The following is a 100,158-nucleotide window of genomic DNA, read 5'->3' on the forward strand; positions in this document are numbered from 1 at the left end:
TGCTGTCGCACAGCATCTATCTGCACAAGGGCATGCCGATCGGGGCCACCGCGCACCAGGCCGGCACTGTCCGGTTCGGTGACGACTCGAACAGCTCCGCACTGGACGTCAACTGCAAGGCCCACGACCTGGACAACCTCTACGTGGTCGACACGAGCTTCTTCCCGAGCATCGGCGCGGTCAACCCGTCTCTGACGGCCATCGCCAACGCCCTGCGGGTCGGCGACCACATCGCCGCCCGGCTGCGCTGACGGGGTGCCGCACGCAGCGACGGGAGCCTGCGGAGCGCCGCTACAGGTTGTCCCCGGGTGTTCTGGCGGCCCGGGTGTCGGCGTCGGTGAGCGGCTCCAGCTCACCCATCGTGTCGAGCCGGTAGAGCAGCACCAACGCCGGGCCGACCAGCACGATCGCGATGACCGTGACGATGGCCAGCCAGCGCAGGGTGTGAGCAGCGCCGGCCGCCTGGGCCACCGTCAGCGAGGTGGGCAGCAGGTAGGGCCGCTGCGCGAAGCCCCAGGCGCCGACGGTCAGGGCGACGCTCGCCACCGAGGTGTAGCGGGACCAGCCGTAGGACCGGCGCAGCAGAAGCAGCACCGTGGCCAGGCCGCAGACTGCGGCCAGGACGATCAGCAGCAGGCCCAAGCCCCCGGTGAGGCCCTCCCAGACGTAGTGGGCGTCGTTGTGGGTGACGGGCAGGCCGATGAGTGCAAGGACGACGACAGCGGCGAAGGCGAGCAGCGCCCGCAGTCGGAAGTAGTCGACGAGATCGCCGGCGCCGAACCGCCGGGCGTCGGAGCAGAGGAACACCGCCCCGAGGAACGCGGTGGCGGCGATGGCCAGCAGACCCACGAGGACGGAGGTTCCATTGGCCCAGGCGTCCGCGGAGGCGGACGTGCCGACCTTGACCCGACCGGAGGCGATGCCGCCGAGCACCGCCCCGAGGAAGAACGGGGTGAGCAGCGATGAGATGGCAAACATCGCACCGTAGACCCGCCGTTGGGCCAGCCGGCGTGACGGCTTGCGCAGGGCGAATCCGGCGCCGCGGAGCACCAGTCCCACGGCCGCCAGGGCGAGCGGCAGCCACAGCGCGGCGAAGACGGCCTGGAACATCGTCGGGAAGCCTGTCCACATGACGACAAGCACGAAGATCAACCAGACGTTGTTGACCTCCCAGACCGGTGCCATGGCGTGGTCGATGAGCCGGCGGGGCCGCTGGCCCCGCTCCGCTCCTCCGGCCATGAGGTCCCAGAAGCCCGCGCCGTAGTCGGTGCCCCCGGCACAGGCGTAGGCGGCGATCGCGAGCACCATGACCCAGGCGATGAGATCGGCCATCATGACGCACCGCTCGAGGTGCGGTCGGACCCGCCGCCGGGCGCGGCACCGGCGGCTGTGGGCTCGGGCTCGCTTCTGGGCCCGTAGGGGGTGTCGGTCTCAGGGGGCAGTGCGGCGCGCGCGGAGGCCGAGCCTTCATCGGCGATGCGCCAGCGGGTGCGCATCTTCAGGATGACCGCGAGGAACGCGCCGAAGACGGCCACGTACACGGCCATGATGATGCCGAGCATCGCCCACAGCGATCCGGCGCCGGTGTCGGTCACTGCCTCCGAGACCCTCATGTGGTTGTAGACGATCCAGGGCTGGCGGCCGACCTCCGTGGTGATCCAGCCGCACTCCACGGTGACCAGACATGCGACTCCCGCGATTGCGGCGCAGCGGTAGAACCAGCGGCTGCGAGGGAGGTCCCGGTGTCGCAGCCAGGACCAGGCGTACCAGAGCGCGAGCAGGATCAGCAGGCTGCCGATGGTGACCATGATGTCGAAGGCCCAGTGGGCGATGGTGGCCTGGACTGCGGTGGGCCGGTCGGCAGCCGGCACCGAAGTCAGCCCGGTCACCTGGGTGCTGGGCTTGAAGCCGGCGAGGATCGAGTCCAGTTGGGGAATCTTGAGTCCGCCGGAGATCGTCCCGTCACTGTTCAGCCGTCCGAACATGTACTCGGGCACGTGGGTGTCGGTCTTCCAGACGATCTCTGTGGCGGCGAACTTGATCGGCTGCTTGTGGAAGACGGCCCGGGCGGCGGAGTCGCCGAGCATGAACTGGACCGGTGTGAGGATTGCGGCAACGGTGAACGGCAGCGTGAAGCCGAGCCGGTGGTATCGGTCGCGGCGCCCGCGCAGCCAGCCGACCGCGTACACGCCGGCGACGACGTAGCCGGCGGTCATGAACATCGCGACCACGAAGTGCCAGTACTCCGGGCCGAAGATCGGTGTGAAGACCGCCTGCCGTACGTTGACGTCGACGGGATTGCCGTGGGCGTCGAGGCTGAACCCCTGCGGGGTGTTCATCCAGGAGTTGGCCGCGATGATGCCGAACGCCCCCATGAGAGCGGCCAGCGGCAGCGGTACGGCCAGCCAGAAGTGCGTCCAGGGCTTGAGTCGTCGCCAGCCGTAGAGGTAGATCGCGATCAGGACGGCCTCCAGGAAGAACGCCCAAGCCTCGACGCCGAACCCGAGGCCGAATACGTCGCCCCAGCGGCCCATCATGCCGGGCCACAGCAGGCCGAGCTCGAAGGACAGCACGGTGCCGGTCACGACGCCGATGGCGAACTGGACAGCCATCACCGCCGACCAGCGCCGCGCGAGCTGAAGGGCCACGGCGTCGTTGCGGCGCAGCGCCCGGTGGTGCATCAGCACCGTGATGAACGGCAGCGCCACACCGAACGGGACCAGCAGGATGTGCGAGGCCAGGGTGAAGGCCATCAGCTCACGAGCCGGGAGGAGTTGGGGCGGGGTGTTCGCCAGAAGGGCCGCTGTGCTGAGCATGTGCGCCTCGATGGTCTGCCCCGCGGGGCGCGGGGGCTGAGGAACGACAGGGTGCGGAGGGGTGGCGGCCGGGAGGTGCCGCCCGGGTGCGGTCGTCAGGGAGGCGGCGAGGGCGCCTTCGGTCCTGGTGCCCGCCCGGACCAAAGCCGCCCGGGCCAAAGGCGCCGCGCCTTCGGTCCGGGCGCCCGGGCGGCCGGCGCCTCGGCGTCGGCGTCGGCGTCGGCGTCGGACCAGGTGAAGGCCCGCTCGCGTCGCGAGCTGGTGGCGAAGGCGACGGACCAGCTGAGCACCGCTCCCAGCCTGCTTCGGAATCCGGTGAGGAAGGCCAGGTGGATGAAGAGCCAGGCGAGCCAGCCGATCGCGCCCGACAGGTGCAGCGGGCCGACCTTGACGACGGCCCGGCCGCGGGAGATGTAGGCGGCGCTGCCGAGGTCCCAGTACTTGAAGGGCTTCGGCTGTTTCGTCCTGCCCTCCACGGCGTGGCGCACGAATCGGCCGGCGTATGCGCCCGATTGCATGGCGACCTCGGCCAGGCCCGGCAGCCGATTGAGGCTCATCACGTCGCCCGTGACGCGGATCTCCGGATGGCCGGGGATCGTCAGGTCGGGTTCGACGGCGATGCGTCCGGCCCGGTCCTGGGTGGCGCCGGTTGCCCGGGCCAGCGCGGCGGCGATAGGCGGCGCCTCGACCCCGGCCGTCCACAGCACGGTGCGTGCCTCGAACCGGGCGGTCGCGCCGTCCCGGTCTTGTACCGTCAGGCCGTGCGCGTCGACGCCGGTGACCTTCGTGCCCAGGTGGAGCTCCACGCCGAGGCTCTGCAGGGTTCGGGCCGCGCGCTGGGCCAGTGGGCGGCCGAACGCGCCAAGCACCTCGTCGGAGCCCTCGAAGAGCAGCACCCGGGCCTGGGCGGAGTCGATCGTCCGGAACTCCCGGTCGAGCGTGTGGCCGGCGATCTCCCGGATCTGTCCTGCGAGTTCGACGCCGGTCGGGCCGCCGCCGACGAGCGCGAAGGTGAGCCACTGTTGCCGTTCCCGGGCGTCTGAGGCCGTTTCGGCCATCTCGAACGCCTGGTAGATCCGTCGGCGGATGTCCAGCGCGTCGTTCAGGGTCTTCATGCCGGGGGCGTGAGCGGCGAATTCGTCGTGCCCGAAGTAGGACTGGCGCATGCCGACAGCGACGATCAGATCGTCGTAGGGCAACTCGACTGCTCCGCCGTCCGGTCGTCGGGCGTGGACCAGCCGGGCTTCGGCATCCACGTCGGTGGCCTCGGCGAGCAGGCAGCTCACGTTGTGGTGGCGTCGCAGGACCGCGCGGAGCGGTTGCGCGATCTGGCCCTCGGACAGGATTCCGGAGGCGCACTGGTAGAGCAGTGGCTGGAAGAGGTGGTGGGCACGGCGGTCGACCACGGTCACGGCGACCGGTGACCGGCGTAGGGCGCGGGCGGCGAACAGCCCGGCGAATCCCCCGCCGAGGATCACCACCCTGCGGGGCGTGACGTGATCCTGCATCGGAGGTCAGCCGCCGGTGGCGAAGCCGGGGAAGAGCGTCATTCCGCCGTCGACGTAGAGCGTGGTGCCGACGACGTAGTCGAGCAGGTCGGACGCCATGGCGACGACGGCGTTGGCGATGTCGTCCGGGTCGCCCACGCGGCGGTACGGGATGAGGCGCAGCAGGTCGGCCTCGGCCTCGGGGGTGGACCAGGCGTCGCGGTTGATCGGTGTGCGGATGGCTCCTGGCGCAACCGCGTTGACCCTGATCCGCTGGGGGGCCAGCTCCTGGGCGAGAGTCTGCATCAGCATGCCCACACCTCCCTTCGAGGAGGCGTAGTTCACGTGCCCCGACCACGGGATGATCTGGTGGACCGAGCTCATGCAGATGATCTTCCCGGCCGACCGGGACACCTCCGCCACCACACCGCGCCGCACGAACTCCTTGGCGGCCTCGCGCGCGCAGAGGAACTGGCCGGTCAGGTTGACGTCGATGACCTTCTGCCACTGGGCGAGCGACATGTCCATCACGGCCGCGTCCCGCTGAAGGCCCGCGTTGGCCACCATGATGTCGATGGTGCCGAACTCCTCGACCATCCGCGCCACCATGGCGACCACCTGGTCCTCGTCGGACACGTCGGCCTCGTGGGCATAGGCGCGAACCCCGAAGTCCTTGATCTGCGCCACGACCTTCTCGGCCTCGTCCGCGCCGACGACGTAGTTCACCACAACGTCCGCTCCGGCCCTGCCCAGAGCAACGGCGGTCGCCAGACCGATACCCGAGTTGGCACCGGTCACCAGTGCCTTCTGGCCCCTGAGAAGCTGCCCGGAGATCGTCCCGCGGTCCTCGTCGACAGTTCCTGCCACCACCATCTCTCCTTCGGCGCTTCGGACGGCACGCACGCCCAGAACGGGCGACGCGCATAGGGAAGGCCGGGAGCCGGCCGGCCGCCAGGACAGACACAGAAGCCGTCACATGCCCGGCCCCCAGACCAAAGCACCCTGCGCCGCGGGCGGGACAAATCGGCGCGCCACGCAGCCGCATTCGGCTGGGCATGTCACACGGTCGGGCTACGAGCGTGCATGAGCCCCGAGCCCTGCCCCGGCAGGACGCTGACTACGCACTGATCGTCACGGGCTGCGACGCGACGGGAGGGTGACCGCCGTCATGCCGTGTGCCCGCGTCCGGAGTCTCAGCGATCCCCCTCGGGCACTGTCACGCGGCCACAACAGCTCAGCAAACGATCACTCGCCAGGAACCGCCCAGGACGGGAGCCGAGACGGCCCGACGCGTCTCGAACGGCCTCCCGGTCCGGAGTGCGGTGTGCTCAGCTGCGGCGCACGCTTGTGGCAGGGCACCACAGGCCCCGGACCTGCGGGCACCCAGGCGCGGTTCGACTTCGGGCGCGCGCCGCACACCCTCGAGCGGATCGATGAGGCGTCTGGTCAGCGACAGCCTGGTCTACCGCTACGACCCCGAAGCCTCCCCGGACGGGATGCGCGGCTCCGAGGGAAGCTTCAACCTGTGCAGCTTCCTCTACACCGAGGCGCTGGCCCGCGCCGGCAGGCTGCACGAGGCGAGATACGCCTTCGACACGTCGGGTGAACAACTGGGCAACTTTCCCCAGGCGTTCACGCAACTCGCGTTGATCGCCGCGGCCACCGCCCTCGACGAGCAGCTCGACAAGGCAGAAGGGAGCAGCGCCGGTGGCTGAAGCGGATACCTCGGGACGCACACCCGGTGCGATGCGCAGCTTGCTGGTCCCACTCGCCCTGGCCCAGTTCATCTGCAGCTTCGCCGGTTCGAACATGAACGTGATGATCAACGACATCAGCGAGGACCTGGACACGACCGTGCAGGGAGTACAGCTCGCGATCACGATCTTTCTCCTGGTCATGGCGGCGCTGATGATCCCCGGCGGCAAGCTGACCGACCGCTACGGCCGCAAACGGTGCTTCCTGGCCGGTCTCGCCGTGTACGGCGTCGGTGCCTTGCTGAGCGCGGCTGCCCCGGGCCTGGGCGTCCTCATCCTCGGCAACTCGATCCTCGAGGGGGTCGGCACGGCGCTGCTCATCCCGCCCGTCTACATCCTCACGACGCTTCTCTTCACGGAAGTGACCTCACGTGCCCGCGCCTTCGGGACCATCATGGCGCTGGGAGGCATCGGCGCCGCCGCAGGGCCGCTGATCGGCGGACTCATCACCTCCGCCATCAGCTGGCGGGCGGCCTTCGTGTTCCAGGCCCTGGTGATCGCCTTGATCATCATCCTGAGCCGACGGATCAAGGACCCCCTGCCACCGGATGCCACACGCCCCTTCGACACCGTCGGAGCGATCCTCTCGGCCCTCGGCCTCATCGTCATCGTCGCGGGGATCCTGGCAGCCGACAACAACATCTGGCTGATGATCGGCCTGATCGTCCTCGGTGCACTCGTGCTGCTGTGGTTCTTCCGATCGGTACGCGCCAAGGAGCGGGCCGGCAAAGAGCCACTCCTGTCGACGAGCCTGTTCCGCAACCGCGCCTCCAATCTCGGTCTCGTCACGCAAAACATCCAGTGGCTCCTGCTCATGGGGACGTCGTTCGTCGTCGCGGCCTATCTCCAGGTCGTACGCGGATACGACGCGATCCAGACCGGCGTGATCTTCACGGCCGCCACGCTCGGCCTGCTCGTGTCGTCACTGACCGCCGAACGCCTGGCGGAGCGATGGGCTCAGCGCACCCTGATCGTGACGGGCTTCACCGTGGCGATCGCCGGAATCGGCGTCCTGCTGGCCATGGCGAGCGGCTCTCCGAGTGCCTGGGCCTTCGCGCCCGGACTGCTTCTGATCGGCCTGGGGCTCGGCCTGAGTCTGACCCCATCGGTCAACGTCGTGCAGTCGAGCTTCCCTGACGAGCAGCAGGGCGAGATCTCCGGGTTGTCACGCAGCGTCTCCAACCTTGGTTCCTCGCTCGGCACCGCGGTCGCCGGCACCATCCTCGTCGCCGGCCTCACCGCCCATGCCTACGGTGCCGCAATGATCACACTGGCGGTCCTCGGGCTCGCCGGCCTCGCCGCCGCGGTGTTCCTCCCTCAGGGCCTGGGTTCGAGCACCACGCCTTCTTCGTCGCACGAACCCAAGTGAGCTGTCTCCATGTCCGGCCCGGCAGTCCCGGCCCGGCAGTCCCGGCCCGGCAGTCCCGGCCCGGACACCAGGGAGCGAGTAACCCGTAGGTAGGTTCTCGGGGTTCGCCGACGGCGGCGGGCGGCGGAGTCGCGCTCGGCGACGTGCTGCGCCACCCCGTCGACGCTGGGCCGCGCGTAACTCGCCAAGGACCGTACGGACGCGTGGCAGGAACGGACCAACAGCATCGGTGTTGAGGTGCCGTCCTCCTCGTCATGTGTGAGCGCGCTGTGGCGAAGCCGGTTGCCCGAGGCCCACGGCACGACTCAGGGCGTTTTCGTGGCGGACCGCTTCGAGCTTTTGCTCCTGCCGGCGCCCGTACTGCTCCGCCCGGGCTTGGCAGGCGCACTCTTCCGCCTCGCGGCCTTCTCTGTGCTCGCGACCGCCCGTGATGGCACTGTCCGGGTCGGTGCGGTCGGCCACTTGAGCTCGATCTCCAGCTCGATCTCCCCGTTGCCGACTTCGACCTCTATCTCGCTGCGAAGGTCGTCGGGGATCCGCAGGCTCAGCGTCGCGGGGCCAAGTTCCAGTTCGGCATCCCCGCCTTCCCTCAGCGCAGCTGCGAGTGCCGCGAGTTGGTCAGCCGCCTCAATGCGTGACAACGAGCTCTTCTGCTCAAACTTGAGGTCCCTCATGGCTGTCTCCGATCCAGAACAAACAGGACGTAACGCTATTCTGAGGCCATGCACGGGATCGGACATCCTCATGGCCGGGCGAAGAGCCGGAACCCGCGCCGCCGGCACTGAACCCGGCAGAATCTGCCGACGCGGCCCGCAAGCAGCGTCAACCCGGATGACTGGGGCCTCCCGTCAGGCCGCACCCACACCGGGTTTCCCGCCCGCCGCCATGGCCTGGCGGACCATGAGCGCCCCCATGCGCAAGGCCCGGATGGGCTCTACGGTTGAGGGGAAGCCCCACGTTCGCGGAACTCGGTTCCTTCCGCCTCACACCCCCTCGGGCTGAGAACTCACCAGGAGGGCATGCGACATGTCCACTGCATCACAAACCCCTGTCCTGGACACCCTCGCCGCCATGACGGTCGACTCGATCGAGCGGTGCGGGCTGGCCCCGGACATGCTCATACTCACGCGCATCGCGGCGCTCGCCGCCTCTGATGCCCCGCCCATCTCCTACGCGGCGCATATCGACCCCGCCCTGAAAACCGGCCTGACCGCCGACCAGCTGCAGGACGTCCTGGTCGCCATCGCGCCCATCGTCGGCACCGCCCGTGTCATGACGGCAGCAGGCAACATCGCCACGGCATTCGGCATCGCCATCGCCGTCGCCGACGCCGAGATCGAGGCTCAGGGCTGAACGCAGCCGCCCACCCGGCATCGATGATCCGCGCGGCGGCATCGGACAGAAGCCATGGAGCTGCCCTTCTGTCCGACGTGCCCTGTGCCGGGCGTCCAGGCGGCCGCAGGGCACGGCAGGGGGCTTCGACGCCCCAGAACGCGACCGCGGCGATGGGCGCGGCACCTCACACCACCCCGGAGGAACGCACGGCTCTCGGCAGGGAGGCGCGACGCCGCTCGCCGCGGTCGGGCCACGCCGCGTACAAGCCGTCTCCCGACCGGCCGGACCCGCTGACAATCCTGGAGGCGCAGTCCGCGGCACGGGTGCCCGAACTCGTCCCGATCCGATACGGCCGGATGATGGAGTCTCCGTTCCGCTTCTACCGCGGGTGCGACCCCCGGTGCCTACCGCACCCGCGTGGTGACGCCCAGCCCGACCCGGGCCTGACGTTGACGTCGCAAGGACCGCGAGTGACCCGGCTCAGCCGACCACTGCCGGCGCCAGGGCAGCAGTCATCAGCCGCCGGGGGGTGCCGGAACCGTCGGCGGGGACGACCCACAGGTCGGCCTCGAAGTCTCCGGGCAGGGCGTAGGCCAGCGTGCGGTCGTCCAGCCAGACGGCCTGGTCGTCGACACTGCGCTGCTCGGCCAGCGGCCTCTCGCGCATACTGCGCAGGTCGAGCACGTACAGCCGCCAGGGCGCCTCGGCGGGCAGACCGGGTACGCGTTTCTTGAACGCCAGGTTGGCTCCGTCCGGCGAGAGCGAGGGGCATTCGACGTTGCGGCGGAGCATGGTCACCGTGCGGGCCGCGACGTCGCCGTGCACCAGATATGTGTGCCCGCGGGTGGCGAGACTGGCATGGAAGTGCCCGTCGTCGCTGAAGGTGACGCCCCAGAAGTTGACGTCGGGACTGCGATACGTCCGCCCGTTGTTCACCACCCGGTACTTCTCGAGAGTGTCGTCGAGCCTCCCGCTGCGGGTGTCCAGGATCGAGGTGCGGGTGGAGAAGTGCGTCCCGGCGTACGACTCGCCGCTGACGAACACCGTCCAGGCCACCATGCGTCCGCTCGGCGAGACCCGGGTACGGGTGGGGACGCCGGCCAGCGGGTAGTGCCGCCGCTCGCGCAGGGCAGCGTCCAGCACCACCGCCTGGTAGCCGTCCCCTGCCGGACCGTTCACCGCGCGCAGGCAACTGCCGGTGCCGGCCGCGGCGAAGAAGCGCAGGCAGCGGACGCCGGAGGCGGTACGCGGGCCGGATGGGTCCGCTGCCGCCACGGATGCCAGCTCGTCACGGTGAGGTCCCCAGGCAGTGTTGCGGAAGACCAACCGCGGCCGCTGCTTCGAGCCGCCCTTGCTGGTGAGGGCCACCCGCCCGGAGGTCACCTGTGGGCCACCGGCCTGCTGACGGTCCCTCCGGGCCGCCCGGTCGGCGGCGTGCAGCACGGAATCCACGGCAACCGCGCCGAGCAGCAGCACGGCGACGAGCAGGACGCCCAGCCGGGTACGTGTGGTCATTCTCCCGCCTCCGCCGTGCGCAGTGGCCGCAGGACGGCAGTGGTCGCGACGCAGGCCGCCAGCGCCACCGCGGCGACGGTCAGCGCGGCGCGATCACCCCACGCCGTCCAGGCCACACCGAACAGCACCGAGCACACGAAGCGGGCTCCGGCCTGCCCGGTCTGCACCAGGGCCAGCCCGCTGGAGCGGAGTTCCGGCGGCGTCGAACCGGCCGCGGCAGCCATGAGTACGCCGTCGGTCGCCGCGTAGAAGGCGCCGTGCAGCACGAGGACCGCCACCGCCACCGCCAGCGGCACCGCTGCCCCGCGCGTCGGCGCGAGCACCAGTCCGTACGCCGCGAGCAGCCCGAGGTGCCCTGATAGAAAGACCCGCCATCGTCCGAACCGGTCGGCGGCCTGCCCCAATGGCACGGCCAGCAGCAGGAACGCCCCGGCGGTCACCAGCGGCAGCAGCGGGAACCACTGCGGGGGCAGGCTCAGTCGCCGCTGCAGCAGGAGGTAGAGGAAGGCGTCGCTGACCGTGGCCAGTCCCAGCAGCAGCGCGCACAGCATCAGTCGGCGCAGTTCGGGCCCGCGCAGCAGGCCGAATGCCGCGCGCAGGGACACCGCCGATGCGGGCGCGGCAGAAGCGGGCGCGAGGGACGGAGCCGGGGATTCCTGCGTGGGCGCGGAGCCAGGCTCGGGGATGCGGCGGGGCACGAACAGCAACAGGACCAGCACGCCCGTCACCGCGACGCAAAAGCTCAACGTGAACACCGCGTCGTACCCCCCGGATGCCACCCCCAGTACGAAGAAAGCAGCGATCGGCCCGAGCAGGGCTCCAGTGGTGTCCATCGCGCGGTGCACGCCGAAGCACCGGCCCTGGGCGTCGGGCGGGGAGGCGAGCGAGATCATCGCATCGCGCGGCGCCGTACGCAGCCCCTTGCCGGTGCGGTCGGCGGCGAGCACCAGGCCGATCAGCGGCACGCTGTGCACCACGAGCAGGGCCGGTTTGCACAGCGCGGACAGCCCGTACCCGACGGCGGCAGCGGCCTTGTACCGCCGGCCACGGTCGGCGAGGTGGCCGCCGACAAGCCGGACCAGGGCGCTGACGCCGTTGTACACGCCGTCCAACAGGCCGAAGCCCAGCGGAGACAGACCCAGCTCGGTCACCAGGTACAGCGGCAGGACGGCGGTGAGCATTTCCGATGAGACGTCGGTGATGAGGCTGACCGTGCCCAGGACCAGCACGGTTCCCGGCACGGCCCGCAGGGTCCGGGACGTGGCCCGGGTTCCGGGGCGGACCGGCCGGCCCGGGCGGGTACCCGGGTCGGCCGGCTCAGGCGTGGTACGGCTGTCTGCTACGTACACAAGCCCTCAGTTCCAGATGCTGGTGATGTCGGAGGCGTTCGCGGCGTTCCCTGCGTGGGTGGTCAGGCCGGCCAGGTCCTCCACGGTGCGCAGCAGGTTGTAGTGGTTGTACGTCGCTGAGGATGTGCTGCCCGGGATGACGTGCGCTCCGTACAGCACGGTGGCGATGTGGTTGTTGTGGGCGCTGTCGTCCTCGTCGAAGGTCACCACCAGGAGGCTGTTGTTGGCCTTGGCCCAGGTGGCGTAGGCGCCGAGCTTGTTCTGCACCCACGTGTCCCCGGTGGAGATCGAGCAGTCATGCATGTCGCTGCACAGGTTCGGGGTGATGTACGAGACCTTCGGCAGCGTGGCGTAGTTGGTCGGGAACTGCGAGAAGGTGTGCGCGCTGTTCAGCGGCACGCTGTTGAAGGCGAACCACGGGTTGTGCTTGCGGGCGTACTTGGTGGCGCTGTTGGTGCACACCGTGGATCCCTCGGAGGGCAGGCCCTCGTTGTAGCTGGCCCAGGTCTTACCCGCGGCGAGGAGTTCGCCTCCGAGGTTGGCGGCACTGCTGAACTGCGGGGTGTAGAGGAATCGGGGGCGCGGCAGCCGTCGGCTGAAACGCGTCGTGGTCAGGCGCGGACGTCGCGCTGCTGCACTTCCTTGAGGACAGTGGCCACGGTGGCGAAGTCGTTGTCGACGTGGAGCACGGTGTGGCCGTGGTGGACCGCCGTCGCGCACACCAGGAGGTCGATGGCTCCCGGGGCGCGGTGCTGGCCGCGCTGTGTGAGCTTGTACTGGGCGGTGTCGACCCAGCGCCATGCGTTCTTCGGGACCGGCGAGAGCTGGCACAGGGCATCCAGTTCCCCGGCCAACTCGTCGCGATGAGACGGGCTGGTGGCCGAGTAAAGAAACTCGGTCCGCGTGGGCTCGCAGATACGCAACACCCCAGCAGCGATGTGCCCCTCCCAGGGGCGCAGTGCCCCAGGGGTACGGAACAGGTGCCACAACGCAGAGGTGTCAACGAGATACGTGATCACTCAAAGGCCGCCCGACGCGCGCGCTTGGCCGCGTCGTACGCAGCCGCGGCCTCCTCGAACTCGCCGCGCTCGCCCCGCTCGGCCAACTTCTCCGCAGCCTCAAGCCTTCGGATGCGAGCCACATAATCCCGCAGAGCCGTGTTGACGGTCTCCTTCTTCGTCGTCACGCCCATCAGGCGCATCGCCTCGGCCAGCGCCTCGTCATCAAGGTCGATCTGGGTAACGGACATGCTCACCACCCCACCCGAGAGTCCACGATGTACATACTCAAGATACATCACCAACATTCACTACGGGAGCTCCGAGTGGAGCGGCGGGGCAGGATGGCGGATCAGCGAGCCCACCCAAGACCAGAAGCCCACATTCTCACCGCGCGCGCGGCATCCAACCTGATCACTTTTTAGGTCATATGTGACTCATCGAGCATCAGCCTCATTTCGGGCGCACCGCGTCCACTGCGTGTCCACTGGATCTTGTTCCGGGGGAAAGAAAACGGCCCCTCACGAGATTCACGAGTGGCCTCACTACTGCGCTTGTGCGGGTCAGATCGTTTCTCCACGCGTAGCGCACAGTGGGGCGGGTGGGACTCGAACCCACGGCCGACGGATTATGAGTCCTTTGGGGATCTTGGCGACCCTTGCAGGACCGGGCCGAAGTCGTCGGGGACGATTACGCCGGCTCGGGAACGGGTCTGGAACCCACCGGCAGCGGATTGCCCTTCCAACGCGACGAAGCGGTCCGCCGTCACCATCGAACCTCGGCAGCTGGCTCCGAGTGCCACTCCGGGCGCTCGGTTTGGACACTGTACGGATGCGGCATCTCTCTCGGGATGTGAGCGCGCGGGGGCGGTTTCCGACCCGGACCTCTCACGCCCAGGCCAGCCGCGATCTATGCGCCCAGTAGGCTTCGGCGGGCTCGGCCAGCACAGCCAGCCGTTCGAGCTGATCGGGGTCGAGGTGGAGTTCCGCTGCCGAGAGGTTGCTGGTGAGTTGCTCGACCGTGGCGGCTCCGGAGAGGACGATGTCCGCCCACGGCCGCGCGGCAACTGCCGCGAGGGCCACGGCGTCGCACGAGACTTCCACGTCCTGCGCGATCTCGCGCAGGACGGCGGTGTCCGGCCCGGTGGCGTTTCGATCGGCCAGGCGGCCGTTGGCCATGGCCTCTTTGACGATCACCGTGCGCCCGGTGGCGTGCGCCTCGGCGAGCGCCGGGCCCGCTGACGGTTCCATCAGGTTGTAGGTGGCCTGCACGCTGCCGAACAGGGCTTCGCCGCCCACCCTGATCTCCAGCGCCGTACGGATGGCCTCCGCCTGAGCCGGTCCGCTGGTCGACAGCCCGATCGTCACGCCCTCGGCGGCGAGCGCGGCCAGCCGTTCGTGCAGCGCGGGATCGGTCAGGGCCGGGCTGTCCAAGGTGACCGAGTGGATCTGGTAAAGGTCGAGCCGGGCGCCGAGCACCGCACGGGTCTCCGCGAGCTGCCGGTCGTAGGTGGCGGGGCTGTGGTCCTTGACCTCGTGCGCCTCGGCGTCCCTTCGCCAGCGGGCGGTGTAGGTGTAGCCCCACTTGCTGCCGATCACCACGTCCCGCGCATCGGGACGCCTCTTTAGCCAGGTGGCGAGGAACTCCTCGGCCAGGCCGTAGGAGCGGGCGGCGTCGACGTACCGCACGCCCCCGGCGTAGGCCGCGTCCAGCAGGCGATGGGCATGAGCCCGCAGTGCGTCGACCGAGCGGTCGGCCGGCAGGTCCTCGCCGCGGCCCAGATTGATGTAGCCGGGACGCCCGACGGCGGCCAGGCCCAGGCCGAAGCGCGCGACCGTCGAGGCGGTGGGGCGTTGAAGGGGCATGTGAGGTGTCCTCCGGGATCCGATCGGCGCGGTCTGCGGGTCGTTCCGGCTCAGCGATGTTGGGGGTTCTCCCGCGCTGTCCGGGGTGTCTGGATTGGTGCTCGTCCGCCGATCCCGGCACGGCCTGTGCCATGGGGATGCGGATGGGAAGGCCTGTGGGGTTGAGGCCTTCCGTCGCGGGAGCGCTGAGCGCCATCGCCGCCTGCGATGCCTCGTCGTTCAGCGACCCGCGACGGAGTTGCCTCCTCAGCCGGGGGCGGTGCGAGGCGCCCTCGCCGACGTGTCTGGTAGGGCTGGTGGGGCAGGCAGGGCCGGCTGACGCGGTCCGGTGGGCTCGGCGGGGGCCGGTACCGACGGGCCGGCGTGTCGTCCCGTCCGACGCCGGGATCGCTCAGACTCGGCGGCCTCGGAGTTGGGCAACCCGTCCTCGATGTCGAGACTGTCACTGGACATGGGCGTTTGCAGGACGCGGTGCCGCGTGTCGGCCTCCGGTCCAGCATACGGGGCCTGGGGGTCCGCCCCCTGCCTTGGGCTGTGGGCCCCCGACCCAGCCTCCTCCGGACTCCGTTCCGGGGGACCCGCATGGCCGGGAGAGGGCCACGGTGGCGCTTTCTCCTTGCCGGCCGAACGGGCGCCGTGACGGCGTGTCCGGTACGCGCGTTTGGCCGGCGCGCTGTCGTCGAGTTGCTCGGTCGTGTCGTAGTTGCGCCAGCCGGTGAGGCGTCCTTCCGAGCTGTACCTGGCTGACAGTCCGGGAGGATCCATGTGATCTCCGTGTTCCCGGACCAGCTTCTGGGGCAGCATGACCACTGCTGTGATGCCGCGGGGAGACGGCCTGCGGAGCTGGACGCGGATGCCGTGGCGGCCGGAGAGCTGGCCGATGACGAACACACCCATGCGCCGCGCCACCGACACGTCGACGACGGGCGGGTTCAGGAGCCTCTCGTTGGCCTCCTCAAGGTCCTTTGCGGTCATGCCGATGCCGGTGTCCTGGATTTCGACTTTCGCTCCGCCGCCGGACAGCAGTTGGCTCGTGACGAGCACCTCGGTGTCCGGCGAGGAGAACGTGGTCGCGTTCTCCAGCAGCTCCGCGATGAGGTGAACGATGTCGTTCACTGCCCGGCCGTCGACGTCCGCGGTTACCAGTCCGCGCAGCTGCACACGCTGGTACTGCTCGACCTCACTGATGGCAGCCCTAAGGACATCCACGAGCCGGACCGGGGCGCTCCAGCGGCGGCCCGCCTCCTCGCCCGCGAGGACGAGCAGGTTCTCCCCGTTGCGGCGCATACGGGTGGCCAGGTGGTCGAGTGTGAAGAGGCTGGCGAGCAGGTCGGGGTCCTGCTCGCCGTTCTCCAGACGGTCTATCAGCTCCAGCTGCCGTTCCACGAGGCTCTGGCTGCGCCGCGAGAGGTTGACGAACATCGCGTTGATGCGGCCTCGCAGCTGAGCTTGCTCGAACGCCAGCCGTACGGAGTCGCGATGGACGTCGTCGAACGCGCGGGCGACACCGCCGATCTCTTCGGTCGAGTTGATGCCCGTGGGCTCGACCTTGATGGCCTCCAATTGCGCGTCGCTGGAGCCCCGCAGCAGCCGGACCACCTCGGGTAGGCGGCGTTCCGTGATATCGAGCGCGGAGGCGCGCAGGGTGTGCAGCGGGCCAACAATCGACTGCACGACGACGTGCGTCACACCCAACGTGAGCAGGAGGATCAACAGCACGACGAACGAGGCGATGAACACTGAGCGCTCGGCCTGGTGCTGCTCGCGCGAGCTCTCGTCTTCGACCGATCCGACGAGCCGCTTCTCGACCAGACGCATCAGCTCGAGCTTGCGCGTCATGGTGTCGAACCACTCGCCGGCGTCGAGGCGGAGGCGGCTGGTGCCCTGCCGGGTGAGCGCCTGCTTCTGGAGCACTTCAGCCCTGTCGACGTCCCTTCCGGTGACGGTGCGCTCGTAGAACTGACGCTGCTCCAGCGGCGCAACGGACAGGAACTCGTCGATCAACACCTGATGCTGCCGGCTGGCGACGGTCAGGCTCTCGGCCTCGCTCGCAGCGAAGTGTCCCTCGGTCAGCGCCCCGCCGAGCAGCGCGCGTTGTAGGGAGGCCTGCTCCGTGGCCTGTGTGAAGGTCTCGAGCGCACCGGCCCTCGCGGCAAGGGCCTGGTGGGCGATGTCCGGCGTGAGAAGGTCAAGGGCGTCGGTGAGCTCGGCGATCAACGCCGTGTATGCGTTGACCACGGACGGGAAGCGCATTTTCGAGTGGGCTACCGTGTGGCGCAGTGATGCCACCTTCCCGCCCAAGGCGTCGAGCACCGCAAGCCGGGTGGCCAGGACGGGGTTCGTCCCGCGGTGGACGTGGCCGGCCTCGGCACGGACCCGGGCGAGTGCCGCGTCTACCTTGGAGCGCCGAGTGTCCAGTCGGCTCGTGTCGCCCGTACGCCCCGCCGCAACATATAGGGCCGTGACATCGCGTTCGTCCTCCAGCTCCTCCAACAGCCCCGTGCCCTTGTCGACGATACGGACGAGCTGACGGACGTTGTCGATGTCCTGGGCGTTCTGCACGGCCGAGCCGATCCGCAGACCGCCGAGCACCAGCACGGTGATGATCGGGATGAGCACCACAGCCAGCAGTTGGGTCCGCACACTCCAGTTACTCGGGGCGAACGCCGCCTGGTTGTTGCCCCGGCGCGGGCGAGGCCCTCCACCTGCACGCCCGGGGGCTGGGTGGGTATTGCCCGGCTCGGTACTGCCGTTGTCGGAGCCCTTACCTCTCGTCTGAGGCGTCTGCACCGGTTCCGTGTCGTGGCGATGCACCGCAGGTTTTGTTTGCACTTGCCCTCGCACCTTCTCCCCGCCATTGAACGTGCGCGATTCAGCGGGGCGCCCGCGCATCGCGGACGCCCTGCTCATCGCGCGAGCGCGCTTGTCGTGACGTCGCTGAATGAGGCCATGGCCTCGTGCGTCCCCTGGCAGGTGCCTGCGGACGCGAACTACGCGTCGGTTTCAGAGCTGTTCGCGAACACTTCGTCGGCGGCGGTCGCTGTGGCGATCCGCTCAGCACCGGGGCTCAGCCGTCCGTCGTCTGTGCCCGCTGACCCGTAGGGCCTGGCATCGTCGGCGAGTTTGCCGTGCCGGCGGCGAGGCCGCCTCGGCGCCGTGGGCCAACCGAACATGCAAGAGGGGTTACTGTCCGCGCCGGCCCAACGCCTGACCAACAAGACCATGACCCATAGCGAGTCGCTACGGCACGTCCTTATCGCCATGTACGAGCGAGGGGTACGCGGTCGAGACCAGGTACCGGCGGGTAGCGGTCGCTCGACCCGCCACGACGCCGCGACGGCTGTGCCGGGCCCCATCTCGGTGCCGGCCCGCTGGCTGGGCACGACCCTCATGACGCCGCCCCTGGGCCTGGCCGCTCGCTCTTCCGCTCGCCCGCCGAGCTGACGGTTGCGAGGGCAGACAGAATGAGGACGGTCGACGCCGCGCCGGGGTCCTCGTGGCCGATGGTGCGGGCGCCGAGATAGCTCGCGCGGCCCTTCCGGGCCTGCATTCCGGCGGTCTGCCTCAGGCCCCGCACGGCTGCGTCGTACGCCGCGCGGGTGGCCTTGGTCAGGTCGCCGCCGGTGTCGATGGCGGCCTGGTAGGCGGTCACGGCCGGGCTGAGGGCGTCGATCATCGTCTTGTCGCCCTCGAGTGCCGCGCCGATGCGCTGGATGCCGGTGAGGGCAGCTGCCAACGCCGCCCCGAGTTGTGCCGCAGACACGTCGGGATCCTCGCCGAGGACCCTCGCGGCCTGCCGGAACCCGGTGCCGTACAGCGGTCCCGAGGCGCCGCCGGTCTTGCTGATTAATGCCCGGCCGACGGTGGCGAGCACCGCACCGGGGGTGGATGGGTCGGTTTCGTCCAGCATTGCCACCGCCGCCTGCAGGCCACGGCGCATGTTGATGCCGTGGTCGGCGTCGCCGACAGCGGAGTCCAGGTCGGTCAGATGATCGGCGTTGTCTGTCACCGATCGGGCGGCCTCGTGGATCCAGGCCCGGAACATGCTCGCGTCCATCGTCGTCCTTCTCCCTCGTGTGTCCGTGGTCGGTGGCCGGGGCCGCTCAGCGTCCCCAGCGCAGCGCAGGGGTCACGACAGGTGCATCCCACAGATGGGTGAGCTGTGGCGTGAGCCGGCACACCGTGATCGTGCAACCGGCCATATCCAGGCTGGTGATGTAGTTGCCGACCAGGTTGCGGGTGATCCACACACCATGGCCGGCGAGCCACTCGGCAACCGCGGCATACACCACGTACAGCTCGATCAGCGGGGTGCCGCCCAGGCCGTTGACCATCACGAGTACTTCGCCTGAGAGCGGCATGTCGGCGTGGATGGCGTCCAACGCGACACCGACGATCTCCTTGGCGGAGACGAGCCTGCCGCGGGCGCGACCGGGTTCGCCGTGGATGCCGACGCCCAGCTCGATCTCGTCCTCGCCGAGCTCGAAACCGGGTTTGCCCGACGCGGGCACGGTGCACGGCGTGAGCGCCACCCCGAAGGAACGGGTCCGGTCGTTGACCTCCTGGCCCAAAGCTGCGGTCGTGCCCAGGTCCGCGCCGAGCTCGGCGGCCGCACCGGCGATCTTCTCCACGAACACGGTCGCCCCGGTGCCCCGTCGGCCCGCCGTCCACGTGCTGTTCTCCACGGCGACATCGTCATTGACGACGACGCCCTCCACCCGCACGCCGTCGTCGGCGGCCAACTCGGCGGCCATCTGGAAGTTCAGCACGTCGCCGGTGTAGTTCTTCACGATGTGCAGCACTCCCGCCCCGCCGTCAACGGCCCGCGTGGCGGCGAGGATCTGGTCCGGCACGGGAGAGGTGAACACCTCACCGGGACAGGCCGCATCCAGCATCCCGTACCCGACGAACCCGCCGTGCAGCGGCTCGTGCCCGGACCCGCCACCGGACACGAGGCCGACCTTCCCGGCGGTCGGCCCGCCCGCGCGGACGATGTAGCGCTCGGATGTGTTGACCGTCAGCGAGGGGTGCGCGGCGGCCACGCCGACGAGAGCATCGGCAAGCACCTCATCGGGCGAGTTGATGAGCTTCTTCACGGTTGAGGCCCCTTCTCGACTGGATAAGAAACATCAGCGGAAATCGCGCCGTGTGCGCGGCTCGGGTCAGGGCAGCGACGGCTGGCAGCACTGCTCGACGAGTCGCCAGACCTCTTCGGGGGTTTCGCGGGTGAGGGCGATGGCGGCTACGGAGGTGCAGGTGTCGTGGCGGAGCCGGCGGATGCGGGCGCGTACTTCGTCGAGGGCGGCGGGTGCGACGGAGAGGCTGTCGCAGCCGAGGCCGATGAGGAGGGGGGTGACGAGGGGGTTGGCTGCGGCGTCGCCGCAGACGGAGACCTGACGATTGTGGCGGTGGGCGGCGGTGACGACGCGGGCGATGGCGTCGAGTACGGCGGGGTGAGCGGCCATGGCGGGGGTGGCGGCGGGGTCGCGTCGGTCCAGGCCCAGGATCTGGCAGGTGAGGTCGTTGCTGCCGATGGAGAGGAAGGAGGCTTCGCGGGCGAGGTCGTCGGCTGCGGCGACGGCTTCGGGGAGTTCGACCATGATGCCCAAGGGTGGCGTCGGGACGCCGGCTTCGGCGGCTGCGGCCTGGAGAAGGGTGCGGCAGGCGCGTAGTTCGTCGACGCCGGCGACCATGGGGATCATGATGCGCAGGTCGGTGTCGGCTCCGGCGCTGAGCAGGCTGCGGAACTGGTCGGCGAAGGCGTCTGGTTGGGCGAGCATGAGGGGCAGGCCGCGGCCGATCCGCGCGCCCTGAAGGCAGGACAGGAACGGCGGGAGTTTGTCGTCGGCGAAGTCGAGGGTGCGGACGGTGACGACCTGTCCGGCGAGGTTGCGCAGGACGGGGACGAGGGTGGCCGCGTGCTGGTTGCGGGTGGGCCAGGCGGGATGGTTGAGGAAGGGCAGCTCGGTGCGGAGCAGGCCGACACCTTCGGCGCCCGTGGTCAGGGCCGCGCGGGCCTCGGCCGGGGTGGCCACGTTGGCCCGCAGAACAACGCGATGGTGGTCGAGTGTCTCGGCGGGCAGGTGGCGCTCTTGGGCGAGGGCGAGCCTGCGGGTTCGGGCGGTCTCCATTGCGTGCAGGGCCCTGGTGCGTTGGTCGTCGTCGGGGTGGGCGACCGCGCTGGCCCGGTCGGCGTCGAGCAGGATCTCCTGTCCGTCCGGCAGGTCGAGCAGCTGGGGGTCGACGGCCAGCAGCAGGGGGATGCCCAGCGAGCGGGCGACGATCGCGGCGTGTGAATTCGGCCCGCCGGTCACGGAAATGGCGGCTGTCACGGTCCGGCCGGGTTCCAGCAGGTCGGCGGCGCCGATCTCGTGAGCGACCAGGGCGAGGGGCTGGTCGGGTGCGGGGCTGGTGTCGCCGTGCAGGTGGGCCAGGACGCGGCGGCCGACCTGCCGGACGTCGGCGGCGCGTTCGGCGAGGGTCGGGTCGTCCAGGGCGGCGATGGTTCCGGCGTAGGTGTCGACGGCCTGCCGGACGGCGACGGGTACCGGCTCGCCGTCGTTCGCTCGTTTGACGGCCTGGTCGCGCAGATCCTGGTCCTGCGCGATGTAGCCGTTGACTTCCATGATGTCGGCCTGTTCGTCCTTGCCCTGTTCGCGCAGCGAGGTGGACAGGTCGAGCAGACGGGCGGCGACGGCGTCGAAGGCGTCGGTGATCTGCTGCTCCGGGTCGCCGCCGGTGCGGTGCGGGAGCGCGCTGCGGGTGAGCGGGCGGTCGGTGCGGTGGAGGAAACCCAGGGCTATGCCGGGTGCGGCGGTATGCCCGGTGTAGGTGCGGCGGTCGGTCACTGGGCCACCACCGTCTCGGCGAGGGCGCGGAAGATGAGGGCGGTGGAGGTGGCGCCCGGGTCCTGGTGGCCGATGCTGCGGGCGCCGAGGTAGGAGGCGCGGCCCTTGCGCGCCTGCATGGGCGTGGTCGTGCGCATGCCCTCCTCGGCTGCGTCCGCCGCCGCGAGGGCTGCGGCGGCGAAGTCGGCTCCGGCGTCGGCCTGTTGCTGGAAGGTGGCCAGTGCTGGGGCGTAGGCGTCGATCATGGTCTTGTCGCCGGGTGCGGCGGCGCCGAGCTTCTGGACGCTCGCCAGGCCGGCGGCGAGTGCGGCGGCGAACTGCCGTGTGTCGGCGGTGGGTGCGTCCAGGGCTTTGCCGATGGCGCGGAAGGCGCCGCCGTAGAGCGGTCCGGAGGCTCCCCCGACGCTGGAGATCAGGGTGTTGCCCGTCTTGGCCAGCACTGACCCGGGGGTGTCTGCCTCGTAGTCGGCGAGTGCCGTGGTGGCGGCGGAGAAGCCGCGGTGCATATTGACGCCGTGGTCGGCATCGCCGATGGCCGAGTCGAGCTGGGTGAGGTGGTCCTTGTGCTTCTCCACCGCGGCGGCGATGGCCTGCACCCACGTGCGGGCAAGGTCGGTGTCCACGGAGTCTCCGTTCCTGGTTGGGGTGTTGCTGGCTGACGGTTGGGTGAGTCGGGGGCGGGGGCGGACGTGCGGGGGATGCGGTCCGGGGGAGCTGGCGCGGGAAGGCTCCGGCCCGGCCCTCGCGTATCGCGCGGCCCCGCCCCCGACTCGGCTCAGGTGCCCCAGCGCAGGGCCGGGGTGTTCACGGGTGCGTCCCACAGGGAGAGCATGTCGGCATCGGCCTTGCACAGGGTGAGGGAAACACCGGCCATGTCCAGGCTGGTTATGTAGTTGCCGACTAGGTTGCGGGCGATGACGATGCCCTTGTCCGCGAGTGCGGTGGCTACTTCGTTGAAGGCCACGTACAGCTCGATGAGAGGGGTGCCGCCCAGGCCGTTGACCATGACGATGGTCTCGTCCCCGGCGGCCAGCGGCTGGTCGGCGAGGATCGCGTCGAGGGCGGTGGCCACGATGTCCTTGACGGGACGGTGCTTTTCCCTGCTGCGTCCGGGTTCGCCGTGGATGCCGACGCCGACCTCGATCTCGTCCTCTGGCAGGTCGAAGCCGGGCTTGCCGGAGGCGGGGGTGGTACAGGCGGTCAGCGCGACGGCGAAGGACCGGGAGGCGCCGTTGACCCGCTTGGCCATCTCCGCGACGGCGGCGAGGTCGGCGCCCTGCTCGGCGAGAGCTCCGGCGATCTTCTCGACGAAGACGGTGGCCCCGGTGCCGCGACGTCCGGCAGTCCAGGTGGAGTCCTGGACGGCGACGTCGTCGTCGACCAGGACGGTCTCGACCGTGATGCCCTCCTCGGAGGCCAGTTCGGCGGCCATCTGGAAGTTCAGGACGTCACCGGTGTAGTTCTTCACGATGAACACCACGCCCGCGCCGCCGTCGACAGCCTGGGCCGCGGCCAGCATCTGACCGGGAACGGGCGAGGTGAACACCTCCCCGGGACAAGCGGCGTCCAGCATGCCGCGTCCCACGAAACCACCGTGCAGGGGCTCATGCCCGGACCCGCCACCGGAGATCAGGGCGACCTTGCCCGGCTTGGTGCCGCCCGCCCGGGCGATCACCTTGTTCTCCGCATCGACCGTCAGCTCGGAGTGCGCCGCGGCGATCCCGGCCAGGGCGTCACCGAGCACTGCCTCGGGAGTGTTGATGAGCTTCTTCATGACAGGGCTCCTTCGGCAGCGGCGGGCTCGACGACCCGGTTCTCAGCTGCGGTTGCGGCGGCTGCCTTGCGGTGGGAGTTGAGAGCGACATAGAGGAGGCCGGCGGCAACCGCGCCGAGCACCTCGGCGGCCAGATAGACAGGCAGTTGGTTCCAGTGGACCGTGCCCCCGAACAGCTCACCGGTGATCATCGGGCCAAGCGTCCTGGCCGGGTTGATGGATGCACCGGTGGCGGGCGCCACCGGAATGATGATCGCGAACACACCGAGGCCGATGGCCAGGCCCGCGAAGCCGCCGGCCGCGCGCCGGTCGATGGCGCCGAAGACGACGAAGGCGAGCAGGAACGTGCCCAACGCCTCGGCGAAGAAGGCCCGGCCGGTTCCGACCTGGGGCCCGTAGGCGGCGATTCCGAGGCCGACGTCGACGGCCTTCCTTCCGAGCACGCCGACGATCGCAAGCGCTCCCAGCACCGCACCGGCCACCTGGGCGGCGATGTAGCCGGGGACGTCCCGCCAGGGCATCTTCTTCGTGGCGGCGAGCGCCAGGGTGATGGCCGGGTTGATCTGGCAGCCGGATATGTGACCGATCGCGTAGACCATGGCAATGACGGCCGTGGCGAACGCGAGCGAGATCATTCCCAGCTGCGCCATGGTGAACGGGGCGTCGCCGCCCACGATGAGCGTGGCGGGGACCGAACCGACGCCGATGAACACAAGCACCGCGGTGCCCAGCATCTCGGCGAGAAGCTTCTGTGGGTAAGTGTTTTCTTCCATGATGGCGCCCAGCGCCGAGCGGCGACTTGGGCGTCTCACCTCCTCCGCAAGGAGCGGGCTGTGAAGGGAGGTGGCCGCCAGGTGGTCGGGGTCGGGCAACCTGGCGGCCGGCCAGGGGGAAGCCGGGAACTTTTCAGCATCCGGCTGTAATCAGTTCACTATGGATGAACGTTGTTCCGAAAATTAAGCCCACGTTTCCTACCTGTCAAGAGGTTCGGCAGCCATCGCGTTCCGTGGACGCTCCGCGGACAAGAAGAAGGCCCCACGGCGGCGTGCCGAGGGGCCTGGATCAGAGGGCGGGCGCGGGAAGGAGGACAGCCACCGCCGGGCTGAGGGGGCAGGTCAGGTCATCGTGGCGCGCGCGGCCCCCCGGGGGGCGCCCAAGTCGCGGGAGAGGTTGCGGGCGGTCTCCCGGACAGCGACAGCAAGCTCCTGACGTGCCGATTCGTCCAGCAGGCGCTCGACAGGCCCGACGATGCCGATGGCGCCGACCACTTCGCCGGAGCGGTCGAAGACAGGTGATGCGATACCCGCGTCCCCGATGGCGGACTCCTGGTCCTCGATCGCGTACCCCGTCCTGAGGACCTCCTTCAGCTGGCCCGCCAACTCCTCCGGGTCGGTGATGCTGGCGCCGGTGAGTACCGCGGGCTCGCCGGAGAGCAGACCGTCCCGCTCGCCGGCCGGAACGAAGGCCACGATGGCCTTGCCCAGGGCGCAGGTGTTCCACGGGATGCTGGCGCCCACCTCGAGGATCTGCACGGCCCCCTCCGGCCGGAAGGCATGGTGCACCACCAGGACGTGGTCACCGGTGAGCACGGCCACCCACACCGCCTCGTTCGTCCGGTTCGCAAGCTGGTCCGCCCAGGTCAGCGAGCGGGTCCGCAGTTCCTGGGTGTCGAGGTAGGCGTTGCCCAGCTGCACCAGATTCGGGCCGAGCTGGTACTTCGAGCTGTCCCGGTCCTGCGTCACCAGCCCCTCGGCCTCCAGGGTGCGCAGCAGCGCATGCACGGTCGGCTTGGCCACGCCCAGGCGATCGGCCAGCTCGGTCACACCCAGCCGGGGCCCGGTGGACGCAAGCTCCCGCAGGATCTGCACCGCCCGTTGCACAGCCTGCACCATCGAAAATTTCTCCCTCGTTCAGTATTGATGAACCGTGTTCCGAGATGTAGCGTCGCTGTTCATGAGCACACCTGTCGGCATAGTACTCGTGTCCCACAGCGCCGAGCTGGCCGCCGGCCTTCGCCTGCTGGTGGAGCAGATCGGCTCCGACACCGTCCCCCTCGCCACCGCCGGCGGAACCGACGACGGCCGCATCGGCACCAGCTACGACCTCGTCCTCGCCGCCATCCGGCACGCCGACCGTGGCGGGGGCGTCATCGTCCTGCCCGACCTCGGCAGCTCCGTCCTGACCGCCCGCACCGTCCTGGAAGACCATCCCCGTCCCGACGTGCTGATCGTCGACGCCCCCTTCGTCGAAGGAGCCGTCGCAGCCGTCGTCACCGCCGCATCCGGCGCCGACCTGAAGACCGTCGCCGACGCCGCCAAGGAGGCCCGCCATGTCCACAAGCTCTGACACCACCGCCACGACCACCACGACCACGTCCAAGCACGAGACCGCCGTCGTACTGCCCGCCAACCTGCACGCCCGCCCCGCAGGCCAACTCGCCCGCACCGCAGCCGGATTCACCAGTGCCATACAGCTGGAGTACGCCGAACGGACGGTCAACCCCACCGGCGTCCTCGCCGTTATGGGCCTGGGCGCCACCGCCGGAACCACCGTGACCGTCCGCGCCGAAGGCCCCGACGCCGAACAGGCCGTCACGGCGCTGGCCGCGATCCTCGCCACCGCCGAATAAGCCGACCGCCGCCCCCGCAGCGGAACCACCCCCGATTCCGATATGAGCAGCAACAACCAGTGGAGGTGGCCGAGGATGAGCATCCCGGCCATGAGCACGTCCGACATCGACGTAGCCCCGCCCCGGCGAACCGAGCATGTCAGCGCGCTGCCGCACATCCCTGAGGCCGTCTCCGCCGTGCGCCGACGCGCACGCACCGTCCTCGCCCAGTGGCACGTGCCCACCCCGACAGCCGACGACGCCCTCCTGGTGATCTCCGAGCTGGCCACCAACGCGATCGTCCACGCACTGCCCCCAGCAGTGCTGCGGCTGTCCATGCCCGAGGTCGGCGGCCTCCGCGCCCTCCACATCGAGGTCACCGACGCGGGCCCGGTACCTCGACGGCACACATCACCCGTCGGCCCCCACCTCGCCGAGCACAAGGAACACGGCCGCGGGACCGGCATCGTCGCGGCCCTCTCCACACGACACGGAATATCGCGCCACTTCGAGCGGACCACCCGATGGGCCTATCTCCACGTGGCGTCCTGACCGCACCAGCATCCGGCGGGACAAGTGACCACCCGGCGCGCCCGGTGGTGCACCGCTGCGCCCTCGTCGCAGTGAAGTCTCCCTGTTCGAGAATGAGAGGGACAGCAAGTTTCTGCCATTCTATTTGGAGAATGGAGAGCTGCGGATGAGAAGTCCCTCGCCCGCACGACCCGGCACGGCTACCAGGAGCACATCAACCTCTGCCTTGAACCCCACCTGGGACACATCAAGCGTCGAGATCTGCGCGTCCGTCACCTCGACCGCATGTACGACGCGATCGAGAAGGAGAACGCCGAGCGGATACTTCACTGCCTCCGCGTCGAGGAGCTGACCGAGGCCCGCGACGCAGCGCACCGGGACTGGGTACGCGTCGCGGGGAAGAGAGAGGAGCGTCGCCACGCAAGGGCAGCCTGGGCTGGAGGCCAACAAGGCTTTGCGTGAGGGGCGGCGGGGACTGCGCAAGGTGACCAGCGCCGCGACAATGCACCGCATCAACGACACCCTTAGCTCCGCCCTGACTTGGGGGATCAAGCGCGAGGGAGCGTTTGCGAAGAACTGGGCGGCCTTCGTCGAGCTTCCGGCCGTCACCCGTCCGAAGCCCCTCGTATGGACGCCCGAGCGTGTTGAGCACTGGAAGCGGACGGGCGAGAAGCCCGGACCCGTCATGGTCTGGACAGCAGAGCAGACAGGCCAATTCCTCGACATCATCAAGGATGACCGGCTCTACCCCTTGTGGCACACCTTCATATTCCAGGGGCCGCGGCGAGGCGAGATGTGCGCGCTGCCCTGGACCGAGGTCAGCCTCACGGATCTGTGGCTGCGGATCTCCGCACAGACCGTCGAGGTCGCCTACCGGACGTACGGCGAAGCTCCCAAGGCTGACAGTGTCCGCACCGTCTTGATGGGCCTAGAGTCGGCCGAGGTCCTTCGCGAATGGAAGGCCAGACAACAGCGGGAGCGCGAACAGTGGTCCGAGGTCGGCGCGAGGGTCGAGTCCGGTTTGGCCTTCACCCACGAAAACGGTGAGCCGATTCACCCGGACTGGGTCAGCCGGCGATTCAAGCGCCTGGTTGAGCTGTCCGGGCTGCCCCCGGTCCGCCTCCACGATGCCCGACACATCTCAGCGAGCCTCTCATTGCTCGCAGGGAACGACATCAAGGTCGTGCAGGAGAAGCTGGGCCACAGCTCACGGCAGATCACCTCCGACACGTACACCAGCGTCCTGCCCGAACTGCTGCGCGCCGAGGCAGAGTCAACGCTGTCCGTCGTCCCGCGCGAAGTGTCCTACAGGGTGCATCAGGCGCTGAAGATCCCAGAGAGCGCGTTTAGGGACGGGCTGGCAGTCGTGTACGCCCACGCGGCGAGCTACGGCGACCTCTGGGCGGTGGGCGCCCTGCTTCGGCACGACGGCGAACTGCTGGGGGAGATCAGAGCCGCCGTGCGCTCTCCCGAGCAGGCGGCGGCTGCCGCAGAGAAGTTGCTGCGCGAGCACTGCACCGAAGGCAGCCTGCAACTGGTCCGAGTCGAGAATCTGCACGCGGCCGTACCTGAGGATCAGCGGCAGCACCTCACCCTGGTGCGCTTCGTGATCGGCCGCGTCACTGCATCCGATGTAGCTGGCTGGCTGGAGCGAGCCCAGACGGACGACGCCGCGCACGAGGGACCGGGCCAGGAAACCGCATAGGGACACGCGGCTGAGGCGTGTCGTTGCGGCCTCTGTCCACACACTGTCCACACACTGAGTGGACAAAGGCAGAAACGGGCCGTCACGATCACCAGCAAGATCCGTCGGACCAGCGAAGACGCTGATCAGATCGTTTCTCCACGCGTAGCACGCAGTGGGGCGGGTGGGACTCGAACCCACGGCCGACGGATTATGAGTCCGCTGCTCTAACCGGCTGAGCTACCGCCCCTAACGGCGCGTCGCGCACAAATGTGCGCGCCGTCTGCCGCAGCATAGCCGCTCATACGATCTCCTGCCTCGGATGGTCGGCAACGCACAATCATGAGGACTGCGCTGCCCCCTGCCCGGTTCCAGAAGTCGCGAAGAAGATCGTCCGAACATCGTCCAGGGCACATGAAAAAGGACCCCGAGGGGTCCTCTTCCGTATCTGCTCCCCCGGCTGGACTCGAACCAGCAACCCTCCGGTTAACAGCCGAATGCTCTGCCAATTGAGCTACAGGGGATCACGCTCCCCCGACTGGACTCGAACCAGTAACCTGCCGGTTAACAGCCGGCTGCTCTGCCAATTGAGCTACAGGGGATTGCTGCGTATGCACCGAACGTACCTACCCCGGGCGTCCCGGGGGGCGTGCGCTCGCTGCGACACATACATTAGCGCAAGCAGGGGGGTGCTCCGCCAATCGGTATGGGCCCGGGTGATCACGGGCCTCGACGGGTAGGCGGCAAGCACCGACGCAAGGGAAGGGTGGCAGCCATGCGGTACAAGCTCACTTTCGTCGCCGGACTGGCCCTCGGCTACGTGATCGGCACGCGGGCCGGGCGCGAGCGCTACGAGCAGCTGAAGAAGTCCGTGCGCCAGTTCTCCCAGAATCCCGCCGTCCGTAATGCGGTGGAGTCCGCCGCCCAGAACGGCCGCCAGGTGACGGGCAAGGCCTTCCACGCGGTGAGCGACAAGGTCGGGGACAAGATGCCCGACTCGGTGGCCGAGCGGGTACGGTCCCTGCGGGAGCGGAGTGCGAACGGCGCGGACGACTGGGGAACCAGCAACACGTGACGCCGGTACTCCCCACGTGCGGCAGAATCCTGTGTCATGGGGATAGTCGCCGGCTTGGACAGTTCGTCTGCATTCACGCGCATCGTCGTCTGTGACACGGACACGGGTGCCGTGCTGCGCCAGGGGTACGCACCGCACCCCGTCGAGGCGAAAGCCACCGAGATCGATCCGCAGGCCTGGCTGCTCTCGCTCGGCGAGGCGGCGGCCGGCGGGCTGCTCGAAGGCGTCCAGGCCATCGGCGTATCCGCCCAGCAGCACGGACTGGTGACGCTCGACGCACAGGGCGGTCTCGTACGTCCCGCGCTGCTCGGCAACGACAAGCGGGCGCAGGTCGCCGCCGCGGATCTGATCGACGCGCTGGGCGGGCGGCAGGCCTGGGCCGAGGCCGTCGGCTCGGTGCCGCAGGCCGCACAGCCGGTGGCGAAGCTGCGCTGGATGGCACGCTCCGAGCCCGATTCGGCGCAACGCGTCGCGGGTGTCATGCAGCCGCACGACTGGCTGGTGTGGCAGCTGCTGGGCCGTCCCACCCGCAGGACCACGGACCGCGGCGGCGCTTCCGGCACCGGTTTCTGGTCGGCGGGCACCGGCTCCTACCGGCCCGACCTGGTCGAGCTCGCGCTCGGGCACCAGGTCACGCTGCCCGAGGTGCTCGGCCCGGCCGATGCGGCGGGGACGACGCCCGAGGGGCTGCTGATCTCCGCCGGGACCGGCGAGACGATGGCGGCGGCGTTCGGTCTCGGGGTCGGCATCGGCGACGCGGTGGTGTCGCTGGGGGCATCGGGTTCGGTGATGGCCGTGCACCATGAGGCGCTGGCCGATCCGAGCGGGATGATTACGTCGTTCGCCGATGCGACCGGGATGCATCTGCCGGTGGTGCACACGCTCAATGCCGTACGGGCGCTGCGCGGCTCGGCCGAACTGCTGGGGCTCGGGGAGCTCGAGGAGCTGTCCGCGCTGGCGATGAAGTCGACGCCCGGTTCGTCGGGGCTTGTGCTGCTGCCGTATCTGGAGGGCGAGCGCACCCCGCAACTGCCGCACACCGCAGGGACGCTGAGCGGTCTGCGCCGTGAGTCGATGAAGCCCGAGCATCTGGCGCGGGCCGCCTTCGAGGGCATGCTCTGTTCGCTCGCCGACGCCATGGATGTGCTGCGCGGGCGCGGGGTCGAGGTCCGCAGGGTGTTTCTGCTGGGTGCTGCCGCCGGGCTGCCGGCCGTACAGGCCGCGGCGCCCGCGATCTTCGGGGCGCAGGTCGTCGTACCGCAGCCCGCCGACTATGCGGCGCTCGGCGCGGCCCGGCAGGCCGCCTGGGCGCTCGGGGTCTCGCAGGGGACGCTGTCGCCGGCCGCTCCCCCGGCCTGGCAGGGCGCTGCCGCGCAGATCTTCGAGGCGGGCGAGGAGCTGGCGGTGGGTCAGGCGGTACGCCAGCAGTACAGAGCGACGCGGGACCAGATTCACCCCGGGGCGTTCAACCCGACATCTTGACCCCGCCTTGAATTAATCCCTTGGGGTTCCAGGGGTGGAGTGTCGCAAGATGGGGGCGACTCCCAGATTTTGCCGACTCCGAGAGACAGCGTGTGCTGATACGACTACTGCGGACCTACTTGGGTCCGTACAGACAACCGATCACCCTGCTCGTGGTGCTGCAGCTGCTCCAGACCAGCGCCACGCTCTATCTGCCCACCCTGAACGCGGACATCATTGACAACGGTGTCGTGAAGGGGGACACGGGCTACATCCTCCGGCTCGGCGCGTTCATGATCGCCGTCAGCATCGTGCAGGTGCTCTGCAACATCGGAGCGGTCTACTACGGCGCGCGGACCGCCGCCGCGCTCGGGCGTGATGTCCGGGCTGCGGTCTTCGACCGGGTGCAGAGCTTCTCCGCGCGGGAGGTCGGCCACTTCGGGGCGCCCTCGCTGATCACCCGTACGACCAATGACGTCCAGCAGGTGCAGATGCTGGTCCTGATGGCGTTCACGCTGATGGTCTCGGCACCGATCATGTGTGTCGGCGGCATCATCATGGCGCTCGGCCAGGATGTGCCGCTGTCGGCGGTGCTGCTCGCGGTCGTGCCGATCCTGGGCATCGCCGTGTCGCTGATCGTCAAGAAGATGCGGCCGCTGTTCAGGACCATGCAGGAGCGGCTGGACACCGTGAACCGGGTGCTGCGGGAGCAGATCACCGGCAACCGCGTCATCCGTGCCTTCGTACGCGACGAGTACGAGGCCGGGCGCTTCGGCGGCGCCAATAAAGATCTGACCGATGTGTCCCTGTCCACCGGCCGGCTGATGGCGCTGATGTTCCCGACCGTGATGACGGTCGTGAACGTCTCGTCGATCGCCGTCGTATGGTTCGGCGCCCACCGGGTCGACAGCGGCGCGATCCAGATCGGCGCCCTGACCGCGTTCCTCGCGTATCTGATGCAGATCGTGATGGCCGTGATGATGGCCACCTTCATGTTCATGATGGTGCCGCGGGCCGAGGTCTGTGCCGAGCGGATCGAGGAGGTGCTGGGGACGGAAACGAGCGTGCTTCCGCCGCTCGAGCCCGTACGGGAGCTGCGCCGGCACGGGCATCTGGAGGTGCGGGACGTGGAGTTCCGCTATCCGGGGGCCGAGGAGTCGGTGCTGCGCGATGTCGCTCTGGTGGCTCGGCCCGGTGAAACGACCGCGATCATCGGGTCGACGGGCAGCGGAAAGTCGACGCTGCTCGGTCTCGTACCGCGGCTGTTCGACGCGACGGACGGCGAGGTTCTCGTCGACGGCGTGGATGTGCGCGACCTCGATCCGGCGCTCATGGCGAAGACGGTGGGGCTCGTACCGCAGAAGCCGTATCTCTTCTCCGGGACCGTGGCCACCAATCTGCGCTACGGAAAGCCCGACGCGAGCGACGAGGAACTGTGGCAGGCGCTGGAAGTCGCGCAGGCCACCGACTTCGTACGGGACCTGGACGGCGGGCTGAACGCGCCGATCGCGCAGGGCGGCACCAATGTCTCCGGCGGACAGCGCCAGCGCCTCGCGATCGCGCGGACGCTGGTGCAGCGTCCGGAGATCTATCTCTTCGACGACTCCTTCTCGGCCCTGGACTACGCCACGGACGCGGCGCTGCGCGGCGCGCTCGCCCGCGAGACCGCCGAGGCGACGGTCGTGATCGTCGCCCAGCGGGTGTCCACCATCCGTGACGCGGACCGCATCGTGGTCCTGGACGAGGGGCAGGTCGTGGGGACCGGAAACCATCACGAGCTGATGGAGAGCAATGAGACCTACCGAGAGATCGTGCTCTCGCAGCTGACGGAGGCTGAGGCCGCATGAGCGGGCCGGGCGGACGGATGATGATGGGCCCCGTCGAGCGGTCCATGGACTTCAAGGGTTCGGGCAAACGGCTGCTGCGGCAGCTCGCGCCGGAACGACTGACGCTGTGGGTGATGCTCGCGGCGGCTGTGCTGAGCGTCGCGTTCAACGTGGTCGGCCCGTGGATTCTGGGTCGGGCGACCGACCTGGTCTTCGCCGGGGTCGTCGGCCGGGAGCTGGACGCGGGGACCAGCAAGGCACAGGCGATCGACGGCCTGCGGGACAAGGGCCAGGGCGGGCTCGCGGACCTGCTGTCCGGCGTGGACTTCACGCCCGGCGAGGGCATCGACTTCACCGCCGTCGGCCATGTGCTGCTGATGGCACTGGCGGTGTACGTGGCCGCGGGTCTGCTGATGCTGGTGGCGACCCGGCTGTCGATCCGGGTGATCAACCGGACCCTGTACCGGATGCGCGAGGACGTCCAGGCGAAGCTGTCGCGGCTGCCGCTGTCGTACTTCGACCGGGCCAAGCGCGGCGAGGTGCTCAGCCGGGCGACGAACGACATCGACAACATCTCGCAGACCCTGCAGCAGACGATGGGCCAGCTGATCAACTCGCTGCTGACCATCGTGGGCGTCCTGGCGATGATGTTCTGGATCTCGCCGCTGCTCGCGCTGGTCGCACTGGTGACTGTGCCGGTGTCGGTGGTCGTCGCGACGAAGGTCGGCAAGCGCTCGCAGCCGCACTTCGTGCAGCAGTGGAAGACCACCGGCAAGCTCAACGCCCATGTCGAGGAGATGTACACCGGTCATGGGCTGGTGAAGGTCTTCGGGCGGCAGGACGAGTCGGCCAAGGACTTCGCCGAGCAGAACGAAGCGCTGTACGAGGCGGGATTCAAGGCGCAGTTCAACAGCGGGGTCATGCAGCCGCTGATGTTCTTCATCTCGAACCTCAACTATGTGCTGGTGGCGGTTGTGGGCGGGCTGAGGGTCGCCTCCGGTGCGCTGTCCATCGGCGATGTGCAGGCGTTCATCCAGTACTCCCGGCAGTTCTCGATGCCGCTGACGCAGGTCGCCTCAATGGCGAACCTCGTGCAGTCGGGCGTCGCGTCGGCCGAGCGGATCTTCGAGCTCCTCGACGCGGAGGAGCAGGAGGCGGACGCGCCCTCCGCCGAGCGGCCCGAGCGGCCGCAGGGCCGGGTCTCCCTGGAGAAGGTCGCGTTCCGCTACGACCCGGAGAAGCCGCTCATCGACGATCTGTCGCTGAGCGTGGAGCCGGGTCACACGGTCGCGATCGTCGGCCCGACGGGTGCGGGCAAGACGACCCTGGTGAATCTGCTGATGCGGTTCTACGAGGTCACGGGCGGCCGGATCAGCCTCGACGGGGTCGACATCGCCAAGATGACCCGCGAGGAACTGCGGTCCCAGATAGGGATGGTGCTCCAGGACACCTGGCTGTTCGGCGGCACGATCGCGGACAACATCGCGTACGGGTCCTCCCGGAAGGTGACCCGCGAGGAGATCGAGGAGGCGGCGCGCGCCGCGCACGCCGACCGTTTCATCCGTACGCTCCCGGACGGCTACGACACCGTCATCGACGACGAGGGCTCGGGCGTGAGCGCGGGCGAGAAGCAGCTGATCACCATCGCGCGGGCGTTCCTGTCCGACCCGGTGATCCTGGTGCTCGACGAGGCGACGAGCTCGGTGGACACCCGTACCGAGGTGCTCATCCAGAAGGCGATGGCGCGGCTGGCCCACGGCCGCACGAGCTTCGTCATCGCGCACCGGCTCTCCACGATCCGGGACGCGGACGTGATCCTGGTGATGGAGAACGGCGCGATCGTGGAACAGGGCACGCATGGGGGGCTGTTGGCGGCGGAGGGTGCGTATGCGCGGCTGTACGCGGCGCAGTTCGCCCAGGCGGTCGTCGAGGTGGAGTAGTCGGCTGGGGCTCCGGCCCGGACCCCGCGTATATACAGGGGGTCCGGGCCGGAGCTCCGGTGTCAGTCCAGGTAACCCCGCAGCTGGTCCGCGAACGCGTGGTCGCGGAGTTTGTTGAGCGTCTTCGACTCGATCTGGCGGATGCGTTCCCGCGTCACGCCGAAGATCCGGCCTATCTCCTCAAGCGTCCGCGGCCTGCCGTCCACCAGCCCGTACCGCAGCTGAACCACCTTGCGCTCGCGCTCGCCGAGCGTGGAGAGCACCGCCTCCAGGTGTTCGCGCAGCAGCAGGAAGGCCGCCGACTCGACGGGTGACGCGGCGTCGCCGTCCTCGATGAGGTCGCCGAGTGCCACGTCGTCCTCCTCCCCCACCGGCGCGTGCAGCGAGACCGGCTCCTGGGCGAGCCGGAGCACCTCGCTGACCCGCTCGGGTGCGAGATCCAGCTGGACGGCGACCTCTTCGGGGGTGGGTTCGTAGCCGCGCTCCTGGAGCATCCGGCGCTGGACCCTGACGACCCGGTTGATCAGCTCGACGACATGGACGGGGACCCGGATTGTGCGTGCCTGGTCCGCGAGGGCCCGGGACATGGCCTGGCGGATCCACCAGGTTGCGTACGTGGAGAACTTGTAGCCGCGGGCGTAGTCGAATTTCTCAACCGCCCTGATCAGGCCCAGGTTTCCCTCCTGGACGAGGTCGAGCATGGTCAGTCCGCGGCCGACGTACCGCTTGGCGACGGAGACGACGAGCCGGAGGTTGGCCTCGATCAGCCGGCGCTTGGCCATCCGGCCCATGACGACCAACTTGTCGAGGTCGACGGCGAGTTGGGAGTCGTCGATGTCGGGGGTGCCGGCGAGCCTCTCCTCGGCGAACAGACCGGCCTCGACGCGGCGCGCAAGCTCCACCTCCTCGACGGCCGTCAGCAGCGGAATCCTGCCGATCTCCCGCAGGTACTGCCGGAACAGGTCGGAGGAGGGCCCGCCGCTGTCGATCCGGCCGACCCGGCGCTCCGGAGGCTCGGGCACTTCCACTGTTTCCTCGACGACGGTCTCCGGGACCGTTTGGGGCACGGCCTCGGGGTGATGTACGGCCCGGCTCTGCGCGGGGACCTGCGCGGAGACGGCCGCGGCAGTATCGGTCTCGGTCAGGGTCTGGGTCTGCACGGGGGCGACCTCCAGGGTGATCGCTGCCGGTTCGGGGGCGTGCGGCAGCGGGACGTGGGCGGCCGGGCCGCTTTCCGTCCCGTACACGATGAGCGGATCCGCGGGGGTGAGAGGCCCACTGTGAGTGGACCGGCCGCGCTCCGAGGACTCAGGCACCGCCCCCCAGTGTGGGGTACGACACACAGCCGCCACGAGGGGCTTGCGAGCACTTTTTGAGTCCCGTGCGTGACCGGGCAGTTACCGAAGCGGGCTCAGAGGGCGTCGGCACCCCGGTCGCGCAGGGCCTGGGCGTACTGCTGGAGCACCCAGACCTCGTTCTGCGCAGCCGCCAGCTGTTCCGCGGACACGTTGCTGCCGAGACGGGTGAGACTGCCCTGAACCTCGCTGATGCGGCGGTCCACGGCCCGCACCCGAACCTGAACCAGCTGCATTCCGGCATACGTCTCGTCGATGGACTTGCCGTGGAAGACCTCGACGGCAAGCTCGGTGACGAGACTGCGCACGGTGTCGTTGGGTGCCGCGTCAAGAACCTTGGCCAGGTACTCCCGCTCCTCGGCCAGGCCCTGCTCGGCGCCGCCCGCCTGCTCGACGCAGTGGCGTACGGCGGCATAAGGCGCGGCCGTGAACTCGTCCACGCCGTAGGCGTCGAAGGCAGGTGACACCAGCTCCGGCCGTTGCAGGGCGAGCTTCAGCAGCTCCCGCTCGGTGCGGGCCGCCGGGCTGCGCAGATTGAGCGGCGGTCCGGAGCCGCCACGCGGCGGGGCATCAGGCAACGGGGCCGTGCGGCGCTGCTGCGCCGGCTGAGCGCCCCGGTCGCGGGCCCAGCGGGCGAGCTGGGCGACGCGCTTGACGACGAACTGTGTGTCCAGGATGCCGAGCATGCCCGCGAGTTGCACCGCGACCTCGTGCTGAGCACCGCTGTTCTTGATGCGGGCGACGACGGGCGCCGCCTCGTCGAGCGCCGCCGCCCGTCCCGCGGGCGTTTCGAGGTCGTAGCGGGCGACGATCTGTCGCAGTGCGAACTCGAAGAGCGGGGTGCGGGGCTCGACCAGCTCGGCGACCGCCTCGTCACCCTTGGCGAGCCGCAGCTCGCAGGGGTCCATCCCGTCGGGGGCGATGGCAATGTACGTCTCGGCGGCGAACTTCTGGTCGTCCTCGAACGCGCGCAGGGCCGCTTTCTGGCCGGCTGCGTCGCCGTCGAAGGTGAAGATGACCCGGGCACTCCCGTTGTCCATCAGCAACCGGCGAAGGATCTTGATGTGGTCCCCGCCGAACGCCGTGCCGCAGGTGGCGATCGCGGTGGTGACCCCGGCCAGATGACAGGCCATGACGTCGGTGTAGCCCTCGACGACCACGGCCCGGCTGGTCTTGGCGATCTCCTTCTTGGCGAGATCGATGCCGTAGAGCATCTGGGACTTCTTGTAGATGCCCGTCTCAGGGGTGTTGAGGTACTTCGGCCCGTTGTCGCTCTCGTACAGCTTGCGCGCTCCGAAGCCGACGACATCGCCAGAGATGTCGCGGATGGGCCACATCAGACGGCCGCGGAAACGGTCGATGGGCCCGCGACGGCCGTCCTGGGAGAGGCCGGAGAGGATCAGCTCCTTGTCGCTGAAGCCCTTGCCGCGCAGAAAGCGGGTGAGTTGGTCCCAGCCTTGCGGGCTGTAGCCGACGCTGAAGTGCTGGGCAGCGCCCTGGTCGAAGCCGCGCTCGGCGAGGAACTTGCGGCCCGTCTCGGCCTCGGGGCTGTCCTCCAGCTGCTCGATGTAGAACTGCGCGGCGATCTTGTGCGCCTCGACCAGCCGGATGCGCTCGCCCCGCTGGTGGGCCGGGTTGTACCCGCCCTCCTCGTAGCGCAGGGTGATGCCCGCCGTCGCGGCGAGGCGCTCGACCGTCTCGGAGAACGAGAGATGGTCGATCTTCATCACGAAGGCGATCGTGTCGCCGCCTTCCTGGCAGCCGAAGCAGTGGAAGAGGCCCTTGCTCGGGCTGACCTGGAAGGAGGGAGACTTCTCGTCATGGAAGGGGCAGAGCCCCTTGAGATTCCCGCCGCCGGCGTTGCGCAGCTGGAGGTACTCGGAAACGACGGCGTCGATCGGGACCGCGTCCCGGACCGCCTTCACGTCGTCATCGTTGATCCTGCCTGCCACGCGTGAAGTCTACGGTGGCGCGGTGACACTCCTGTCAGCCGTTGAGGGAAGTGAGCGGTACGGACGGGTCGGCGAGGGCGTCCGGGTCCACCGGGGCACCGGAGCGGATCAGCTGCTGGATGGGGTCGGTGACGTCCCACACATTGACGTTCATCCCGGCCAGCACCCGGCGGTCCTTCAGCCAGAAGGCGATGAACTGCCGCTTTCCGGCGTCGCCCCGCAGCACGACTTCGTCGTAGGAGCCGGGCGGCGCCCAGCCGGAGTACTCCAGGCCGAGGTCGTACTGGTCGGAGAAGAAGTACGGGATGCGGTCGTAGGAGACGTCCTGGCCGAGCATCGCGCGGGCGGCCGCCGGGCCGCCGTTGAGGGCGTTCGCCCAGTGCTCGACGCGCAGCCGGGACTCCAGGAGCGGGTGGTGGGCTGCCGCGACATCGCCCGCCGCGTAGATGTCGGGGTCGGAGGTGCGCAGGCTCGCGTCGACGGCGACGCCGCCGCCGTGCGCACGGTCCGCCATCGCGAGACCGGCCGTCTCGGCCAGGGCAGTGCGCGGGGCGGCGCCGATAGCGGCGAGGACGGCGTGGGCGGGGTGCTCCTCGCCGTCGTCGGTACGGGCCGCGAGCACCACGCCGTCCTGCCCGGCGATCTCGGTGAGCCGGGCGCCGAAGTGGAAGCGGACGCCGTGCTCCTGGTGGAGTTCGGTGAAGACCTGGCCCAGCTCCGGGCCGATGACCTGGTGCAGAGGGGTCGCCGCCGGTTCGACGACGGTGACCTCGGCGCCGTAGCCGCGGGCTGCCGACGCGACCTCCAGGCCGATCCAGCCCGCGCCCGCGATGAGCAGCTGGCCGTTGTCGCGGCCGAGTGCGGCGAGTGCCCGGCGCAGCCGGTCGGCGTGGGCGAGGCGGCGCAGATGGTGGACGCCGGCCAGTTCGGTGCCGGGGATGTCGAGACGGCGCGGCTCGGCGCCGGTGGCCAGCAGCAGCTTGTCGTAGTGGAGGACCGTGCCTTCGCCGAGCCGTACGGTCTTGGCGTCGCGGTCGATGGCGACGACGGTCTGGCCGAGGTGCAGTTCGACGTCGGCCTGCGCGTACCAGGCGGGTTCATGGACGAAGACGCTGTCGCGCTCCTCCTTGCCCGACAGATAACCCTTGGAGAGCGGCGGGCGTTCATAGGGGTGGTCGCGTTCGTCACCGATGAGGATCACCCGTCCGGTGAATCCCTCGGCACGGAGGGTCTCGGCGGCCTTGGCTCCGGCCAGCCCACCGCCGACGATGACGAATGTCCGATGTGCGTCGACCACTTGATGCCTCCTCTTTGCTTCTACGCTGCGCAGCCTTCAGCGAGCGTCCCGCACAGAGCGTTATGGCGGAAGAGGGAGTGGCCCCTGGGCGTGTCATCCCGGACGCGCCTTCGTGGCTCTCCCGGCTGCTCAGCGGCGTGTTGTCAGATGGGTGTGCAGGGTGCGGGCCGAGGCGTCCGTGAGTGAGGCCAGCTGATCGACGATCACCCGCTTGCGCGTGCGGTCGTCGGGTGCGGCATCGAAAAGGGCGCGGAACTGGGGGTCGAGACTCTCGGGCGCGCGGGCCGTGAGCGCCTCGGCCAGCTCCGCCAGCACGATGCGCTGGTCGGCGCGCAGGGCCTCCTGCTCGGCGCGCTGCATCACATAGCGGTCGGCGACGGCCTTGAGTACGGCGCATTCGTTGCGGGTGGCGGACGGGACGACCAGTTCGGCGGCGTACCGGGTGAGCCGCCCGGAGCCGTACGCCTCGCGGGTCGCACCCTCCGCGGACAGGCAGAACCTGCCGATGAGCTGGCTGGTGGCGTCCTTGAGGCGGGCCTGCGCGACCGCGGATCCGTCGTAGTGGTGCGGCCACCACTCCTGGTCGACGAGCCGGTCCAGGGCCTCGGCCAGCTCCTGCGGATCGGTGTCCTCGGGGACGTACCGGCCGATCGCGACCCGGAAGATGTCCCTGCGCTCCGGTTCGGCGAGCAGGAGGTTGGGGTCGATATGGCCGGCGTGCAGTCCGTCCTCGAAGTCGTGCACCGAATACGCCACGTCGTCGGACCAGTCCATGACCTGGGCCTCGAAGCATTTACCGTACGCGGGCGCTCCCTCGCGGGCCCATTCGAAGACCGGCAGGTCGTCCTCGTACACACCGAACTTCACCGAGTCCGGGTCGGTGGGGTGTCCGCCGCGCGGCCACGGGTATTTGGTGGCGGCGTCCAGGGCGGCCCGGGTGAGATTGAGGCCGACACTGACGAGCTCGCCGCGACCCGCCGCGGCAGCGGCTGACGTCTCCCTGTGGACGAAGCGCTTGGGCTCGATACGGGTCAGCAGGCGCAGCGACTGGGCGTTGCCCTCGAAACCGCCGCAGTCCTTGGCGAAGTCGTTGAGCGCCTGTTCACCGTTGTGCCCGAAGGGCGGATGGCCCATGTCGTGGGCGAGGCAGGACGCCTCCACGAGATCGGGGTCGCAGCCGAGTGCCGCGCCGAGTTCGCGTCCCACCTGGGCGCATTCCAGGGAGTGGGTGAGCCGGGTGCGCGGGCTGGCGTCCCATGCCTGGTTGCGGGTGCCGGGCGTCACCACCTGCGTCTTGCCGGCGAGCCTGCGCAGCGCGGAGGAGTGCAGCACGCGCGCGCGGTCGCGCTGGAAGGCGGTGCGGCCGGGGCGCTTGTCCGGTTCGGGGGCGAAGCGCGCGGTGGCTGCCTCGTCGTACGCGTCGTCGTAAGGGTCGGTGTACGCGCCGTCGTGTGCGTGGGGTCGATCGGGTCCGTCGGGTCCTGATGAGGTGGTGCTGGTGGTGCCTGCCATGCACCGAAGGTAACCGGAGCGGGTCGCGGACGGGCGACCGAGCGGGTTACGCGGGGGCGAGTTCGCGCCGCTGAGTGGCGTACGACGGCGTGCTCAGGGCCTCGTCGTAGCGCTGGAGCAGCAACCGGGCCAGGGCCGGGTGCGCGCCGAGCGGGGCGGCGGCGATCCAGGGCGTCGCGGCGGCGCCGGCGGTGGCGAACCGGCCGGGGAAGGCGAAGTAGGAGGCGACGGCGACGCGGTGGCGGCCGCGGGCGGTGAGTGCGCGTACGGCCGCGGCCACGGTCGGCGAGACGGCGGAGGCGTACGCCGGGATGACCGGCACCCCGCCGAGGCGCTCGCTGAGCAGGTCCGCAGTGCGGCGCGCGTCCGAGGCGGAGTCGGGATCGCGGGATCCGGCGGCGGCCAGGACGACTCCGGCGCTGCGGCTGGTGCCGTCCTCGGGCCGCCAGCCCGCATCCGCCAGGCGGGAGCAGAGCGCCTCGATGAGGAGGGGGTGCGGGCCGAGAGGGGCGGCAATACGGATGTCGGCCCCCGGTAGGGCAGCGGCGGCCTTCGGCAGATCGTGCTTGACGTGGTAGCCGCGGCCGAGGAGCAGGGGGACGAGGACGGCCCGGGTGCCTTGCGCGTGCCGCTCGGCGTGGAGCGTGCCGAGGGTGTCGGGCAGGAGCGGCTCGTTCAGCTCGATGTGACCGAGGCGGACGTCGAGGCTGGGGCGCAGTTCACGGACCAGGTCGAGGAGCGCGGTGGCGGTGCGCAGGGCGCGTGGGTCGCGGCTGCCGTGGGCGACGGCGACGAGGGTGGGCCGTTCGGTCGGTGGCATACGCCTGCGGGTTCCGTTCAGTCTCATGTGGCTGAGTTGGGTGCCCAGCTGGTCGGTGATGCGCGACAGCAGCTGCGCGGTGGTGTCGAGGGACGACGTGTCCAGGGGCTTGGCGTCGAGGGGCAGGGACTCACGAGGGTGTGCTGCCGGCTCCGTCATGAACCGATCCTGACGGGCCGAGATTGCCGGGTCGTTGCGTAAGGGTGACGGGTGTTTTCCACGGCCTCACCGGCCGGCCCGATGTGTTGTCAGACCCGTCACCTACTGTGATCGACATCGGAACCGGAGCGTCGGGGAGGCGGTCTCGCCATGGGCTGGATCGAGACGGAGAGCGGCGGATACGCCGTCACGCTGGACGGCACGAAAGTCCTGTGCAGAAACGCGGCGGGGCGCGCCCTGAAGCAGGTCCCGGCGAAGCTGAGGGACGACGCCGAGGTCGTGCGGCTGCGGCAGCTGGCCGAGTGGCTGGGGCGGCACGAGCGGGAGTGCCGGGAGCAGGTGGACACCTGGCTGGTGCGCTCGCTTCCGGTGCCGGTGGCGCTGCTGGCGCGGGTGTGGCCGGACGCGGCGTGGCAGACGGCGCTGCGCGATCTGGTGGTGGCGCCCGTGGGGGCGGACGGCACGGCGGACATGGAGCGCGCCGGGTTTCTGCGCGACGCGGATCCGGTGAAGGGCGCGGGGATCGTCGACCTGGACGGCGACTCGGTGCGCCTGGAGTGCGAGACGGTGCTGATCCCGCATCCGGTGCTCCTCGAAGACCTGGACGACCTGCGGGAGTTCGCGATGGAGCTGGGGGTCGAGCAGGGCGTGGAGCAGCTGTTCCGGGAGGTGTGGCGGCGGCCGGAGGATGCGCGCGGCCAGGACTGGCAGGCCTACGCCAACGGGAAGTTCGAGCAGTTGCGCCACGCGACTGCGCGCGCGGTCTCGCTGGGCTACCGGGTCCGCGGCGGCCAGGCGGTGTGCCCGCTGGTGGAGGACGGCCGCTCGCTGGAGGCGGCGTACTGGCTGGGTGACGACTATCCGGAGGCGGAGTCGCTGACCGGGCCGCTGGAGTGGCGGGACAAGGACGGCCGGCGGCTGCCGCTCGCCGAAGTGGGGCCGGTCGCCTGGTCGGAGGGCGAGCGGATGGCCGCGCTGGTGTACGCGGGCCGGGTGGTCGCGGATGACGAGGAGGGGCGGCTGTGAGCGGCGCGGGCACGACGAACGGGGGATCGGTGGAAGGGCTGTTGGAGGCCGGTGCGGTGCTGCCGCTCGGCGGCGGCGCGGACTGCGGACCGGGCGACGAGCTGACCGCGCGGGCGTACGCGCATCCGGCGCTGGACGGGCGTACGGTGGTGCGGCTGGTGCCGGAGGCGATCGGCCCCGCGGAGGATCTCGCCCTGGAGTATCTGGGGTTCACCGGCTCGGAGCCGGCGCCGGTCGGCCGCGTGAAGCGGCAGTCGCTGGGCTTCCCCGCCTGGGCGCTGGTCCACGACCCGGGCAACGGTCACCATGCGCTCGCCGTGGTCAAGGAGATGGAGCGGCTGGCCCGCCTGGTCACCACCAAGCCGGGCCTCGCCAAGGACGGGTTCGACGACATCGGCGAACGGCTCGACCGTTCCGTACCGCACTTTCTGCCCACCTTCTACGAGCAGGCGGCGCGGCTCTTCCTGGCCGCCGAGTCGCGGCAGCACGCCTCGGTCTTCTTCGGGAAGGCACGGGCGGCCGAGCAGCGGCACGCGCTGGCGGTCGACGAGGAGCGGCTGCGGGAGGTGTTCCTGGAGTTCGCGGGGGCCGGTGCGCTGAGCGGCAAGGCCCTGCGGGAGTACGCGAAGGGGCTGGCCACGCGGCTTTCGGCGGCCGATGCGTACGCCGAGTTCCGGGCCGTGTCCGCACAGCGCTGCGCGGCCGGACTCACCCCGTACGCGGGCATGGTGGAGGATCTGCGGCGGCTCGCCAAGGCCGCGGGTCTTGACGCGGGCGCCGAGGAGCGGGCGCTGATCGCGGAGATCATCCACACCGGGGCGATGAACCGTGCGGCGGCGAGTTTCTGGAAGTCGGCGCTGCCCGCGCTGGCCGATGTCGCCGCCGGGGACACGGCGGTCCGGGAGCGGCTGCTGGCCCTGCTGCCGCTGGTGGGCGGCGACAGCCCGGAGGAGTTCGACGAGTCCTGGCTGACGGTGCTCGATCGGTGCGGGGCGATTCGACTGCTGCTCGACGGGACCGTTCCGGCGGCCGAGTGGGTGTCGTCGTGGGCCAGGCACCGGCAGCGCGGCTGGCGCGGCATGAAGCGGCTCACGGCCGACCAGGCCCTGGTGGAGCGGCTGGCGGACCGGCTGATCGCCGACGGCACACCGCTGCCGCTGCTGCGCGGCGGCGGCTGGCGCACCACCGTCGATCTGGATCTGCTCGACCTGTGTCTGGCCCTGGGCGTGCCCGTCGAGCCCCCGTCGGACGACATGGAGAACCTGGAGCTGGCGCCGTGGCTGTCCGACGAGCGGGAGGGGCGCAGGGATCTGGCTGCCCTGGCCACCGACGCCCGGTTCGCGCGGCTGCTGCGCGGCGGCGTGGAGCGGCTGGCCGGCACCCACGAGGCATCGGCCCAGCTGAACCGGATCGCGGGGCATCCGGCACTGCGTGCGGCACTCGTGGGCTGGCTCACCGACCGTGCCGACGATCTTGAGCGCCCGCACGGACTGCCGGGGATGGACGGCCTGTTGAGCAGGCTCAGCGCGTTCTCCGCACCGGCCGTGCTGGCGACGGCGCCCGAGGCCGTGGAGCGGATCACCGCCGTCTCGCCCGCCGGGGCGCTGGCACGCACGCTGCGCGCGGGCATCCTCGACGAGATCGGCTGGCCGGCGCTGGAGGAGGCGGCCCCGGAGCTCGGCAAGGTCAACCCCATGGCCGCCGGACAGCGTTACGGCCATCTCGTCGACGAGTGGTACCGCCTGTCGGACGCCTGGCCCGCCCTGGTCGTACGGGTGGGCATGCAGGCCGCCGCGGTGGGACCCCATGCCGTCCTCCACCGGCAGACGCTCTCCCTGCCCGTGCGCTCCAGCCACACCTGGGACATGCCCACGATCCGCTATGTGGGCGGCCAGTGGCTGGTGGCCAACGGCCATGGCGCCGAGCGGCGGGCCCGCTGGTCGGGCAGCGCTGCCGAGGTGTTCAAGCCTGCGGGCGAGCTGAACGACCACTGGATGTCGGACCAGATCCCGTCGCTGCCGCTGCCCGACGGCAGCCGCACCTTCGGCGGGCGGCCCATCCACGCGGGCGACACCTCGTTCGCGTCGGAGCGGCGGGCGGTCGCGTCGGACGGCATCTCGGTGTGGGTGCTGCACGAGCACAAGTGGTGGGAGTACGACCCGGAGTCGGCCCGCAGGGGCCGTATCTCGGTGCCCGCCTTCTTCGACTCGGCGCTGACCGAGGGCCCGGGCAGCCTCGTCGAGCACTACTGCCGGCTGCTTCCTGTCCAACAGGGCCTGGAATCCTCGCCGTTCGGCAGCAAGGACGGTCTGCTCGGCTGGTGGGTGCGGTACGACCCGCAGGCACGCACGCTCACGACCTGCTCGGTGGACGGCAGCCGCAGCCCGGCGGTCGAGATCCCGGCGGGCAGCCGGATCGAGCACCTCACGCACGGCATTCCGCTGCCTCCGCTGCGGCTGCCGGCCGGCGCTGTGCTGCATCCTCGCGAGTCGCGCGGCTACAACGCGACGATCTCGCTGTACGACACCGAGGGCATCCTGCTGGCCACCCTCCAGGAGGGCGACCGGGGCGGTGCGCACGCCGCGGGCACCCCGCTGGTGCCACCCATCGGCTACTGGCACGCCCTGCGGCCGCGCGACGAGCGGGGTTCGGCCGCGCTGCGCGCGATGACCGAGGCGGATGCGCAGGCGCTGCTGACGGCGGTGGCGGAAGGCGCGAAGCCGGAGGCGGCCGTGGCGAGCCTGCTGCCGGAGATCACCCACCCCGGGCTGGCCGCGGGCGTGGCCGGGCTCGTCGAGGAGGCGACACGGCACGGCAGGCGCATCGGCGTGCTGGCGGAGCGGGCCGCGAGGGGGCAGCGGGAACCCGACGCCGAGCAGACCGGGCCCGCGGTGCGGCACGCGTTGGACGGCGAGCTGCAGGACGCGCTCGGCGGATTCCTGGGCTCCAAGAACTTCTACGGCCATTCCTGGGACCTCGACGCCACCTCGGCCATGGATCAGATCCGGGTCCTGGGGCGGGTACTGGAGCCGGGGGCCGAGGACACCGAGGCGGAGCTGTCCGGCATGTACCTGGGGTGGCTGACGCTGCCCGGCGCGGGCATGGCGGCGGCCGCTGTGCGCGCGGCCTCGCCCGCGACGGAGGAGGGCGACCGCGCCGCGTTGCTGGAGTTCCTCGACGCGGCCCTGGAGGTGCGGGCGGACGGCGACGCCGTCCTCGTCGACCCGCGCGGACGGCTCCGCCTGATCCAGCTGAAGAGTGAGCGGACCTCGACCAACAGGGAACTGATCGGTGCCGTGCGGCACTCGGGAGCGCGACGGCTGCTGATCATCGCCTGCCAGCGGGTCGACTCGACGGATGCGTACTGGAACGGCATCGAGTACGACCCGGCCGGCGCCTTCGGCGCCTGGGACGGATTCGCCCTGGCCGAGTCCGAGGTGCTGGGCGCCGCCGACGACCCCGTGCGGGCCGACTCGGTGCGGCGGCTGGTGGACGCGGTGCGCAGGCTCGGACCGCTGCCCTACCGGCCGGAGCAGGCACAGGAGTTCGCCGAGCGCGTCGGGGCGAGCCCGGTGACCGGCGCGCTGCTGCAGCTCGGACTGCCCGGCATCCATGGATACGGACGGGAGCGTCTGCTGTCGGCGGAATACCTCGCGCCGCTCGGGGCCAAGAGCGCGGAGGCGCAGACCGGGCGTGGGGTCCTGAGCGCCATGGCCCCGGCCCAACGGCAGGTGTACACGGGCCTGTTGCTGCCGGCCGAGCCGGGGCAGGTGGACGAGCTGTGGACGAGGGGCTTCGACCTGGAGCCGCTCACCGGGGCCTGGCTCGCGGCACGTGGAAAGCGGCGCGTCGCACCCTCTTGGCTGATCACCCGCGTGGTGGCCGAGATCGGGCCGGGCACGATGCTCGACTCCGCACTCAACCCGGAGGCGCAGAGCGAACTCACCGGCCGTACGCAGCAGCTGTCCGACGGCGACTCACCCGTTCCGGCGGAGCCGGAGAAGCTGCTGATCGGATCCATGATGGGCGCGTATGTCGGCATGATGCGCTGGCTGGCCTACCGGCTGCCGTACGGCGACCCGCTGCGCGAGGTCCTGCCGGTCACGCTGCGGATGGTGCGGGAGCGGCTGGCCGATCCCGGGCTGCTGCTCGACCTCGGCGTCGACTGGGACACGGACGGGAACGCCACGTCGAAGCGGCTGCGGGAGACGCACAGGCTGCCGCTGAAGCGCGAAGGCTCGAAGGACGGGCTGGTCGAGCTCTCGGACGCCCTGGTGCTCGCGCCGATGCGGTACCGCTCGGAGTGGGACTCCGTATGGGTGCGGCCCGCCGCTCTGGTGACGGGCGAGGGCGGCGGTCCCGATCATCCCGCGCTCAAGCTGCTGGCCGGGATCTCCCGTCACACGGCGCTGCTGCAGGCGCTGCGCACGGTGCTGAGCGAGGAGTTCACGACGCTGGTCACGGCCGGTGGGCGGCCCGGTGCGGCGCAGTGTCCGCCGCACAGTGTGCCGGAGTTGGTGGACGCCGCGGCGGAGCGGTTCGGGCTCTCGCAGGATGCGGCCGCGCTGTATCTGATGCTGCTCGCCCTGCCCGATCCGACCGACCGGAACCAGGCGGAGTGGACCGGCTGGAAGCCCGCCCGGCTGAAGAAGGCCAGGGCCGAACTGGCCGCCACCGACCTGGTGGTGGAGGCCAAGCGGGCGCGGGCGGGACGTTCGCTGTTCCTGCCCGGCGGCTGGCTGGAGCAGAAGACACCGCGGCTGCCTGCGGAGAGCTGGAAGACGGCGATCGTGCCCTGGGACCTGGACGGAATCGTGGTGCCGGACCGTCCGGTGGCGCAGCTGTACGCGGCCGCGTGGCAGCGGGTGGTGGACGGCGACGCGCCAGGGTTCGAGGAGTTCAAGGGCCGTAGCGGCAGGGGAGGTTCGCGATGAGCGAGAACACCGTGAGTGTGGGGCGGGCACGGCAGGTGGAGCTGCCTGAGGACCGGTACGGCGAGGAGCTGGCGTTTCTGGCTTCGTACGACGACGGGCCGAGGCCGCCGGGGTGGCGGATGACGCCGCGCGCGGCCGTGCTCTTCGTCTGCGGCTCGGGCGACGAGCCGCTGCGGTCGGCGGACGGGCGGCAGCTGGTCGTCTCACGGAAGTTCGTGGGCGACCGTGCCCTGGTCGAGCGGTGTGTGGTGACGCTGGCGGGCGAGCGCGGGCTGCTGCTCGTCGGCGAGCCCGGCACGGCCAAGTCGATGCTGTCCGAGCTGCTGGCGGCGGCCGTCTGCGGCACCAGCACGCTCACTGTCCAGGGCACCGCGGGCACCACCGAGGACCAGCTGAAGTACGGCTGGAACTACGCGATGCTCCTGGCCAAGGGCCCGAGCCGGGAGGCGTTGGTGCCCTCACCCGTCCTGACCGCGATGACGCGCGGCGCGGTCGCCCGGGTCGAGGAGGTCACCCGCTGTCTGCCCGAGGTGCAGGACGCGCTGGTCTCCCTGCTCTCCGAGCGCCGGATGTCCGTGCCCGAACTGGCGGGCGGGGACGGCGCGGACGGGACGGTCCACGCCGTGCCGGGCTTCACTCTGATCGCCACGGCCAACCTCCGCGACAAGGGCGTCTCCGAGATGTCCGCCGCACTGAAGCGACGGTTCAACTTCGAGGAGGTCGGCCCGATCGGCGACCTCGACGCCGAGACGGAGCTGGTGCGCGGGCAGGCCACGGCGGCGCTGGCGCGGTCCGGGGCCCCGTTCGCGGTCGACGACGCGGTGCTGGAGGCGCTGGTGACGGCCTTCCGGGATCTGCGGTCCGGGCGCAGCGCTGAGGGCTGGGAGATCGAGCGGCCTTCGACGGTCATGTCGACGGCGGAGGCGGTGCATGTGGCCACGTCGATGGGTCTTGGCGCGGCGTATCTGAGCGACGGGCGCGATGTCGTACGCACCCTGCCCGGGCATCTGCTCGGCACGGTCCGCAAGGACGACCCGGCCGACCACGCACGGCTGCTCGGGTACTGGGAAGGGCCGGTGCGGCGGCGGGCTGAGGTCGGCGCGCCGCTGTGGCGGACGCTGTGGGAGCTGCGCGATGAGCTCGCCTGACGTCGTCGCGCGAGATGCCGCAGCGAGTGATGTGGTGGCGCGAGATGTCGTAGCGAGTGCTGTGGTCGCGCGGCAGGAGCCCGATCCCGGTGGTGCGCTGGCTTCGCTCGCAGGGTGCCGTGACCCGTATCTGATCGGGGTGCGACACCACTCCCCCGCGCTGGCGGCGGCGGTGCCGGACATGCTGGACGAGGCGGCTCCTGAGGTGCTGTTCGTCGAGCTGCCCGAGGAGTTCGCGCCGTGGCTGGAGCATCTCGGGGACCCGGCGACGGTGCCGCCCGTCGCGCTGGCGGGCAGTGGGGCGGGGCTGGTGTTCCTGCCGTTCGCGGAGTTCTCGCCGGAGCTGGCGGCGATCCGCTGGGCGCGGGAGGCGGGCGTGGAGGTGGTGGCGTTCGATCTGCCCCTCGGCGCGCACACGGAGGCGGACCGGGCCCCGGCTGGGCCCGGTCCGGGTGCGGGTTCGATCGCGGCCGCGCTGCGGGCCAGGGCAGGGGGCAGGCCCGGCGACGATCTGTGGGACCGTCTCGTCGAGGCCACCGCGCCCGGCTCGGCGGCGGAGGCGCTGCGTCGCGCCGCGCTGCTCGTCGGCTGGGCGCTGCGCGAGGATGCCGGCGCGGTGGATCCCTACGACCTGCGGCGCGAGGCGAATATGCGGCGCCGGCTCGGGGAGTACGCGGGGCGGCGGGCGGCTGCGGTGATCGGGGCGTTCCACGCGCCCGCGCTGACGGAGGAGTTCGACGGTGGCCTTCCGCAGGCGCCGGCGGCGGATCGGGCCGAAGTGGTCACCTCCCTGGTGCCGTACTCGTACGCACTGCTCGACGAGCGGTCCGGCTACCCGGCCGGGATCCGGGATCCGGAGTGGCAGCGGGGCGTCTTCCGCGCGGCGGGGGATCCCGCGCGGCTGGACGAGCTGCTGACCTCGACGGCGGTACGGATCTGCGCGGCCGTACGGGACGCGGGGCACCCCAGCGGGCCCGCCGACGCGCGCGAAGTGGTGCGGGTGGCCCGGGACTTGGCGTCGCTGCGCGGCCTGCCCGCCGCCGGGCGGGGCGAGCTGGCCGAGGCCGCGCAGACCGTGCTCACCCAGGGCCGGCTGCTGGGGCGGGGCCGGGTCGTGGCTGCCGCTATGGAGCAGGTGCTGGTCGGCACACGGCAGGGACGGCTCGCGCCGGGCACACCCCGTTCGGGGCTCGGGCCCGCGGCCGAATCGCTGCTGCGTGAGCTGAAGCTGCCCTGGCCCCACGCGCCCGAGCGCCGGGAGCTGCGCCTGGACGCGCTCCGTTCCGAGCTCGATCGGCGGCGCGAGATCGCTCTGCGGCGGCTCGCGGTCTGCCATGTTCCGTACGGGGAGGAGTCCGAGGTCGCGGGCGTCGGCGATGCGGCCGCGCTGACCACGCGGTGGGCCGTGGCCTGGTCACCGTCGACGGCCGCGATGCTCGATGTGGCGAGCCTGCACGGGGTGACACTGGAGCAGGCCGCGGCCGGGATGTTGCGGCAGCGGCGCGCCGAGGAGCTGCGGCAGGGCGGGCCGACGGCCGCGGAGGTACTGCACGGCCTGGCGGAGGCGGCGCGGTGCGCGCTTCCCGGCCTCGCGGCGGAACGGCTGACCGAGACCGCCGAGCTGCTCCCGGCCACCGGCAGCCTGCCCGAACTGCTCGCGGGCATGGCCCTGTTGGACCGGATCAGATCCGGTCATGTGGCGGGACTCGGGGCGCAGTGGGAGCGGGGATCTGTCGACGCGGCGTACGAGGAGCTGGCCGCGGCGGGTGTGCGGGCGCTCGACGGGCTCGCGGGTTCCACGGAACCGGCCGACGCCCGCGCCCTCGTCGCGCTCGCCGGGCAGGCCGCGGACCTGGGCGGTGGCCTGCGCCTCGCCGACGCGCTGGCCCGCCTCGACGCGGAGGCGACGCCGCTGATGCGGGGCGCTGCGGGTGCGGCGCGGGTGCTGCTGGGGCAGCGGGACGCGGGAGAGTTCGGCACGCGGCTGGCCTCACGCGCTGACGGCGCGACGACGCCCGAACTGCGCGCGGCACTGGCCGGGTTCCTGCGCGGCACCTTGCTCGCAGCGGGCCCACTCCTGGAAACGGGCCGCGCGCTGGACCCCCTCATCGAACGGATGGAGTCGCTGCCGGACCGGTCCTTCCTCGACCGCCTTCCCGCCCTGCGGGCAGGCTTCGACACGCTGGCCCCGGCGGCCCGCTCCCGCCTCCTGTCGGTGGTGGAGGACCGTACGGGCACGGCGGCGGGCACCCTCACGGGCCCGGTGACGGACGCGGCAGCGCTGGCCCTGCTGGCGGCAGCGGACCTGGCGGGCCGCGAGGCGCTGACGGTGAGGGGGCTGCGGTTCGCCCCCGGACCCCCGGACGCCCTCCGAGCGAGTCCTCAATCGCCGGAGAGGGTGAAGGGACCGGGCCCCGCCAAGGGGCGTGGGCTCACCCCCGGTGAACGATGGCGGCTGCTCCTCGGACGGGGGCGGGAGTTGACCGGATCCGCCGCCCGGATCGCCTCCGCGCTCGACGAGTTGTACGGCAGCGGGCGCGGCGAAGGCTCGCGGGGCGAGGACGGGCGCGGCAGCGGGTCCGGCGGCGGGAGTGAGGCCTCGTATCCCGATGTGCGGGCCTGGTCGGACGAGCTTGCCGCGCTCTTCGGGCCCGGCGTGCGCGAAGAAGTCCTCGCCGCGGCCGCCGACGCCGGCCGACTCGACGCCGCGCTGGAGCTGGATCCCGCCGCCGCCCGGCCCTCCGTCGAGCTGCTGCGTACCGTCCTGTCCTACGCGGGTGCCCTCCCCGAGCAGCAGCTCGCCCGCCTGCGGCCTCTGGTGGCGCGGCTGGTGCGGGAGCTGACCGAGGCCCTCGCCAACCGGCTGCGGCCCGCGCTCACCGGTCTCGCCCATCCGCGCCCCACCCGCCGCCCCGGCGGACCGCTGGATCTCCCGCGCACCCTGCGCGCCAATCTGGCGACCGCCCGGCGCGATCCGGACACCGGCGCGGTGACGGTGCTGCCGGAGCGGCCCGTCTTCCGTACGCGGGCCCGCAGGTCGACCGACTGGCGGCTCGTTCTCGTCGTCGACGTCTCGGGCTCGATGGAGGCCTCGACGATCTGGTCCGCGCTCACCGCATCCGTCCTGGCCGGAGTCCCCGCCCTGAGCACGCACTTCGTCGCGTTCTCCACCGAGGTGCTCGACCTCACCGACCATGTGGACGACCCGCTGAGTCTGCTGCTGGAGGTCCGCGTCGGCGGCGGCACGAGCATCGCGCGCGGTCTGCGCCATGCACGAGATCTGGTGACCGTCCCCTCCCGCACGCTCGTCGTCCTGGTCAGCGACTTCGAGGAGGGCGGCCCGATCGGCCCGCTCCTTTCGGAGCTGCGGACGCTGGTCGACGCGGGCTGCCATGTCCTCGGCTGCGCCTCGCTGGACGACGAGGGACGGCCGCGCTACTCCGCGGGCGTCGCGGGCCGCCTGGTGGCTGCGGGCATGCCGGTCGCCGCACTCAGCCCCCTGGAGCTGGCCCGCTGGGTCGGCGAGCGCGTAGGAGGTACGCACAGGTGACGACGACCCCTTCCCCGGGACTGCCTCCCGTGGCCGCCGAGGTGGCGGCCGGGGCTCTCGACCTGCTTCCGGCCAGGCTGCGCAAGCGCGTGGACGGCGCGGTGGCCAAGGCGTCGGGCTGGCCGGTGGAGGCCACACCCGACGGCGTACGGATCAGGGTGGACGAGGACACGGCGGTGACCCTGAAGGTCACGAACGGCATCGTGGCGGGCGCGGACGACGCGGTGTGCGACTGTCTGCTGGCCCCGGCCTGTCTGCACCGGGCGGCCGTCCTGTCACAGGCGCCGCTGGCCGAGGACGCGCCCGACGCCGGGCCGCCCGCGGAGGAAGCTCCCCTCGCGGAGGAAACGCTGCCCGCGGAGGAGGTGGCGCCCGCGGAGGAGGTGGCGCCCGCCGAAGTCCCGCACGACGAGACGGCTGCCACGACCCTCGCCCGCACCCTCACCCCCGACCGGACCACCGCCCTCCGCGCCCTCCGCACGGCAGCAACCACCGTCCTGGTCACGGGAGTCACCGGTTCCGGCGCCGTCCAGCGTGCCGAGCTGCTGCATGCCGCCCACTCCGCGCGGCTCGCCGGGCTTCATCTGCCCTCCGCCGCCGCGGTGCGGATCGCGCGCAGGCTGGGCGAGGCGCGGTCGGAGGATCCGGCGTTCCGGCTGTCCGAGCTCTCCGCCGAACTGGCCGGGCTGCTCGGTCTCGTACACAGACCCGACGACGCGGTCACCCCCGCGCGCCGCGCCTACGAACCGGCCAAACCGCTGCGTCTGTACGGCCTGTTCACCGAGCCGGTCGTCACCGCGTCCGGCTACGCGGGCGCGACCACGTACGCCCTGGCCCCCGACGGCACCCTCCGTACCGTCTCCGACGTCGCCCCCGGCGGACCCGAGCGCGCGGCCCAGGCGGCAGGCTCGCCCGTCCCGGGCGGCTGTGCGCTCCCGCTGCGCGAGTGGGGCGACGGCGGCGGGGTGATCCTGACCAGCCCGACGGTGTCACCGGACGGCCGGATCGGCGGCGGCTCCCGTATTCGTTCCGTACGGGCGACCGGCGCCCAGTGGCACGAGCCGCCGCTCGACGGGCTGTGGCAGCAGCCGCCCGCGGATCAACTCGCCACCGCGCTCGACCGGCTGTCGCAGCCCGCCGACGCCCGTCCCACAGGCAGCGATCTGCTCTTCCTGACAGGGACGCTGGGCGGCGACGGCGTCTTCTGCGTCACGGACGGCCCCAGCCTGCGCCTGATCGCCCCGGACGAGCGGCCCGAGCTGCCGTACACGGAGAATCTGCGGCTGCTCGCCTCGCGCCCCGGGCTCGCCCTGCGGCTGATCGCCCGGGCCGTCCCGGACCGCCCGGACGGCGTTCATGCCCTGGCCGCGGCCTGGACCGGGCACGACGGCGAGCAGGTGCGCGCGGACCTGGGCCTGCGCCGCCTGAACCGTTCCCACATACCCGCACAGACCACCCCGCCATCGCTCCGGACCGCTCCGCCGCCGCCCGCACCGCCCGCGCTGCCCGTGGAGCTGGATCTGCTGCGTCGCGCCGTGGAACGTACGGTCGCCGGTGGCCGTGCCGTCACCGCCGCGTCGGCCGACGGCGAACTCCCTCGCCGACTGGGCGCGGTGGGCCTCACCACGGGTGCGCAGTGCGCGCGCTCCCTCGCCGACGCGGCCGCGGACCGCCGCCATGACGCCCTGGGCAGGCTGCTGCCCGCCGACCCGGACACGTTCGCGGCGGCCTGGCTGGCGGCCGCGCTCTACTCCTCGGCCGCGGCCAGATCCCTGCTGGTGGCCGCCTGGTCGGCACCGGACCGAACTGATCCGGACCGAACCGATCCGGAACGAATCGCGTCTGACCAGGTGTGAAGCGACCGAGACTCAGATTGCCGCGCACCCGGCGCGCCCAGCGGCGGGCCGTGCAGACGGTCATGCTCGCGTGCGTGTTCGTGCTCGCGCCCGCGACGTGGATGCACGCAGCCGCCGACAGCCGGGTCCGCACCGTCGCGGAAGTCCCCGCGCAGGACGTCGCCGTCGTCTTCGGCGCAGGGCTGTGGAAGGGCCGCCCCACGCCCTATCTGGCGCACCGCCTCGACGCCGCCGCCGAGTTGTACCGGACGGGCAAGGTCAAGGTCGTGCTGGTCACCGGAGACAACAGCCGTGTGGAGTACGACGAGCCGGACGCCATGCGCACGTACCTCACCGCCCGCGGTGTGCCGGACAAGCAGATCGTCAGCGACTACGCCGGGTTCGACACCTGGGACTCCTGCGTACGCGCCAAGAAGATCTTCGGGGTCGAGCACGCGGTCCTGGTGACCCAGGGCTTCCACATCCGGCGGGCCGTCGCGCTCTGCCGGGCGGCCGGGATCGAGTCGTACGGAGTCGGGGTGGCCGAGCCGCATGATGTGACCTGGCTGTACGGCGGGACGCGGGAGATGTTCGCGGCGGGCAAGGCGGCACTGGACGCCGCGTTCACGCCGGATCCGCGGTTCCTCGGGGCCCGGGAACCGGGTGTGAAGGAGGCGCTGGCCGCGGCGGCGAAGTGACACGCGCGTACGCACTCGTGCCACAGACTCGCGTCGGCATCCGCATCGCGCGACAGTGAACCGTATGGAAAACGACGTAGCCACCCTGCTCAGCCGTCACGCCGAAGCGCTCGCGCTCTTCACCGACCGCGTGCACGCCGTACGGGCCGATCAGTGGGACGATCCGACGCCCTGCACCGAGTGGTCCGTACGCGATCTCGTCAACCATCTCACCGCGGAACAGCTGTGGGTCCCCGCCCTGGTGACCGACGGACTGGGCTCCGAGGACGTGGGCGACGCCTACGACGGGGATGTCCTCGGCAGGAAACCGAAGACCAGCTGGGACACCGCCGCACGCGCCGCGCGCAAGGCCTTCGCGGCGCCGGGCGCGCTGGAGCAGACCGTACGGCTGTCGTACGGGGAGACCCCGGCCGTTGCGTACTGCGCACAGATGATCACGGACGCCGTCGTGCACGCCTGGGATCTGTCGCGGGCGATCAGCGCGCCGGAACGGCTGCCGGACCTGCTGGTGGGCTTCGCGCTCGACGAGGTCACTCCGTACGCCTCGGAGCTCGTGAAGTCCGGTCTCTTCGCCCCTCCGATCGAGCCGCCGCCGGGCGACAGCCACCAGGCCAGGCTGCTGGCGCTGACGGGCCGCCGGGCGTGAGAAACCCGAGGTGGCAGGGGCCTCACGGGGCGGTCGGGCGCGCGCGGAGCCGGTCGTACCCGGACCGTAATCCGGCGCGGCGGCCCGCGTAACACGGGCGTCGCAACCTGGGCGTATGCCCCACGCCACCAGCCCGACCGCTCCGGCCGCTCCGGCCGGCCCTGCCTCCCCGGTCACGCCGACCCACTGTCCCTACTGCGCCCTGCAGTGCGGCATGAGCCTGCGCGGCGAGGCCGAGGCGGTCGAGATCGTGGAGCGGCCGGACTTCCCCGTGAACCGGGGCGCGCTGTGCGGCAAGGGCCGTACCGCGCCCGCGCTGCTCTCCTCCCGGGTGCGCCTGACCGAGCCCCTGGTCCGTCGCCCCGCCACAGGCAGGCTCGAGCCGGCCACCTGGGAGGAGGCCCTGCGCACGGTCGCGGCCGGACTGCGGCGTACGCGGACGGTGTACGGCCCGGACGCCGTCGGCGTCTTCGGGGGCGGCGGGCTCACCAATGAGAAGGCGTACACGCTCGGGAAGTTCGCGCGGGTCGTGCTTGGCACCTCGCAGATCGACTACAACGGGCGTTTTTGCATGTCGTCGGCCGCGGCCGCGCATCAGCGGGCGTTCGGTCTGGACCGCGGGCTGCCGTTCCCGCTGGAGGACATTCCGCGGACCGGGTGCGTGATCCTGGTCGGCTCGAACATCGCCGAGACGATGCCGCCGGCGCTGCGCTATCTGACGGAGCTGCGGGAGAACGGCGGCACGTTGATCGTCGTCGACCCTCGCCGTACGCGGACGGCGGAACAGGCCGACCTGCACCTCGCGCCCCGGCCCGGGACGGACCTGGCGCTCGCGCTGGGGCTGCTGCATGTGGCGGTGGCCGAGGGGCTTACGGACGAGGCGTTCATCGCGGACCGTACGAGCGGCTGGGAGGAGGCCAGGGCGGCGGCGATGGCGCACTGGCCCGAGCTGGTCGAGCGGATCACAGGCGTGGGCGTTCCCCAACTGCGTGATGCGGTACGGATGTTCTGCGACGCGGAGTCCGGGATGGTGCTGACGGCACGCGGGCCCGAACAGCAGTCCAAGGGCACGGACACGGTCAGCGCCTGGATCAACCTCTGCCTGGCGACGGGCCGGGCGGGGCGGCCGCTGTCCGGCTACGGCTGTCTGACCGGCCAGGGCAACGGGCAGGGCGGCCGCGAACACGGCCAGAAGGCCGACCAGTTGCCGGGCTACCGCAAGCTGAACGACCCGGCCGCGCGGGCGCATGTGGCCCGGGTGTGGGGCGTGGAGCCGGAGACGCTGCCGGGCCCTGGCCGCAGCGCCTACGAACTCCTCGACGCGCTCGGCGGCGACGTGAAGTCGCTCCTGCTGATGGGCTCGAACCCGGTGGTCTCCGCGCCGCGCGCCGCGCATGTGGAGGAGCGGCTGCGGTCGCTGGACTTCCTGGCGGTCGCGGACGTGGTGCTGTCGGAGACGGCGGCGCTGGCGGACGTGGTGCTGCCGGTCACCCAGTGGGCGGAGGAGACGGGCACGACGACCAACCTGGAGGGCAGGGTCCTGCTACGGCGCCGGGCGGTGTCCCCGCCGCCAGGAGTACGGAGCGACCTGGAGGTGCTGGGCGGCCTGGCGTCCCTGCTGGGCCACGAGAAGGGCTTCCCGTCGTCCCCGGAGGAGGTCTTCGAGGAACTCCGCAGGGCTTCGGCGGGCGGCCCGGCGGACTACTCGGGCATCACGTACCGGAGGATCGCGGAGGAAAACGGCGTCTTCTGGCCGTGCCCGGCCACGGGCCCGGACGCGGCTGCCGAGCCGGACGCCCGCCGCCGGACGACGCCCGGTGAAGCCGACACGGAGGCCGGTGGCCACCCGGGGACAGCTGCCGCGTCGGCGGCGGACGACGGGCCGGAGGCCCTCGGTCACGACGCGACCGGGCCCGGCGACAAGCCGACCGCCGGTAACGCGCTAGTCGCGCACCCCGGACGCGCTGACGCGGACGCCGAACGGGACGCGGAACGGGGCCCGGCCCCGAACGCGGGCGCGGCCCCCGAACCGGACGCGTCGCCCCACCCCGGTACTCCCCGGCTCTTTCTCGATCGGTTTGCCACTCCCGACGGGCGCGCCCGGTTCATCGCCGTCGCGCATCGTGCCGCCGCCGAGGAGACCGATGAGGCGTATCCCGTACTGCTCACCACCGGACGCGTCGTGGCGCAGTATCAGTCCGGGGCGCAGACCCGGCGGGTCGACGAGCTCAATGCCGCCGCCCCCGGGCCCTTCGTCGAGCTGCATCCGCTGCTCGCCGAGCGGCTCGGGGCCGTCGAGGGCGAGCCGCTCGCCGTCGTGTCGCGGCGCGGGCGGGCCGTCGGGGCCGCGCGGATCACCACGGGGATTCGCGCCGACACCGTCTTCATGCCGTTCCACTGGTACGGCGAGGGCCGGGTCAACTCGGTGACGAATCCGGCCCTCGACCCGACCTCGCGGATGCCCGAGTTCAAGGTGTGCGCGGTTCGGGTGGAGCGCGTCCCGGCGCAGGAGGGGTAACGCGGGCTCACCCCCGCAGGCGGCCAGTCCAGTCACCGCCCGGGATCGGCGTGCCCGTCGCCCGCAGCTCTCGCGCCACGCCCGGCGCCGCGACGTACACCCACGCCCGTACCGCCGTGCCGTCCGGGAGCAGGACATTCCGGGCCAACCGCTCGTACAGATTGCGCGAGTGGCCCGGCGCCACGTACTCCTCCAGCCGGTCGAGTACGGCGAGCAGTTCCCCGTACTCCCCCGGCGCCGCCGTCACCACCTCGCCCGCGACCGTGCCCGCACCGGGTTCGAGAAGGGCGTACGGAAAGCCGGGGCCCTCGTACAGCACCGCGTCCGCGAGCAGCGCGGGCTCCTCCGCCTCAGTGCGGCCGTGCAGGAACAGATCGTGGTTGGCCTCGCCCGGACGCAGCGTGCCGTAGACGAAGAACGGAAGCTCCTCCCGGAGGCCACCGACATCCCTGAAGTCCCCGGCGTCCCCGAAGCCCGGAACTGTCACGGCGCCACGGTCTCCGCGTCGATCCACGCCAGATACGCCGCACCGCCGCCCACCACCGGCGTCGCGATGATCTCCGGCGTCTCGTAGTCGTGCGCCGCGATCAGATGCGCCTCCAGCGCCGGATAGCAGGCCTCGGTCGTCTTGAAGAGGACCTGCCACTCCTCCGCGGTCTCGATCGCGTTCTTCCAGTGGAAGACGGAGGTGACGGGCGCCGAGATCTGCGCGCACGCCGCCAGCCTCGCCTCCACCACCCCACGCGCCAGCCGCGCCGCCTTCTCCGCACTGTCGGTCGTGGTCAGCACGGTGAGTACGGTCAGTGCCTGGGCCACTGACAATCTCCTTCGGGTCACAAGGGCGGGGTCCCTTACCGGTCGGTCAGGCCACCGTACGCACCGCCGTTGCCCAACGTCCCGGTATCCGTGGTGCACCCTTCCCGGCGTCGCTGCGCCCCCCCGCCGCGACCGCCCCTCAACCGCCGTACGGATGCGTCGACTTGGCCGTCCGCAACGCGTTCCCCCACCACGCGAGCTGGTCGAGCATCGCTTTGGCCGCCGCGTCGCAGGCCGTGGGGTCCTTGTGCCGCCCCTCGCCGTCGAAGTGCGTGGCCGCGTTGTGGAACGAGACCGTGTCGCGCACGGTGACGGCATGCATCTCGGCGAAGACCTGGCGCAGCTGCTCGACGGCCCGCAGACCGCCGGAGATTCCGCCGTACGAGACGAAGCCGACGGGCTTGGCCTGCCACTGCGTGAAGTGCCAGTCGATGAGGCTCTTGAGCGAGGCGGGGAACGAGTGGTTGTACTCGGGTGTGAGAACGACAAAGGCATCGGCGGCGGACAGCTTTGGCGAGACCTTCGCGAGCGCGGCCCGCGCGCCGGGGCCGGGTTGGTACGAGAGGGCGGTGGGCAGCTCCGCCTCGGCGAGATCGATCAGGTCGACGCTGAAGTCGTCGCGCCCGGCGGTGCGGGAGAGGAACCAGTCGGCGATGACGGGACCGAAGCGGCCCTCGCGGTTGCTGGAGAGGATGACGGCAAGCTTGAGCGGTGCGCCGTTTTCGAACGTGGCACCGTTTGCGGACGTGGCGTTTTCGGACGTGGTGTTTTCAGGCGTTGTGAGGTCCATGAGGAAGAGACTCGTACCTCAAGTTTGATTGAGGTCAAGCCGCCGAAGACACCCATACGCACCCGCATACGGTGGGCGCATGATGCACATAGAGATCAACGGCACCGCCGCCACCGCGGACGCGCTGCGGATGCCCGCGCTCAACAGCTACGGCCACTTCACCGCAATGCAGGTCAGGGACGGCAAGGTCCGCGGCCTCGACCTCCATCTCGGCCGCCTCGACGCCTCGACGCGGGAGCTGTTCGGCCGGGGTCTGGACGGCGCGCGGGTGCGGGAGCACATCCGGCACGCGCTCGCCGCGGCCGGGGTGCACGACGCCTCCGTACGGGTCTATGTCTACCGGCCCGACAGCGACGAGCCGGCCACGCTGATGGTCACCGTACGGCCGCCGCAGTCCATGGCGCAGGAGCCGAAGCGCCTGATGTCCGTGCCGTACGTCCGCGACTTTCCGCACATCAAGCATCTGGGCGGCTTCGGCCAGAACCACTTTCTGGGGGTGGCGGACCGCGCAGGTTTCGACGAGGCGCTGCTGGTCGCGCCCGACGGTCTGGTGACGGAGGGCGCGATCACCAACATCGCCTTCTGGGACGGGACTTCGCTGGTCTGGCCCGACGCGCCCTCACTGCTGGGGATGACGATGGCGCTGCTCGAGCCACGGCTGCCGTCGGTCCGGCGCCGGGTGACGCTCCCGGATCTGCCCGCCTACCGGGCGGCGATCGTCACCAATTCGCAGGGCTTCGCGCCGGTGGGACGGATCGACGAGGTGGAGTACGCGGTGGACGCGGAGCTGATGAAGCAGGTGACGGCGGCGTACGACGCGGTGGAGTGGGACCTGATCTGACGGGACCTGACGCGGAAAGGGACCCGATCCGCCGGGCACGACGCGAAGGAGACCCGATCCGCCGGGCCCGTCGCGGAGTGGCATCTGATCCGGCGGCCCGGCGCGGCCTCGCGCGGTGGCCGCGTCACCCGTTCAGCGCGCCCCGTCATCTGATTCCCCGTCACCCCCGATGACCTGCGACAACCCCTCCCGTCCAGCGCGACACGCCGAGCGGGGCGGACGAATCTGATAACCCATCAGCAGGCGTGGCCGGCGGCCTGCGCCTTACCTCAGAGAGGAGACGACCCCGCACCACCGCGCTTCCTCGGAGGATCGCCATGCGCACCACCGCCCGCCTGCTGGCCAGTACCGCGCTGGCCGCCGCCACGATAGGTCTCGGCGCCCACGTGGCGTACGCCGGGGACTTCGCGCTGGAAGTCTTCCCGTCGACCGCCACGCCGGGCGCCGTCATCACCGTGAACACCACCGCCTGCGGCCCCCACGGTCATGGTGTCGGCGACGCGCGCTCGCTCGGCGCCGGTGAGTTCCAGCTGTCGCCGGGCACGCACAAGGAGGTCGTGGTCGGTCGGTTCACGATCCCCGAGCACACCCGGACGGGGACGTACGTCATCACAGTGAGCTGCAAGAACGGCAGGCAGGCCACCGGCGACCTGACCGTACTGCACCACAATCAGCCGAGCGGCCATGTGAATACCGGCGTCGGAGGCAGCGTGGGCCCCGACACCAACCAGATCGCGGCGGGCGTGGCCATTCTGGCCGCGGCCGCCGTCGGCGGGACCGTGCTCCTGCGCCGCCGGGCGAGCGGCGCGCAGGGCAGCTGACGGGGCGGTTTCCACCGTCCCTCGTACCGCCGTGTCCCCGCTCCCGACAGGCCCCGAGCCTGCCGGGAGCGGGCGAGATTCCGGAGGACCGATGAGCGCCAAGGGCAAGGGCTGGGTCGTGACCGTCGCCGTGTGCGCCGGCCTGTGGCTGGTCCAGAACGGCTCCGGCGATGTGACCCCGCCGGTCCCCTCCGCCGCGGAGGCCTTCGCGGCCGGTCCCGGGTACCACACGGACGCGGCCGCGGACCCGCTGCCGCCGTCCGCGCCCCTGCGCCTGCGCATACCCGAGATACGCGTCGACGCCCCGGTCATGCTTCTGGGCCTCGCCAAGGACGGCAGCCTGGAGGTGCCCCCGGCGGCCAACCGCAACCTCGTGGGCTGGTGGCGGGACGGCACTTCCCCGGGCGCGAAAGGAACGGCGATCGTCGCCGGGCACGTCGACAACGCGCGGGGTCCGTCGGTCTTCTACAGCCTGGGCGCCCTGAAGAAGGGCCATCGGATCGACGTGACCCGTAAGGACGGCCGTACTGCGGTCTTCACGATCGACGCGATCGAGGTGTACGACGCGGGCTCCTTCCCTGACGAGAAGGTGTACGGGCCCAGGGACCGGGCCGAGCTGCGGGTGATCACCTGCGGGGGCGGCTTCACGAAGAAGACCGGCTACAAGGGCAATGTGGTGGCCTTTGCGCATCTGATCGGGGTGCGCGAGCCGAAGGCGGCGACCTAGGCCGTCCACTGGTCGAAGGCGAGCTTCGCGACCAGCGAGAAGACCACGACGAGCAGCACTCCGCGGACGAACTCGCTGCCCTTGCGCAGTGCCATCCGGGCCCCGAACATGCCGCCCGCCAGGTTGAACACCGCCATCAGCGCGGCCAGTTGCCACATGACTGTGCCCTGGTAGGCGAACATCGCCAGGGCCCCGCCGTTGGTGCAGATGTTGACGATCTTGGCGGTGGCGGATGCGGTCACCAGGTCGAGATGGAGGACAGCGGTGAGCGCGAGCACCAGGAAGGTGCCGGTGCCGGGCCCGACAAGGCCGTCGTAGAAGCCGATCCCGCCGCCGACGAGCACGATCGCGGCGATCGTACGGGTGCGGCTCACGGTCCGCCGCTCGGCCTCGGTGGCGGTGCCGAAAGTGGGGCGCAGCATCACAAAGGCGGCCACGCCCAGCAGCACCACCATGATCACGGGCCGCAGTACGTCGCTGCTGATTCCGGCCGCGAAGAACGCGCCGCCCATCGATCCCGCGAGTGCGGCGAGCCCGATCCGTACCGCCGTCTTCACCTGGACCGGGGCCTTGCGCACAAAGGTGATCGCGGCGCCCGAAGTGCCGACGATGGCCACGGCCTTGTTCGTGCCGAGGATCTGCGCGGTCTGGATGTGCGGCAGGCCGAGCAGCATGGCGGGCAGGAGCAGCAGCCCTCCGCCGCCGACCACCGCGTCGATCCATCCGGCCGCCGCGGCGGCGAGGCAGAGGAAAACGAGCGTGGTCAGCGATATGTCGGGCATGGTCGCGACCCTACGGACGCGATGGGTGTGGCGTCCATCAATCCCGGGAGAGTTGAGCGACGTCTGAGGCTCCCGCGGCGCGTGAGCGGTGACGAGTACGCCGTACCCGGCGAGCAGACCGGTGAGATGGGCGGCGGTCGCGAAGCGCGCGTCGAGCCGCGCCGACGGCTCCACCTGGGCGCCCCAGAGTCCGACGACGCCCGCGGCGCCGCCGCCGGTCGCCGCCTTCAGACCGTGCGGCGAAAGGCGCGGGGGCGGCACGGGTTCCGGCACGCGGGTGCGTGCCGGAACCCGTTCCTTCGGCTGCTGCGTCGCCGGATACGCCGCGAGCGCCGGGTAGTCGGCAAGCCGGGAACTGTCAGTGGCCTCGATCGTCACGCGGCGGGACCAGAGGCCCCTGACGGCGAAAAGAGGCTGGTCAGAGGCGTATCCGTGATCCTTAAGGTCCTCTTGAGGATCGGCTGACCGCAGATTAGGTCGAGGGCCCGGCGGGCCTCGTTCCGATCACGACAGTGGCGTACAACTCCTCGGAAACGGCCACCTTCGTGATCAGCCCGCTGCCGGTGAAGGCCTCGACGGCGAGCTGCGCCTGACGCTCGCTCGTCTCCACCAGCAGCGAGCCGCCCGGCGCGAGCCACCGCGGCGCCCCGGCCGCAACCCTCCGCAGGACGTCGAGCCCGTCGGCGCCGCCGTCGAGCGCCACCAGCGGCTCGTGTTCGCGTGCCTCCGAGGGCAGCAGGCCCACCTCTTCGGTCGGTACATAGGGCACATTGGCGGCCAGCACCTCGATCCGGCCACGCAGCGCGGCGGGCAGCGGCTCGAAAAGATCGCCCTCGTACACCTGGCCTCCGGCGGCACCGATATTGCGCCGGGCGCACCGCACGGCGGCCGGATCGACGTCCGCCGCGTACAGCTCGGCCTGCCCCAGCGCCTCGGCCAGTGCGACACCAACCGCGCCGGAGCCGCAGCACAGGTCGACGACGACGGCTCCGGGACGGGCGAGGGCGGCGGCCTGCCGGACGAGGAACTCGGTGCGGCGGCGCGGTACGAAGACATCGGGGTCCACGGCGACCCGCAGGCCGCAGAACTCGGCCCAGCCGAGGACGTGTTCCAGGGGCAGTCCGGCAACGCGCCGGTCCACCATGGCGGCGAGACCGGACGGAGTGCGTGCCGTGGAGACGATCAGTTCCGCCTCGTCCTCGGCGAAGACACAGCCTGCGGCGCGGAGCCTGGTGACGATGGCGGACGAAGTCAGAGATGACGGAGAAACCGACATGAGAGCCTTTCGGGAAACCGAAGGGCACCCTCGGGGGCGGTCACCTATGCCGGATGAACCGCAGGACCCTGAGATGAGAGCACCCAGCCTGCTACAGCGGTAATGGGTCTCACCTCCTCGGTAGGTCCACGTGGTGTGGAGACGGCAACCCTACATGAGCTGCCGGACCCCGGCGGGGCCCCTCACACCACGGCCGGGCCCACGCTGAGCGCAGCGTTCCTCTCGGGAAACAGACGAGGACCTGCCGGGTAACACCGGCACCGCAGGCTGCGGACATGGCATCAGACACCGTCGTGATCGGCAGCGGAACGGCAGGCGCGCGACTCGCGCGGCAGCTCGTCACCGGCGGTGTGCCCGTGACCGTCCTCGGTGAGGAGCCGCACGCCCCCTACAACCGCCTTCTCCTCGCGGAAGTGCTCGCCGGGCGCTACGGCCCCGAGGTGATCACCCTGCCCGCCGTGCCGGTACGCCGCGGCGTGCGGGCGAGCGCCATCGACCGGGACCGGCGGCTTGTGCACTGCGAGGACGGCACGTCGGTGGCGTACGACCGGCTCGTCCTCGCGACCGGCTCGAACCCCGTCCTTCCGCCGCTGCGCGGGATCGGCCAGGGGCTCCCCGACGGGGTGCATCCCTTCCGTACGCTCGACGACTGCGTGGCCCTGTCCGCCGCCGTACGTCCCGGGATCCGCGCGGTCGTGGTCGGCGGCGGACTGCTCGGCGTGTCCGCGGCCCGGGCGCTCGCCGAACGCGGCGCCAAGGTGGTGCTGGCCCAGCAGGGCGAGCACCTCATGGAGCGCCAGCTGGACATCTCTGCTTCGCAGTTGCTGCGCGTCCACCTCGAAGCCATGGGCGTGGAGATCCACACGGAGTGCCGGGTGCGCGGACTGCGCGGCACGAACGTCGAGCTCGCCGACGGATACGTACTCGACGCCGAGCTCGTCGTCCTCGCCTGCGGCGTGCGCCCCCGGGTGGGGCTCGCCCATGCCGCCGGGCTCGACGTGCGGACCGGCATCGTCGTCGACGACGAACTGCGCACCTCCGACCCGTACATCCACGCCGTCGGCGACTGCGCCGAGCACGAGGGACGGGTGTACGGACTCGCTGGTCCGGCCCTGGAACAGGCCGATGTACTGGCAGCCGTGCTCGCCGGGGAACCCGCCCGCTACACGGGCACCCGCGCGCTGACCCGGCTGACCCTCAGCGGGCAGGGCCCGCTCGATCTCGCCGCGTTCGGCGATCCGACCCCGCGCCCCGGGGACGACGTCGTCCAGCTCGCCGACGCCACCCGCGGCGCCTACCGCAAGGTCGTCGTCCGCGGGGACCGGCTCGTCGGCGGGGTACTGCTCGGGGATCTCGCCGCGGTCGGCGCGCTCGCCCGGGCCTGGGAGGGCGACGAAGCCCTGCCGGAGACCGTGCCCCTGCTCCACCTGCTCACCAATGATGGAGGCCTCTGACATGCCCGCTATGACCACCCCCACGACTCCCACGATCGTGGTCGTCGGCCATGGCATGGTCGGCCAGCGTTTCCTGGAGGCCCTCGCCGAGCGCGGCGTGGCCGGGCGGGCGCGGATCGTCGTGCTGTGCGAGGAGCCCCGCGCCGCCTACGACCGCGTTCAGCTGACCTCGTACTTCTCCGGCCGTACTCCCGACGAACTCTCCCTCGTCGAGGACGACTTCATGCAGCGGCACGACATCGAGCTGCATCTCGACGACCCGGCCGTGACGATCGACAGGGAGGCGCGGACGGTCACCTCGCGCGCCGGCCGCACCTTCACGTACGACACGCTCGTCCTCGCCACCGGCTCGTACCCCTTCGTACCGCCCGTGCCCGGCAAGGACAGCGAGGGCTGCTTCGTCTACCGCACCATCGAGGACCTCCTCGCGATCGAGGAGTACGCCAAGAACTGCACGACCGGCACCGTGGTCGGCGGCGGGCTGCTGGGCCTCGAGGCGGCCGGGGCCCTCAAGGGGCTGGGGCTCGCCACGCACATCGTCGAGTTCAATCCGCGGCTGATGTCCCTGCAGGTGGACGAGGGGGGCGGCGCCGCGCTGCGCCGCACCGTCGAGAGGATGGGCCTGGTCGTCCACACCGGCGTCGGCGGGAAGGAGATCACGGCGGGTGAGGACGGCGCGGTGACCGCGATGGCGCTGTCGGACGGCTCGTCCATCGACACCGACCTGGTCATCTTCTCGGCGGGTGTACGGCCCAGGGACCAGCTCGCGCGTGAGAGCGGGCTCGCCGTCGGCGAGCGCGGCGGCATCGTGGTCGACGAGCAGTGCCGTACATCGGATCCGTCCGTGTTCGCGATCGGCGAGTGCGCGCTGGCGTCGGACGGCCGGGTGTACGGGCTGGTCGCGCCCGGCTACGAGATGGCCGAGACGGCAGCCGCCGCGCTTGAGGGTGAGGTCAAGGCGTTCACCGGCGCGGACTTGTCCACCAAGCTCAAGCTCCTCGGCGTCGATGTGGCCTCGTTCGGCGACGCGCACGGTGCGGCGGACGGCTGCCTGGACGTCGTGTACTCCGACTCCCGCTCCGGGATCTACAAGAAGCTGGTCATCGGCAGCGAGGGCGAGCTGCTGGGCGGCGTACTGGTCGGTGACGCCGACGCGTACGGCATGCTGCGCCCGCTCACCGGCTCCGTCCCGCCGGTCTCGCCCGAACAGCTCGTGCTGCCCGCGGGGATCGGCGCGCCGGCCGCGCTCGGGCCGTCCTCGCTGCCCGACGACGCGGTCATCTGCTCCTGCCACAACGTCACCAAGGGCACCATCCGTGGCGCGGTCACCGAGCACTCCTGCACGACCGTGCCCGAGGTGAAGAAGTGCACCAAGGCCGGTACGGGCTGCGGCAGTTGCGTCAAGGTGCTCGGCCAGCTGGTCAACGCCGAGCTGGAGGCCTCGGGCGTCGAGGTCGACAAGGGCCTGTGCGCCTGCTTCGGCCAGACCCGGCAGGAGCTGTACGAGATCGTGCGGGCGCTGCGCATCACCTCGTACCAGAAGCTCCTCGACGCCCACGGGCGCGAGACGGCCCGCGGCGGCAACGGCTGTGAGATCTGCAAGCCCGCGGTCGGCTCGATCATCGCCTCACTGGCACCGACGATCGGCGCGGACGGCTATGTGCTTCAGGGCGAGCAGGCAGCGCTGCAGGACACCAACGACCATTTCCTCGCCAATATGCAGAAGAACGGCTCGTACTCGATCGTGCCGCGTATCCCCGGCGGTGAGATCACCCCCGAGAAGCTGATCGTGATCGGCGAGGTGGCCCGCGACTTCGGGCTCTACACCAAGATCACGGGCGGCCAGCGGATCGACATGTTCGGTGCGCGCGTCGATCAACTCCCGCTGATCTGGGCGCGGTTGGTGGACGCGGGCTTCGAGTCGGGGCATGCATACGGCAAGGCTCTGCGCACCGTGAAGTCCTGCGTGGGACAGACCTGGTGCCGTTACGGAGTGCAGGACTCGGTCCGCATGGCCATCGATCTGGAGCTGCGCTACCGGGGCCTGCGCTCCCCGCACAAGCTGAAGTCCGCGGTCTCCGGCTGCCAGCGCGAGTGCGCCGAGGCCCAGAGCAAGGACTTCGGTGTCATCGCCACGGCCAACGGCTGGAATCTGTACGTGGGCGGCAACGGCGGCGCGACGCCGCGCCACGCGGATCTGCTCGCCCAGGATCTCTCCGACGCCGAACTGATCCGCCTCATCGACCGGTTCCTGATGTTCTACATCCGCACCGCCGACCGTCTCGAGCGCACCTCGACCTGGCTTGAGCGGATCGAGGGCGGCCTCGATCACATACGGGACGTGGTGGTCCATGACGCGCTGGGCATCTGCGCGGAGTTGGAGGCGCTTATGGCGGACCATGTCGCGAACTACCGCGACGAGTGGTCGGAAACCATCAACGACCCGGAGCGGCTGCGCCGTTTCGTCTCCTTCGTCAACGCACCCGACGTCCCGGACCCGACGGTGAAGTTCGTGCCCGAGCGCGACCAGGTCAAGCCCGACCTGCCGCTGCTGTCCATCCGTCCGCTGGAAGCCCTGGAAGGTACCGCCGCCCGATGACGATCGCCCCCGAGAAGCCTCGGAACACATTGACGCAGGTCCAGCTCCGCGTGGGCCAGGAGTGGTTCGCTCTCTGCGCGCTGTCCCTGCTGACGCCCGGCCGCGGTGCCGCGGCCCTCCTGCCGGACGGCACCCAGGCCGCGGTCTTCGTGGACCGTGAGGGCACTGCCTACGCCATCGACAACCGGGACCCCTTCACCGGTGCCCAGGTCCTCTCCCGCGGCCTGGTCGGCTCGGCCGCCGACGGCCCCTTCGTCGCCTCGCCGCTGCTCAAGCAGCGCTTCGACCTCCGGTCCGGCCGCTGCCTGGACGACGACTCGGTGTCGGTGACGGCGTACGAAGTACGGGTGGGGTGAGCGGCACCGATCCGCGGTGCTCTGCCCGGCATCCACCGGCGCTGACATCCGCTGACGCCGGAGCGGTCGTGGGATCAGATCTGGTCGTCGACAGTGGCTCCCCGGCCTGATCGTTCATAGGCTGAACCCAACATAGGTTTCCCTATTGAGGAGTTCAGCCATGTCGGGCTGGAACGCGAGCGACATACCGGACCAGGACGGCCGTACCGCCGTGGTCACCGGGGCCAACAGCGGTCTCGGGCTCATCACGGCCCGGGAGCTGGCCCGCCGCGGCGCGCGCGTGATTCTCGCGTGCCGCAGCGAGGCCCGCGGCAAGGAGGCCGAGACCCATATCGCCGGCCGGGTGCCGGGCGCGAAGGTGGAGTTCAGCCCGCTGGACCTGGCGGACCTCTCCTCGGTACGGGAGTTCGCGGCACGCTATCCGTACGGCAGCCTCGATCTGCTCATCAACAACGCAGGCGTGATGGCCCTTCCGTACGGGAAGACGGCCGACGGCTTCGAGACGCAGTTCGGCGTCAACCACCTCGGGCACTTCGCGCTCACCGGGCTGCTGCTGCCGAAGCTCCTGAACACCACCGGCTCGCGTGTGGTGAGCCTGTCCAGCTTCATGCACGCCATGGCCGGCATCGACACGGGCGATCTCAACAGCGAGCGCCGCTACAGCCGTTGGACCGCCTACTCGCGCTCCAAGACGGCGAACCTCCTCTTTGTGCACGAACTGGCCAGGCGGCTCGATGCGGCGGGCTCCGAAGTCGTCGCGGCGGCCGCCCATCCCGGCTACTCGGACACCAACCTCCAGACCGCGAGCGCGCGGATGGAGGGCAAGAAGGCGACCGAGCAGTTCATGGCGGTCGGCAACCGGCTCTTCGCGCAGTCCGCCGAGTCGGGCGCGCTGCCGACGCTGTACGCGGCCACAGCGCCGGGGGTGAAGCCCGATTCCTTCACCGGGCCGAGGCTGCTGGGCTGGCGCGGTGCGCCGGCGCCGTCGTGGCGGCTGAAGTGGTCGATGAACGATGCGACGGGCGAGCGGCTGTGGGCCGCGTCCGAGCAGCTCACCGGAGTGACGTACGAGGGCCTCACGTCCCTCACGTCCTGAGACCACATCCGGCGGGGATGAGAAGGAGCCACCGAGCCTGCTTCAGGTTTGGGCTATTTGGCCGAACTGTGCATGGACCACTAGATGCCCGGGGCATCTAATGGTGATCGGCAAGGCGGACTCTTCGCTCGCGAGGTCACCATGACAGAACCCATCGCCACAGCACCCATCGCCACAGAAGCCGCGGAACCCGACACCACAGATCCCGGCAGCGCACCCCCGATCCCGTTCCCGCAGGACCGCAGCTGTCCCTACCACCCGCCCACCCCCTACGCCCCGTTACGCGACGCGCGCCCGCTCTCCCGGGTCTCGCTCTACAACGGCCGCTCCGTGTGGGTCGTCACCGGTCACGCCGCCGCGCGTGCGCTGCTGGCCGACCCGCGGCTCTCCACCGACCGCGGCAACGACGGCTTCCCGATGCCCACGGAGCGCTTCGCCTCGCTCACCAACCGCCGCGTGGCGCTCCTCGGCGTCGACGATCCCGAGCACAACACCCAGCGGCGGATGCTGATCCCCAGCTTCACCCTCAAACGCGCGACCGCGCTGCGGCCGCAGATCCAGCAGACCGTGGACCGGCTGCTCGACGCGATGATCGAGCAGGGGCCGCCCGCCGAGCTGGTGAGCGCCTTCGCACTGCCGGTGCCGTCAATGGTGATCTGCGCCCTGCTGGGTGTCCCGTACGCCGACCACGCCTTCTTTGAGGAGCAGTCGCGCAGGCTGCTGCGCGGACCCTCCGCCGCGGAGACGGAGGACGCGCGCGACCGGCTGAACGACTACTTCGGCACCCTGATCGACCGCAAGCGCAAGGACCCGGGCGACGGGCTGCTCGACGAACTCATCCAGCAGCAGCTCGCCGAAGGGGCCATGGACCGGGACGAGTTGATCAGCCTGGCCACGGTCCTGCTGGTCGCGGGCCACGAGACCACGGCGAACATGATCTCGCTGGGTACGTTCACCCTGCTCCAGCACCCGGACCAGCTGACCGAACTGCGCGCCGAGGACTCCCTGATGCCCACCGCCGTGGAGGAGTTGCTGCGGTTCCTGTCGATCGCCGACGGGATGCTGCGGGTGGCGACCGACGATATCGAGCTGGCCGGAACGACCATCCGGGCCGCCGACGGCGTTGTCTTCTCCACCTCGCTCATCAACCGGGACACCACCGCGTATCCGGAGCCCGACGCGCTCGACTGGCATCGCTCACCGCGCCACCATGTCGCGTTCGGCTACGGCATCCACCAGTGCCTGGGACAGAACCTGGCCCGCGCGGAGATGGAGATCGCGCTGCGTACGCTCTTCGACCGGCTGCCCGGACTACGGCTCGCGGCACCCGCCGGCGACATCCCTTTCAAACCCGGCGACACGATCCAGGGGATGCTCGAACTCCCCGTGGCCTGGTAGCGGCCATGGGAACCGGCACCGGTATCGGCATCGACAAGGACAGGTGCATCGGCGCGGGGCAGTGCGCGCTGACCGCGCCGGAGGTGTTCACCCAGGACGACGACGGACTCAGCGAAGTACTGCCGGGCCGCGAGGACGGCGGCGGCAGTCCGCTCGTACGGGAGGCGGCCCGGGCCTGTCCGGTGGGAGCCATCACGGTCAGCGCTCGGCGAGTTGACCGCTGTACGTCACCAGGCGTTGACGTGCTGTCAATTCGGCACTCCTAGGTTCCGGTACCGCGCGACCCCGGGGCGTCGACCGGCGCCCCGGGGCGGTCACCACCTTCCCTGGAGTGACAGTGGAACGTCGCAATTTCCTGCGCGGAGCAGTCATCGGCACGTCCGCCGCCGCCTTCGGCGGCACCCTGATGCGGGGCGCCGCCTATGCCGCCCCGGCCCAGCCGGGCCCCGGGCCCTACGGAGCTCTCGGCACGGCGGACGCCAACGGCATTCAGCTGCCCAGCGGGTTCACCAGCAGGGTGATCGCCCGGTCCGGCCAGAACGTCGGCTCGACCTCGTACGCCTGGCACAACGCCCCTGACGGCGGCGCCTGCTTCGCTGACGGCTCGGGCTGGATCTATGTCTCCAACTCGGAGATCAACCCCTCCGGCGGCGCGAGCGCGGTGAAGCTCTCATCGGCCGGCGCGATCACCGGTGCATACAGAATCCTCTCGGGCACCCGCCAGAACTGCGCGGGCGGCAAGACGCCCTGGAACACCTGGCTCTCGTGCGAGGAGGTCAGCCTCGGATACGTCTACGAGACCGACCCGTACGGCGTGAACGCGGCCGTACGCCGCGACGCGATGGGCAAGTTCAAGCACGAGGCCGCGGCCGCCGACCCGGTGCGCCATGTTGTCTACCTGACCGAGGACGAGACCAACGGCTGTCTCTACCGGTTCATCCCCACCACCTGGGGCAACCTCGCCTCCGGCACCCTCCAGGTGCTCGTCGCGGGCTCCGGCACCTCCGGCTCCTTCAGCTGGCAGAACGTGCCGGACCCGGACGGCTCGCCGACCACGACGCGCACCCAGGTCTCCGGCGCCAAGCACTTCAACGGCGGCGAGGGCTGCCACTACGCCAATGACACCGTCTGGTTCACCACCAAGGGCGACAACCGGGTCTGGCAGCTCAACCTCGCGAGCAGCACGTACGAACTGGCCTACGACGACTCGCTGGTGGTCGGCGGCGGCGCCCCCCTGACCGGCGTGGACAACGTCACCGGCTCGTCCTCCGGCGATCTCTTCGTGGCCGAGGACGGCGGCAACATGGAGATCTGCATCATCACGCCCGACGACGTGGTCGCGGTGTTCCTGCGGATCACCGGCCAGTCCTCGTCCGAGATCACCGGACCGGCCTTCTCCCCCGACGGCACGCGGCTCTACTTCTCCAGCCAGCGCGGTACGAGCGGCTCCTCGTCCGGCGGCATCACGTACGAGGTGACGGGCCCCTTCCGGGCCTAGGCCCTGTCCGTCCGCGGTCCGGCGCGCGGTCTCTAGCCCGCGGCCTCCGCTGTGGCGCCGCCCCTCAGCAGGGCGGCGCCCAGCGGGGTGACGGTGTGCAGAACGGCGTTGCCGTGGCGCAGGGTCACCACCAGGCCCGCCTCGCGCAGAACCGCCGCGTGCTGGCTTGCGGAGGCCAGCGACACCCCTGCCCTGCGGGCGAGTTCACTGGTCGTACAGCCGTAGCGGATGGCCTGTAGGACGACCGAGCGGGTGTGGCCGACGAGCCGGCCGAGCGAGGGCTGGTCACCCGGCTCGCCGAAGGTCGGTGCGCAGCTGTGGACGGCGGGGTAGACGAGCACCGGCGGGAGCTCGGCGTCGCGGTAGACCACTGGGGTGCCGCGGCAGAAGAACGAGGGCTGGAGCAGCAACCCCCTCCCGTCCAGATGCAGTTCGCGCGTCACGGGATAGTCGGCCTCCAGGACCGGTGCACGCCAGCGCAGCACCGGCGGCAGTGAGGCGAGCAGTTCTCCGGCGCCGCCGTCCAGCAGCGCGCGGCCGCGCACCGCGCGGTCCGCCTCGACCGTGGCCTGGATGTGCGGCCAGTACGGTTCGATGGCGGCCCGGTGGTAGCTGCGCAGCGCGCCGACAAGACGGGCGAGCGCCTCGGGTCTGCCCTCGGCGAGGGCGGCGAGCCGACCGGGCAGCACGGGCCCGGCAGGCTGTCCCGCGGCCGTCAGGGCGAGTTCGGAGTGCATCCGTCCCGGCGGGGTGGCCCGCAGGGCTTCGAGCCCCGCCTCCAGGCCGCAGCCGCCCTCCGGGGGCGTCAGAAAGTCCGGGAAATAGCCCCGGGGCGGAACCAGTGCGGCAAGCAGCCGTGTTTCACCATTCAACCGGACCCGGGTTTCCGAGCGCCATTCGCCGAACATGAGGGCGCGTCGCCGCTCCCTCAATCGATGAAAACTGAGAATGGTTTCCCACAGAACATCCGGTCTTGCCGCCATCCGGACTCTGGCTAGGTCATCCCCAGTGAAATGGATACGAAGCACCGAACCCCCACCTGTTGCATCCGCAATCGCCCCCACCACTGAGTATGCATCTAATCACAGGACGTTACCACGGTGTTTCAGCCACAGTTGAAACGCCTCGCGAGGGACGGGTGCCAACCGAAAGGCTGTACGACGTCGGGCAGGAAATCTTCTGTCTCCGATGGACGTGGCGAAGACCGTGGGGGGCTTTGCACGTCCGGCGGCGGGCGACAGAGGGTTGCGGCTCCCTGTCCGGCACGGGTAATGGAGCGCGGCCTGCGGATGGGGATCCGCAGGCCGCGCTCCGCCCGTTGTTTGCGCAGTAAATGGCAGAAATTCGTTTCCCGGTAACGGTCCGGAATTCAACAGGGACTTTACGAAAACCGTGAAAAAAGCGGAAGAGGCGGGCGCCCCGCACAAGGCGCCCGCCTCTTCCATCTGTGTTCCGGAGCCACCACCGGGTCGGTGAGGGCCGGGATCTCCCGGGGGCGAGCCCCCAGAAGACCGATGACGGCTCCGGCGCCCTATCGGGAGTCGCTGCCCTTCGACTCGGCCGCCGCGCGGCCGGCCTCCAGGCGCGCCACCGGGATCCGGAAGGGCGAGCAGGACACGTAGTCCAGACCCACCTCGTGGAAGAAGTGCACCGACTCCGGGTCGCCGCCGTGCTCACCGCACACGCCCAGCTTCAGGTCGGGCCGGGTGGCCCGGCCCGCCTCTACCGCGCTGCGCACGAGCGAGCCGACGCCGTCCCTGTCGATCGTCTCGAACGGGGAGACCCCGAAGATGCCCTTCTCCAGGTATGCGGTGAAGAAGCTCGCCTCGACGTCGTCGCGGGAGAAGCCCCACACGGTCTGGGTGAGGTCGTTCGTACCGAAGGAGAAGAACTGCGCGGCCTCGGCGATCTGACCTGCGGTCAGCGCGGCACGCGGCAGCTCGATCATCGTGCCGATGGTCAGCTTGAGGTTCGTGCCGGTCGCGGCCTCCACCTCGGCGATGACCTGGTCGGCCTCCTCGCGGACGATCTCCAGCTCCTGGACGGTGCCCACCAGCGGGATCATGATCTCCGGGCGCGGGTCGCCCTTGGCGTTCTTGCGCTCGGCAGCCGCCTCCGCGATCGCCTGTACCTGCATGGCGAACAGACCGGGGATGACCAGGCCGAGGCGTACACCGCGCAGACCCAGCATCGGGTTCTGCTCGTGCAGCTTGTGCACGGCCTGGAGCAGGCGCAGGTCGTTCTCGTTGGCGTCCTTGCGGGACTCGGCGAGGGCGACACGTACCGACAGCTCGGTGATGTCCGGCAGGAACTCGTGCAGCGGCGGGTCGAGCAGCCGGACGGTGACGGGCAGTCCGTCCATCGCCTCGAAGAGCTCGACGAAGTCCTTCTTCTGCAGCGGCAGCAGGGCGCCCAGCGCATGCTCGCGCTCGTCGTCGGTGTCGGCGAGGATCAGCCGCTCGACCATCTCGCGGCGCTCACCGAGGAACATGTGCTCCGTGCGGCACAGGCCGATGCCCTGCGCGCCGAACCGCCGTGCGCGCAGCGCGTCCTCGGCGTTGTCGGCGTTCGCCCGTACACGAAGGCGGCGTACTCGGTCCGCGTAGGCCATGATCCGGTGCACGGCGGCGACCAGCTCGTCGGCGTCGTCGGCGCCCGCGTGCATCCGGCCCTCGAAGTACTCGACGACCGGGGACGGGACGACCGGCACCTCGCCGAGGTACACCTTGCCGGTGGAGCCGTCGATGGAGACGACGTCGCCCTCCTCGATGACCGTGCCGTTCACCGTCATCCGGCGCCGCTTCGTGTCGACCTCGAGGTCCTCGGCACCGCAGACACAGGTCTTGCCCATGCCGCGGGCGACGACGGCGGCGTGCGAGGTCTTGCCGCCGCGGCTGGTGAGAATGCCCTCGGCGGCGATCATTCCGTCGAGGTCGTCGGGGTTGGTCTCACGGCGGATGAGGATGACCTTCTCGCCGGAGCGCGACCACTTGACCGCGGTGTACGAGTCGAAGACGGCCTTGCCGACGGCCGCACCCGGGGAGGCCGCGATACCGCGGCCGAGCAGGTCCGCCTTCGCGTGCTCGTCGAAGCGCGGGAACATCAGCTGCGCCAGCTGCGCGCCGTTGACGCGCTGCAGTGCCTCGGCCTCGTCGATCAGGCCCTGGTCCACGAGCTGGGTGGCGATACGGAAGGCCGCACCGGCGGTCCGCTTGCCGACCCGGGTCTGCAGCATCCACAGCTGACCGCGCTCGATGGTGAACTCGATGTCGCACAGGTCCTTGTAGTGCGTTTCGAGGGTTTCCATGATCTGCATCAGCTGGTCGTACGACTTCTTGTCGATCGTCTCCAGCTCGGCGAGCGGCACGGTGTTGCGGATACCCGCGACGACGTCCTCGCCCTGCGCGTTCTGCAGGTAGTCGCCGTACACGCCCTGGTGGCCGCTGGCGGGGTCACGGGTGAAGGCGACGCCGGTGCCCGAGTCGGGGCCGAGGTTGCCGAAGACCATGGAGCAGATGTTGACGGCCGTGCCGAGGTCGCCGGGGATCCGCTCCTGGCGGCGGTAGAGCTTGGCGCGGTCGGTGTTCCAGGACTCGAAGACCGAGCGGATCGCGAGATCCATCTGCTCGCGCGGGTCCTGCGGGAAGTCGCGGCCCGCCTCGGCCTTGACGATCTTCTTGAACTTCGTGACCAGCTTCTTGAGGTCGGCCGCGTCGAGGTCGGTGTCGACCGTGACCTTCTTGGCCGCCTTGGCCGCGTCGAGGGCGTCCTCGAAGAGCTCGCCTTCCACGCCCAGCACGGTCTTGCCGAACATCTGGATGAGTCGGCGGTACGAGTCCCACGCGAAGCGCTCGTCCCCGGCCTGCTTCACGAGGCCGGCCACCGACGTGTCGGAGAGGCCGATGTTGAGGACGGTGTCCATCATGCCGGGCATGGAGAACTTCGCACCCGAACGTACTGATACGAGCAGGGGGTCGTCGGCCTGGCCGAGCTTCTTGCCCATCGACTGCTCAAGGGCGTCGAGGTGCGCGCTGACCTCGTCGCGGAGCTCCGCAGGCTCCTTGCCGCTCTCGAGGTAGACCTTGCACGCCTCGGTGGTGATCGTGAAGCCCGGAGGGACGGGCAACCCGAGGTTGGTCATCTCGGCGAGGTTCGCGCCCTTGCCGCCGAGCAGGTCTTTGAGATCCCTGTTGCCCTCGGTGAAGTCGTAGACGAACTTCTGATCTTTGTTTTCCGACACGGGTCTCGACTCCTCGAGGACTCGGTGGCTGCCCTGACGGCGAGGAACATACCCAGATCGAAGGCGTCTGGGTACGTCCACTTGCCCGTCATACGGCTGTAACCACTCGTCCGCCACCAGATCGAAAGTGACTAGCGAGTAGAACAGCGTTCACCCCCCGAAGAGGACTTGACTCAAAGCAGACCTTCACTGCTCGAATGAGCGCCTACTGGTGCGATTGAGTTCAAGACTTGAACGCGCGAAGTGTGGCACCCAGTGCCACACTTCGGGAAGTGGATCCATTCAGAATCGCTCATCTGAGCGGACCCCTTATCAGGGGTGGCGAGAATCACGCGGCCGAAGCGCCTTGCATCCCATCATCCGGACCCGTGTCCCGGGCCGCAACACACCGGCTCTCAGGACGAAACACACCGGCTGAGCAGGGCGAGATCCACGTCCTCCAGGCTCTCGGCGAATACCCGGCCGGGCGATGCGGGCACGGGCAGCAGCGACGGCACCACCAGCACCGGGCATCCCGCGGCCTGTGCCGACGCGCTTCCGTCCGGCGAGTCCTCCACCGCCACACAGGCCCCGGGAGCGGCCCCGAACCTCTCGGCGGCCGCCCGGTACGGATCGGGATGCGGCTTCGTCCGTACGGTGTCGTCGGCCGAGAGCGTGAAGGAGAACGGCACATCGGCCAGCGCACCGGAGACCACCGAGTCAACGACGATCCGCGGTGAGGCGCTGACCAGGGCAAACGGCACCTGACGCCGTTCCAGTTCGGCCAGCAGCCGCGATGCGCCGGGTTGCAGAGGTGCCCCGGCTTCGACCCGGGCATAAAAGGACGCCGTCAGCGCCGCCGCCACCGATGTGGCACTGAGGGCCACCTCGTCCGCGGCGCCGCCGATCCGTATCAGATGAGCGGCCGTGTCCTCGACGGCCCGGCCGACGACCTCCGGAGCGTCCGCGTCGGACAGCCGGTGACCGAGCGAGGCCGCGACCTCCGCGGTCGCCTCCCACCACAGCACCTCGGTGTCGACGAGCGTGCCGTCCATGTCGAAGAGGACGGCGGCAGGCACGTTCACCGGGCCGCCGGGACGACGAGGACGGGCCGCTCCGTCAGACCGACCACCGCGCGTCCGCCGGGAGTCAGCGCGCCGGCGTCCCGCGAGGGCAGATCGGCCTTGACCGAGCCGCCGTCCGGCAGATCGAGCAGCACCCTTGTGACCGAGCCGAGGAAGGATGCCGAGACGACGGTGGCGTCGCCGTCCGGGTCGGCTGCGACGGTGACGTTCTCGGGGCGTACGAGCACCTCGACGTCCCCCTGAGGCGCGTCGCCGTCCACGGGCAGCCTGCTGCCCGCCACGTCGACGAGTCCGTCGTCCGTCATCCGGCCGGGCAGCCGGTTCATCGTCCCGACGAACTCGGCGACGAACGCCGTCGCCGGGCGCTCGTACAGCTCGGCGGGGGCCGCGCACTGCTCAAGCTTTCCGGCGTTCAGGACGGCGACCCGGTCCGCCATGGACAGGGCCTCCTCCTGGTCGTGTGTCACGAAGATCGTGGTGATGCCGAGGGAGAACTGGAGGCGCCGGATCTCCTCACGCAGGCTGAGCCTCACCTTGGCGTCCAGCGCGGACAGCGGCTCGTCCAGGAGCAGCACGCGCGGCTGAAGCGCCAGGGCGCGGGCCAGGGCGACGCGCTGCTGCTGGCCGCCGGACATCTGGTGGGGGTAGCGGTCCCCGTGCTCGGGCAGGCCGACCAGAGCGAGGAGTTCGGCGGCGCGGGCGTTGCGCTTCGCGGCCGGCACCTTGCGTACGCGCAGGCCGAAGGCGACATTGTCGCGGGCGCTGAGGTTGGGGAAGAGGCTGTACGACTGGAAGACCATGCCCGCGTCCCTGCGGTTGGCCGGAACGCGCGTGATGTCCTCGCCGTCGACCAGGACCTCGCCCGCGTCGGGGTTCTCGAAGCCCGCGACGACGCGCAGGGCGGTGGTCTTTCCGCAGCCCGAGGGGCCGAGCAGGGCGATCAGCTCGCCGGGCTCCACGGTCAGGTCGAGCCCGTCCAAGGCGACGGTGGAGCCGAAGGCCCGGCGCAGACCGCGGAATTCAACGCGGGCGCCGGTGGTGGCGGACGCCTCGGTCGCTTCGCTCGCCTCGGAGGCGACGGTTGTTGCTGGCATGGCTAGTCCTTGGTGGTGGAGGGGGCGGCGGCCGCGGCGTTCGCGGTCCGGGTGCCGTTCCCCGCGCGGGAGAGGAGCAGCAGCAGCGCCCAGGTGATCAGAAGACTGAGGATGGAGACGGCCACCGACATCCGTGCCTGCGCGCCCGAGACGGTGACGATCCACACCGCGAAGGGCTGGAAGCCGAGGAGCGCTGCGACCGTGAACTCACCGAGGACCAGGGCCAGGGTGAGGAAGGCGGCCCCGGCGAGCGAGGTGCGCAGATTGGGCAGGATGACCCGGAGGATGACGTAGGGCCAGCTCGCCCCGCAGTTGCGGGCGGCCTCGACCAGCGTCGGCACGTCGATCGCACGCAGCCCCGCGTCCAGTGAGCGGTATACGAAGGGCAGCGCCAGCACCGTGTACGCGAAGACGAGGACGAGCGGGAAGTTCTCGTCCTGGACCGAGATGAAGGTCTGGTAGAGCGGGGTGCGGGACAGCTGCTCCGGGCCCCAGCGCAAGACCGTGCTGATTCCGGTGACCAGCGCGATCGGCGGCACCACCAGCGGCAGCATGCACACCACTTCGACGACGGGCCGCAGCCTGGGTGCTCCCAGCCGTACGGCGACCAGCGCGGGCACGGCGAGCAGCAGGACGAGCGCGATGGTGGCGGCGGCGAGACCGAGCGAGAGCAGCAGGCTGTCGGTGAACCCCTCGGCGCCGAGAATCCCGGTGTATGCCTCGAGCGAGAAACCCTGGCCGGGGGTGTGCACCGTAAAGACGAAGGACGCGACCAGCGGCACCAGGAAGTAGAGCCCCGCGAGGCCGAGTACGAGTCCGCGCCAGATGCGCGGCCTGCGCACCGCGGCGACGGTCTTCCTCCGTGCGGGCAGGGTCTCGGCGGTGGACGTCATCGCAGCCATCGGGCGCTCCGTCGCTGGAGGGGAAGGTAGACCGCCATGACGAGACCCGCGATCACGATCATGTCGAGGCTGAGGGCGAGCGCCACGTTCTCCTGGCCGACGAGCACATTGCCGGACAGGGCGTCCGCGATCTTGAGGGTGACCAGCGGTACGGAGCCGCCGACCAGGGCCGCGGCGGTGGCGTGCGCGGCGAACGCGCTGCCGAAGAGCAGGACGAAGCCGCCCAGCAGCGAGGGCGCGAGGACGGGCAGTCCCACCAGACGCCAGAACTGCCATCCGCTCGCACCGGTGTTCTGCGCGGCCTCGCGCCACTGGGGACGCAGTCCGTCCAGCGCCGGGATGATCACGAGCACCATCAGCGGGGTCAGGAAGTACAGATAGACGACGGCGAGCCCGGTGAAGGAGTAGAGATTCCAGCCGAGGCTCTCCAGGTCCGCGAGCTGGGTGACCACACCGGAGATGCCCGCGGTCGCGATGAACGCGAACGCGAGCGGCACCCCGCCGAAGTTGGCCAGCACCCCGGAGGCGGTGAGGGCGGCGCTGCGCAGCCACTGCCTGCGGGAGGTGACGATGGCCTGCGCGATGAACACGCCGGCGAGGGATCCGATGACCGCGGTGAGCGCCGAGAGCTGGACGCTGCCGATGAGCGATCCCAGGTAGGGGCCCTGCAGCGAGCGCTGAAGATGCTCACCGGTCAGCGCTGTGGCGCCGGTTGCCTGGTCGGTGCGGGTGACCGCGCCCTGCAGCAGGGCGGCGACGGGCAGGCCGAAGCACACGCCCGTGAAGAGGAGCAGCGGGAGCGTCGCGAGCCAGGTGCGCGGCCCGCGCCGCCGGCGGCGGATTCCGCCGGCGGGCCCGCTGGGGGACGAGGAGGGTACGGGCATCAGGAGAGGGCCTTGTCCCAGTTCTGGGCGAGGGCGGCCTTGGCCTTGTCGAGCTCGGCAGAGGCGGGGAACTTCGGGATGCCCTCGACCTTGGGGAGCTTGGCGACGAAGCCCTTGTCGGCGCTGCCGTCCGCGGTCATGCCGGGCAGCAGGACGGGACGTGCATAGCCCTTCAGCCAGAGGTTCTGGCCCTCGGTGCTGTAGAGGAACTCCATCCACAGGCGGGCGGCCGCGGGGTTGGGGGCCTGCTTGTTGATGGCCTGCGAGTAGTACTGGGCGTAGACGCCGTCGCTCGGGACCGAGACCTTCCAGTCGACGCCCTTGCCGCGGAACTGGTCGGCGTAACCGGCGTTCAGGTAGTCCCAGTCGATGCTGATCGGGGTCTCGCCCTTCTCGACCGTGGCCGGGGTGGACTCGACGGGGATGAAGTTGCCGCTCTTGCGCAGCTTCGCGAAGAAGTCGATGCCGGGCTGGATGTCGGCGAACGAGCCCTTGTTGGCGAGGGCGGCCGCGTACACGCCGCCGAAGGCGGAGCCGGACTTGGTCGGGTTGCCGTTCAGCGCGACCTTGCCCTTGTACTCGGGCTTGAGCAGGTCGGCGAAGGTCTGCGGGCAGTTCTTGATCCGCTTGGCGTCGCAGCCGATGGAGACGTAGCCGCCGTAGTCGTTGTACCAGCGGGCTTCCGGGTCCTTCTGGTCACCGGGGATCTTGTCGAAGGCCTCGACCTTGTACGGGGCGAACAGGCCCTCGGTGGCGCCGCTGCGGGCGAAGGCAATGCCCAGGTCGAGGACGTCGGGAGCGCGCTTCTGGCCCTTGCGGGCCTTGACGGCGGCGATCTCGTCGGCGCTGGAGGCGTCCGGGTTCTCGCTGCTGACCTTGATCTTGTACTTGGCCTCGAAGGCCTTGATCAGTTCGCCGTAGTTCGCCCAGTCCGCGGGGAGGGCGATGACATTGAGCCTGCCCTCCTTCTCGGCGGCGGCGACGAGCGCCTTCATTCCACCGAAGTCGGCGGCCGAGGCACTGGCGTTGGCCCCGACCTTGTCGCCGGCGGCGGCGCCGTCGGGTGCGGCTCCGCAGGCGGTGAGGGTAGTGAGCGCGGCGGCGCCGAGCAGTGCGGCAGCGCCGAGGCCAAAGCGTCTGAACACAGTCTCTCCCAGAGACGAAGTGAATGGCACTTGTCTGAACAAGCTGGAATCAGTTCGCCTGTGCGAACTGTCGGCTGCGTTAACAGCACATGACAATCACGGCACGGCTGCCGGAAGAGCAGAAGCCAGTGAAACACCGTTCACAGCAGCTCAGTTGACCAGGATGGTGAAATCCCCGGAGACGGTTAGGGTGACCGGGGAGGCGGAACACTCCGCAACCGGTTGCGCACAGTTCGGAGCATGGGGGCGTCAGCGTGGGCACGGCACGTTACCTGGAGATCGCGGAGGCGCTTCGGCGGTCGATCCTCGGCGGCGAGTACCCGGTCGGGGCACAGCTCCCCTCCGAGAGCGACCTCGCCGACCGCTGGTCCGCATCCCGCGGAACGGTCCGCCAGGCGGTCGCCGTGCTGGCGTCGGAGGGCCTGATCGGATCCCGGCAGGGTGCGCGCAGAATCGTGCTCCGCCACGAACGCCGCCACAGCTTCGCGGAGTTGAACAGCTTCGCGCAGTGGGCGCAGGGCATGGGCTACGAGATCTCCAGCCGCATCCTGACCCGCGCCCGCCGCCCGGCAACCCCGACGGAGGCCTCCCGGCTCTCCGTACCCGCCGGGTCCGCGATCCTGTACGTCCTGCGCCTGCGGCTCCTCGACGGCGAACCGGCCATGCTGGAGCGCACGGCGTACGCGGAGTGGGTGGCACCGGCGGTGGAGGAACTGCCAGAGGACTGCGTCTCGATCATGAACAGCATCGCCGAGCAGCACGGCGTGGTCGCCCACTACGGCGAGCACCTGATCGACGCGGTGGCGGCGGGCAGCGTGGACGCCCGGATGCTCCACGTCCGCCGGGGCAGCCCGCTGCTGCGACAGCGCCATCTGACGTGCACGGCGACGGGCCGGCCCATCGAGTGGACGGACGACCGCTATGTGGCGGGAAGCGTGACGTTCAGCGTGAGCAACTCCTCGGACACGGCGCCGCTTTCGCGCCACGCGGGTGACCTGTCCAGCCCCTCCGGGGCTTGAATGCCGTACCCCCGGTCAGCCGCCAGACGTGTCCAGTTCGGCTTCCGCGCTGATCCCGGCGCAGTCGTACGGATCCTTCAGCCACCCGTCCGGCAGAACAACCCTGTTGTTCCCCGACGTACGACCGCGAGGACCGTCCGCTCCCACCGGCCAGGCCTGGTCCAGGTCCAGCTCCCCCAGCAGCGCGTCCATCTCCGCCAGCGACGACGTGATCGCCAGCTTCTTCCGCATCTCGGAGCCGACCGCGAATCCCTTCAGGTACCAGGCCACATGCTTACGGAAGTCGATCACCCCGCGCGCCTCGTCGCCGATCCACTCCCCCAGCAGCTCCGCATGCCGCCGCATGACGACCGCGACCTCCTTCAGCGTCGGCGTCGCATACGAACCGGTGCCCTCGAACGCCGCCACGAGATCGCCGAACAGCCACGGCCGCCCCAGGCACCCGCGCCCCACGACCACCCCGTCGCAGCCCGTCTCGCGCACCATCCGCAGCGCGTCGTCCGCCGACCAGATGTCGCCGTTGCCGAGCACGGGGATCTCCGGGACGTGCTCCTTCAGCCGGGCGATCGCGTCCCAGTCCGCCGTGCCGCCGTAGTGCTGCGCCGCCGTGCGCCCGTGCAGCGCGATCGCCGTCACGCCCTCCTCGACCGCGATCCGGCCGGCGTCCAGGTACGTGATGTGGTCGTCGTCGATGCCCTTGCGCATCTTCATCGTGACGGGCAGCTCGCCCGCATTCGAGACCGCTTCGTTGAGGATCGCCCGCAGCAGCGGCCGCTTGTACGGCAGCGCCGAGCCGCCGCCCTTGCGCGTCACCTTCGGGACCGGGCAGCCGAAGTTCAGGTCGATGTGGTCGGCCAGGTTCTCGTCCACGATCATGCGGACCGCTTTGCCGACGGTCACCGGATCCACTCCGTACAGCTGGATCGACCGCGGTGTCTCGGTCTCGTCGAAATGGATCAGCTGCATCGTCTTCTCGTTGCGCTCGACCAGCGCCCGCGTCGTGATCATCTCGCTGACGAAGAGCCCCTCGCCGCCGGAAGCTGCATCCATCGGGGGGCGACCCCCGAACCCCCGAACGCCTTCGGCGAACTCGCGGCACAGGGTGCGGAAGGGCGCATTGGTGATGCCGGCCATCGGCGCGAGCACCACCGGGGGCTGTACGGCGTGCGGGCCGATCGTGAGCGTCGAGAAGGACGGGGCAAGCGTGGTCATTCGTCCATTGTCGCGTACGACGGGAGTCGTTAGTTAGCCGTACTATCCACGTATGACCGAGCTCACACACCGACGGCGCCTGCTCGTGCTGGCGATCTGCTGTATGAGCCTGCTGATCGTCAGCCTCGACAACACCATCCTCAATGTCGCGCTGCCCTCCATGCGTCAGGAGCTGCACGCCTCCGTCGCCGGGATGCAGTGGACGATCGACGCATACACCCTGGTCCTCGCCTCGCTGCTGATGCTGTCGGGCTCCACCGCGGACCGGATCGGCCGCCGCCGGGTCTTCCAGGCCGGGCTTGTCCTGTTCACGCTCGGCTCGGTGCTCTGCTCCCTCGCCCCGAACCTGGAATCGCTCGTCGCCTTCCGCATGGTGCAGGCCGTCGGCGGCTCCATGCTCAATCCGGTCGCGATGTCGATCATCACCAACACCTTCACCGATCCGCGCGAGCGAGCCCGCGCGATCGGGGTGTGGGGCGGTGTCGTCGGCATCTCGATGGCCGCGGGACCGCTCGTCGGCGGGGTGCTCGTGGACAGCGTCGGCTGGCGCTCGATCTTCTGGGTCAATGTGCCCGTCGGCCTCGCCGCACTCCTGCTGACCTGGCGGTACGTACCGGAGTCCCGCGCCCCGAAACCGCGCCGCCCCGACCCCGTGGGCCAGCTCCTGGTCATCGCACTGCTCGGCTCGCTCACCTACGCGATCATCGAGACGAAACTCGCCTTCGCCGTGATCGCGGCCGTCGCCCTCACCGGGCTGCTGCTGTACGAGCCGCGACGCCACGAGCCCCTGATCGATCTGCGCTTCTTCCGCAGCGCGCCGTTCAGCGGGGCCACCGTCATAGCGGTCTGCGCCTTCGCGTCGCTCGGCGGCTTCCTCTTCATCAACACGCTCTATCTGCAGGACATCCGCGGTCTGTCCGCCCTGCACGCCGGTCTGTACATGCTGCCGATGGCGGCGCTGACCTTCGTCTGCGCGCCGCTGTCCGGGCGGCTGGTCGGCAGCCGGGGGCCGCGCCTGTCGCTGCTGGTCGCGGGCACGACGATGGCCGCGAGCGGTGTGCTCTTCGCCGCCTTCCGGGCCGAGACCTCCGACGCGCTGCTCTTCAGCGGATACGTCCTGTTCGGCCTCGGCTTCGGCATGGTGAACGCGCCCATCACCAACACCGCCGTCTCCGGCATGCCCCGCGCCCAGGCCGGGGTCGCCGCCGCCGTCGCCTCCACCAGCCGCCAGATCGGCCAGACCCTCGGCGTCGCCGTCATCGGGGCGGTCCTCGCGGCCGGGGTCTCCTCCACCTCGTACGCAGAGGGCTTTGTCGCCGCGAGCCGCCCCGCCTGGTGGGTCATCACCGGGTTGGGGCTGTGCGTCCTCGGGGTCGGCGCGCTGACGAGCGGAGGCTGGGCACAGGAGACGGCGCGGCGCACGGCCGAGCGGCTTCAGGAGCCGGACCGCGAGCAGTCGCCTTCCACAGCCGACGCATAGGGAAAATGGGGCGTGGCTCACCTTCACCGGACACGGTGGTGCCGACGGCGGCCGGTGGGCAAGGATTCATCGGATGAGCCCGACGCGAGCGTGCGAGATGTGCGGGACCGAACTGCCCGGCCGTGGCCGGCGTCCGGGACACGAGCCGGAACAGGGCGGCAGGCCCGCCCGCTACTGTTCCGCCGCATGCCGTCAGCGCGCCTTCCGCCGCCGCTCGGCGCGGCCCTCCCAGGGCCCGGCGCGACTTGAAGGCAACCGGCTGCCGAGGGCGCTGGACTCCTTCGTCGGCCGCCGTCGCGAACTGTCGCGGCTGCGCACCCTGGTGAAGTCCTCGCGCCTGCTGACCCTCACCGGACCCGGCGGAGTCGGCAAGACCCGGCTGGCGCTGGAGTTCGCGGCGGGCCTGCGCGGGGACGGCCGGGCGGCCCGGCTGGTCGAACTGGACTCACTCCACGACGGCTCCCGGCTGCCCCAGGCGGTGGCGGCGGCGCTGGGCGTCGGCGAGCGCGCCGGGCGGACGGGCGTCGACGTGCTCGTGCATGCCCTGGGCGACCGTTCGCAGCTGCTCATTCTGGACAACTGCGAGCACCTGGCGGAACCGTGTGCCCGGCTGGCCGCCGCCCTGCTGAGCCGGTGCCCCCGGCTGCGTATCCTCGCCACCAGCCGCGAAGTGCTGCGTGTGCCGGGCGAAGTCGTGTTCCGCGTAGGCGAGTTGCCCCTGTCCCCGGCCGCCGACGAGGACGACCCGGCAGCCGTCCTCCAGGCCGACGCCGTACGGCTCTTCGTGGAGCGCGCCGCGAGCTGCGCGCCCGGCTTCGCGCTCCGGTCCGGCAACGCCCGTACCGTGGCGGAGATCTGCCGCCGGCTCGACGGCATGCCGCTGGCCATCGAACTCGCCGCCCGCCGCACGGGAGCCCTCCCGTTGAGCGACATCCTGGCCGGTCTCGACGACCAGCTCTCGCTCCTGACGGACGGCAGCAGGACCGGGCCCGGACGTCATCGCGAACTGGCCGCCGCGATCGACTGGAGCCATCGATTACTCGACGCGGAGGAGCAGACGCTCTTCCGCCGTCTGTCCGTCCTCGTCGGCGGTTTCGACGCCGCGGGAGCTGCCGCCGTCTGCGCCGGAGGCGCCGTGCAGCCGGGACAGGTCCTGCGCGTGCTGTGCGCCCTGGAGGCAAAGTCCCTGATCGTACGACTGCCGGGCACGGAGGCCGAAGACGCCGCGAGATTCCGGCAGTTGAGCGCCATCCGCGCCTATGCCCTGGACCGGCTGGCCGGCTCCGGCGAGCTGGACGACACCTGGCAGCGGGCCGTCGGCCGGCTGAGCGGGCTGGCCGGGGCCGCGGCGGACCAGGTCTTCGCCGACCAGACGGGCGGGCAGCTGACGGAGGAGCGGGAGAACCTCGCGGCCGCGGTCGCCCACACCGCCGGTGACCCGGGCGGCTCTTCGCACGCCCGGCTGGTTCTGGCGCTGGCGCGGGTCTGCTACCAGCAGGAGCAACTGACCGCCGCCCGTGTGCTGTTGTCCGGCGTACTGGACCGGGACAGCGGCTTCCGGCACGGCGGCGCCGCCCTGGCGCTCGCCGCTCGCGCCGCCTGCCAGCAGGCCGACCAGGAGGCGGCGCTGCACTTGGCGGAGCAGGCGGTGGCCGTGGAGCGGGGGCGCGACAATCCGGCCGCGCTCGCCAACGCCCTTGATGCGCGGGCCGCCGCCATGCTGTGCGGCGGCGAGTTCTCGCGCGCCGTCGACGACTTCGCGGAGTGCCTGCAGATCGTCACCACGCTCGGCAGCCCCCGCGACACGGCCTGGTGCAGGCATCACCTGGCCTGGGCGCTGCTCCATGTCGGCAAGGCGGCCGAGGGCGATGCGCTGATGGAGTCCTGCCTGCCGCAGCTGAGGGGGCGGTCGCCGTGGTGCCAGTCGGCAGCCGCACTGCACACCGCCGGTGCGATACGGCTCGCGCTCGGCGATCTCGACGCGGCCGAGGGCCTGTTCGCCGAGGGGCTCCGCGCCGTGCCGGGCGAGAGCTTCCATGCGCTGTATCCGCTCGAAGGGATTGCTCTCGTGGCGGCCGAACGGGGCGATATGAAGCGGTCGTTACGGCTGTTCGCGGCGGGAGCGCAGGCCCGCAGACGGATGGACACCGAGCCGGAAACCGAGTGGCGGCGGCAGGTCGAGGAGGCGTCGGCGCGCGCTGCGGCGGCGCTGACCCCGGCGGCACGGGAAGCGGCGGCGGCAAGTGGACGCCGGCTGCGCTGGGACCGGCTGCTCTCGTACGCGCTGGGCGGCAACGACGGCGTGAGCGAGGGTGGCCGGTCTCCGCTCACCGGGCGGGAGACGATCGTGGCCGCACTGGTCGCCGAGGGACTGACCAACCGCGAGATCGCCGCCCGTCTGGACCTGTCGGCGAGCACCGTCTCCACGCACCTCGACAACGTCCGGGACAAGCTGGGCATGCGCTCCCGTACCCAGATCGCCCTGTGGATGGCCGGAACGCAACGGCGCTCGACGCCTGAGGTTTCGTAACGTCACGAAGCCGCCGGTCATCCGATCGATCCGCACACCTGTCGCAGCGCCCAGGCTGAGCCGGAACAGGGCATTCCAAGGACCCGTCGACCTGGATCCGGGTTTCTTCCCCCCACGGAATGCCCTGCCGAGCGAGTCGAATCCGGCAAGGAGACGCGATGCGGCAGGACCACGATGCGGGCGGCGAACACACGAGCTCGAGGCGGGCGTTCATCAGAACGAGTTCGGTGGGAATGACCGCCGCCCTTGTGGCAACGAGCGCGGCCGGTGCCGCCCTGGCGGCACCGGTCAGCCCGGTGCAGGAGGCACGCGCGGCGGGACGCCCGCCGGCCGTCACGCCCGCCTGCGACGGTCACGAGACCCCGGCGGCGACGGAGGGCCCGCTCTTCAAGCCGCAGTCCCCGGAGCGGGGCGACCTGATCACCCCGGCGATCCGCGGCGTACGGCTCGACCTCACCGGCGTCGTCTACGACCCCGACTGCACGCCTCTGCCGGGGACGCTCGTCGAGTTCTGGCAGTGCGACCAGAACGGCGACTACGACACCTCCGGCTTCTCCCTGCGCGGCCACCAGTACACCAACAGCAGGGGCGCGTTCCGGCTCCGCACGATCATCCCCCGTGACTACTGGGGCCGTTGGGGCAGGCGCGCACCCCATATCCACACCCAGGTCCAGGCCCCCGGCGGACCCGTACTGATCACCCAGCTGTACTTCCCCGACGACACCCAGGCGTACGGACGCGACTTCGCGGCGCTCAACGCCGCCGACGGGCTCATCAACCGGGCCTGCACGATCGCGCTCACGGGCCCCCACGACAGCGCCTACACCGGCGCCTTCGACTTCGTCATCAAGACCACCGCCCAGTAACCGACCGCCGATCACCCAAGGATTTCCGTGATGCATACGAACCCGTCATCCCGGCGCCCGAACGTCGGCCGGTCGTCCCTGCTGGCTGCGCTGGCCGCCGGCGTCATCGCGACCGGAGGCCTGGTCGTCGCGGGCACCGGCTGGGCCGGTCCCGCAGCCGCCGGGTCGGAGGTCTCCGCCGCGGCCCCACGCGTCGCCGGACAGTGGAAGCAGACGCCTGTCCCGGTGACGAAAGGCGACGTGACCGCCGTGGCCGCGCTCGGCGACAAACAGGCGTGGGCCGTCGGCTACCGGCTCAAGAGCGCGACCGAGGTGGAAGCACTGACTCTGCGCTGGAACGGCACGGCCTGGGCGCAGGAGTCGACGCTGCCGAACGGCACGTTCCCGCAGGCCCTCGCCGTCCGCTCGGCGAGCGACATCTGGGCCGTCGGCGCCACGGCCGCGCACTGGGACGGCACCTCCTGGACCACGCGCAATCTGGACCGTGACCCGGTCGGCCGCGTCCTGCCCGACGCGGTGGCGACGACATCCGACGGGAAGGCCTGGACGGTGGGCCGGGCAGTGCCGCAGTCCATCAAGAACGCCGTACCCGCCGTCCAGTTGTGGGACGGAACGGCCTGGCGCCGCCAGACACTCCCCGACGTCGGCAAGGGCGAACTCACCAGCCTCGCAGCAGTCGCACCCAACGACATATGGGCGGCCGGAACGGTCTTCGGCAGCGACACCACCGACGAGACCGCCCTGTTGCTGCACTTCGACGGCACCTCCTGGAAGCGCATCGATGCCCCCGCGGGCAGGAGCGGCGACGACCGCTGGATCGGCGGCCTCACCGCACTGGCCGCCGACGACATCTGGGCGGTGGGCGGCGCCACGCCCAAAGGCTCGGAGCGCCCGTACGCCGCGCACTGGGACGGCAAGAAGTGGACCGACGTCACGACACCGGACGTCCCCGACGGGCGGCTCAGGGCGGTGGGCCGGGCCGGGAACGGCACGCTGTGGGCGGTGGGCGGCAAGGGCGCCGTCTCGGTCGCCCTGCGCTGGGACGCGTCGCAGCGCCGCTGGGAACAGGCCACCGACCCGGCCGTGGTGGTACGGGGATTCACGACGGTCCCGCAGACCGCGGACCTGTGGACGGTGGGCATCGCCAAACAGGGCGACCTGGTCCCTGCGGTGACCCGCTACACGGGCTGAGGCGGCCTCGGCCGTCAGACCTCGGCGAGCGCCAACGCCTGGAGCTGCTCCAGGCGTTGGCGGCTCTCTGCGTCCAGGGGTACGTAACTGATCAGGCGGGGACCGGCGATCGGCCCCAGCCAGAGGTTGTTGTGCTCCAGGTGCAGCAGCCCGACATGGGCGTTGCGGATCAGCTTGGTCCTGCCGCCCTGGCTCACCACCTCGTGCCGCGCCCACACCTCGCGGAATTCCGGGGACTTCTCCAGTCGCGCCAGCAGCGCCTTCCAGGCGGGCTCGGCGAGATGCTCGGCCATCGAGGCGCGGAACTTGGCGGCCATCATCCGGTTGGCATCGCCGAGTTCGGCGACCGCGGCCCGCCAGTCGTCGTTGGTGAAGGCCAGGATCATGCAGTTGCGGTCCTCGGGCGGCAGCCTGTCGAGGTCGCACAGCAGCCGGGCGTAGGTGCGGTTGTACGCGAGGATGTCGTACCGGCTGTTCTGGATGCAGGCCGGGATCGGCTCCAGTTGCTGAAGCATCTGCCGCAGGGACGGGGTCACGGTCGGGCACGGCGTGCCGGGCGCCGGATCGACCGCGCCCGCCAGGGCGAAGAGATGGGCGCGCTCGCTCTGGTCGAGGAGCAGAGCGCGGGCGATGGCGTCGAGGACCTGCGGGGAGACCTGGATGTCCCTGGCCTGCTCCAGCCACGTGTACCAGGTGACGCCGACCGCGGAGAGCTGGGCGACCTCCTCCCGCCGCAGCCCGGGCGTGCGCCGGCGCCGTCCGCGCGGCAGACCGACCTGCTCGGGGCTGATGCGCTCACGACGGCTGCGCAGAAAGCCCGCGAGCTCGTGCCTTCGTATGTCCGTCTCCTGCGCCATCGTGGTCATACTCCCAGGGTGCCGAACTGCTCAGCCCATTGCCAGGTACTCCTTGTACCAGGATAAAGACACTCTGGTACCAGGCTGTGCGGACGAGGATCGTCGAGGCCGTGAGTGAGACCCGTGTCCTTCCCCCAGCTTCCGTCCGCACCGCCCGCGACTCGAACGGACCCGTCCTCGGCCCGCTCGGACTCTTCACCCTGCTGCTCGGTGCGGCACTTCCGCTGATCGACTTCTTCATCGTCAATGTCGCCCTGCCCACCATCGACCACGATCTCGCCGCGGGCCCCGCGCTGCTCGAGCTGGTGGTCGCCGGTTACGGGCTCTCGTACGCCGTGCTGCTCGTCCTCGGCGGACGGCTCGGCGACAGGTTCGGCCGCCACCGGCTCTTCCTCGTGGGCATGGCGGCTTTCGGCCTGACCTCGCTCGCCTGCGGTCTCGCACCGGACGCCTGGACACTGGTGGGCGCACGGGTGATGCAGGGAGCGGCGGCCGCGATGATGCTGCCGCAGGTGCTCGCCACCATCCAGGCGGCGACGGCCGGACCCCGCAGGGCCAGGGCGATGGGCCTGTACGGAGCGACCGCGGGCCTGTCGATGGTCGCCGGGCAGATCCTGGGCGGCCTCCTTGTCGCAGCCGACCTTGCCGGAAGCGGCTGGCGAGCGATCTTCCTGGTGAATGTGCCGGTGGCGCTGATCGGCCTGGTACTGGCGGCCCGTGCCGTCCCGAGGACCCGTTCCGAGCATCCCGCGCCCGTCGACGTACCCGGCACGCTGTTGCTGACCGTGGCCCTGCTGACGCTGCTGGCGCCACTGACCGAGGGGCGTGCGGCGGGCTGGCCGCTGTGGACGTGGGTGGCGCTGGCGGTGTTCCCGCTCGCGGCGATCGCCTTCTACCGGGTGGAGCGGCGCGCCGACCGGCAGGGACGAACGCCACTGGTGCCGCCGAGCCTGTTCGCGCTGCTCTCGCTGCGGCGAGGTCTCGCACTGGTACTGCCGTTCTCGATCGGCTTCGGCGGCTTCATGTTCGTGGTCGCGGTGGCGCTGCAGCAGGGGCTCGGGATGGGGACCGTCGCCTCCGGTCTCGCGCTGGTGCCGATGGCGCTGGCCTTCTTCGGGGCGTCGCTGGCCGGGCCGCGGCTGGTCGTGCGGTACGGAAGCCGCATCGTGACGGCGGGCGCGGTGCTCCAGGCCGTGGGCATCGCCCTCCTGGTGCTGGCCGTCCGGCGCGGCTGGCCGGACCTGGGCTTCGTGGAACTGATGCCGGGTGTCGCACTGGCCGGGTTCGGCCAGGGGCTCCAACTCCCCGTGATCTTCCGGATCGTGCTCTCCGAAATACCGACGGACCGGGCCGGAGTGGGCAGCGGCGTGATGGTGACGACGCAGCAGTCGGCGCTGGCGCTGGGCGTGGCCACGCTGGGCTCGCTCTTCCTGTCGCTGGCCGGCTCGGGCGGGATGCGTCAGGCGCTGACAGTCACGCTGCTGGTGCAGCTGGGGATGATCGCGCTGACGGCGCTGCTCAGCCTGCGGCTGCCGCGCACGGTGAGCTGACGGGGGCCGGACACGGCCGTGGGCCCGGACCGCGTGATGCGGTCCGGGCCCACGGCGTTGATCAGGCCTGCTCCTCCGGCGCCTCCGCGCTGCCGCTGCTGCTCTGGGCGCGTTCCCGCATCTTGCGCACCAGCTCCTGCTTCTGGTCGGCGGACGCCTTGCGGTCGGCGTTGCGCGCCGGACCGTTGGCCTGCTGGTCGGCGCGGGACAGCTTCTTCCGCTGTCCGCCGACGCCGAGAAGGTTGTTACGGCTCTTGGCCATGGGAGTCTCCCATTGGTGGTGAGAAGTGACTGGGGATTCGTCCGACGTGGGCGGGAGTCGACCGCCGCCCTCTCACTCGTAGATCGGGAGATGCGCATACATGCAGGCGACGGTACCTCGCCGCGAGGGGTGGGGCACGCCATTTCCGGCCGCGGACCTGGTGCTGCGCGGCCTGACCGCCTGACGGGAACCGGGGCCTATGCGCTCGGGTCGACCGTCGCCTGGTGCGCCTCCGCGAGGTGTTCCTCGGCCTTGAGCCACGGCAGGAACTGCGCCCCCTTGCGCCAGCCGCAGGTGTCGCAGGTGAGCGTGCGCTGCATGCCCGATTTGGCTACGTGCACGACGTGTTCGCGGCCGTGCTGATCCCATCTGCTGACCTTGCTTGTGGTCATGGACGGCATCGGTCCTCCTGGTGACGATTGCGCCCAGTGTGCAGCACGAACAACATCAACAGCGGAATCTTGCCGCTCTGTTGCTCAGGCTTCACCCCTTGCTCAGGCGCCGCCCTCCAGGAAACGAAGCGCCGCAAGTCCGTTCCTCCGTCGGCGACCCGGCGCAGCACCTCGATGAACTCCTCGCGGTACGCCGGAGCCCCCGGCGCTGGCGCACCGAGGGCTCCTTCACGTACTGCGGATCAGCAGCCGAGCAGACGGCTGCCCAGGTACTGCTGGATCTGGTCCAGCGAGACGCGCTCCTGCTGCATGGTGTCGCGCTCGCGCACGGTCACCGCGTTGTCGTCGAGGGTGTCGAAGTCGACGGTGACGCAGAACGGCGTACCGATCTCGTCCTGGCGGCGGTAGCGGCGGCCGATGGCGCCGGCGTCGTCGAACTCGATGTTCCAGTGCTTGCGCAGGTCGGCCGCGAGGCCCTTGGCCTTCGGGGACAGCTGCGGGTTGCGGGACAGCGGCAGCACGGCGACCTTGACGGGCGCGAGGCGCGGGTCGAGGCGCATCACGGCGCGCTTCTCCATGACGCCCTTGGCGTTGGGGGCCTCGTCCTCGTTGTACGCGTCGAGGAGGAAGGCGAGCATGGAGCGGCCGACACCGGCGGCGGGCTCGATGACGTACGGGGTGTAGCGCTCGCCGGCTTCCTGGTCGAAGTACGACAGGTCGTGGCCGGAGGCCTTGGAGTGCGCGGACAGGTCGTAGTCGGTGCGGTTGGCGACGCCCTCGAGCTCGCCCCACTCGCTGCCGCCGAACTGGAAGCGGTACTCGATGTCCGCGGTGCGCTTGGAGTAGTGGGAGAGCTTCTCGGCCGGGTGCTCGTACCAGCGCATGTTCTCCTCACGGAGACCAAGGCCCGTGTACCAGTTCCAGCGCTGCTCCATCCAGTATTCCTGCCACTTCTCGTCCTCGCCGGGCTTGACGAAGAACTCCATCTCCATCTGCTCGAATTCGCGGGTGCGGAAGATGAAGTTGCCGGGAGTGATCTCGTTACGGAAGGACTTGCCCATCTGGGCGATGCCGAACGGCGGCTTCCTGCGCGAAGTCTGCTGCACCTGCGCGAAGTTGGTGAAAATGCCCTGCGCGGTCTCGGGGCGCAGGTAGGCGACGGAGCCGGAGTCCTGGGTCGGGCCGAGGTGCGTGGCGAGCAGGCCGGAGAACTGCTTGGGCTCGGTGAAGGTGCCCTTGTTGCCGCAGTTGGGGCAGTTGAGGTCGGCGAGGCCGTTCGCGGGGGCGTGGCCGTGCTTCTCCTCGTACGCCTCCTCCAGGTGGTCCGCGCGGAACCGCTTGTGACAGGAGGTGCACTCGGTGAGCGGGTCGGTGAAGGTGGCGACGTGGCCGGAGGCCTCCCAGACCTCGGTGGCCAGGATCACCGACGAGTCGATACCGACGACGTCCTCGCGCGAGGTGACCATGTAGCGCCACCACTGGCGCTTGAGGTTCTCCTTCAGCTCGACACCCAGCGGCCCGTAGTCCCAGGCGGCACGCTGACCGCCGTAGATCTCACTGCTCGGGTAGACAAAGCCACGGCGCTTGCTCAGGTTGACGATGGTGTCGATCTTGTCGGCGGCCACGGTGCTCTCTTCATTACGACGACGACGAACGGCGAATGCTTCAGGTTACCGGCGGCCGCACCCCCAGGATCAAATCGGTTCCGGGCAGGAGGGGCTCAGCAGCTTTGTTGACAATCGTTTCCAGTTTTGTTGAAAATGAGTGTCATGAACGTACGCCGCCTCATACCCGCCACCGCTGCCACCGGAGCCGTCGCCCTCGGCCTCATGGCCGTCTCCGCCTGCTCCACCTCCAGCGCCGCCAGCGGCAAGAGCAGCGACGGCAAGCTCAAGGTGGTGGCGTCGTTCTACCCCATGCAGTACCTGGCCGAGCAGATCGGCGGGAACCACGTCTCCGTCTCGACCCTCACCAAGCCGGGCGTCGAGCCGCACGACCTGGAGCTCAAGCCCCGCCAGGCCGCCGAGCTGAACGAAGCGGGCTTCATCCTCTACCTCAAGGGCATCCAGCCCGCCGTCGACAAGGCCATCGACCAGTCCGAGGCGAAGAACAAGGTCGACGCCGCCTCCCTCACCAAGCTGGAGCACCACGGCACGGAGGGCGGCCACAGCCACCAGGGCGAAGAGGCCGGTCACGACGAGCACGAGGGCGAGGCCGGCGCCGACCCGCACATCTGGCTCGACCCCGTGAAGTACGCCGAGGTCGCCAAGGGCGTCGGGAAGTCCCTGGAGAAGGCCGACCCGGACCACGCAGCGGACTACAAGAAGAACACCGACGCGCTGGTCACCAAGCTGAACGGGCTGAACACCACGTTCCAGCAGGGCCTGAAGAACACCGCCACCAAGACCTTCATCACCACCCACTCCGCCTTCGGCTACCTCGCCGAGCGGTACGGCCTGGACCAGGAGGGCATCGCGGGCATCGACCCCGAGTCCGAGCCCAGCCCGGCCCGTATCAAGGAGCTCCAGACCGTCGCGAAGAAGGACAAGGTCACCACGGTCTTCTTCGAGACGCTCGCCAGCGACAAGACCGCAAAGACCCTGGCCGACGACGCCGGCCTGAAGACGGACGTCCTCGACCCCCTCGAGGGAATCACGGACAAGTCCAAGGGCGATGATTACGTGCAGGTGATGGAGTCCAACCTGGCCGCGCTGCAGAAGGCTCTCGGCGCGAAGTGACGTACGACGTATCGGAGGCAGCCGTGGCATCGGTGAGCGAGCCCGTCATATCCGTCCGCGGGGCCCAGGCCACGCTCGGCTCGCGACCCGTGCTGCGTGGCATCGACCTCACCGTCCAGCGCGGTGAAGTCGTCGCACTGCTCGGCGCCAACGGCTCGGGCAAGTCCACGGCCGTGCGGTCCGTGATCGGCCAAGTACCGCTCACCGACGGTGAGATCTCCCTGTTCGGCACGGAGCTGCGCAGCTTCCGTGCCTGGTCGCGCATCGGATACGTACCGCAGCGCACCACCGCCGCGAGCGGTGTGCCCGCGACGGTGCGCGAGGTCGTCTCCTCGGGCCGTCTTTCGCGTACGCGGCTGGGCAGGCTCTCCAAGGCCGACCGCGCCGCCGTCCAGCGGGCCATCGAGCTCGTCGGGCTCGCCGACCGCGCCAAGGACTCCGTGAGCGCACTGTCCGGCGGCCAGCACCAGCGGGTGCTGATCGCCCGGGCCCTTGCCTCCGACCCCGAACTGCTGATCATGGACGAGCCGATGGCGGGCGTGGACCTGGTCAGCCAGGAGATCCTCGCCGGGACTCTGCGCGAGCAGGTCGCCGCCGGGACCACCGTCCTGCTCGTCCTGCACGAACTCGGTGCGCTGGAGCCGCTCATCGACCGCGCGGTGGTACTGCGCGACGGGTGCGTGGTCCACGACGGGCCGCCGCCGAAGGCCGTGGGCCAGCACGCCCTGCCGGGCCACGACCACGTACATCCGCACGCGGCCGACGAGCCGCTCCGCACGGGACTGCTGACCTGATCATGGACATCCTCGAGACAGCATTCATGCAGCGGGCACTCATCGCAGCCCTCCTGGTCGGCATCACCGCCCCCGCCATCGGCATCTACCTGGTGCAGCGCCGGCAGGCGCTGCTGGGCGACGGCATCGGCCATGTCGCCATGACCGGTGTCGGCCTCGGCTTCCTGCTGTCGACCAACCCGATCTGGATGGCGACGATCGTCTCCGTCGCCGGCGCGGTCACGATGGAGCTGATCCGGGCATACGGGCGCACACGCGGCGACATCGCGCTGGCGATGCTCTTCTACGGCGGTATGGCGGGCGGCGTCCTGCTGATCAACATCTCCGACAGCGGGTCCACGGCGAATCTGAGCTCGTTCCTGTTCGGCTCCCTGTCCACGGTCTCCCAGGCGGACCTCACCGCGATCACCGTGCTCGCCGCGTTCGTGGTGCTCGTCTCGCTCGGGCTGCGGCGGCAGCTGTTCGCGGTCAGCCAGGACGAAGAATTCGCACGGGTGACGGGTCTGCCGGTGCGCTGGCTGAATCTGCTGATCGCTGTCACCGCGGCGGTCACCGTGAGCGTGGCGATGCGGGTCGTCGGGCTGCTGCTGGTCAGCGCCCTGATGGTGGTCCCGGTGGCCGCGGCCCAGCAGATTTCCCGGTCGTTCAAGGCGACGTTCGCGGTCGCCGTGGCGATCGGGGTCGCCGTAACTCTGTCCGGAACTGTCACCTCCTACTACCAGGACGTGCCGCCAGGAGCGACGATCGTATTGCTGGCCATCGCCGTCTTTGTGACGCTGACCGCGCTGGCGACACCGCTGGCGAGACGGCGGGCACGCGCGATGGAGGCGAACGCGGCGGAATGCACCGCGGACCTGCCGGGCACCCGGCGGGCAGGCGACGACGTCAAGGTCTGATCCTCGGGCCTGGCAGAATGGCCCGACGGATGTGCGGGCGAAGCGAGGAGGCACCTGTGGTGACGGCGCCAACCGGCGGGAATACCGCCCCAGTGCGAGGCCGGTCGACCCGGCAGCGTGCCGCGGTGGCGGCGGCGCTCGACGAGGTGGACGAGTTCCGCAGCGCGCAGGACCTGCACGACATGCTCAAGCACCGCGGCGACTCGGTCGGCCTGACCACGGTCTACCGCACGCTCCAGTCGCTCGCGGACGCGGGCGAGGTGGATGTACTGCGCACGTCCGACGGCGAGTCCGTCTACCGGCGCTGCTCGACGGACGACCATCACCACCACCTGGTGTGCCGCGTCTGCGGCAAGGCGGTGGAGGTGGAGGGCCCGGCGGTGGAGCAGTGGGCGGAGACGGTGGCGGCGCAGCACGGGTATGTGAACGTGGCGCACACCGTGGAGATCTTCGGAACGTGCGCGGAGTGCGCCGGCTCCTCGACGGAGGCCTGACCTAGGGCCTGTCGTTTGGATCGGGCCGGATCAGTGAGCGGCCCGCCGCGGAGCGGCTGCTGATGTCACTGCGGTGCGTGCGATCGCAAGGCGGAGGAAGGAGCCGACGCGGAGCGTCGGCGACTGACGACAACGCGGCGAGCGGGCGGGCCAGGGCACGCGAGCCCGGCAAGATCCGAACGACAGGCCCTAGCCAGCGCGACGCGGGGGTCCGGGCCCGGGCGCCGTCTGCCGGGGCGCGCGTTCCGGGCGCACCCGGGGCCGCGTTGGTTGCCGTCTGGGGCCGCTCCGGGGCTCGTGTCCTGGACTGCTTTCCTCACCGCGCTTCGCGCGAGCTGCGCCGCTTTACGTCCAGAACACGACCCCTACGCGTCCCCCTGCTCGCTGAACGAGCCCCGTGAACCCGGCGTGCGGCACTGCAGGGCACCCCCCCCCCCCGCGGCGCGAAGCTGCCGCCCCGGGGGGTACGGGGGCGTCAGCCCCCGCAGGTCCCGTCAGGGTTCGGGAAGGGGCGGGGTGGGGGACAACCCCCCGCACCAGCTCCGGCGCGAAGCTGCCGCTCGGGGGGTGTGGGGGCCTCAGCCCCCGCCGGTCCCGTCAGGGTTTCGGGAAGGGGCGGGGTGGGGGCTCAAGACCCCTCAGGACGACCCCGCATCGCCTCCAGCTCCTCATTCGGGATGGCCCCGCCGAACCTCCGGTCCCGCTGCGCGTACTCCAGGCACGCCCGCCACAAGTCCCGCCTGTCGAAGTCCGGCCACAGCACGTCCTGGAACACCATCTCCGCGTAACTGCTCTGCCAGATCAGGTAGTTGGACGTCCGCTGCTCGCCGCTCGGCCGCAGGAACAGGTCCACGTCCGGCATGTCCGGGTAGTACAGGTACTTAGCGAAGGTCTTCTCGTTCACCTTCGACGGGTCCAGCTTCCCCGCCGCCACGTCCCGCGCAATCGCCTGCGCCGCGTCCGCGACCTCCGCGCGCCCGCCGTAGTTGACGCAGAAGTACAGCGTCATCGCATCGTTGTCCTTCGTCTGCTCCTGCGCGACCTGGAGCTCCTGGACGACCGACTTCCACATCTTCGGCATGCGGCCGACCCAGCGGATACGGATGCCCAGCTCGTTCATCTCGTCGCGCCGGCGCCGGATGACGTCCCGGTTGAAGTTCATCAGGAAGCGCACCTCGTCCGGCGAGCGCTTCCAGTTCTCGGTGGAGAAGGCGTACAGCGAGAGGTTCTTGACGCCCATCTCGATGCAGCCCTTGAGCACGTCGAGGACGACGCCCTCGCCGACCTTGTGCCCCTCGGTGCGCGGCAGCCCGCGCTCTTTGGCCCAGCGCCCGTTGCCGTCCATCACGCACGCCACATGGTTGGGCACCAGCTCGCCGGGGATCTTCGGCGGGCGCGCGCCGGACGGGTGCGGCTCGGGGACCTTGTACTCGCGGCGGGACCGGCCCAGGATTCCGCGTCGTGCCATGCGGCTCACATCTCCTATTTCTCTACGTACCTCAGCGAGCGCAGGCCGCGCTCCAAGTGCCAGTGCAGATAGGCGGACACCAGCCCGCTGCCCTCCCTGACGTGGCGCGCCTCGCACGCGTCCGCCGTGGGCCAGTCGCCGGTCAGCAGCGCGCTGAGCAGACCGATGGCCTCCGCAGAGGGTACGACGCTGCCGGGCACCCGGCAGTCGCCGCATATGACGCCGCCCGCGGCGACGGAGAAGAAGCGGTTCGGCCCGTGCAGGCCGCATTTGGCGCAGTCGTCGAAGCTGGGTGCGTAGCCGTTGACGGCGAGGGAGCGCAGCAGGAACGCGTCGAGGATGAGGTGTGGCGCATGCTCGCCACGGGCGAGGGTGCGCAGGGCGCCGACGAGGAGCAGGTACTGCTGGACGGCGGGCTCGCCCTCGTGGTCCGTGAACCGCTCGGCTGTCTCCAGCATCGCGGTGCCCGCGGTGTAGCGGGCGTAGTCGGTGACGATGCCGCCACCGTACGCGGCGATGGTTTCGCTCTGGGTGCACAGCGGAAGCCCGCGGCCGACGAGTTCGCTGCCGCGGGCGAAGAACTGCACGTCCACATGCGAGAAGGGCTCGAGCCGCGCCCCGAACTTGGACTTGGTCCGCCGCACGCCACGAGCGACGGCCCGCACGCGCCCGTGCCCGCGCGTCAGCAGCGTGATGATGCGGTCGGCTTCGCCGAGTTTCTGGGTGCGCAGCACGACGCCGTCATCACGGAAAAGACTCATCGCTCGCCCCCACAGGTGTCCTGCCGGGGGTCCGGGGGGTGTCCCCCGGGTGAGCACAGCATGATGCGGTCGGCTTCGCCCAGCTTCTGGGTGCGCAGCACGACGCCGTCATCACGGAAAAGACTCATCGCTCGCCCCCACAGGTGTCCTGCCGGGGGTCCGGGGGGTGTCCCCCGGGTG

Annotated in this window: 82 protein-coding genes, 3 tRNA genes and 3 pseudogenes (1 of these 88 running past the window's edge); 41 read left to right on the forward strand and 47 right to left on the reverse strand. The window is 70.6% G+C overall.

The window, feature by feature from the left end:
* Positions 1–251, forward strand: partial view of a GMC family oxidoreductase gene (locus ABZS64_RS01455; protein WP_355821855.1) — the end only. The gene continues 1,330 nt to the left of window position 1, outside the view; only the last 251 of its 1,581 coding nucleotides appear in the window; its start codon lies off the left edge, out of view; it ends in the stop codon at positions 249–251.
* Between the two features lie 40 nt (positions 252–291).
* Here the strand turns inward: ABZS64_RS01455 and ABZS64_RS01460 are convergent, their stop codons facing one another.
* The 4 genes from ABZS64_RS01460 to ABZS64_RS01475 all read right to left on the reverse strand — a co-directional run bounded on the left by ABZS64_RS01460 (position 292) and on the right by ABZS64_RS01475 (position 5,170).
* Positions 292–1,335 carry a cytochrome d ubiquinol oxidase subunit II gene (locus tag ABZS64_RS01460; RefSeq protein WP_355821857.1) on the reverse strand — a complete coding sequence of 348 codons (1,044 nt, stop codon included), beginning with the start codon at positions 1,333–1,335 and terminating at the stop codon, positions 292–294.
* Positions 1,332–2,816, reverse strand: a complete 1,485-nt coding sequence (locus ABZS64_RS01465) for a cytochrome ubiquinol oxidase subunit I (RefSeq protein ID WP_355821859.1) — start codon at positions 2,814–2,816, stop codon at positions 1,332–1,334. The genes ABZS64_RS01460 and ABZS64_RS01465 overlap by 4 nt, the downstream gene beginning before the upstream one ends.
* A gap of 95 nt (positions 2,817–2,911) precedes the next feature.
* Positions 2,912–4,324: an NAD(P)/FAD-dependent oxidoreductase gene (locus ABZS64_RS01470; RefSeq protein WP_355821861.1), complete on the reverse strand. Its 1,413-nt coding sequence runs from the start codon at positions 4,322–4,324 to the stop codon at positions 2,912–2,914.
* A gap of 6 nt (positions 4,325–4,330) precedes the next feature.
* Positions 4,331–5,170, reverse strand: a complete 840-nt coding sequence (locus tag ABZS64_RS01475; RefSeq protein ID WP_355821863.1) for an SDR family oxidoreductase — start codon at positions 5,168–5,170, stop codon at positions 4,331–4,333.
* 575 nt (positions 5,171–5,745) lie between these two features.
* Here ABZS64_RS01475 and ABZS64_RS01480 point away from each other — a divergent pair.
* Together ABZS64_RS01480 and ABZS64_RS01485 are read left to right on the forward strand one after the other, a co-directional pair.
* Positions 5,746–6,018: pseudogene (locus ABZS64_RS01480) on the forward strand (glycoside hydrolase family 15 protein); the annotation flags it as partial.
* A 31-nt stretch (positions 6,019–6,049) separates the two neighbouring features.
* The gene (locus ABZS64_RS01485) at positions 6,050–7,426 is read left to right on the forward strand and encodes an MFS transporter (protein WP_355822096.1); all 1,377 of its coding nucleotides are present in this window, start codon (positions 6,050–6,052) and stop codon (positions 7,424–7,426) included.
* Positions 7,427–7,731: 305 nt separating this feature from the next.
* Here the strand turns inward: ABZS64_RS01485 and ABZS64_RS01490 are convergent, their stop codons facing one another.
* Positions 7,732–8,100 carry an amphi-Trp domain-containing protein gene (locus ABZS64_RS01490; RefSeq protein WP_355821865.1) on the reverse strand — a complete coding sequence of 123 codons (369 nt, stop codon included), beginning with the start codon at positions 8,098–8,100 and terminating at the stop codon, positions 7,732–7,734.
* 352 nt (positions 8,101–8,452) lie between these two features.
* Between ABZS64_RS01490 and ABZS64_RS01495 the strand changes: the two genes are divergently transcribed.
* Positions 8,453–8,779 carry a carboxymuconolactone decarboxylase family protein gene (locus ABZS64_RS01495; RefSeq protein WP_355821867.1) on the forward strand — a complete coding sequence of 109 codons (327 nt, stop codon included), beginning with the start codon at positions 8,453–8,455 and terminating at the stop codon, positions 8,777–8,779.
* Positions 8,780–8,931: 152 nt separating this feature from the next.
* Positions 8,932–9,150, forward strand: a pseudogene (locus ABZS64_RS01500) (DUF2252 family protein); the annotation flags it as partial.
* A gap of 91 nt (positions 9,151–9,241) precedes the next feature.
* On the opposite strand, the gene ABZS64_RS01505 reads toward ABZS64_RS01500, so the two are convergent.
* From ABZS64_RS01505 to ABZS64_RS01570, 14 genes and pseudogenes are all read right to left on the reverse strand, one after another.
* Complete coding sequence (locus ABZS64_RS01505; protein ID WP_355821869.1) at positions 9,242–10,276, reverse strand: TolB-like translocation protein; 1,035 nt, start codon at positions 10,274–10,276, stop codon at positions 9,242–9,244.
* A complete protein-coding gene (locus ABZS64_RS01510; protein WP_355821871.1) occupies positions 10,273–11,517 on the reverse strand; it encodes an MFS transporter in 1,245 nt (414 codons plus the stop codon). Before ABZS64_RS01510 ends, ABZS64_RS01505 begins: the two co-directional genes overlap by 4 nt.
* Positions 11,518–11,631: 114 nt before the next feature.
* Positions 11,632–12,189 (reverse strand): annotated as a pseudogene (locus tag ABZS64_RS01515) (alkaline phosphatase family protein); the annotation flags it as partial.
* Positions 12,190–12,236: 47 nt separating this feature from the next.
* Positions 12,237–12,644, reverse strand: a complete 408-nt coding sequence (locus ABZS64_RS01520; RefSeq protein WP_355821873.1) for a PIN domain nuclease — start codon at positions 12,642–12,644, stop codon at positions 12,237–12,239.
* Positions 12,641–12,874 (reverse strand): type II toxin-antitoxin system VapB family antitoxin, encoded by a 234-nt coding sequence (locus ABZS64_RS01525; protein ID WP_355821875.1) that lies wholly within the window; start codon positions 12,872–12,874, stop codon positions 12,641–12,643. Before ABZS64_RS01525 ends, ABZS64_RS01520 begins: the two co-directional genes overlap by 4 nt.
* Before the next feature lie 636 nt (positions 12,875–13,510).
* On the reverse strand, positions 13,511–14,488 hold the full coding sequence (locus ABZS64_RS01530; protein WP_355821877.1) for an aldo/keto reductase: 978 nt from the start codon (positions 14,486–14,488) through the stop codon (positions 13,511–13,513).
* Between the two features lie 246 nt (positions 14,489–14,734).
* Positions 14,735–17,131: a nitrate- and nitrite sensing domain-containing protein gene (locus ABZS64_RS01535; protein ID WP_355821879.1), complete on the reverse strand. Its 2,397-nt coding sequence runs from the start codon at positions 17,129–17,131 to the stop codon at positions 14,735–14,737.
* Positions 17,132–17,876: 745 nt separating this feature from the next.
* The gene (dhaL, locus tag ABZS64_RS01540) at positions 17,877–18,545 is read right to left on the reverse strand and encodes a dihydroxyacetone kinase subunit DhaL (RefSeq protein ID WP_355821881.1); all 669 of its coding nucleotides are present in this window, start codon (positions 18,543–18,545) and stop codon (positions 17,877–17,879) included.
* A gap of 46 nt (positions 18,546–18,591) precedes the next feature.
* A complete protein-coding gene (gene dhaK / locus ABZS64_RS01545; RefSeq protein ID WP_355821883.1) occupies positions 18,592–19,584 on the reverse strand; it encodes a dihydroxyacetone kinase subunit DhaK in 993 nt (330 codons plus the stop codon).
* Between the two features lie 66 nt (positions 19,585–19,650).
* Complete coding sequence (locus tag ABZS64_RS01550) at positions 19,651–21,336, reverse strand: putative PEP-binding protein (protein ID WP_355821885.1); 1,686 nt, start codon at positions 21,334–21,336, stop codon at positions 19,651–19,653.
* Entirely contained in the window at positions 21,333–21,959 is a 627-nt protein-coding gene (dhaL, locus tag ABZS64_RS01555; RefSeq protein WP_355821887.1) for a dihydroxyacetone kinase subunit DhaL, read from the reverse strand. Before dhaL (ABZS64_RS01555) ends, ABZS64_RS01550 begins: the two co-directional genes overlap by 4 nt.
* A 152-nt stretch (positions 21,960–22,111) precedes the next feature.
* Positions 22,112–23,110, reverse strand: coding sequence for a dihydroxyacetone kinase subunit DhaK (gene dhaK, locus ABZS64_RS01560; protein WP_355821888.1), 999 nt, complete (start codon positions 23,108–23,110; stop codon positions 22,112–22,114).
* Positions 23,107–23,883, reverse strand: a complete 777-nt coding sequence (locus tag ABZS64_RS01565) for an aquaporin (RefSeq protein WP_355821889.1) — start codon at positions 23,881–23,883, stop codon at positions 23,107–23,109. Before ABZS64_RS01565 ends, dhaK (ABZS64_RS01560) begins: the two co-directional genes overlap by 4 nt.
* A 342-nt stretch (positions 23,884–24,225) precedes the next feature.
* Complete coding sequence (locus tag ABZS64_RS01570; protein WP_355821891.1) at positions 24,226–25,002, reverse strand: IclR family transcriptional regulator; 777 nt, start codon at positions 25,000–25,002, stop codon at positions 24,226–24,228.
* 61 nt (positions 25,003–25,063) lie between these two features.
* On the opposite strand from ABZS64_RS01570, the gene dhaM reads away from it, so the two are divergent.
* The 3 genes from dhaM to ABZS64_RS01585 all read left to right on the forward strand — a co-directional run bounded on the left by dhaM (position 25,064) and on the right by ABZS64_RS01585 (position 26,270).
* Positions 25,064–25,456 carry a dihydroxyacetone kinase phosphoryl donor subunit DhaM gene (gene dhaM / locus ABZS64_RS01575; protein WP_355821893.1) on the forward strand — a complete coding sequence of 131 codons (393 nt, stop codon included), beginning with the start codon at positions 25,064–25,066 and terminating at the stop codon, positions 25,454–25,456.
* Positions 25,440–25,739 carry an HPr family phosphocarrier protein gene (locus tag ABZS64_RS01580; RefSeq protein ID WP_355821895.1) on the forward strand — a complete coding sequence of 100 codons (300 nt, stop codon included), beginning with the start codon at positions 25,440–25,442 and terminating at the stop codon, positions 25,737–25,739. Before dhaM ends, ABZS64_RS01580 begins: the two co-directional genes overlap by 17 nt.
* Before the next feature lie 90 nt (positions 25,740–25,829).
* Positions 25,830–26,270, forward strand: a complete 441-nt coding sequence (locus tag ABZS64_RS01585; protein WP_355821897.1) for an ATP-binding protein — start codon at positions 25,830–25,832, stop codon at positions 26,268–26,270.
* 120 nt (positions 26,271–26,390) lie between these two features.
* Here the strand turns inward: ABZS64_RS01585 and ABZS64_RS01590 are convergent, their stop codons facing one another.
* Entirely contained in the window at positions 26,391–26,669 is a 279-nt protein-coding gene (locus ABZS64_RS01590; protein ID WP_355821899.1) for a hypothetical protein, read from the reverse strand.
* A gap of 64 nt (positions 26,670–26,733) precedes the next feature.
* Between ABZS64_RS01590 and ABZS64_RS01595 the strand changes: the two genes are divergently transcribed.
* Entirely contained in the window at positions 26,734–27,954 is a 1,221-nt protein-coding gene (locus ABZS64_RS01595) for a site-specific integrase (protein WP_355821901.1), read from the forward strand.
* Positions 27,955–28,109: 155 nt separating this feature from the next.
* Here ABZS64_RS01595 and ABZS64_RS01600 read toward each other — a convergent pair.
* The 3 genes from ABZS64_RS01600 to ABZS64_RS01610 form a co-directional block, all read right to left on the reverse strand.
* Positions 28,110–28,183: transfer RNA gene (locus tag ABZS64_RS01600), tRNA-Ile, on the reverse strand.
* 201 nt (positions 28,184–28,384) lie between these two features.
* Positions 28,385–28,457 (reverse strand) — tRNA-Asn (locus tag ABZS64_RS01605).
* A gap of 5 nt (positions 28,458–28,462) precedes the next feature.
* Positions 28,463–28,535 (reverse strand) — tRNA-Asn (locus ABZS64_RS01610).
* 173 nt (positions 28,536–28,708) lie between these two features.
* Here ABZS64_RS01610 and ABZS64_RS01615 point away from each other — a divergent pair.
* The 4 genes from ABZS64_RS01615 (at position 28,709) to ABZS64_RS01630 (ending at position 34,235) form a co-directional block, all read left to right on the forward strand.
* Positions 28,709–29,008, forward strand: a complete 300-nt coding sequence (locus tag ABZS64_RS01615; protein WP_355821903.1) for a YtxH domain-containing protein — start codon at positions 28,709–28,711, stop codon at positions 29,006–29,008.
* A gap of 36 nt (positions 29,009–29,044) precedes the next feature.
* Entirely contained in the window at positions 29,045–30,490 is a 1,446-nt protein-coding gene (locus tag ABZS64_RS01620; RefSeq protein WP_355821905.1) for an FGGY family carbohydrate kinase, read from the forward strand.
* Between the two features lie 92 nt (positions 30,491–30,582).
* Positions 30,583–32,316: an ABC transporter ATP-binding protein gene (locus ABZS64_RS01625; protein ID WP_355821907.1), complete on the forward strand. Its 1,734-nt coding sequence runs from the start codon at positions 30,583–30,585 to the stop codon at positions 32,314–32,316.
* Positions 32,313–34,235 carry an ABC transporter ATP-binding protein gene (locus ABZS64_RS01630; RefSeq protein WP_355821909.1) on the forward strand — a complete coding sequence of 641 codons (1,923 nt, stop codon included), beginning with the start codon at positions 32,313–32,315 and terminating at the stop codon, positions 34,233–34,235. The genes ABZS64_RS01625 and ABZS64_RS01630 overlap by 4 nt, the downstream gene beginning before the upstream one ends.
* Positions 34,236–34,297: 62 nt before the next feature.
* Here the strand turns inward: ABZS64_RS01630 and ABZS64_RS01635 are convergent, their stop codons facing one another.
* From ABZS64_RS01635 to ABZS64_RS01655, 5 genes are all read right to left on the reverse strand, one after another.
* The gene (locus ABZS64_RS01635) at positions 34,298–35,551 is read right to left on the reverse strand and encodes an RNA polymerase sigma factor (protein WP_355821911.1); all 1,254 of its coding nucleotides are present in this window, start codon (positions 35,549–35,551) and stop codon (positions 34,298–34,300) included.
* Between the two features lie 95 nt (positions 35,552–35,646).
* Positions 35,647–37,542, reverse strand: a complete 1,896-nt coding sequence (gene dnaG / locus ABZS64_RS01640) for a DNA primase (RefSeq protein WP_355821913.1) — start codon at positions 37,540–37,542, stop codon at positions 35,647–35,649.
* Positions 37,543–37,576: 34 nt separating this feature from the next.
* The gene (locus ABZS64_RS01645) at positions 37,577–38,839 is read right to left on the reverse strand and encodes an FAD-dependent oxidoreductase (protein WP_355821915.1); all 1,263 of its coding nucleotides are present in this window, start codon (positions 38,837–38,839) and stop codon (positions 37,577–37,579) included.
* 129 nt (positions 38,840–38,968) lie between these two features.
* Positions 38,969–40,351 carry a deoxyguanosinetriphosphate triphosphohydrolase gene (locus ABZS64_RS01650; RefSeq protein ID WP_355821917.1) on the reverse strand — a complete coding sequence of 461 codons (1,383 nt, stop codon included), beginning with the start codon at positions 40,349–40,351 and terminating at the stop codon, positions 38,969–38,971.
* A 46-nt stretch (positions 40,352–40,397) separates the two neighbouring features.
* Positions 40,398–41,330, reverse strand: a complete 933-nt coding sequence (locus ABZS64_RS01655; protein ID WP_355821919.1) for a sirohydrochlorin chelatase — start codon at positions 41,328–41,330, stop codon at positions 40,398–40,400.
* A 150-nt stretch (positions 41,331–41,480) separates the two neighbouring features.
* On the opposite strand from ABZS64_RS01655, the gene ABZS64_RS01660 reads away from it, so the two are divergent.
* The 8 genes from ABZS64_RS01660 to ABZS64_RS01695 all read left to right on the forward strand — a co-directional run bounded on the left by ABZS64_RS01660 (position 41,481) and on the right by ABZS64_RS01695 (position 57,685).
* Positions 41,481–42,356 (forward strand): DUF4132 domain-containing protein, encoded by an 876-nt coding sequence (locus ABZS64_RS01660; RefSeq protein ID WP_355821921.1) that lies wholly within the window; start codon positions 41,481–41,483, stop codon positions 42,354–42,356.
* Positions 42,353–47,290: a hypothetical protein gene (locus tag ABZS64_RS01665; RefSeq protein WP_355821923.1), complete on the forward strand. Its 4,938-nt coding sequence runs from the start codon at positions 42,353–42,355 to the stop codon at positions 47,288–47,290. The genes ABZS64_RS01660 and ABZS64_RS01665 overlap by 4 nt, the downstream gene beginning before the upstream one ends.
* Positions 47,287–48,438 (forward strand): AAA family ATPase, encoded by a 1,152-nt coding sequence (locus ABZS64_RS01670; RefSeq protein WP_355821925.1) that lies wholly within the window; start codon positions 47,287–47,289, stop codon positions 48,436–48,438. The genes ABZS64_RS01665 and ABZS64_RS01670 overlap by 4 nt, the downstream gene beginning before the upstream one ends.
* Positions 48,425–51,988: a DUF5682 family protein gene (locus ABZS64_RS01675; protein ID WP_355821927.1), complete on the forward strand. Its 3,564-nt coding sequence runs from the start codon at positions 48,425–48,427 to the stop codon at positions 51,986–51,988. Before ABZS64_RS01670 ends, ABZS64_RS01675 begins: the two co-directional genes overlap by 14 nt.
* Positions 51,985–53,844: a hypothetical protein gene (locus ABZS64_RS01680; RefSeq protein ID WP_355821929.1), complete on the forward strand. Its 1,860-nt coding sequence runs from the start codon at positions 51,985–51,987 to the stop codon at positions 53,842–53,844. The genes ABZS64_RS01675 and ABZS64_RS01680 overlap by 4 nt, the downstream gene beginning before the upstream one ends.
* Positions 53,841–54,521: an ElyC/SanA/YdcF family protein gene (locus tag ABZS64_RS01685; RefSeq protein WP_355821931.1), complete on the forward strand. Its 681-nt coding sequence runs from the start codon at positions 53,841–53,843 to the stop codon at positions 54,519–54,521. The genes ABZS64_RS01680 and ABZS64_RS01685 overlap by 4 nt, the downstream gene beginning before the upstream one ends.
* A gap of 64 nt (positions 54,522–54,585) precedes the next feature.
* Entirely contained in the window at positions 54,586–55,167 is a 582-nt protein-coding gene (locus ABZS64_RS01690; RefSeq protein ID WP_355821933.1) for a TIGR03086 family metal-binding protein, read from the forward strand.
* 214 nt (positions 55,168–55,381) lie between these two features.
* A complete protein-coding gene (locus ABZS64_RS01695) occupies positions 55,382–57,685 on the forward strand; it encodes a molybdopterin-dependent oxidoreductase (RefSeq protein WP_355822098.1) in 2,304 nt (767 codons plus the stop codon).
* A gap of 7 nt (positions 57,686–57,692) precedes the next feature.
* Here the strand turns inward: ABZS64_RS01695 and ABZS64_RS01700 are convergent, their stop codons facing one another.
* From ABZS64_RS01700 to ABZS64_RS01710, 3 genes are all read right to left on the reverse strand, one after another.
* Complete coding sequence (locus tag ABZS64_RS01700; protein ID WP_355821935.1) at positions 57,693–58,172, reverse strand: gamma-glutamylcyclotransferase family protein; 480 nt, start codon at positions 58,170–58,172, stop codon at positions 57,693–57,695.
* Positions 58,169–58,501: a divalent-cation tolerance protein CutA gene (gene cutA / locus ABZS64_RS01705; RefSeq protein ID WP_355821937.1), complete on the reverse strand. Its 333-nt coding sequence runs from the start codon at positions 58,499–58,501 to the stop codon at positions 58,169–58,171. The genes ABZS64_RS01700 and cutA overlap by 4 nt, the downstream gene beginning before the upstream one ends.
* 139 nt (positions 58,502–58,640) lie before the next feature.
* Positions 58,641–59,291, reverse strand: coding sequence for an NAD(P)H-dependent oxidoreductase (locus ABZS64_RS01710; protein ID WP_355821939.1), 651 nt, complete (start codon positions 59,289–59,291; stop codon positions 58,641–58,643).
* Positions 59,292–59,370: 79 nt separating this feature from the next.
* On the opposite strand from ABZS64_RS01710, the gene ABZS64_RS01715 reads away from it, so the two are divergent.
* The 3 genes from ABZS64_RS01715 (at position 59,371) to ABZS64_RS01725 (ending at position 61,680) form a co-directional block, all read left to right on the forward strand.
* Complete coding sequence (locus tag ABZS64_RS01715) at positions 59,371–60,132, forward strand: aminotransferase class IV family protein (RefSeq protein WP_355821941.1); 762 nt, start codon at positions 59,371–59,373, stop codon at positions 60,130–60,132.
* Between the two features lie 317 nt (positions 60,133–60,449).
* Positions 60,450–60,953 carry a hypothetical protein gene (locus tag ABZS64_RS01720; protein ID WP_355821943.1) on the forward strand — a complete coding sequence of 168 codons (504 nt, stop codon included), beginning with the start codon at positions 60,450–60,452 and terminating at the stop codon, positions 60,951–60,953.
* A 91-nt stretch (positions 60,954–61,044) separates the two neighbouring features.
* Positions 61,045–61,680 carry a class F sortase gene (locus tag ABZS64_RS01725; RefSeq protein WP_355821945.1) on the forward strand — a complete coding sequence of 212 codons (636 nt, stop codon included), beginning with the start codon at positions 61,045–61,047 and terminating at the stop codon, positions 61,678–61,680.
* Here ABZS64_RS01725 and ABZS64_RS01730 read toward each other — a convergent pair.
* Both ABZS64_RS01730 and ABZS64_RS01735 read right to left on the reverse strand, forming a co-directional pair.
* Positions 61,677–62,462, reverse strand: coding sequence for a TSUP family transporter (locus ABZS64_RS01730; protein ID WP_355822100.1), 786 nt, complete (start codon positions 62,460–62,462; stop codon positions 61,677–61,679). The genes ABZS64_RS01725 and ABZS64_RS01730 overlap by 4 nt on opposite strands.
* Positions 62,463–62,934: 472 nt before the next feature.
* On the reverse strand, positions 62,935–63,738 hold the full coding sequence (locus tag ABZS64_RS01735) for a putative protein N(5)-glutamine methyltransferase (protein ID WP_355821947.1): 804 nt from the start codon (positions 63,736–63,738) through the stop codon (positions 62,935–62,937).
* 275 nt (positions 63,739–64,013) lie between these two features.
* Here ABZS64_RS01735 and ABZS64_RS01740 point away from each other — a divergent pair, with 275 nt between their 5' ends.
* From ABZS64_RS01740 to ABZS64_RS01770, 7 genes are all read left to right on the forward strand, one after another.
* Positions 64,014–65,192: an FAD-dependent oxidoreductase gene (locus tag ABZS64_RS01740; protein WP_355821949.1), complete on the forward strand. Its 1,179-nt coding sequence runs from the start codon at positions 64,014–64,016 to the stop codon at positions 65,190–65,192.
* 1 nt (position 65,193) lies between these two features.
* Positions 65,194–67,791 (forward strand): nitrite reductase large subunit NirB, encoded by a 2,598-nt coding sequence (gene nirB / locus ABZS64_RS01745; protein ID WP_355821951.1) that lies wholly within the window; start codon positions 65,194–65,196, stop codon positions 67,789–67,791.
* The gene (gene nirD, locus ABZS64_RS01750; protein WP_355821953.1) at positions 67,788–68,147 is read left to right on the forward strand and encodes a nitrite reductase small subunit NirD; all 360 of its coding nucleotides are present in this window, start codon (positions 67,788–67,790) and stop codon (positions 68,145–68,147) included. The genes nirB and nirD overlap by 4 nt, the downstream gene beginning before the upstream one ends.
* Positions 68,148–68,307: 160 nt before the next feature.
* Positions 68,308–69,243: an oxidoreductase gene (locus ABZS64_RS01755; protein ID WP_355821955.1), complete on the forward strand. Its 936-nt coding sequence runs from the start codon at positions 68,308–68,310 to the stop codon at positions 69,241–69,243.
* Positions 69,244–69,384: 141 nt separating this feature from the next.
* On the forward strand, positions 69,385–70,641 hold the full coding sequence (locus ABZS64_RS01760; RefSeq protein WP_355821957.1) for a cytochrome P450: 1,257 nt from the start codon (positions 69,385–69,387) through the stop codon (positions 70,639–70,641).
* A gap of 5 nt (positions 70,642–70,646) precedes the next feature.
* Positions 70,647–70,907: a ferredoxin gene (locus tag ABZS64_RS01765; protein ID WP_355821959.1), complete on the forward strand. Its 261-nt coding sequence runs from the start codon at positions 70,647–70,649 to the stop codon at positions 70,905–70,907.
* A 71-nt stretch (positions 70,908–70,978) separates the two neighbouring features.
* Entirely contained in the window at positions 70,979–72,139 is a 1,161-nt protein-coding gene (locus ABZS64_RS01770) for an alkaline phosphatase PhoX (protein WP_355822102.1), read from the forward strand.
* Between the two features lie 32 nt (positions 72,140–72,171).
* Here the strand turns inward: ABZS64_RS01770 and ABZS64_RS01775 are convergent, their stop codons facing one another.
* From ABZS64_RS01775 to ABZS64_RS01805, 7 genes are all read right to left on the reverse strand, one after another.
* Positions 72,172–73,167, reverse strand: a complete 996-nt coding sequence (locus ABZS64_RS01775; RefSeq protein WP_355821961.1) for a winged helix-turn-helix domain-containing protein — start codon at positions 73,165–73,167, stop codon at positions 72,172–72,174.
* Between the two features lie 503 nt (positions 73,168–73,670).
* Positions 73,671–76,379 (reverse strand): pyruvate, phosphate dikinase, encoded by a 2,709-nt coding sequence (gene ppdK, locus ABZS64_RS01780; RefSeq protein WP_355821963.1) that lies wholly within the window; start codon positions 76,377–76,379, stop codon positions 73,671–73,673.
* Positions 76,380–76,774: 395 nt separating this feature from the next.
* Positions 76,775–77,443: an HAD family phosphatase gene (locus tag ABZS64_RS01785; RefSeq protein ID WP_355821965.1), complete on the reverse strand. Its 669-nt coding sequence runs from the start codon at positions 77,441–77,443 to the stop codon at positions 76,775–76,777.
* Complete coding sequence (locus tag ABZS64_RS01790; RefSeq protein ID WP_355821967.1) at positions 77,440–78,537, reverse strand: ABC transporter ATP-binding protein; 1,098 nt, start codon at positions 78,535–78,537, stop codon at positions 77,440–77,442. Before ABZS64_RS01790 ends, ABZS64_RS01785 begins: the two co-directional genes overlap by 4 nt.
* Before the next feature lie 2 nt (positions 78,538–78,539).
* The gene (locus ABZS64_RS01795; protein ID WP_355821969.1) at positions 78,540–79,439 is read right to left on the reverse strand and encodes an ABC transporter permease subunit; all 900 of its coding nucleotides are present in this window, start codon (positions 79,437–79,439) and stop codon (positions 78,540–78,542) included.
* Positions 79,427–80,323, reverse strand: a complete 897-nt coding sequence (locus ABZS64_RS01800) for an ABC transporter permease subunit (protein ID WP_355821971.1) — start codon at positions 80,321–80,323, stop codon at positions 79,427–79,429. The genes ABZS64_RS01795 and ABZS64_RS01800 overlap by 13 nt, the downstream gene beginning before the upstream one ends.
* Positions 80,323–81,468 (reverse strand): extracellular solute-binding protein, encoded by a 1,146-nt coding sequence (locus ABZS64_RS01805; RefSeq protein WP_355821973.1) that lies wholly within the window; start codon positions 81,466–81,468, stop codon positions 80,323–80,325. Before ABZS64_RS01805 ends, ABZS64_RS01800 begins: the two co-directional genes overlap by 1 nt.
* A 254-nt stretch (positions 81,469–81,722) precedes the next feature.
* Here ABZS64_RS01805 and ABZS64_RS01810 point away from each other — a divergent pair, with 254 nt between their 5' ends.
* Entirely contained in the window at positions 81,723–82,487 is a 765-nt protein-coding gene (locus ABZS64_RS01810) for a GntR family transcriptional regulator (protein WP_355821975.1), read from the forward strand.
* Positions 82,488–82,502: 15 nt separating this feature from the next.
* On the opposite strand, the gene dusB is transcribed toward ABZS64_RS01810, so the two are convergent.
* Positions 82,503–83,699, reverse strand: a complete 1,197-nt coding sequence (gene dusB, locus ABZS64_RS01815) for a tRNA dihydrouridine synthase DusB (RefSeq protein ID WP_355821977.1) — start codon at positions 83,697–83,699, stop codon at positions 82,503–82,505.
* Between the two features lie 52 nt (positions 83,700–83,751).
* Here dusB and ABZS64_RS01820 point away from each other — a divergent pair, with 52 nt between their 5' ends.
* The 4 genes from ABZS64_RS01820 (at position 83,752) to ABZS64_RS01835 (ending at position 89,766) form a co-directional block, all read left to right on the forward strand.
* A complete protein-coding gene (locus tag ABZS64_RS01820; RefSeq protein ID WP_355821979.1) occupies positions 83,752–85,179 on the forward strand; it encodes an MFS transporter in 1,428 nt (475 codons plus the stop codon).
* A gap of 73 nt (positions 85,180–85,252) precedes the next feature.
* Positions 85,253–87,709, forward strand: coding sequence for a LuxR C-terminal-related transcriptional regulator (locus ABZS64_RS01825; RefSeq protein WP_355821981.1), 2,457 nt, complete (start codon positions 85,253–85,255; stop codon positions 87,707–87,709).
* Between the two features lie 233 nt (positions 87,710–87,942).
* Positions 87,943–88,575 carry a dioxygenase gene (locus ABZS64_RS01830; RefSeq protein WP_355821983.1) on the forward strand — a complete coding sequence of 211 codons (633 nt, stop codon included), beginning with the start codon at positions 87,943–87,945 and terminating at the stop codon, positions 88,573–88,575.
* Positions 88,576–88,605: 30 nt separating this feature from the next.
* Positions 88,606–89,766, forward strand: a complete 1,161-nt coding sequence (locus ABZS64_RS01835) for a hypothetical protein (RefSeq protein ID WP_355821985.1) — start codon at positions 88,606–88,608, stop codon at positions 89,764–89,766.
* Positions 89,767–89,780: 14 nt separating this feature from the next.
* Here the strand turns inward: ABZS64_RS01835 and ABZS64_RS01840 are convergent, their stop codons facing one another.
* Entirely contained in the window at positions 89,781–90,632 is an 852-nt protein-coding gene (locus ABZS64_RS01840) for a helix-turn-helix transcriptional regulator (RefSeq protein WP_355821987.1), read from the reverse strand.
* A 101-nt stretch (positions 90,633–90,733) separates the two neighbouring features.
* Here ABZS64_RS01840 and ABZS64_RS01845 point away from each other — a divergent pair, with 101 nt between their 5' ends.
* Positions 90,734–92,173: an MFS transporter gene (locus tag ABZS64_RS01845; protein ID WP_355821989.1), complete on the forward strand. Its 1,440-nt coding sequence runs from the start codon at positions 90,734–90,736 to the stop codon at positions 92,171–92,173.
* Between the two features lie 61 nt (positions 92,174–92,234).
* Here ABZS64_RS01845 and ABZS64_RS01850 read toward each other — a convergent pair whose 3' ends face one another.
* The 3 genes from ABZS64_RS01850 to ABZS64_RS01860 form a co-directional block, all read right to left on the reverse strand.
* Entirely contained in the window at positions 92,235–92,435 is a 201-nt protein-coding gene (locus ABZS64_RS01850; RefSeq protein ID WP_355821991.1) for a DUF6243 family protein, read from the reverse strand.
* Between the two features lie 197 nt (positions 92,436–92,632).
* Positions 92,633–92,836, reverse strand: a complete 204-nt coding sequence (locus tag ABZS64_RS01855) for a hypothetical protein (RefSeq protein WP_266476560.1) — start codon at positions 92,834–92,836, stop codon at positions 92,633–92,635.
* A 233-nt stretch (positions 92,837–93,069) separates the two neighbouring features.
* Positions 93,070–94,452 carry a glycine--tRNA ligase gene (locus tag ABZS64_RS01860; protein WP_355821994.1) on the reverse strand — a complete coding sequence of 461 codons (1,383 nt, stop codon included), beginning with the start codon at positions 94,450–94,452 and terminating at the stop codon, positions 93,070–93,072.
* Between the two features lie 144 nt (positions 94,453–94,596).
* Here ABZS64_RS01860 and ABZS64_RS01865 point away from each other — a divergent pair, with 144 nt between their 5' ends.
* The 4 genes from ABZS64_RS01865 to ABZS64_RS01880 are packed head-to-tail and all read left to right on the forward strand — an operon-like array spanning position 94,597 to position 97,749.
* The gene (locus ABZS64_RS01865; protein WP_355821996.1) at positions 94,597–95,565 is read left to right on the forward strand and encodes a metal ABC transporter substrate-binding protein; all 969 of its coding nucleotides are present in this window, start codon (positions 94,597–94,599) and stop codon (positions 95,563–95,565) included.
* Positions 95,566–95,588: 23 nt separating this feature from the next.
* The gene (locus ABZS64_RS01870) at positions 95,589–96,359 is read left to right on the forward strand and encodes a metal ABC transporter ATP-binding protein (RefSeq protein WP_355822104.1); all 771 of its coding nucleotides are present in this window, start codon (positions 95,589–95,591) and stop codon (positions 96,357–96,359) included.
* A gap of 2 nt (positions 96,360–96,361) precedes the next feature.
* Positions 96,362–97,255, forward strand: coding sequence for a metal ABC transporter permease (locus ABZS64_RS01875; RefSeq protein ID WP_355821998.1), 894 nt, complete (start codon positions 96,362–96,364; stop codon positions 97,253–97,255).
* 56 nt (positions 97,256–97,311) lie between these two features.
* Positions 97,312–97,749, forward strand: coding sequence for a transcriptional repressor (locus ABZS64_RS01880; protein ID WP_355822000.1), 438 nt, complete (start codon positions 97,312–97,314; stop codon positions 97,747–97,749).
* A gap of 628 nt (positions 97,750–98,377) precedes the next feature.
* Here the strand turns inward: ABZS64_RS01880 and ABZS64_RS01885 are convergent.
* Both ABZS64_RS01885 and recO read right to left on the reverse strand, forming a co-directional pair.
* On the reverse strand, positions 98,378–99,217 hold the full coding sequence (locus ABZS64_RS01885; RefSeq protein WP_355822002.1) for an isoprenyl transferase: 840 nt from the start codon (positions 99,215–99,217) through the stop codon (positions 98,378–98,380).
* A 14-nt stretch (positions 99,218–99,231) separates the two neighbouring features.
* Entirely contained in the window at positions 99,232–99,978 is a 747-nt protein-coding gene (gene recO, locus ABZS64_RS01890) for a DNA repair protein RecO (protein ID WP_355822004.1), read from the reverse strand.
* Positions 99,979–100,158: the final 180 nt, after the last annotated feature.

Origin of the sequence: Streptomyces sp. NPDC005408, from assembly GCF_040606445.1 — a bacterium.
Taxonomy (GTDB): domain Bacteria; phylum Actinomycetota; class Actinomycetes; order Streptomycetales; family Streptomycetaceae; genus Streptomyces.

Bases quoted from the DNA above. Each gene is read 5' to 3' on its own strand.
- ABZS64_RS01690 (WP_355821933.1), top strand. From the start codon at position 54,586: ATGGAAAACGACGTAGCCACCCTGCTCAGCCGTCACGCCGAAGCGCTC.
- ABZS64_RS01580 (WP_355821895.1), top strand. From the start codon at position 25,440: ATGTCCACAAGCTCTGACACCACCGCCACGACCACCACGACCACGTCC.
- ABZS64_RS01695 (WP_355822098.1), top strand. From the start codon at position 55,382: ATGAGCCTGCGCGGCGAGGCCGAGGCGGTCGAGATCGTGGAGCGGCCG.
- ABZS64_RS01885 (WP_355822002.1), bottom strand. From the start codon at position 99,217: ATGGCACGACGCGGAATCCTGGGCCGGTCCCGCCGCGAGTACAAGGTC.
- dhaL (WP_355821881.1), bottom strand. From the start codon at position 18,545: ATGGACGCGAGCATGTTCCGGGCCTGGATCCACGAGGCCGCCCGATCG.
- recO (WP_355822004.1), bottom strand. From the start codon at position 99,978: ATGAGTCTTTTCCGTGATGACGGCGTCGTGCTGCGCACCCAGAAACTC.
- dhaM (WP_355821893.1), top strand. From the start codon at position 25,064: ATGAGCACACCTGTCGGCATAGTACTCGTGTCCCACAGCGCCGAGCTG.
- ABZS64_RS01715 (WP_355821941.1), top strand. From the start codon at position 59,371: ATGATGCACATAGAGATCAACGGCACCGCCGCCACCGCGGACGCGCTG.
- ABZS64_RS01790 (WP_355821967.1), bottom strand. From the start codon at position 78,537: ATGCCAGCAACAACCGTCGCCTCCGAGGCGAGCGAAGCGACCGAGGCG.
- ABZS64_RS01835 (WP_355821985.1), top strand. From the start codon at position 88,606: ATGCATACGAACCCGTCATCCCGGCGCCCGAACGTCGGCCGGTCGTCC.
- ABZS64_RS01670 (WP_355821925.1), top strand. From the start codon at position 47,287: ATGAGCGAGAACACCGTGAGTGTGGGGCGGGCACGGCAGGTGGAGCTG.
- dhaK (WP_355821888.1), bottom strand. From the start codon at position 23,110: ATGAAGAAGCTCATCAACACTCCCGAGGCAGTGCTCGGTGACGCCCTG.
- ABZS64_RS01875 (WP_355821998.1), top strand. From the start codon at position 96,362: ATGGACATCCTCGAGACAGCATTCATGCAGCGGGCACTCATCGCAGCC.
- ABZS64_RS01465 (WP_355821859.1), bottom strand. From the start codon at position 2,816: ATGCTCAGCACAGCGGCCCTTCTGGCGAACACCCCGCCCCAACTCCTC.
- ABZS64_RS01460 (WP_355821857.1), bottom strand. From the start codon at position 1,335: ATGATGGCCGATCTCATCGCCTGGGTCATGGTGCTCGCGATCGCCGCC.
- ABZS64_RS01505 (WP_355821869.1), bottom strand. From the start codon at position 10,276: ATGACCACACGTACCCGGCTGGGCGTCCTGCTCGTCGCCGTGCTGCTG.
- nirB (WP_355821951.1), top strand. From the start codon at position 65,194: ATGCCCGCTATGACCACCCCCACGACTCCCACGATCGTGGTCGTCGGC.
- ABZS64_RS01730 (WP_355822100.1), bottom strand. From the start codon at position 62,462: ATGCCCGACATATCGCTGACCACGCTCGTTTTCCTCTGCCTCGCCGCC.
- ABZS64_RS01620 (WP_355821905.1), top strand. From the start codon at position 29,045: ATGGGGATAGTCGCCGGCTTGGACAGTTCGTCTGCATTCACGCGCATC.
- dusB (WP_355821977.1), bottom strand. From the start codon at position 83,699: ATGACCACGCTTGCCCCGTCCTTCTCGACGCTCACGATCGGCCCGCAC.
- ABZS64_RS01795 (WP_355821969.1), bottom strand. From the start codon at position 79,439: ATGGCTGCGATGACGTCCACCGCCGAGACCCTGCCCGCACGGAGGAAG.
- ABZS64_RS01675 (WP_355821927.1), top strand. From the start codon at position 48,425: ATGAGCTCGCCTGACGTCGTCGCGCGAGATGCCGCAGCGAGTGATGTG.
- ABZS64_RS01490 (WP_355821865.1), bottom strand. From the start codon at position 8,100: ATGAGGGACCTCAAGTTTGAGCAGAAGAGCTCGTTGTCACGCATTGAG.
- ABZS64_RS01720 (WP_355821943.1), top strand. From the start codon at position 60,450: ATGCGCACCACCGCCCGCCTGCTGGCCAGTACCGCGCTGGCCGCCGCC.
- ABZS64_RS01655 (WP_355821919.1), bottom strand. From the start codon at position 41,330: ATGACGGAGCCGGCAGCACACCCTCGTGAGTCCCTGCCCCTCGACGCC.
- ABZS64_RS01470 (WP_355821861.1), bottom strand. From the start codon at position 4,324: ATGCAGGATCACGTCACGCCCCGCAGGGTGGTGATCCTCGGCGGGGGA.
- ABZS64_RS01800 (WP_355821971.1), bottom strand. From the start codon at position 80,323: ATGCCCGTACCCTCCTCGTCCCCCAGCGGGCCCGCCGGCGGAATCCGC.
- ABZS64_RS01710 (WP_355821939.1), bottom strand. From the start codon at position 59,291: ATGGACCTCACAACGCCTGAAAACACCACGTCCGAAAACGCCACGTCC.
- ABZS64_RS01850 (WP_355821991.1), bottom strand. From the start codon at position 92,435: ATGGCCAAGAGCCGTAACAACCTTCTCGGCGTCGGCGGACAGCGGAAG.
- ABZS64_RS01495 (WP_355821867.1), top strand. From the start codon at position 8,453: ATGTCCACTGCATCACAAACCCCTGTCCTGGACACCCTCGCCGCCATG.
- ABZS64_RS01820 (WP_355821979.1), top strand. From the start codon at position 83,752: ATGACCGAGCTCACACACCGACGGCGCCTGCTCGTGCTGGCGATCTGC.
- ABZS64_RS01485 (WP_355822096.1), top strand. From the start codon at position 6,050: ATGCGCAGCTTGCTGGTCCCACTCGCCCTGGCCCAGTTCATCTGCAGC.
- ABZS64_RS01615 (WP_355821903.1), top strand. From the start codon at position 28,709: ATGCGGTACAAGCTCACTTTCGTCGCCGGACTGGCCCTCGGCTACGTG.
- ABZS64_RS01735 (WP_355821947.1), bottom strand. From the start codon at position 63,738: ATGTCGGTTTCTCCGTCATCTCTGACTTCGTCCGCCATCGTCACCAGG.
- ABZS64_RS01725 (WP_355821945.1), top strand. From the start codon at position 61,045: ATGAGCGCCAAGGGCAAGGGCTGGGTCGTGACCGTCGCCGTGTGCGCC.
- ABZS64_RS01630 (WP_355821909.1), top strand. From the start codon at position 32,313: ATGAGCGGGCCGGGCGGACGGATGATGATGGGCCCCGTCGAGCGGTCC.
- ABZS64_RS01855 (WP_266476560.1), bottom strand. From the start codon at position 92,836: ATGCCGTCCATGACCACAAGCAAGGTCAGCAGATGGGATCAGCACGGC.
- ABZS64_RS01840 (WP_355821987.1), bottom strand. From the start codon at position 90,632: ATGACCACGATGGCGCAGGAGACGGACATACGAAGGCACGAGCTCGCG.
- ABZS64_RS01740 (WP_355821949.1), top strand. From the start codon at position 64,014: ATGGCATCAGACACCGTCGTGATCGGCAGCGGAACGGCAGGCGCGCGA.
- ABZS64_RS01585 (WP_355821897.1), top strand. From the start codon at position 25,830: ATGAGCACGTCCGACATCGACGTAGCCCCGCCCCGGCGAACCGAGCAT.
- ABZS64_RS01865 (WP_355821996.1), top strand. From the start codon at position 94,597: ATGAACGTACGCCGCCTCATACCCGCCACCGCTGCCACCGGAGCCGTC.
- ABZS64_RS01525 (WP_355821875.1), bottom strand. From the start codon at position 12,874: ATGTCCGTTACCCAGATCGACCTTGATGACGAGGCGCTGGCCGAGGCG.
- ABZS64_RS01825 (WP_355821981.1), top strand. From the start codon at position 85,253: ATGAGCCCGACGCGAGCGTGCGAGATGTGCGGGACCGAACTGCCCGGC.
- nirD (WP_355821953.1), top strand. From the start codon at position 67,788: ATGACGATCGCCCCCGAGAAGCCTCGGAACACATTGACGCAGGTCCAG.
- ABZS64_RS01530 (WP_355821877.1), bottom strand. From the start codon at position 14,488: ATGCCCCTTCAACGCCCCACCGCCTCGACGGTCGCGCGCTTCGGCCTG.
- ABZS64_RS01570 (WP_355821891.1), bottom strand. From the start codon at position 25,002: ATGGTGCAGGCTGTGCAACGGGCGGTGCAGATCCTGCGGGAGCTTGCG.
- ABZS64_RS01830 (WP_355821983.1), top strand. From the start codon at position 87,943: ATGACCGCCGCCCTTGTGGCAACGAGCGCGGCCGGTGCCGCCCTGGCG.
- ABZS64_RS01755 (WP_355821955.1), top strand. From the start codon at position 68,308: ATGTCGGGCTGGAACGCGAGCGACATACCGGACCAGGACGGCCGTACC.
- ABZS64_RS01650 (WP_355821917.1), bottom strand. From the start codon at position 40,351: ATGGCAGGCACCACCAGCACCACCTCATCAGGACCCGACGGACCCGAT.
- ABZS64_RS01760 (WP_355821957.1), top strand. From the start codon at position 69,385: ATGACAGAACCCATCGCCACAGCACCCATCGCCACAGAAGCCGCGGAA.
- ABZS64_RS01565 (WP_355821889.1), bottom strand. From the start codon at position 23,883: ATGGAAGAAAACACTTACCCACAGAAGCTTCTCGCCGAGATGCTGGGC.
- ABZS64_RS01660 (WP_355821921.1), top strand. From the start codon at position 41,481: ATGGGCTGGATCGAGACGGAGAGCGGCGGATACGCCGTCACGCTGGAC.
- ABZS64_RS01765 (WP_355821959.1), top strand. From the start codon at position 70,647: ATGGGAACCGGCACCGGTATCGGCATCGACAAGGACAGGTGCATCGGC.